Raw genomic sequence first — 114,104 nt, forward strand, 5'->3', positions numbered from 1 at the left:
GACGCGTTCAAACCATCGACTACTGCCTTATAAGCGGCCGCCTCATCGCCAGCGCGGATGTAACCTTCGATGACCTGTGCTTGAGCGGCAGTGAATAGATGGTATTGTCCTTGTAGTTCCTCCAGGGCCTTCTTAGGGTCCTTAGAGAACTTAACCATAGTCTCTACGACTTTATCTACTTCCTCGCCTGTGTCGTGCGCAAAATTCACGGTTGCGCGTGTGACGTCAGCGAGCATTTCTCCTGATATCTGACCGCTCCGGACCAGACCCGTCATTGCTTCTTCTACGGTTTTCAGTGGGGTTGACGTACCGGCTAACGACTCGGACATTAGCTTTAGCTGTCCTGTCGTGAGGCCCAGGTAGCCATTGGTGAGCATTGCCGACTTGTTAAGCGTATCGAACGCTGCCGCCCCGGATATGATCTTGTAGCCAAAGAGGGCGGCAGCAGCAGCGACTATGCCCAGGGATGCACCAAGCGGAGACATAACCTTGCTGAGTGCGTCGGTAGCCTCTCCGAATACCATCAGAGATCCACCCAGCTTTGACCAGCTACCCTGGGATGCTTCGTGTGCCATGACCAGCATTTCGCGCCGCGCGGCTGTGCTGTCCATGGTAAAGCTGTGTGTAGCGCTGGACGCAGCTTTAATTGCTTCCGCTTGTGCGGTAAAAGCATTGACCACCCCTGAAGAGGCGGCACGCTGGTTTAGAATTTCCAGGCGAGTTTTGCCGGCCGTGGCTTCTAACTGGTTGTACTGGTCTACTAGGCGCTTCGCCGCGCGGGCGTTGAGTTCGAATCCATTAGCGGCGGCCTCTTTCATGGCCGCGTCTACTTGCGCGGCTCGTTTTGCCATCGCGTCCATAGTCGCGTTAGCTTGGGCACCGCTCGCCTTTAGCTGATTGACTCCAGACTGTACCCCGGAGGCATCTACCGATACCTTGATGGTCGTATTGTTATTGCTCTGTGCCATCAGGGACTCCAGTAGTTAGGGCTTTTTCGCTACTGCCTCCAGTAGCTTTTCCTGCGCGACTTCAGCGGCGCGCTGTCTAGCGGCCTCGTATGCAGGGGTGACGAAAGGTTTTGCGGCCATCTTTGAACGGCCGTTTTCTAACCAACCAGCTAGGGCGCGGCGGGACACCTTCCGGTTTTTGGGGCCACGCGCTGCGGTGTCTCCGACAAACGCGACCACGTAGGTCGCAATCTTTCCGGTAACGCTGTCTTCTTTGTCGTAGAAAACAGTCAATCCCGTTGCGAGGTCGCCGGTATCCTTTGGGACGCGTAGGGCCACCTCGTTTTTAAATTCGGTCGCCATTGCTGCGCCCGTTTTGCGCAACGTTGACTCGGATAACCCTTCTTCTAGTGCGCGGATTTGTTCCTCAAGCGCGCCGGGGTTATCGACGGAAAATGACTTAGGCATGTTTAGGTCTCGATAGCGTAAATGTCCTAGTGCCCTTGGCCTTTAACTCTGCAAGGGGGACACCGAATACCGCTACTGCGACTGCTTCCGCACTCGGAGGGGCTTTCTTCTCCGGAGGAGGAAGCAGCCAAGGCGCGAAGTCGGAAGGCTTAAACGGATCAGTGTTTGGAGCCCGGTTAAAGTTCGCGACCGTGCTGGCGACTGTACCCATACGTACGTCGTCCATCGCAGGGCCGAAGGGCTCTATTGAATAGAACGCAAGCCACTCCCCGAATTCGTCAGACGACATCCGGGCCTGAAGTTCCGACACGGTACTACCGAGAGATAAAGCCAGCCGGAACCACATGCGGCGTTCCGGACTGGCCCTTAGTTTTTTGCTGCCGCTTCTTCGGCGGCTGGGCCGATTTTGTTAAGGGCCAGCGCTTCCGCTGCAAGCTGAGAGATAACGACGCTGTCGAGTCTGTCGCGAAGCAAAGCGATGTCCTCTACTGCGAACAGCGGCGCGTCGTGCTCGTCTACCAAAGCCATAACGACCACAGCAGCCTCAAAAAAGCTGAGCGTTTTATCCCCACCTTCGACGGTAGTACGGAACGTGTCGCGACCCGCGCCTGTTAGCTTGCGGATACGAACTACTTGGCCCAGTGCCGGCGGCGTAAAGTCGCGTGCGTGCGGTGTGGCAGCGGCCAGGAACGATTCACGATTTAGGGGCTTCATTCTTTTCCTTCGCCGCTTCTAGGAGGGCTTTAATTTGGGGTAGGGCGACGCGACGAACTTCTTCCATATAGAATTGTACGGCCGCGTCAACGTCCTTATTAGGCACCAGCGACGGCAACGGTGATATCTCCAGTGATCGTCAAGGCGATAGTCCCGGTATATACGCCGTCTACTTTGGCCGCGATCGGGAACGACTTCACATAAGCGGCAAATGTAATTTTCGTGCCATCAGAAAGTGCCACTTGCCAATAGAGCAGCGTAGCCGCTTTTTTAGCTGCCAATAAGGCCGCGTGAGACGGCTCGGACTGAATCGCCCCGGGTTTTGAGTTGGCACCAATTCTTGAGAGAATAGTGCCATGACCAAGACAAACAAATTTTCCCCAGAGATGCGCGAGCGCGCGGTGCGCATGGTGCAGGAGCACCGTGGCGAATACCCGTCGTTGTGGGCAGCAGTCGAGTCCATCGCGCCGAAGATAGGCTGCGTGCCGCAGACGTTGTTGGATTGGGTGAAGCGCGACGAGGTCGACAAAGGGCAGCGTGAAGGTCTGTCCAGCGACGAACGGGAGCGCCTGAAGGCGCTGGAACGCGAGGTCAAGGAACTGCGCCGCGCCAACGATATTTTGAAGACGGCCAGCGCGTTTTTCGCGCAGGCGGAGCTCGACCGCCGCTTGAAGTCGTGAAGGCGTATATAGACCGGCATCGCGATGCATACGGGGTCGAGCCCATTTGCAAAGTCTTGCAGATTGCCCCGTCGTGCTATAGACGCCATGCTGCTCGGCAGCGCAACCCGGCGCTGCGGTGCGAGCGGGCTCAGCGCGACGACGTGCTCATGGCAGAGATTGAGCGAGTCTGGAACGCGAATTGGCAGGTTTATGGTGCCGACAAGGTCTGGAAGCAGATGAACCGCGAAGGCATCCGTGTTGCGCGCTGTACGGTCGAACGGCTGATGAAGCGTCGAGGTTTGCAAGGCGCGCGACGTGGCAAGACGGTGCGTACCACGACGCCAGACACATCAGCATCATGCCCGTTTGACCGGGTTCAACGCGTGTTCAGAGCGCAGCGCCCGAACCAGCTATGGGTGTCGGACTTTACCTATGTCTCGACGTGGCAAGGATGGGTGTATGTCGCATTCGTCATCGATGTCTTCGCGCGGCGCATCGTCGGTTGGCGATTGAGCCGCACGATGCGCACAGACTTCGTTCTTGATGCCTTGGAGCAAGCGTTATATGACCGTCAGCCTGCTGCGTCGGATGCTCTCATACATCATTCGGATAGGGGGTCCCAATACGTATCCATTCGATACACCGAGCGCCTCGCTGAGGCTGGCATCGAACCGTCGGTTGGCAGTCGCGGCGACAGTTACGATAATGCGCTCGCCGAGACCATCAACGGCTTGTACAAAACGGAACTGATTCACCGTCGAGCGCCGTGGAAAACGAGGGAATCGCTAGAGCTGGCTACGCTGCAATGGGTGCACTGGTTCAACCATATTCGACTGCTCGAACCTATCGGGTACATCCCACCGGCAGAAGCTGAAGCAAATTACTGGCGTAAAATCGCCCACGAGTCCCAGGAAGCTGTTTTAACTTAACCCAACCGGCCAACTCGATACCCGGGGCGATTCAGACAGGTTGATATTGGTAGTAAGAGAAACATTCCCCCAGTCTTGCAGACCGATGCGTTTTTCTTTTCCTGTTGATTTTAAATCCGTGACATCGATTTCGGTAGCTGTGCCGTCGAAACCCGATACGTCGGTTACGTTCACAACTTCGGTATAGGTAGGCGTGCCGGTATTCGTCAGGCTATAGCCGATGTCGGTACCTTGGGCGGACAATGCGGTGGATGTCATGTTTTAGTTTTTATATGTTATGGAGAAATCGAACGACGACCCATAGAGGAGCGTATCGCTTTCATAGGTGCTACTGGGTCCGCCGATAGGCACAGCCTGCACGGACGGGTTAACCACGGCGGAAAACACCGCGTCCATCAATTCACTGGCGGCCAGCCGGGATTCTGCCCAGGTGTTTATTCGCATGCGTTGGTTACGCGTGGCGGGCGTTTTTCCGTTCAATACCGGGAAGGAATTCCCTCCGACTGCGAAATAGACGATGTATGGCTTTCCGGTTCCCTCGGGTGCGATGTCGGGATATACGTTACCGCCTGCGAGGTCCTGAAGGGCCGCATAGATGATTGCCTCAGCCCCCATTGTTCGCTCCCACAGTTACGACCAGGTCGGTATGGTCGCGCCCATTGATATCGGGCAACACTGCTACGACGTTGAATACCAGGGTACCGGCTATGACGCGATCCGCCGCCGTTACGTCCGTTCGGTATCGAATGCGAATACTCCCGTTGCCTGTAGACACGGAGGAACTACCGGACGCGGTTTCCTTGCCTGACAGCAGGGCTAAGTTAGCCCACGCTTTGGCGTATTCCGTCCAGGCGTTGGTGGGGCCGCCAAGGTCGTCTTTGCCGCCTTTGCGTTGGAGCGAGACGCGCGTATTGAGCGTGCCGGCCTTCATTGCAGAGCCGGGTCCCGGACCCGCATTAAAAGGGACTGCACGGCTACACCGATGGGGTCCGTTCCGCCTTCGCGGTCGGCGTACAAGCTGGCGAGTACCAGGAGAACCGCTACACGAGCTAGAGCGGGCACCGTTTCGGCTGTCCATGCTTGGGCATCGGTGGACTTCACGTAATCGACCACGGTTGCGGATGCAGCAGTTACAAGGGAAGCAACGTACGTATCCTCGTCGGTGCCATCTAGCCTAAGCTGTTCCTTTGCGTCGTCAAGCGTGACTAGGTCAGTCATCGGAGCCTCCAGATTCTGCGGAGTCGTCCGCCTGTGTGTTGTCTTGCGTGGGCGGCGGGTCGCTGTCCGTCGTAGTTGGGTTGCCGCCGATCTTCTCGCCGGCCGGAGTCGTAGTGGCAGGCTGCGCGGCGCGTTCTTGGAGCATCGACAAGGGAATCCACTGGGCCTGTAGGTACGGGGTGTCGCCACCTTTGACCGGGGCGAGACCGAGAGTCGCCCGCGCCTCATTTGGAGACATCACGCCCGCGCCGACTGACGTTGCATTAGCAGAGTGCCTGGCGGCCTCGTCCATCCGCATTAGGCCCGTCGTGTCAAACTCGAACCCGGCGGTGTCGGGTACAGCGAAGGAGTCATCTAGCAAGAGTTCGATAGCCTCCAGGTAAGCCTGGAGACAGTCCGAGTAGTACATAGCCTCGTAGATAGACGCACTGCTAACCGACTTCCCACCGCTTTCAATTCCGATCTTATGGCCGGGAACGTGAAAGCATCGGGCCACGTCCAGGGCAGTCCAATTAAGCTGTTCGATTAGCTGTGCATCGGTGCCCGTCATGGTCATAGGCTGATAAGTCAACCCGTCACCGCCTACTAACGTCTTGCCGGCACCAGTGCCGGTGTAGTTCGCGTCAATGGTCGCTTTTAGTCGCTTCGCCGTCTCGTCGCCTATCGCGCCGGGAGCCGAAAGAAACGCGCCGGGTTTTGCGCCGTTGGCGAAGAACGCCGCCGAATTGGTCGTAATACCTTCTGCGAGACAGATAGCCGATGCACAGGCCGCGATAGGCGTCATACCAACTAGCGGATGCCAGGACGTCACGCCCCGGTCGTGAATGATGTCCCGCGCCGGAATAACGACGGCCTCTACGGGTGTGACCTGTAACGGGGACATCGTCACTTGGTAGTACACTGAGCCGTCAAGAGCGACGAGAGGGACGACGTACTTAGGGTTGAGCACGTCCATTGAAATCACTACGCCTAGGTTATTACGACCGAGTAAGACGTATGTATTCCCGTGCGTTAGCTTGCTAGAAACCCATGCTTTGATAAATTGTGAGCGGGTCTGGTACGCGTTAGGCTTGCGCAGTACGGCGGTAAATCGCGGCGCTGACGCCTCCTGCCACACGCCGTCTGTTAGCTTGACGTACTTGATACGCAGCTTAGAGACGTCAGACGAAATGAGGTCCACGCACGAAAACACGGCGGAGCTAGCTAGCATACCGTCGCGGGTAGTGAGGGATTTGTTCTGCTGCCAGGCTCCGATGTAGGGCTCGCGTATGAAGCCACCACTACCCGGACCACCTATAGCCGACGTGCCGACAGGTGCCTTGCTCTTAGCTGACTTGTTAATTTCCCAGCCAAATATTTTCATTTTTATCCTTGTTATGGCCGGTCTAATCAGTATCTCGGAGGGCACGGGTTATGCGCCCTCGAAGCTAGGGACTAGCCGTTAGCCCCGTTGCGGGGCTGGCTGATTACGAGCCGGTAGCGGCCGTTTCAGCCGTCGGAGCGTATGCCGCGCCCGAGATGTACTTGGCGGCTTGCGGGCGGCGCTTCTGGAAGTTGATCCACTTACCGACCTTCAGGGCCATCATGTCGTTCTGGAACAAGTTCACCGGGGCGGACGTTGCCGCAGCCGGGGCCGAGTCCATGATGATGGACGCCTCGCGACTCACATCCAGTTCGAGGCCGCCGTCGTCGGACAGGTAGATTTCCTGTTCGAACACCAAGACAATGCGGTCGTTCGGGATGTTGTTTGACACCAGGACCGGGAAGCCCAGCAGTTCGCCGCCGTTGATATCGATGTTCGGGAAATACTTCACGCCGAATTCGCTGACCATGTTCGAGATAGCGAGGGCGCGGCCCGGACTCATCAACAGCTTGCCGCTGGAGATAATCAGGTTTGCGGCGATAGCATCGGCAACTAGCGACATCACGTCGTTACGCAGGGCTACGTGGGTCGTACCGGTTGCGGCAATAGCCGTGGTGCCGTTTAGGATCGATGCTGGCGACACGTCCGTCTTAGCGCGGGACGGGTCCAGGAACGAGACGTCGAGGCCCTGCGCGGCAGCTTCGATCAGGTCGGCCTGTACCATTGCCTCTACGGACGGGTTAGCCAGACGCATGATTTCGCGGTCCAAGACGGCAATGCCAGCAATCTTCGCGAAACCCAGCGTCACGGCATTGAAGCCCATCGACGTTACCGGCGCGGGCGCACCTTCCCCGACCCAGCCGACCGACGTACCCGACGTGGCACCGCCGATTCGAACGTTGAACGGAATTCGTCGCAACCCGGTCAGGCGACCAAGAATCGTCTGCGGGTACAACAAGCTGATGAAATCGCCGCCGAAATTCTCCGGGTAGACCAAGTTACCGGCCCATGCAGCGCTCGTCGTGCTACCGGCCGCTACGGCTGCTTTGAGGACTTGCGCGACTTCCGGTGAGGTGTCCTTGTACACTTCCGCCATCGTGACGGCGGTATGCAGGTCTCCCTTAGCCTTCGCCAGGACCATCAGCGTACGGGTAACGTCTGCACCCTTCGGAGCGTTCGACTTGACCGTGATGCCCTTGGCTACCGGCGCGGCGACCGGTTCGACTGCCGGGACGGCGACGGCCGCCGCGCCTTCCGCCGCTTCCTGTTCCTTTAGCAACGTGACGCGATCCTCCAGGGCCTTGATTTCGCGGGCCAGTTCCAAGCCCTTCGAGACTTCCTCGTCCGTCATGGCCTCACCCTTAGAAACGATGGCGGCCTTCGTGTCTGCCAAAACCAACATCTTGGCTTGTGCCAGCTTGATCATTTCCGACAGCTTCATATGTAATCCTTATTTTTATTTTAAAGAGAAAGCAGTAAGGCTTTGCGAGCGGAAAGGCGGGCGGCTTTTTGTACCGCCTCTTCTGGATCGCTCGCGGGGGCTGCTGCTTCCCCTTCCTGCGTGTTTACACTGACGACCGCCGGGGCCATCGATCCGGGGTTTTCGCCCGTAACGTCGACCGTTTCTACGGTCGCGTTTTCTGCTGCGTGGAGGCTTTTGAACGCGCTAATCACTGCCTCTGGATTGCACGGGATAGACACCAGCGACAATTCATGCACGTCGGCGCGCTTGTAATGCATGCCCTTACCGACACCGAGAGATTCAGCCTCTACGGGCTGGAATCCGATGGATACGCCCTTGATAAGACCGGCCTTGACGCTATGCCATGCCTCATCGGTGCGATCCTTCACTACGCCGGGTTCGTCTACCTTTGCAATCTGGGCTTTGAATGGCAAACCTTTGGCCGTCGGTGCACCGAACTGCACATTACCGACGGGCTGTGCCGGGTCGTGATTGAGCAGGAGAGGGGCGTTAGGCGCGAACTTCAAGCCCAGCGGTTCTACGATGTCTTTTACGAGGTCCGGCGACGGCGTCGAAGCGATGCCCTCGATTTCCCGCGCGTCCTCGTCTAGACGTTTGATATTGATGGCGCTGAACGCCTTATTATTTTTCATATCTCGCTATAAGCTGAGCAGGGTAAATTCCTTCGGCTGTTCTAGGTCTCCTGCGGCGATAACCGTTGCACCGAACGCCATCGTCAAGGCCACGAGCCCATCAATCCGGCCTGTCGCTTTCGACTTGTCTAGCTTTCTGTTGCCGGCCGCGTCTTTGATGACAACGGCGTTAGCTGCGCACATGGTTAAAACCGGGTGCATGCCATGAGCAACCCGGCCGTTAAGTAGCTCCTCCTCCAAGACTTCCATCGCGGGGCTGATTGACTTGTAGCCCTGGCCGTGTTCGACCAGAGGGAGTAGGCCGCCATCCTTGTGGGCCTTTTCGGTGTCAATACCGACGCGGGCGAATTCTTTACGCATAAGGTCAATCCGCCACGGGTCGAAGGCGATACTGTGGATAGACAATCCTTCGCATATGTCCGCGACGTCGCGTGCTACATATTCGTAGTCGACGGTCTTGCCTGGTGTCGTGTGGATATACCCGGCGTCGACCCACTCGCCGTACGGCGTGCGGTCCTTGTGTGATCGGTCGCTTAGGCCGTCCTCTGGCGTCCAAATGTGCGCTTGCACCTGCCATACGACGTTGACCCGGCCGATAAGCACGAGGGCAGTCAGGTCCGTACGGGACGATAGGTCTAGACCGCCATAGACCAGCGTGTCCTTATCGAAGTCGACAGGGGCAGTGCCATTAGCCTTCCATACGTCGCGGCTGATGAATGGCGAGATAACCGACACTCGCTGATTCAAGATCAGATTGCGAAACGTGTTTTCCTTGGACGGCATCCGTACCGCACTGCTTGCGAGCTTTTCCAAGTCGGGTAGCGAGCGGAAGATACCAAGCGCAGGGTTAGCCGCAGACCAGCCCGCACGGTCCATAAGGCCGGCGTCGGGATGCGCCGCGTATAAGTGGACGACAATGTGCGGATCAGCACCGCTCAGGGCGTCATCTAAACGGATGGACAGCATGTCCGCATCACTAGCCGCTTGCGTACTGACAACCAGCGTTAGCGGGGCATCGTGTGCACCCTGTGCCGTCTCGATAGCGTCAATGAAGTCGCTTTGCGGGCCACGGATCTGGCCCATTTCGTCAATGATGGCGAGGACAGGACTTAGCCCGTGGGTTGTGGCCGCTTCCGCCGAAAGAGCGCGGTATTCGACGTTAAGGGGCAAGCCGAATAACTTCTTGCCGGATGGAACCACTCGGACGATGGCGGACAATTCCGGCGACATGCGAACCATCTTTGCCGCGAGGGCGTGGATAATCGCTGCTTGGTCCCGTGACATTGCGCCGGATACAATCTGGCTGTTTTGGCGAGCCTCTGGACCGACTAAGTGGGCTAGGAGCAAGCATGCGATGAGTGCTGATTTACCGTTCTTACGGGCGATGCTAAGGTAGCCGGTCTGCGTGCCATGCGGGTTGTCGTAGACATCCAGGATAAATTTACGCTGGAATGCTTCGAACTTAACCGGTAAGCCAACAAGTGCGCCTTCCGGCACCTTGCAATATTTCTCGCAGAACGCAATAACCTTTTCTCCCCTTGTCTTAGGGCGTAGAGTCATTTGACCGCCCTAAGACGTGGGATTAGATCGTCGTCACCGTTATCTGCCTGTGCTGCCGCTTCTTGGGCACCTAGGCGGCCTGCGGCGTCTGCACTACGGCCAGTGGTAGCCAAGGCGTGGACGTGGAGCTTGGCCGAAAGGGATGCGGCACGGCGCGTTAGCGTTTCGACCAGGCTGTGCTTCGGATTAACGATTGGCGTACCGCGTTGGTTCTTTACCGTGTCGCCCTCTACCTCCAGTTCGATCTGGATTCGCATAATGTCGCATTGGCACCGGGCCAGATTTACGGCAAACGCTAAATCGGCATCAGTCCAATCGACTAACGCGCGGGCCGAGATAACGGCATTCCAGTAAGGCCAATCCTCGTCGCGTAATGACAGATGGGCAGGGGGTTTAATCGGACCGAGACTAGCGGCCTGTGCGGCCTCTACCGCTCCGGCCGTGGTGTCTGTTCTGGTCCGTTTCATTTAGTCGCCTGTAATCTCATTACCGAGCCAGATAACAGCAGCTACGGCCAATGTGAGTAGGATTGCTAACAAGCTGATGCCCATTGCGAGCCAGATTGCTAAGTTCATAATTTGTCTGTATTCGCGTGCATGCGCGTGCACAACAACCCGCTATCAGTAGCGAGCCGTGAAATGTGGCGGAATCTATCCGATTCGAACGGATGAGGCCCAAAGGCCCGCCGGTTTAGCAAACCGGTGCATTAGTCCACTCTGCCAAGATTCCGAGGGTATTAAGCGTTAAGGCGCAGAATTCGGCCTTATGGGAGCGTTCCGGACTGGATTTTTGCAGTTAGCGTTAAAACGACTGTGACCAGCCGATGTCCGGATTTTTGCCGGTCTTATTCTGACCCACCCCCGACGTCAATAGGAATAGTAATGACATTTGCCTATTAAACAGGGGATTCATTATGATAATCCTATCGCATTCCGAAATCACTATCGATAATATCTATTGCAAACGATATTTGTCCCTATTGCCGAAACCTGCGCAATATACGTGCAATAGATAGCATCAGGAATAAAAGGTTCTTAACCTTATGATGTCAACTATCTTTATAAGATTAAGTGTTCCAATGATGACCGGGATTTATAGGCATGCCGTTAGGCTTAATGGCTGTCTTCACTTTATAGCCTAAATCGGATCTGGTCTTATCTCTATGGCAGTCATAGCAGAGCAGCCATAGATTACTATCGTCATTGGTTCCACCATTGACTAGAGCCAGGATATGGTCTACTTCACCTACACGAACTGCTATAGAACAAATTCTGCATTGATAGCAGTCTCTCTTTCTAATTCGTGTTCGTTGTGCCGTTCCTGCTCTGCCAGTAAGTCGTTCAGGCATTACCGACCTATTATATTTATTATGGTCATATAATTTGAGGTGTTGATATTAGGATGTATGTAATAGGTAAAGCAAACCTTTGCGGTCGCTTCGCTCCCTTACACCCATCCCTAAATCCCTTCCCTCAGGCAACAGTATTCGAGGCTCGGCCTTGCACCGGGCAGGGGCCACACTGGGCGTCTGTGGAGGGCGTCATGCACCGTGGCTTCTGCCTCTCCTAGACACCTGACCCATTTTTTACATAGTGCATCGGAGTTATTTGTAATTATTGCAACAAATCTATTTCCGCGATAGTCCTAAAATCGCACAGACGACGAACACTATTACCCAGAAGACAATCTCTCCTGGGCGGGTTTGAGTACGCTTTTGTTTCGGTGGTATCCACGGAGCTGAATATGCCTCGCGTCGCAAACGTTCGGGTGACTTCTGGATAAACTCAGCGGCCGGCTTTGGGCTTTTAGCGGCGATTCGGGAGTTGGTTGAGAAGGTCGTGGGCGCTCGCATTATTGCGTGTCCTAGGTACGTTCGGGAACGATTAGTAGCTCCCGAACGGTTGCCCAAAACAGAGACTAGCGCGACAGTATCGGACAGTGCGTTATGTGGCGAGTCACGCGGTACGTTAAAATGCTGACACAGCGTGTCTAATTTTCGATCGCGTACGTCAATAAAATCGGACCAGTAAATATTCTTAACACTGCAGATCCATGTCTTATCGCTAACCTTTTCCAAAACCTTCCCCAGCATACGCTTATCAAACTCGGCATAATGCGCAATGATGTAATCCGCTTGGTTAAGAATTGTGCATACGGTGTCGTAGTCGAAATCGAGTCCGGCCAGAGAGTGAATTGAAATGCCGTGAATAGCTTGTGCTTGGGGATGGATGGGGACGTTCGGACGGCGTAGCCCGTAATAACGCGATAGCTCGGATTCGATTTCGCCCTTTGGGAGGCGAACGCTCAATAGAACAAGTCCGATGCTGATCGGTTCATCAAAGGCTTCTAATCCTGTGGTCTCGGTGTCAAGAACAGCGACACGCACAAGCCTTTCTTCTACGTTCGGAGAATCCATTACGCGGCTTACGGTAGATGAGCCGCAAGCCTACCGTAAACTAAATTCGTCGGTCAAATCTGGCGACCATACCAAACTACACGGCCAATCACCTCAAAATCCAAATCATTAGCCTCGGAGCCGTCGAATTCGAACGCCGGGTACGCAGTATTTTCGCTAATTATTTCGACCTTGCTAGAAGACTTCCATAGCGTTCGCTTCACTACAATTCGGTCTTCTAGGCGGAGAACGTAGATTCCGTCATCTTTCCCCGCTTCCGCGTGATTCACCAGGATGTTGTCTCCGGCCTTCAAGAGCGGTTCCATAGAATCACCCTTGACCGTAATAACAGATAAATCCTTTGGGCTGGTACGCAGGTAGTTAGTTACCCAATACCGACGGAAGGCCATTGAAAAGCGAGGGCTTTCATTGTCCACATACGATCCATTACCAGCGGATGCGGTTACGTCATAGCGCGGGATATAGACAAATTCGTCAGACTCAGCCGGCGCTGATTTCTTAATCTCGTTTATCTCGGCCATAGCCGTAGAGTCCACGCCAAGCAGCCAATCCACTGTCCGGCCCACGACAGCCGCAATAGCTACGAGCTTTTCGGCGGATGGGATTCCATTGCGATCCCTAATCGTTTTCGTTACGCCTACACCGATGTCGTGGGCGACCATCCAGCCGCTAAGTGTCTCGTCGTTGATTCCTGCTGCTTGGTACAGGCGTTCTTTGAAGGTATCTGCGAGGGTCATATTGAGCGCTCTTGTACGAGTAATGCGCGTGATCATAGCACACCAAGTGGTTATAACCAAATAGTCCAAGCCTATCAAACTGTAACGAGACAATACAAAAACCAATTGGTTATAACCAAATGGTTAGAGTAAATTTCGTCTCACGGTGACGGCGGTAACAAAGACGGCACCAAGCGGCAAAGGGTCAGTAGCTTTTACTGGCTAATGCTAAAGCAGCGGCGGGTCCGAATTCCCTAGGTTTATCGGGCGATTGCCACGGCGCGCTAATCCTTAAAGTAGCGACCTTGCAGTATCGCAGCAAACGGTGAAGCAGCAGCGATCGATAGCGTCTGCCGCAGTGTCCGACACCTACATGGTCAGCAGTTCGGATGCGTCGCTGGATAACTGGTAAAGCGGCAAAAGGTTACGGCCACCACCTAGGCTACTAGGAAAGAGTCGGAGTCGGGGAGAGCAGTCTAGGGGTCGTCATGTTCGGGCGGCCGTTAGAAACCAATCCGACGTCAGGAATCAGACCGACGGTCAGGCCTGGCACGAACTACGGTTCGTTAAGCGGACTCGGTTGAGTCTTCTTAATTAACCGAGGCTTTATGAGATGCATGCGTTAGAAACACAAACGAGGCGATCCGAGGTGCAGGACGGTCGTTATCTGACATTCCGCCAACTAGCTGGTGTGATCGGCTGTAGGGAATTTGATTTGCGTGGCGTCCTCGTTCCGAGCTACATCCGGCGCGAGGGGACCGCTTGGCTACCACTTCCGCAGTATCGGGATTCGCGGCTAATCGTCGTGGGGGAAGGCGTCGGTGTGTCCGGCCTTCTGTTCACTCCGGAGGGCGTCGAGTACTTCACCGACCTGTACCAGCAAGGCGAAGAAGGACACCAGGCGTACATACAAAACTGCCGCGAATTGATGGCATCGGAGAGTGCATGACAGCAATTACCGTGTTTGTTCTGTGCGTCCTGGCGTCGTTCATATTCATACGGGGCGCGCTGCGAGAAGCATTATCAGTATCAGGATCTTTGGCTGTAGCTGTCGGGGCTACGGTTGTATCGATCAGTCTTAACTCGATTTTCTTCTTCCTCTAACCATTGCCACGGCATGAGGAAGTGTGAATATAACGCGCTTAGTATAACTATTCAAATATGCAGACAAACAAGGATTACGACGATCTGTCGCCGGAGCAAATAGAGGTCATGAAAGGGCGTGCGCAAGCCGCTGGACATTTCCCGGTGCTGCATCGTTCCGGCCGCTGGACGGTCGAGGGCCATCGTATCGACCTCTGGTTTTCCCGTCGTCACTTTCCCGACCCCAAGCCGATCGTCCGCCGCTGCTGGCAGAGCACACCGCAATGGCGTGAGCGCCTTTCCGTTTACGACGCTGCGTACGGCAGTGGGCCTTTGCAGCTTTCCCTTGTTTCTATTGCATATCCGGAGAAGCGGGTATGAAACGGCACTCATTGCAGGGTAACGACGGCGCAATAGCTATCGAACGCGACGAGGGTCTTTGGGTCATAGGCACAGTGCAAGGCGGATACGCGGCGCTAACGCCGGAAGAAGTGCACGAGCTTTACCTGGTACTTACCAACAAGTTTGCACAGGTGGGCAGTGACGCGTGAACAGAAACGGATAGCGCGCTGGTGCGCTGCTTGGAATCGCCGGGAAATGACTGCGCGGGCTAAAACAATTAATCAACAACACCATCACAACGAGAGGCCACTATGACCGACGCAAAGAAGTCCAAGATTGAACTGTTGAAAGAGAAGCTGGATGCGGCACAAGCTGCCTACGATGCGGCAGTGACGGCGGAATCGCAATCGGCGGCATTGGCCGCCGTGAAGAAGGGCGACCTAATCGAATTCCTGTTTGGTCGCGGCGAGACCCGAGCGCAGCATACCGGCCAGGTGCGCGCAGTGGTCGAAACGGATAAGGGCAAGAAGCTGTCTGTCCTGTTCGGTGAGGGCTTGGACGAAAAGATTGTTACGGTCGATGCCAGCGCGGTTGTCAGTATTGGCGAGTTCATGCCGAACCACAACGGCGGCGCGAGTGTCGCGGCCGGTGCATCCGCCGATCCGCTGGAAGGGCTGGAGTAATGCGGGCCGCTGCTTGGCGGGACCGTAGACCATTAACGGCCGACGTTGTCATGTTGGAAGTCACGCAGGAACAGGCGCAGACGCTGCTCGATGTCTCGCGGCATATTGCCGGCCGCGAAAATACGCGGCGGGCACATATGGAAGAAATCCGCTACGCGCTGGAGGCAGCGGGCGTCGAACCGAAGCGCACGGATGATATACACCCGGCACAGTCAGTAATCGAATTCACCTAAAAAGAGGAAAAGCAATGCACAAGATCATCGATAAGCTGTTGGCACTCCTTGAGGCTGCGCGAAAGGCTGGACCGCGCATCGAAGCCGCCCTTAAGGCGCGTTTGGTGGCGAACCTAGAGAAGCTACACGACAAAATCACAGCGGCAGAGCGGGCCGCGAAGGCCGAGGCAGGCCGACTGGTTGACCGTGCCCAAGACGTCGAGAACAAGGCGATAGCGAAGGCCGAGGCGGAACTGGAAAAGCTGTACGCGCTGGCCGATAAACACGGCGTGGAGGTCTAGTACATGACGTTGTCCACTGTCGTTTTCGTGATTCTGCTGATTTTGAAGCTGGCCGGTATCGGCATTGTCGCCGGGTGGTCCTGGTGGGCAGTCACCGCACCCTTATGGGCGGGATACGCCGCGTGCCTAGCGCTGTTTGTAATCGGAGCGGTGCTGGTGATTTGCGCAGAGGCCCTTGGATGGTCGAAGCGCAAGCCGCCGCTTCGTAGCTGGCGTCGCTAAGGTAGGAGCATGGCAGATTGGCTAGATGCTGCGCAGGCACTAGTCGAAGGGACGACGCGCAAGATACCGCACGACTGCGGCCCCGGCGACTGCCTGCAAATCAACCATAAACGGGACGGATTTAGCGCTTTCTGTCACCGCTGTGGCGAATCGTTCTGGTCTCGTCGCCCCCAGGAAACACTCCGGGAAAAGTTAGATCGTCTCGCCCGTGTGCGGTCGCGGGAGGTAGCGGTAGAACGCGCCCCTGGGCTACCTAAGCCAATTATAGCGGAGCCGTCTGCGTGGCCGGTAGCGGCCCGCGTCTGGCTTTACAAGGCGGCCTTGTCCAATGTAGATATCGAACGACTCGGCATCTACTGGAACCCGCGTACAGAGCGCGTCGTGATCCCTATACGGAACGATGCCGGCGACTTGATCTACTGGCAGGCCCGTACGCTGGACCCGACTAACCCGAAAAAGTACCTAAACCCTCACGTGAGCAAGACCAGCCTGTTAGCCAAATACGGCGACGGGGCGGCGATCGTGCTGACGGAGGACATCTTGAGCGCTTACAGGGTTTCGCGGTGTGGCGTTGCGGGTTGGTGCCTTATGGGGACCAAGTTAAACGACCACACGGCGACCGAGTTAATCCGCAGCGGAAAGCCGGTGATCGTCTGGCTAGATCCCGACAAGGCGGGTCAGACAGCGCGGCGCAGCATTATCCGTGACCTCCGGGACTATGGCGTACCTGCCCGCAAAGTGGTTTCAGCTAAAGATCCCAAATTACTGAGCCGCGCACAGATAGACGCGGCGCTGGAGATTGTATGAAAGTGAAGACGAAAAAAGACGGCACTGTGCGGATCGGCGCTTCGCGCGAGACCGTAGATAAGATTCTCTCCCTCCTGGGCAAGACGACGGGAGAACATCCGGACCTATGCGAGATGTATGACCGTTTGCGGCAGTATGCTACGACGGATGCGTACGAAGTAACGGTAGGGTGGCCGCCGAATGAACAGCGGGTGAGGACGCTGCACCTTACGAAGAAGGAGACAGCGCATTGAATGAAGCCGGATTAGGTACAACACTACTCCAGCTTCTGAAGCACCGAGAACACTACGCTGCACTAGCGCAAGCGGTTCCTGTCACTGCCTTGGATGAAAAGACCAAGATTCTCTTGGCTGATTTCGGCAAGTTTCTCCGGGAGTTTCCCGACGTAACCCGGATTGACTACGACGCCTTCATGTTGTGGTTTAAAGGATTCGCCCACCCGACGTTATCGACAGAGAAGCAAGGTCTGTTTGCCGAGCTACTAAAGCCAATGCTTACCCAGGAATGTCCGGAATCCCTACGGGGCGGAATCCTGTTGCGTTTAGCAGAGGCTGATCTAGCACGACGGACTACTGACTGGGTAACGCGGTACGAGGAAGGCCAGGAGATTGAACTAGGTGCGGTGCTGCGTGCGGAACTGGAACGGTACGAGGAGCGGGCGGGACGGGACTTGGATATCCCGGAGGTCACCGAGGACATCAGCGACATCATGCGAGATGACTTAGACAACCGGGGCCTTCGGTGGCGTCTAAAGTGCCTTAACGACCACATGCGCCCGCTGCGCGGCGGTGATTCGATCATATGGGCCGGGCGTCCGGGAAGGGGCAAGACATCGTCTCTGTTGGGAGAGGTCACTTACATGGCCCCCCAGTTTGACGACTACTACGGGGAGGAGCGCTACCTACTGTGGTTCAACAACGAGGGGCCGGGTAGGCGAATCAAGAAGCGAGCCTATAACGCCGCGTTAAATGCGACGACGCTGGAGCTACTGGAAATGCAACGGATTGGTACGTTGCAGAATGCCTACGATGCAGCGATGGGTGCCCCTGGTCGCCTAATCGTGGTCGACATCCACGGTAGATCAACGGCCGATGTTGAAAACATATGCAAGAAGAGGAAGCCCGGTCTCATCGTTTTTGACATGATCGACAAGATCAATTTCACCGGTGCCCTAGCGAACAAAGGCGAGCGAACGGACCAGGTTCTGGAATCCATGTACGACTGGGGGCGGGACCTCGGGGTGTATCACGGTTGCCCAGTTATCCCGACATCACAAACCAGCGGGGCAGCGGCGAACAAGCCGTTCCCTACGGACGATATGCTGAAAGACAGCAAGACCGGAAAGCAGGGTGCATGCGATGGGATCGTAATGCAAGGCATGACGGAGGATGCCGGCTACCCGAACAGCCGATTTATCAGCATCGTGAAAACAAAAATGGGGATCGAGGGTATGCCTGATTCCCCGAATCTGGAAGTAACACTTGACCAAGATCGTTCGCGACTGGTCATGCCTCTGGACGAATAAAACCCAATGAAGAAAACGCACACCGCGCTACTCGGCGCGCTGCTTCTTTGCGCCTGTGAACAACGAACGCCCGCTGTATTTCAGCAGCCAGCCGTCGCGACCGTCCAGCCCTCGGCATCCGTCGCGGGGGCACCGGTCATCGTTCAGCAGCCTTCGAACGACGGTTTCTTTACCGGAATGCTTATGGGCCACCTGATGTCTGGGGGCGGAGGCAACGGATACAACAGCAACCGCACCGTAGTGAATAAAACCGTGGTCAACAAGACATACGTAGCGCCGCGTCAGTTGTACTCGGCACCGCGTTCCTATAGCAGCTACAGCCGTTCGTCGTCGTTCGGCTCTTTCCGGAGCCGTCGATGATTCCACAAGGCTTTAAGGCAATGCTGGCCGCCCCGTTGACTAAACCGGAGGCGTTGCAATTCCCCGTATCCGCTTCGCCAAAAATCGACGGGGTGCGTGCGGTGATTTTCGACGGCGTTGCGTACGCTGGCCGCAGCATGAAGCCGATCCCGAACAACGCTGTACAGCAGTGGGCGCGTCTGCATCGATACGTCCTTGAGGGATTGGACGGGGAGCTAGTCGTGGGAAGCCCGACCGCACCGAATTGTATGCAGGCGACCACCTCCGGCGTCATGCGTATCAAAGGCGAACCCGATTTCTCGTTCCACGTGTTCGATTGCTTGCGCGCCCCGGAGACGCCGTTTGAAACCCGATATCGTGCGTCGTTCGACGCCTGCGAGGGCGTGGATTCGGTGCCGTTCTCTCGGCTGTTTCTCGTGGACCAATGGCATGTCTACAGCCAAGCAGCACTAGACCGCCTGGAGGGCGAATTTGTCGGCCAAGGCTATGAAGGAATGATGGTGCGCAGTCTGTTGGCACCGTACAAGTACGGTCGCAGCACAGAACGGGAGGCGGGCCTTTTGAAGGTCAAGCGCTTTACGGACGCAGAGGCCGTGATCGTCGGGTTCGTGGAGGAAATGCACAACACGAACGAGGCAACCAAGGACAACAATGGCCGCACCGAACGGAGTACGGCCAAGGCGGGCCTGGTCGGAAAGGGCACTCTCGGTGCGTTCATCGTTCGCGACCTGATGACGGGCCTCGTGTTCAACGTCGGGACGGGATTTACCGCCGAACAGAGGGCCGAGTTCTGGCTTGATCGGGAAGCCCTCCAGGGTCGAATCATCACCTACAAATCGTTTCAGCACGGCGTGAAGGAGCTTCCCCGGCATCCGGTGTTCAAGTCGTTCCGCGCATTGGAGGACATGCAGCAATGAGCCGAAGCGTACGCGGATCAAAAGGCCCCGGCCATGAATACTGGGCGAAGCGGCCAGGAAACCGCCACGGCGGGACGCTCAGCCCGAACGGCGGCAAGCATCACAAAAAGCGTACCCACAAGATGGAACGTCAAGAGGGTCGGCGCGACGCGGCGGCGGGGGCGCAGCAATGACGAAACCCCGCCTACAGGTCTCTTTCTCCGGCGGCCGTACTAGCGGGTTTATGGCGTGGTGGTTGAAGCGGTACATGTCTGGCGTATTTGACATGCACTTCGTTTTCGCCAATACGGGATTCGAGCACCCGGACACCTTACGGTTTGTCGATGCGGCAGATAAGAGCTTTGGCCTCAATCTCACATGGGTTGAGGCTGTTGTACATGCGGGCCGAAAGGCCAGCACACACCGAGTAGTGACGTACGAAACGGCTAGCCGCAACGGTGAGCCATTCGAGGCAGTAGTAGCTAAGTACGGTCTGCCTAACCGGACTTTCAAACTCTGCACCCGCGAACTCAAGGCCAATACGATGCGCTCCTTTGTGGAGAACGGCCTGGGCTGGGGCAAGGATTATTCGATAGCAATCGGAATCCGAGCAGACGAAAAGCGGCGGGTATCACCGACTGCCACAGAGCAGCGAATTATCTACCCGCTTGTGGATATGGTCCCGACGATAAAGGACGACGTCCTGGCCTTCTTTGAGTCATACGACTGGGATTTGCGCATTCAAGAGCGCGAGGGCAATTGCCTTACTTGCTTCCAAAAGTCCGACGCGAAGCTGAACACGGTGTGGCGAGAGCATCCCGAGCACTTCGCATTCTTCAAACACTTGGAGGATACGTATTCACACGTAGGCCCTAACAACGTACCAGGCCCGCGAAAGATATTCCGTATGCGTCGGTCCACGGCCGACCTTGTCGCCGGCTTTCAGGAAGCAGACGCCGACAGTACCGGGAGGTTTTCCGAGACAGACAGCGGTACGTGTTCCGAGTCGTGCGAGTTATTCGAAATGGAGATAACGCAGTGATGAGCGCATGGGTGCTAGTTATTGCTGTCTGGGCGAGTGGGCCGCGAGTTGCAGTGGACCACGTGCCGATGCACGATCGCGCGGCGTGTATGGATGCTGCGCGCGTGATCCGCGATCAATACGACGGAACGGTTTTCGCGAGGCCCGCCCTCACTTGTCTCAGAACCGGAGGAATTGAGTGAACCACTCTGATATTAAGGCTGCGGCGGAGTTGCTGGACTCTCTTGGATGTGAGGGGATCATTGCCGGGGGCGCGATCCGCGACGCGGTGCTGCATCGCCTGGTGAAAGACTTTGACGTCTACGTAGAGAACACGCCAGCCAACATGGAAGCGTTGCAGAGGCGATTCCCGAACATGACGCTTCTGGATACGGAGAGCGACGACTACGAAGGCGCTGCACCGATGTTGCTTGTCGTCTATGAGGCCAATGAGCGTCACGACGGCAAACCGATCCAGATCATGTTGGTCCGACGGGACCCAGTCGAGTACGTACAGAGTGTCTTCGATTTCGGTCTCTGCAAGGCGTATTTGTGCAATACCTTGGGTCTGGTCCTTGAGCCGGAGTTCATTCAAGACGTCCGAGCCAAGACAATCACGTACTACCCCAGCGACGATAACCACTACAGCGAGACGCGCGCTCAGCGGTTGTCGGAGAAGTATGCGGACTATCGCGTTGTGGTGCCTGATGGGTTTCGAGCATGAAGCCGCACATAAAGCTCTGGAACGGTAAGTGGGTGTGTGAGGCTGAGCAGCCTCGGTTCGTAGCTGGATACGGCGAGTCGCCGAGTTTCGCGTTCTATTGTGCGTATTCCGGCGAACGTGACCGCTGATTCCGTTATCGTGACCGATTGCGCATGGAATGGTGTTACGCGTTCAGATTGTAGAGGTAGCGGTCACGATGGGTCGATATTTATCTCCTTTTCAGGTGTTTTGACGGCGCCCTGGCGCAGCGAGTCGCCGCTGAGAGTGAAGCGATGATTTCGCTGCATGATGCGGTCAAGTATGGCGTCTGCAATGGTCGCGTCACCAATCCAGGCGTGCCAGTGTTCGATGGGAAGTTGGCTGGTGATGATGGTGGCGCGGGTGCCGGCACGATCGTCGATGATCTCCAGCAAGTCCGAGCGTGTGGCACTGTCGATCGTCCCCATGCCCCAGTCATCGAGGAGCAGAACGTCGGTCTTGGCGAGTTGCAACAGCCATTTGCCGAAGACGCCGCTGCCGTGACGGATGCGCAGTTCTTCCTGTAAGCGCGGCACACGTTGATAGAGCGCCGAGTACCCGCGTCGACACGCGTACTGCGCAAGCGCACAGGCGAGCCAGGATTTGCCTGCTCCTGTCGCCCCAGTAATCAACACGCTGTGCCCGGCGCTGACCCAATCGCCCAGCGCCAGGCTGAGCACCGCGCGGCGATCCACGCCTTTGCTCGGACGGCTGTCGATATCTTCAATGGTGGCTTGGCCGTACTTCAGCCGCGCCTGTTTCAGTAAGCGTGCCAGTTTGCGGTCATTGCGTGCGTGGATCTCGCGATCGACCAATAAGGCCATACGCTCCTCGAAGCTCATGTCCGTCATGCCCGGCTGGGTCATCTGGTCCTGTAGTGCATCGGCCAGGCCATCAAGCTTTAAGGCACGCAACTGCGTCAGTGTGGTGTGCATCATCATGATCCGTATCCTTTGCTTTATTGGTAGTAAGACGGGCCGCGCACATGCGCGTGATGCGGACTGACCCAATCACTCGGTGGCGTGCCATAGGTAGCGACGCTTGTCTGATCGCGCTTGTTCACCAAGATGTCGCGCACATGTCGGTAATGACATGTGCCGAGTTGGATCGCTAATGCGCAGGCCGTCTCCAGACGTGATTTACCGTAGCGCCGAGCCAAGGACAGCAAGCCCAGACACGCCCGGTAGCCATGCTCGGGATGACGGTGCTTCTCCAGCAATCGAGTGATGACGGTGCCGGTGGCAACGCCGATCTCCTCACCCCAATGCAACAGGCGCTTCGGCGTCCATTCCAGGTGCGCGCGATGGGCCGCCGGAAGGTGCTCCGGCACGGTTGTGATGCCACCCGCGACGCTAGAGCGGACATGGCTTGCAACGCGTTGCCCACGATGCAGCAGCTCGATCCCCGCTGCTGTCATGCGCGCCTCCAGCACCAATCCCACCAGCGCGTGCGGCACGCTGTAGCGATGATCGTCGATGCTGACGTGGTAATCCACCGGCACGCGCACGTGCTTGAAGTGGGCCAGCTCGTAACGCTGCATCGGCAACGGCAGCAACGCTGGACGGTCTATCGCCTCAAAGGTGCTGGATCGACTCCCTGGTAGCTTCTGGAATAATTTGGCATTGAGTTGTGCCAGTAACGGCGCGATGGCGACGTTGACCTCGGCGACGCTCGTAAAGGCTTGATGGCGCAGGCGCATCATGATCCAGCGCTCGACGACCTGCACCGCAGACTCGACCTTCGCCTTGTCCTGCGGGTGATAGGGCCGCGCTGGCAGCACCGAGGTGCCGTAGTGGCGGGCAAAGTCGAACACCATGTCGGCCGCCCGTGGCTCGTACCGGTCGGGGTCGGTGATCATCGCCTTCGGGTTGTCGGGGATAATCAATTGCGGCACGCCGCCAATGAAATGCAACGCCCGCGTCGTGCCTTCCAACCAGTCTGCCATGCTCTCACGCGGTGTGGCCCACGCGAAGGTGTAGGAAGACGCGCCCAGCGCGGCGACGAAGACATGCGCGCGGGTGCCGTCTGCCAATGCGATGGTTGGTCCGGCGAAGTCGATGAACAGCTTCTCGCCTGCGCGGTGGATTTGCCGCATCGAACGCTTGAGCCGCTTGGCGAAGCACTTCAAATTGACGCAAAACTGCGAGTATTGATAGGTGGGCTCGCCTGGATGCGCCTGGCGGTACTCCTCCCAGAGCAACATCATCGTCATGCCTTTGCGCCGCAGTTCTTGGTGCAAACGGCCATAGTCCGGCTGCACGCGTTCGCGCTGGCAATTCGGGCCGACCAGAATACGCCGTTCGAGTTCGACCTCGTCACAGGCCTGCACCGTGGGCCAGTCGAGCCCGGCAGCGGCGGCCAGCCCCACGTACTTGGTGACAACGCCCTTGGAGAGCCGCAAGGCAGCGGCAATCTGTTCGTGCGACAGCCCAGCGTCGAGCTTGAGCCGCAATACGTCCTTGATCTTACGCATCGTAATCCTTGGCGCGGGCATGCTACTCCAGACGAAATCTGGAAAGCGTACCCTCGCGAAATAAGGTTAGTCGCGTAACACCATTCTGATGCTGTATGACGCCGGTCCGGCAACGTGACCGACGATTCCGGTATCGTGACCGGTCATTCCGGCCACTCACCCAAATCGGTCACGTTCAATCATATTGACCGGTCACGTTGAAACGGAACCGTCGGTCACGATACCGGAATGACCGGTCACGATCGACCGGAATACCCACTATTGGTGGGAGCGTGCAGTAGCAGCGTGGATTTGGTCGTGAATAACTAGACCGGCATAAGCCGGCAGGAGTGTGTATGTACTGTGTATGGGACGCAGAGACCAGCACTAAGACGTATCTCAAACGCAAGGCATCCCCGTTCCTGCCGGATAACTACCCGGTGGCGAACGGATGGAAGCGAAAGGACGGGACTGTAGTAGGCGAATACTTCGGCAGAGGTCCCCGGCCGTTCGACTGGTTCACTAAGCTACTGAAGGAAACAAAGCTGTTGGTCGGCCAGAACATTAAGTTCGATTTGCTGTACGCCCTTCGAGAGCCGCAGAACTTAGAAGCCTGGATGGACTGGGTTTCGGCGGGCGGGAACGTGTGGGATGTCCAGCTAGCCGAGTACCTGTTGCGGGGTATGGAGCCGACTTCGCACATGCTGTCGATGGATGAGATGGTTCCAGTCTACGGAGGTGACCTCAAAATTGACGAAGTTAAGGCACTTTGGGAAGCCGGTGTAGACACCGTCGATATCGATCCCGACTTGCTGATGCGCTACCTGTGCGGGACGCATGAAGGGAACTGGAAGGAATCGGACCCGAAGGAACGCGCGCACGGCGACATTGGTAATACGGAACTGATATTCAAGGGACAGCTTGAGAAGGCGCGGAAAAAGGGGCAAGTTAAGTCGATCCTGCTAAATATGGGCTCGCTGTTGTGTACCGTGGAAATGGAGCGCAACGGCATGTTCGTAGATAAGCCGCTGGGCCTGAAGCTGGCTGATGCACTTCGCGTCAAGCTGGAGGCAATAACTACCGAGCTTAGGACGTACCTGCCAGACGAATTGCCGTTTGATTTCAATTGGTCTAACCGCTATCACCTGTCTCCATTGATCTTTGGCGGCCGGATCAAGTATGAGAAGCGGGTAGAGACGTTAGACGAGGACGGCAACAAAACGTATTTCCAGAAGGACGAGACGCATTACGTCCTGGAAGACGGTAGCACGGTCGAGTGCGCATGGTACGAGCACATAGACGAGACGGACGGCTGGCCCGAGGCAAAGGCAAAGGTTCTGTTTAAGGCGGGCAAGAACGCCGGACAGGCCAAGACCAAAAAGGTAAAGGTTCCGGACCTTGGGCGAGGCCCGAAGACGGCAATGCGGGACTTTTTCTATGAATTCCCAGGCCACACCGAACCGCGTGACGAATGGAAAAGCAGCACAGAAGGCCTGTACTCAGTAGCCGAGGACGTCATTACCGCTCTCGGAAATCGGAATATCCCATTCCTGAAGACCCTAGCCAGTGTTGCAAAGCTAACGAAGGACTTAGGGACCTACTACATCACCCTGGATGAAAAGACGGGTGAGTACAAGGGGATGCTGACGCTTGTTGGCATTGACGGGATTATCCACCACAGCATTAACCACACGAGCACGGTTACGGCGCGGTTCTCGTCGTCCAATCCGAACCTTCAGAACGTTAGCGGTGGATCGGTAGACGAGAAGACAGGGGAAGTTAGAGGCTCGCAGATTAAAACGGTCTTCGTCTCGCGGTGGCGGGAAGATGGCCAAATCGTGCAGTCGGACTTTACGGCGCTGGAGATTTACGTTCAGGCGATCCTTACCAAGTGCCGCAACCTGATCGAGGACCTGATAGCGAAGCTGGACATGCACTGCGTACGGGTGTCTCAGAAGGAGGGGATTCCGTACGAGGAGGCTTACCGGCGTTGCGTGGTGGACGAGGAGCCGGAATGGAAGAAGAAGCGGAAGGGCGCTAAGGAATTCTCCTTCCAACGTGCCTACGGTGCCGGCGTTGCTGCGATTGTAGATAGTACCGGCATGAGTAAGGAGGACGTAGAGGCGCTGGTAGAGGCCGAAATGAAGCGCTATCCGGAGCTTGCGGAATACAACGCTGCAAAGATGGACCGCATCAAAGCATCACGCCGGCCGACTGGGAACATTCAGCAGCACCCGGAAATCGCGGGCCTGAATTGCCAGCTTGGCAAGGGCTTCAGCGTCACGCCCGATAACAAGGTGTATTCGTACCGCGAGTCGCCTAGTCCGGCCTGGTCGATTAAGCGGGGCGGTATGCCTCAGAGCTTCAGCCCGACCGAAGTCGCGAACTATGAAGTACAGGGCACTGGCGGCGAATTCGCCAAGGCTGCAATGTGGTTATCGATTCGGGCGTTCTACGCGCGGCGTAACTTCGATCACAAGGCATTACTCGTGAACCAGGTTCACGATGCTCTGTATTCGGATGCTCATAAGTCAGTGATGTTCGAATCGTCGGCGTTGCTGCACGCCTGTATGTCGGCCGCCTCTGACTTTATGGAATGGTATTTCTCGTGGCCTATTCCGGTCCCTGTGCCGAGCGTGACGGTACATGGCGATAACATGATGCAAGAGAAGGGATTCGGGGAGGGATTCCAGGAATTAGCGGACAAGTTCCGCATTGAGTTGCGTAACACCTATATGGGCGGATACACGCCCAGCTACCTACAATAAAAAGAAAAGCAAATGACGAAAGCACAAGACCTCCAAGCCAAGATCGCAGCAGCCAAGGCCGTATCGGCCGACTACAACGAAATCGTAAAGGGTGCGGGCAGTGAACCGCCTGCCGCTGGCGAAACGCCCATGCGTCTGGTCGAGTACGTGGAACTCGGTAAGCATGAGGGCGAGTGGGAGGGTAAGAAGAAGATCAATACGAAGGTCGAACTTGTATTCGAGTTGATCGGCAAGAAGCACCCGCCAAAAGAGTTCGACGGCGTCAAGTACCCGGTGACTATCCGCGTTACGGAGAACATCGGCCAGGGCGAGAAAAGTCAATTCCGCAAGCTGTTTGCCATGATGAACTACAAGGGCACTGCGACCACGATGGTGGAATTCCTGGGGGAGCCGTTCCTGGGTACGGTGTTCCATAGCAAGTCGAAAGACGGCAAGATGACCTATGCCAATCTGCGCGACGAGAATGGCTATCGTGTCGGCCGGCCGTCCCGTGAAGACCTGGATACCGGCGAGCAAGTCGCGGTCAATGTTGGCCCCGCACTTACGGAGTTGAAACTGTTCGTATGGGCTACAGCGGATATGGACGACTGGAACGCGCTCTATGTCGAAGGTGAGTACGAGGAGCGGAAGGACGATAAGGGTAACGTGACGTCGCCGGCCCGTTCCAAGAATCGCCGACAGGAGCTGATCCGTAAGGCGCTGAACTGGAACGAGTGCGCAGTGCATGACGCGGTGGAGGCGGGCGGCCAAGAGGTGCATATTCCGGATGACGATGTGACGGATCAGATTCCGGCATCGACGGGCGGCGCTGCGGCCGATCCGCTGGAGGCCATGTAAGAGTGCGCCCCGGCCTAGCCGAGAAGATCGCGCGGGCCGCCCAGGAATCGCCCCAGTTCGGTAAAGGTACTTTCCCCGGCTTGGTAGCGGGGCGGGTGTTGCACCTGGACGGTGATTACATGGCGTACTTCTGCGCGGGGAACGACGACACACTTCCAGGCCGCGCACGGTCCAACGCAATGGAACGCATCGAGACCACGCGGATTATGAGCGGGTCGGAGTCGGTTGTCGTCCACCTTTCTGCGTCGGGCTGCTCGAAAGCGCATCGGTATTTGATTGCCACAGTGAAGCCGTACCAAGGGCATCGTAACGGCCGGAAGCCAAAGAACTGGCTATACCTCCGGGAAGTCCTGGAGCACTACGAAGGTCCACGGTTTCGGCCCAAGGTATGGACGACACGGGAAGCCGACGACGGGATGGCGTACTGCGCTGCGAAGGGCGATATCGTCATTTCGACCCGTGACAAGGATATGCGCATGCTGCCCGGTTTGCATATCAATTGGATTAGCCAGATTCTAACGGAGGTGCCGCGAGGTGCCTATGACGTGATCGGGGCCGATGAGTTGCAGTACGGGCTTAAGTGGTTCTACCTCCAAATGCTCCAAGGCGACACCGCCGACCACATCCCCGGATTGCCCAAACTGTTCGGGCAGGCGTGCGGCGATGCACGGGCGGAAAAGTACCTAGCCGGCACGACGTGCAAGGAGGAAGCATACGACCGAGTACAGGCCGCATATGCGGGTCACTACGGCGATAGGTGGCCTGATGCTCTGGTAGAACAAGCGGGCCTCCTCTGGCTGCGCACGGACGCCCAGGCCAGTATCGGAAACGTCGCGGAGGCTTTCCCCGCATGCCCACATATAAGCGGCGCACTCGAAAGATTGCAAAGCCGCGTGGAGACACAACTAAGTGACCTCGCAGCAATCCAGCAGCGCGCCCTTGCGTAAGCTGAAAGCAACGGAGCTTGCCGCCTGGCGAGCCCAGCAAATCTCAGAACAAGACGGTAAGTGCCCCATCTCCGGATGGTTTATCGGAGTAGACAAGGCCGCCGCCGACCACTGCCACAAGACCGGCATGATGCGGTCCACGTTAGCGAACTGGGTCAATTCGAATCTTGGCCGTATCGAGAACGCGGCTACTCGAATCGGCGGCGGAGTTCACGTCCCGACATTTCTACGGGCGTGCGCTGCCTACATCGAATTTTGGGACGAGAACCCCAGCAACGTCTTTCACCCTTCGCACAAGTCGCCCGAGGAGAAGGCCGAGGCCGCACGGATCAAGCGGAACGCAGCAGCACGTAAGAAGCGAGCAGCCGCCAAGGCCGCCGTACAACAATAACAAGACGGGAAGACCGCATGAAAGTAGCAACACAAGTACGACGACAGCAGACCAAGCGGCCCCGGATCTTGTTCCTAGACATCGAGACATCGCCGGTTCTTGGCTACGTCTGGTCCCTCTGGAAGCAGAACGTCGGCCTGAATCAAATCCACAGAGAGTGGTGCATCCTTTCGTACTCGGCGAAGTGGCTGGGAGATGACAAGGTTCTGTACGAAGACACGTTCCGACAGCGCAACCGGGAGGACGATAAGCGTCTCGTCCGCAAGCTGTGGCGACTCATGGATGCCGCCGATATCATCGTTGCGCAGAATGGCGTCAAGTTCGACGTGAAGAAGATTCAGGCCCGGATGATCCTCCAGGGCCATCCGCCGCCGTCGCCGTTTAAGGTCGTGGACACGATGCTGGAGGCGCGAAAGCATTTCGGTTTCACGTCCAACAAACTGGAGTGGCTTACCGACAAGCTGTGTACCAAGTACAAGAAGCTGAAACACGGCAAGTTTCCCGGCTTCGAACTTTGGAAGCAGTACCTTGCTGGCAACCAAGAAGCGGCCGACGAAATGGCGAAGTACAACAAGTACGACGTCCTCTCGTTGGAGGAGCTTTATCTGGTTATGCGTCCGTGGATGCAGGGTCATCCCAACATCGGGAATTACAGCGATGCGGCCGGCGAGGGTCCGAAGTGTCCGCATTGCGGTAGCGAGAACGTCCGCCGTCGCGGCCTGCGTTACACGCAAGTTGGCCAATACCCGCGCTACCACTGTGGCGAGTGCAACGCCTGGAGTCGCGGCCGTCTGACGACGAATAGCAAGGCACACAAGGCGAACCTGCTTATCTCCTAGTGGGTCGCGAAAATTACGATAATCCCTGAAGACGCGTTGCTCTGGTGCGACAGGCAATTGTGGAATGCCGTGAACAATCGTTAACAAAAGAGTGAGATTGTGGTGACGCCTGATTAACAAATCGCGCGCACGTAAGGAGCCTTGGAAATAATTTCCTTGTCTAAGGCTTTTGTGGGTCCGTGGGCTTTATCATATGGGTGTTGATCCGCTACGCGGGCAACAAAAACCCACCTAGAGACCCGATCAAAGTTGCTAGGTGGGATTATAAAACCCTGCTTAGACTTACGAAACATGCACATCGACCCGCACGTCGTAATGGGTGCCCTCTATGTGGCACTTGGTGTTACGCAATTAGTATGCGCTCACTATTCAGGATAGCGACAATCGCAGCCTTCTACAACGTCTCGTTGTAGTTAAGTGATATAACCAACAAATTCCCGTATCCGTGCGGGAATTTCACCGCCTCGCCTCTCGAAAGAGACGCGGGGCTTTCGTGCTTCCAAAAACAATAAGACCAGGAATCCTACATGGCAATCGGAACCGGAATGAAACATGACGGCGGTAAGCCGCGTTTCTCCCTGCTACGCTTTGGCTGCGCTGCTGCATTGGAAGGCATTGCCGGCGTGCTTACGTTCGGCGCAAAGAAGTACGCGGACCACTCTTGGAAAACGGTAGATCAGGGTTTCGATCGCTACTGGTCCGCGATGGAGCGGCATCTGAATGAAATTGCAAAGCACGGGCCAAACGCAAGAGACGAGGAGTCCGGCCTGCTGCACATTGACCACGTTAATACCAATGGCCTTTTCTTGGCCGAGTTGATCCGCAAGGAGGACGCCGAGGGCAAGCAATTGGAAGCGATGGCCGACGATTTCAATAAGGGGAGCCGCGCCTAATGCAACCCATCATCCTGACCGCATCCGGTGCGTACTTCGACCTCGTCGCCCCCAAGCCGGAAATGATCCGCATCACGGACATCGCCCGCGCGCTGTCCCGCATCTGCCGTTTCACCGGCCACACATCGGAATTCTATTCAGTCGCCCAGCACTCGGTCGCGGTTAGTCATCTCGTGCCGAAACAATATGCGCTGCAAGGATTGCTCCACGATGCAAGCGAGGCGTACCTGGGCGACGTATCGAGTCCGCTGAAAGCGATCCTGCCAGAATACAAGGCACTAGAGCGGAACGTTATGGCAGCGATCACGCTACGGTACGGCCTGCCTCTCGACCTGCACGAGTCGGTGAAGAAGGCGGATCTTGTGATGCTGGCTGCCGAGAAACGCGACCTGATGTTTTATGACGCGGGTAGTGACTTCTGGCCTTGTCTTTATGACGTCGAGCCGCGTACGGAGTGCATCAGACCGTTAGGCTCGGATGAGGCAGAGCGTGCATTCCTAGCGAGGTTCCGGGAGTTGACCGGACAAGCGGAGCGGAACCCGGCCGGGTATGTGCTGACCGGGGTGTGTTCGTTCGGGGGCATCCGATGATTGGCAAACACATCCGACCTGATCCGAACACCACGCCGAACCGTGCGGCCGAGTGCATTGCCAAGGCTGCATACAGCAGCTTTTACGACTTGATCGCCATTGCCTTGGAGACAGGCAACCCGAAGCAGGCAGTAACGCGCCTTGCTGAGGCCGGTGAGTACATGGGCCTAGCTGACTTGAACGCACTCCGACGCGAACTGGAGGCAGACTATTACGAGTTCACTCTATGACCTACGCGTATTACAACGAGATTGACCCGTACGCGGCTGCATGGCTGAGGAACCTAATAAGCGCGGGACACATCGCGCCGGGGGTAGTTGATGAACGCAGTATTGAAGACGTCCGACCAGACGACTTACGAGAATTCACACAGTGCCACTTCTTCGCCGGAATCGGCGTTTGGTCCCACGCGTTGCGGCGGGCAGGTTGGTCAGACGATCGACCTGTTTGGACCGGTTCCTGTCCGTGCCAACCTTTCAGCGCGGCAGGCAAAGGAGTTGGGTTTGCTGACGAGCGGCACTTGTGGCCCGCTTTCTTCCACCTCATCAGCGAGTGCAAGCCTGCAATCGTGTTTGGAGAGCAGGTTGCGAGCAAAGACGCAGACGCTTGGATCGACCTTGTACACGCTGACGTGGAAGCCATGGGTTACGCCTTCGGGTGTGTCCCGTTCCCGTCTGCGGGCGTCGGTGCGCCGCACATCAGAGACCGGGCGTACTGGGTGGCCGACGCCGCAGACGTCGGACAGCACGGGCGGAGGTCAGGCAAAGCGAGCAATGGGAGAGACGCGGCACGGATCAAACCTGAACGACTTTGCCCTGTTGGCAGGTTGGGGGACGCCGACAGCGAGTGTGCCGGGTGGAACCGCAGAGATGGCGCTGGAACGGAAACGTCAAGCAATCGCGAAGGGCCACAACATGGGCCTGTCTGTGACAGCGCTTGGGTGGCAAGCGGAGTTAGCGGGATGGCCGACGCCAACGACGACAGACGCGAAGCGGGGCGGACTTCCGCCACGGCCACACGATACAGGAATCCCATTGACGCAAATGGTGGCCTTGACGATGCCGGCCCGACTAACGGTTTCTGGCGAGATGCTGATTGGCTCGGATGCCGGGATGGCAAGTGGCGGCCAGTTGAACCCGGCACTTTCGCGCTGGTTAATGGGGCTCCCGCCCGAGTGGGACGACTCCGCGCCTACGGTAACGCGATCAACACCGAAGCCGCGAAAGTCTTCATAGAGGCTACTAACTTATAGGTCCGAATGGAAAGCATTGCAGCGTACGCGGCCCGCCGCACACAAGAAGTAAATAACGATCAGGCCGGCATCCCCGCTGTTCGTCCGTACGCCCGCCGGCACGTCGCCGCGCTGCAAGACGACGGCCAAGCCGGTAAGGTCCTCCGGCAACTAATCCGCGAAGCGCAGTCGCAACGCAAGATCGATAGCGAGGATGGGCTTGCGCAGTACGCACAGGCTATCAATGTCGCGGTGCTCCAGGACGGCCTGGACGCTTTCATTGACGCGCTAGCGACGGCGAAGAAAACAAAGCGGAAAGAGTCGAAGGTAGAGCACTCCGGCGCAAGCAAGAATCCCATTAATAGCTTGTCTGTTGTCGACCAAGCGACGGCCACCTGGGAAACGGTCGTAGCGATGTCGGGCCGTATGGCGAATCCGGACCGGCCGCTGTCCTGTCAGGCGATGTCCGAGCGAGTAGGGAGCCGTCTGCGTAATCTGCTCCAAGGTGCCGAGCCTTACGGCGAGCTTGGATACGCCCGCGCCGGATTGGTCCTGATGCGGCATTTCTGCCGGACGACAGGCTGGGTAGAGCAGCGTAGCGGCGGATATCGCGCGATGTCGGCTAAGCGCAAGCCGAATACTTTTGGTTTCACTGATAAGTTTTTCCAGGAAGTCCTGGGCGGGAGCATGGCAGCCGACTTTTCCGAGCGGCGTCCGATGTTGGTTAGGCCGGTGCCCTGGTCGCCCTCTGCAACGCATGGCGGGTATTTGCACAATGCTGTCACTGCGATCCGGGGAAGCAACCCACCAATTAAGGCACAGCCGATTGTCGATGCGCTGAACTCACTCCAGGCCACGCCGTTCAGAATTAACCATCGAATTCTGGCAGTCGCCGGGACGTTTTCGGTCAATGCCGAGGAGCCGGACGGCAAGGTTATCCGAGGACACTATATAGAGGAGCGTTTGGACCTGGCCGACAACATTGTCCGGAGCCGGACTATCCGGAGTGCTCTGACTATCGCAGCAGCCCGCGACCTAGCCGACGAGGAGGAGTTTTACTTTCCTTGGAATCTGGACCACCGGGGCCGGATGTACCCGGCGACGAGCATCATGTCCCCGCAGGGTTCCGACCTCTGCAAGGGCCTGCTGGAATTTGCCGACGGCACAACGCTGGGCGAGGACGGCGCGGCCTGGCTGGCTATTACGTTGTGTAATCTAGCCGGCGCAGATAAGGGCATAGTCTACGACGGCGACGCACCCCGGATGCAAACACGGACCAAGCTGGAACGGGTCCAGTGGACGTTAGACCATGAGGCCGAGATTCTAGCTGTCGCGGCAGACCCTCTATCTAATAGAGCATGGCACCTAGTCGGCGGCTTCGGCCTGGAGAAGATCAAAGGCGGGAAGCGGGTCCAATCCAAGATCGACAAACCGTGGCAATTCCTGGCCGCCTGTCTCGAATACGCGGAGTACCTGGAGCAGGGCAGCGGTTTTAAATCCCGCCTAGCCGGAGCCTTAGACGGAAGTTGTTCGGGTGTGCAGATGCTTGCCGGGATGACGCGGGATGCATCGGCCGGCGCAATGGTCAATTTGACACCCACGGAGCGAGGAGACGACTACTACGGCCGGATGGCTGCGGCCCTGACTGCTAGGCTGTGTGACCGGGTCGATACCGCAGACCAAAAGGAAATGGGCCGCCTCGAATTCTGGGCCGGTCACACGCTAGACCGAGACCTTCTGAAAGCCCCCAGCATGACGAAAGTCTATTCCGCTGGCACCTACACGTTCGGGGAGCAAATCCAGAAGAAAACCGGGGCATCGGATCACGACTGCCTTTGGCTGGCTGCACGGATCAATGAATGCTTTGACGACGTCGCACCGGGCATGCTGGCTGCAATGAATTACCTTCAGGCTGTGTGCGACGTTTTGTCGCGGGAAGGTTTGCCGCTGCGCTGGAAGACCCCGGCCGGCTTGGAGGTGGAGCAGGCACGAGTAAAGACGCGCGAGGTGCCTATTCGGATAGGCTCTATCGAGGACGGCAGGGACGAGTACGTCTTTCTGGTAGATACCGAGGACTTATGCCCGAAAAAGCAGCGAGCCGGTGTGTCGCCTAACTTTGTCCACGGCGTCGACTCCTCGCACATGGTCATGACGATCAATGCCCTCGCTGCTGCCGGCGTCCGTAACTTCTGGATGATTCATGACAGCTTCGGAGCACCATTCGGGCAGTGCGACACTGTATACAAGGAGACGCGCGAGCAATTCGTGTCACTGATGTCGTCGGACCTACTGGCCGCCTGGACGGCGGACGTAACGGCCTGCCTGGACGAGCAAAGCAAAAAGAAACTGCCCCCGTTGCCGGCGTATGGTTCGCTGGACCTAGAGGCAGTTCGTGGTTCTACTTTCGCGTGGCTATGACTCGCTCACTTTACCGAGCTATCAAACTTCCCAGTAGCGATTGCCTTTTCCAGCGTGCCGAGTATCAACGGTTCACGTTCACTTTTTGCCCGCGCTTTCTTCGAGAAGATAAGCGGGATGAAAGCGAATAAATTGAGGCCTTCTTCATAAAAGTATCTATGCGGGTTGTAATCCCCTGGGTTTACATCGAACTTTTTGAAAAAGCTTTCCATGAAGTCGGTAGCCTCGTCGCCGTCCAGATGTAGGTCATCTATAAGCGCACTGTCCCGGCTAATCGGCTTCTTCCCCGGAACAAACCCACTTTCTTTTTCTACGAACGCATACAAGCGGTTCCATGCGTCATCAGCCATTACAACACCCGATCTTGTGGAAGTACCAAAGAATTGTATCGCGTGATGGTGTGAAACAGGATCTGTGCGCCGTCGATTCCTGTCAACACCCAACCAAAGACGGGCACCGCCCTGCCAACAAACACGTCAAGTCTGTGCGTCATAAAGACCCGCATCTTACGCACGCTGCCCCAAGTTAGAGTAGGAAGGATTCGTCTGCTGTAGGTTTTATTGATATATCTGCGGCTGATTTTCGATGCGACCGATGTTCCCCATGTCGTACCACCCGGCTTTTGTCGAGTAGGGAGCAGGTTTTGGCCTAACAACACAAGAGACACCGCCGTCACGTCTTCCACGCCGAAGTGGTGGCATGTCTCCTCAACTGCAATCACAAAGAATAATTGAGTAGGGGTTAAGGTCTCGTTTTCGTAACGGTAAAGATCAGTCATTTCTCGCGCGGATACGATTAAATTAGGAAAAAGTATCATATTTCCCTTGCTAACGACTGTCGAATAACAAGAATAACAAGAGGACTACATGGCCCGAGTATTGAGAATGAAGGACCTGCCGAACAAGGTAGGCCTTAGCGAACCGCAGATTTTCAAGATGATGAGGGAGGGAAGTTTTCCGCGTTCCTTTCGGCTAACCGAGAGCGCTAGCGGGTGGCTGGAGTCGACAGTGGACGCTTGGATTATTGAGCGGTCGCAGGATCTGACCGTGCCTGTTGGTCAGCCTTCTTCGGGTTCGTGAAGCAGTACTTTTCCCATTCCTGCATGAGTGGCCGTCGTCGGTCTAGCAAATCACCACGACGATAGGCCGCTTCTACTTTGTTCTTGACCGTGTGTGCTAACGCGGCCTCGACTACCTCCCCAGCATACTCCGTTGTCTCTGCGGCCCAGTCGCGGAAGGCCGAGCGGAAGCCATGCACCGTAATACCCTCAAATTCCCCTCGCATTCCCTTCACGAGTTCCAACATAGCCATGTTCGAAAGGCTATGCCTACCCGCCGCGAGTTTCTTTCGCTGGCCGGTAAATAGATACCCCATCCGGTCGTCGTCGGGAATATTCGCGATCATCATTTGGGCAATTTCACAGGCCCTAGGCGACAGTGCAACCCGGTGCTCCTTCTTCGCCTTCATGCGCTCGGCGGGGATGACCCAAGTAGCCCCGTCAAGGTCGAATTCATCTCGGCGAGCCTCGATAACCTCCCCGGTGCGCGCCGCCGTCAAAATCGTGAATTCCAGGGCGGTCGCTGATGTACTCGGCCGGTCCCGTAGCGCAGTCATGAATTCGTACATCTTGTCGAAGCCTAGAGCTTCATGGTGCTCTACTTTCCGAACGCGCGAGGGCGAAGGCAAAATTTTTTCTAAGTGGCCTTTCCATCGGGCCGGGTTATTCGCCGTTCTCAGACCGCGAGCGATCGCCCAATCGATTATGTTCTCGATCCGTCCACGGACCCGCGTAGCCGTTTCCGTTTTGGTCGCCCAGATTGGTTTCAAGGCTTTTAGCACCTGGTCCGTTGTCACGCTCTCGACAGGCGTACTTCCGAAAACCTCGGCTGTGTATGTCTCGATGGTGTTGGTCCATTGGTCCACATGCTTCGGATTTGCCCATCCCGGCCGCTGAATCTCGATGTATTCCTTTGCTGCCATAGCGAAGGTGACGACCTCTGACTGTTCTACCGTAATCGCCTTGATAGCCCGTTGCCTGTCCCGGTCGGCTATTGGGTCCTCGCCACGCTCCAGTACGACGCGAGCAGCAGCGGCACGCGTACGGGCGTCGGACAGGCTCACCGTAGGGTACGCTCCGAGACCCATTTCCCGTGACTTACCGGCGAGCATGAACCGGAATATCCAACTACGCGAACCGCTCTTAGTCACCTGTAGGTACAGGCCGCCGCCATCGCCATAGCGACCTACGTCTGTCATCTTCGAAACGCGCGCTGCTGATAGCTGGTGTAGCGCTCTTGAGCCTGCCATTTTAAAATCCTCCGCCGAACCTTTTAACCCACAAATCAACCCCCAAATGATAATTTAACTGGCGGAGAGTTTGCAATAGTCCTGGATAGTGATTTCGAATGGAAGCAAATAGAATCAATGGCTTGGTGAAAGTTTGGGATAGTTGTGTATTGTGGGTTGGATGTCATTCTGGCGGACCGTCTCTCCGCCAGAATACCTTCACATTCAACTAGTTACGAATGCCAGCGTAATGACAGGGTGTGTATAAGGGGACAAAAAGGCGTCTAAATGACAGCTTTTTTGCCCCTTTTTCTTGTAATCCCCGAACATGGCAACCGCTTTGCCGCCTGCCGCTAGTGCGGCTTTTGTGATCCATCGCCCGTACCGCTCTTCCGGCATCTTCATCAATGTAAGCGTCCATCGCCGGCATCTTGCGGGATGTGTCGTTACGGTGTGTGTCGGACTGTTGATCAGCGGCACGGCGGAAGTGCCTATTTAAAAAGTAGGTGCCCCCTAGAATAGCGACATCTTGCTCGATTATTCGAGGAAATTGCCTGCGTGGCGACCGGCAGTCCAGCCGCCGTCACATGTTAAAACACTGCCCGTGACCAGCGAAGCGTCGTCAGAGAGGAGAAACGCAACGACGGCCGCGATTTCTTCTGGACGGCCTCTTCGATTTGTCGCGTGAAACGACGTGATCTCGTCTCGCAAGAATTGCAACTCCGGCTGATTCAGATGACTAACGCCTTCTGTTTCGATGTATCCGGGGCATATCGCGTTAACACGAATGCCAAGCCGCGCATAATCAAGGGCCATTGTCTTGGTGAGACCTATTACGCCAGCTTTGGACGCGGAGTACTGCGTTGCTCCAGTCAGCGTCTGCAGGGCAACGACACTGGATAAGTTGCAAATGGCGCCAGAACGCTGTTCGACCATCACTTTGAGACAGTGCTTCGAAAGCAGAAAGGTGCCGGTCAAGTTCAAGTCAATAATCTTCGACCATTCGCTTAATTCCAACTGATGAGCATGGCCGCCACCGCCACGGCCGGCGCAGTTCACTAGTCCGTCAATTCGCCCGTACTTCTCAAAGACTTCCGCTACGCCCTTCGCCACTGAGGCTTCGTCCGTTACATCTACGGAGACATAATCGGTGGGCCGGTCTGGCGCCGGAGTGGTCAAGTCAAAATTGATAGCGCGCGTATTCTCAATCGCATTGAAGCGGTCCACGCATGCTTTTCCGATGCCGGAACTACCCCCGGATACAATGATAATCTTTTCCATTTCGCTCCTTAACGTGCACTAAATCCGCCGTCGACCATGACATTTGTTCCCGTGACGAATGTCGCATCGGATGCACTTAGCCAAAATACTGCACTCGCAATCTCATCCGGGCGTGCAATCCTTCCTAAAGGATGGCTTTGCGCCAGACTGGCCTCAAGATTTGGATCGTTTGCAATCATCTTTTCTTGCATTGGCGTGTACGTCGCACCGGGACTGACACAGTTCACTCGCACGCCGGCCGGCGCGACTTCGAGGGCAGCCGACTTGGTCAACCCTATCAAGGCGTGTTTGCTGGCGACATATGGCGCGATGCCCGGCATTCCGACTACGCCGCCGATTGACGAACAATTGACGATAGATCCGTGACCCTGCGCAGACATGATCCGCATTTGATGCTGAAGGCAGAGGAACGTCGCGCTCAAATTGACGTCAAGCACACGGCGAAGTTCAGCCAGCGATTGATCGGGGATATTTGCGGGCGTACCAAGAATTCCAGCACAGTTGAAGGCAGCGTCTAAGCGTGAGTAGCGCGATGTGATATCGCCGAAAACTTGCGTGACTTGTTCCGGATCAGTGAGGTCCGCTTCATAGAAACTATGGAAGCCGCCGCAGCTGTTCAACTGGCCTTCGATGCGTTCGCCAGCCACTGCGTTGCGGCCGATGATTGCAACATCCCACTCGCGCTTTGCGAAATAGAGCGCCGTTGCTTCGCCGATGCCTGACGTCCCGCCTGCTACAACTAAAACGTTTCTCATTGCATCTCGTTTGAAAATATAAAGCCGGATTCAGTTAGCCTGCCTGTCGGCGTTAAATCTTATCGGTTTTCAACCCTGGTGTCGCGGTATTGAGAACGGTGGCGCGCAAACGCTCCCGACTTCCATTTGCGAAATGCTGTGTATTTATACAATATCATTCACTTCTTCATGCACATTTCGAATTTGCGATTGCTGGTCCGGCTTGGTTGGACAGGGACGCGTGACCGCGTGCGGTTTAGTGCGCACGGCGCGCGGGGACGACGATGACACATTGATCCATATCCGCAAAGTTTGATTTAGGCTGTGCACGAGCCGATCTTGAAAATACAGTCCACTTCGACCGAGGCGCCCTTAGGCAATTGCAAAACGCCGATAGAGGTCCGTGTGTGCACACCCACGTCGCCCAGAACGGAATGCAACGCGTCAGATGCGCCATCGGCGACTTCGCTTTGCATCGTAAAGTCCGGCGCGCTACGGACGCATACTGTAATACGTGGCACCGCGGATACCGCATCGAGCGTCCCCAAGGCTGCTTTTACAAGTGCAAGTGCCCGAAGCGTTGCCGTAGCGGCTGCCCGACGAGCGTCATCAAGCGAGATTGATTCGCCGACGATGCCAACAAAGTGAACGACGTCACCTATCCGAGGTATTTGACCGGCGACATAAGCGACGTTCTCATCGATCAACACCGGTGTGTACTTTCCCCCTACCTTGATTTGCTCTTTCAAATCGAAGCCAAGTTCGATTGCTAAAGCTTGTAGCTTTTCGTCTTTCGTTTTCACTTATCGTGTTCCTTTTCACACGCAAATAGAATGTTCCTGGACTTGCACGCGTGCCTAGACTGTTGTCGGCGGCCTGTTGACGGTCAACTATAACTGAAATCCCATAGCAATTCTGATCTGGCCGGCTGCGTAAGACCATTCAGCGCCAACAAGGGGGATGGCTGCAATCACACATAATGGATGGCAGATTTAATTGCAGGAAGCGATTGCCGCGACAATGCCTCTGGTCTATACCGTGGGTGAATGCATCGATCTGCAATCGTCAACGCCAACCATGTCATGACTTCGTTGCCGCTGGCTTGCCGCGTGGTCAAAGCACTTTTCTGAGGCCGGGTAGAGGACGTCAGCCGCAATTTGAAAGCATGCTTTGGCATGCCCAAAAACACCCATTGCGTGGAACCCGGTTCCATAAAAGGAAAGCCTATTTATCGACAGATAAGAATCGGAGCGATGATCGAAGAACTCAGCAAGTCGTGGTGAAAGAGGGATACGCATTTTGTCGAATTGGTACAAGACTGCTATTTCAAAAGCATTGTGGCATTAATGCTGCGTACCGGTGACGCAGCACCTATTAGCGAGCTATTTTGGGACGATGCGCCCAGGTTTGATATTCGTATGCTTCGGTTCGTTGAAAATATGAAAGCGCTCAGTCTGTGTTAATGCAATGAGGTGATACACTTGCTTTGCATTACACGCGTTATCCCAGCAGGCCAGTATAAGCCGCAGATAAACAGCTGCATCACCCCGAACATGCCCCGCATCACGGCGAGTAAATACATCCATCGCGCGATCCTGCGTGCCATCGACGGAGAATAATGCATGATGCAACAGTCGCGGTTCTTCATACGTGCCGCGTTTATTGGAATAAACGCGGCATCTGCGATTACCATGGCGACGGCACAAGCCGAACCCATGAGTGCGTGGCGTGCATTTTCTGGTTCGGGGGTCGCATTTGTCTTACCTCCGACAGGCTCACGCCCCATCTTGCTGACGGCATCAGAGGGATCGAAAGGTCCGTTGATCTCGCTGTTGAATCTGGAGAGCGCACTTTGTGTCGCGCATGCCGGATCGTCTACTGCTTTGCCACCATTTTCGGTAAATGGTACTTTGTTGCCTTTCGTTGAGGACTGCATCAATGGTTCTACCGTCGAACGACCGGCAACCGATCAAGGTGAAGCGTTTTTGCGTGGCGCTGCTCGTAGCGGGGAGGCCATTACAGTTGACGATGGGCAGGGCGCAGTGTTGCATTACCCGCCAGCTGATTTCGCGCCTGTACAGCAGGAACTTCAGTTGCGAGCCTACGGATTCTAATCGCTTACCCTAACGTCTCGACATCCCTCTAGCAACACTTGCCGGTCCAATTTTTTGCATTGGACGATCTAGGCTGGTCGACCCTGCGTAAAGATTCATTAATCACCATAGCGGTATTGCGCTTGATACCGTTTCAGCGCATTCTGACCCCGCAGTTCAAAGGGTGTGCAATGACTATGTTCGTATTCGTTGCGCTTCGGCATCTCTTTCATGTGGTCATCCTCGATGAACGAATCTTCCAGAGAGGTCGATGATAGCGTGGCATCGTTAGCCGCGCCACACATCGTTGTCATCGGTGGTGGATCGGCCGGCGCGATGAAGTCGCTGAGCCTCTTTTTCCAGATATTCCCGATTACACGACAGGATTTTGCATTCGTCATTGCCTTTCATTTTGGTGCCGATGCAGAAACACAGATATCCGAATTATTTTCGATAAAAACGACCATGCCGTTGCAAATGGTGTCGGATGGCATGCCACTTCGCCCGGGAAACATCTACGTCTTGCCGCCCGACGTTAGGGTAGAGATGCACGAGGCAATATGCCGCTTGGTGTCGGACGAAGGGCCGATGTCAGTGACAACGTTTATAGATCGATATATAACATCACTCGCCAGCGATCAGCGTGAGCGCGTGATAGGCATCGTCATGAGCGGCGCCGATGGCGACAATACGGTGGGGCTTCGTGCTATCAAGGCGGAAGGGGGGCTTGTCATTGCACAATCTCCAAATAGCGCGGAGGATCCCATCATGCCTCAAACGGCGATTGAGTCGGGATTGGTCGAATTTGTATTGCCTGTGCAAGACATGGCCGCCGCGGTGTTGGACTACGCGGATCAACTTCAGGGGTTGGCGCTACCTGAGCATGCTGCGCATGCGACGCCCGAAGCGGACGATCAGGCAGATGTGCCCGCGATGGATCTGGAGCCAGTTTTCAATGCTCTGGCAGGAGCTGGCACCGAATTTAGAGGCTATAAACACTGCACGTTGAGGCGTCGCGTCGCACGCCGGATGGCGGTCAACCGAATTGATCGTTTCGAGAAGTATTGCCAATTGTTGAGCACGCAGCTAGACGAGGTAGAGGCACTGAGTCAGGAAATGATGATTGGTGTGACCGCATTCTTTCGGGATGCGGAGGCATGGGATATGCTCGCGGAACGTGTATTGCGACCGTTACTCGATGCGCCCGAGGTGGCGCAGCCGTTGCGTATCTGGGTCCCGGGTTGCGCCACCGGGGAAGAAGCGTATTCGATCTCGATGCTGTTGACCGAGGAGATTGAAAAGCGCAAAAGCGGTCGCAGCTTCATGATCTTTGCGTCAGATGTCAATCGAACAGCATTGACGTGTGCGCGCCTTGGTATTTATTCCCCGGATGTTGCATTGCAATTGGGAGAAGCAAGGCTCTCGCGTTTTTTTCAGCCGTGCGAGCACGGCTACCAGGTGCGTCGGGAACTTCGCGAGTCGATCTTATTTACCTCTCAAAATTTGACGGCCGATCCGCCATTTTCGAGTGTGGACTTGATCAGTTGTCGCAATTTGCTGATATATCTGGAGCCGCTGGCGCAACAACGCGTTTTCACGCTCTTTCACTTCGCACTCAACCCAGAGTGCTATCTGTTCCTCGGACGTGCCGAAAGCAGTACTCCGGATGCAACGCATTTCCAGGAGGTATCCAAGAAATGGCGCATTTATCAACATGCACCGCTCACCATGCCAAGTGCGTCGATTCATCGCCATACATCGCGAAACGGGGGGCGCGGCGATTTCCCAAACGCAGGGCGGGTTGGCGGTCGTAATAAAGGGTATGCGGAATTAGTTAACGCGGCGTTGTTGTCGCATCATCAGGCCGCGGTTTTGGCCAATACCGCCCATCAGGTTATCTATGTTAGCGGCGCCGTAGATTGCTACTTGGGGCAGTCTGAGGGCGAGCCGACAAATAACATTCTGGACATGACCCGCGAAAGATTGCGAATGAGGCTGCGGATCGTCTTACGCCGCGCGTCTCAGAATCCGTTCGGTGATGCGGTAAGTGAAGCCGTGTTGGGCGACGGCGTGCCTGACGTGCAGATCACGGTTTCCCATATTACCGATCAGATCTATGCGGGTAGCTTGCTGTTGATCCTGTTTTCGCAATTACCATTCGTACAACGAATTATATTGCCACCGGTTGCAGAAGGAGGTGATTCCGATCTATGGCACCTTGAACGTGAACTTCGTACCACCCAGGCGGCATTGGGGTTCACGATCGGCGAATTAGAGGAAAGTAACAGCGAATTGCGCGTATCGAACGAAGAAATGCTGTCGATAAATGAAGAATTACGCTCGGCAAACGAGGAGCTGGAAACGTCGAAGGAAGAGTTGCAAGTCGTTAATGAGCAGTTGAATCAGGTCAATTATCAGCTAGAACAGAAAGTCCTGCAATTAGAGGCCCTGACGGACGATTTCACGAGTTTGCTCGCCAGTACTGAAATTGCCACCGTGTTGATTGACCGGCATGGTTTGCTGAAACGCTTCACGCCAAGTGCGGCGGCGATATTCGGTCTGGGGCCGACAGACATGGGACGTACGGTGCGGGAAACCCTGGTTGCACCGCTTGGCGATACGATGATGCCGGATGTCGAGCGCGTCTTGTCCGGCGCGATCGAGCAGGCGGAGAAGGAAGTCAAATCGGCATCGGGGCAGTGGTATGTCCGTCGCATCACGCCGTATATCGCCATTGTCGGCCAGTTTCCCGCCGGCACGGTGGTGACCTGGACGGATATCACACATATCAAGAAAGTAGACGAGCGTGCAGGGCGCCTCGCTGCCGTCGTGCAGGACTCCAATGATGCCGTCACGGTCTTCGATCTGAATGGGCGGTTTCTTGCCTGGAACAATGCCGCGACTGTGATGTACGGTTACACGGAGGCAGAAGCGTTATGCCTGTCGGTTTCGGATTTGCTGCCACCTGGCGCGCGGGAGGATCATCACGATTTCATTCTCCACGCACTGGATAACCAGGCACTGCATTCCTATGAAACGCGGCGCGTTGCCAAAGATGGTCGTGTATTGGAAATCTGGTTGTCAATGTCGATCCTGCTGGACGAGGCGGGCAACGCCGTGTCCGTGTCGTCGACGGAACGGGACCTGACGGACCGTGGCCTCAGCACGGCATTCCTGCGTCAACGTGCAGACCAGTTGGCGTTGGCGGATAGACGGAAAAACGAGTTCTTGGCGATGTTGGGACATGAGTTGCGCAATCCCCTCGCGGCACTGATCTCGGCTGGGCATTTGTTTTCGCTGTCATCGGTGGACGAAACAAAGAAGTCTTGGGCGGCAGGGGTGATACAGCGCCAAGGACGGGCCATGCTGCACCTCGTCAACGACATGCTCGATATCGCTCGCATCGCGGCCGGACAAGTGGAATTACATCAGCAGACGGTGGCGCTGAAGACCATTGTGCAAAGTGCTATCGATGTGTGTCAGCCAATCATTCAGGAGCGTCGACATCGCTTGTCGGTATCACTACCGGAGACCCCTGTGTATCTAAACGCCGACCCGACTCGCTTGTCTCAAGTGATGGAGAACATCCTGATCAACGCGGCGAAATTCACCGCTCCTGGAGGGTTGATCTCGTTGCACGCAGCCACCTCCGCCGCGCAGCGATTGACCGTGCGGATCAAGGACAACGGCCGGGGCATTTCCGCGGGCATGTTGAACCAGATCTTCGATATGTTCGTCCAGGCGCCTACATCCGACGGCCAACGATATAACGGACTAGGCGTGGGATTATCGGTCGTGCGCCGTCTCGTGGAGTTGCACGGGGGAACGGTCCGCGCGATGAGCGACGGCCACAGCGGGAGTGAGTTCGTGATTGACTTGCCACTGGAGACCGGTGCAATTCCGGCGAGTGTGATAGCAGACTTTCCCATGCCGGTAGTCACGCCGTGCAAGCGTATCCTGGTCATCGACGACAATCGGGATGCGGGCGAAGCGCTCGCGCTGCAATTGGCCCATGAAGGTCATGATGTACGGACTGCCTCTGACGGCAAGTCGGGGCTAACCATCGCACAGGCCTTCGTGCCGGAGGTTGTCTTGCTGGATATCGGCATGCCGGGGATGGATGGCTATGCGGTCGCAAAAGCCTTGCGCCAGTCCGATGTCACGCGCGGCGCCTGTCTGATCGCCATTACCGGATTCGGCATGCCGTCGGATCGCCTCCGCTCCGCCGAGGCGGGTGTGGATCAGCATATGGTGAAGCCGGTCGATCGCAACAAGCTATTGCACCTGTTGGCGGCCATTCCGGAGCGTCCGGCGTTGCCGGGGTAATCCGGGTGCGGAGATATCCGACAGCGCCATGTACGCGCTTACATTTATTTACGCACTACGGGCGCCCTGCAGTACGGGAATACACCGTTTTGCCCACTCAAGGCCCCCTTCGAGCGCGAAGTCGGCGCTTGCATAGGGGCCGCAAGGACTGATGCAGTTGCGAACGTCGAACGATACGTCGTCGCCGATGATTGGAAAGCCATCGGCGCGGGTGATGATTGCATCGAAGCCGAAACCGTCAAGTCCCGACGGCGCGACGCCCAGTACTTGTGGGATCGGTGTGACACTGACTAAAAAATCCTCGATTGGATAATTTTTTAGCATGACGATTCTCCGTGTGATGCAGTTAGTATAAACACGGATAGGGAAGACGTGTACCGCAAAAAATTTGCTGATTTTCCGATTCTGTTACAAATTTATTCAGGCTGCCGTACGGCTGTGGCGGGTGGTCTAGTCGGCGAGTGATGCCTCGCGAAGCAGTCGACCGCACTCATCCAGCAAGTCCATGGCGACCGGTGATGCGTGATTCGGGTCCAACGATTGGTTCATTTCGTGCGCCATGTAAAGTCCTGCCTCACGAGAAAGGCTATCGGCCAGTGTTTTGGCGAATTGTCCGCTGAGTTGCGCCAATTCCCGTATCAGCCGCGGCGGTCCGACCAGGTCTTGGCGCATCAGCCAGACTTTCGCGGTATCCAGTGCGCGATTATCGTCCGGCCAGACATCATGCTCGTAATACACGCTTAGCCGTTCGGAGGTCAGCGCGAACAGCAGGGCCTTGCGATTGTCGAAATTCAGGTCTACGTGTGTCATCGGAGCAGGAGGGAGCGAAACGGACAAGGGAAGCAGCCGTCATTCTACAAAATGGTGGCATCGATGGGCTGCAGCACCAGACGCAAGACGCGAATATCCGGTTCGTCGCTGCGTTCGACAACAAACCCCAGGGTACGGGCGAGCTTGATCATGCGGGTATTCTCCGCCAGTACTTCGCCAACAATGGCGCGCGTGCCGCGTGCCCGGCAGTAAGCGATGATCCGCTGCATCAAAAGCGCGCCCAGCCGCAGGCCCTTGCGGTCAGAGCGCACCAGCACCGCGAATTCTGCTGTTTCATTGTCGGCGTCGGCAACGGCGCGTACGACGCCCAATGTGACGCTCGTTGGCGCCCCACCATCGGCTTGCGCGATCTCGGTGGTGGCAATGAAGGCCATTTCACGGTCGTAGTCGATTTGCGTCATCCGCGCCAATTGACTATGTTCCGGCGCGTTCACCGCACCGAAGAAGCGCATCCGTAGATCGTCGTCAGTCATCGACTCCACCAGGATGCGATGCGTGTGCTCGTCTTGCGGACGAATGGGCCGTACGGTGATTGCCTGACCTTGCCAATGAACGGTGGATTCGAGTTCCGCAGGATAGGGACGCACCGTGAATCGATATCGTGCGCGTGGCGCATTGGTATCGGTCGACGCACCCGTTGTCGACAATCGGGCAAGGGAATCCGGTGCCGTGACGCGTAGTGTACAGTCGCGCATTACAATGCCGTCGTCATGCCGATGCGCAGCGCGCAACGACAGCCCCGCGATTTCAGGTACGGCAACGATCACATCGGACAGGCGCGCCAGAAAACGCGTGAACGCACGGAACGAGGCATGGCCGTGCGTTGGCGCGCTGGGAAGTCGGCCGACCAGGTCGCCAGACAGGACGGTGTTGATCGGCAGAATGGTCCATTCGGTCTGCTGCGTGGGTGCGCCGGGAAACGCACCGGGCGGTGTGACGCCCAACACCATGCCGAAGTGGAGATCCCGCTTGACCGTCAGCGCCATGAACGGACCGGTCCGTTCGTCGTTGCCCGTTTCTCTCGCCTCGGCAGAGCGGCTGGTAAGGTCCGGTGCGTGCGGCAGCAACGTCGCCAGTAATGCAAACGCGTCGTCATGCGTCAGCATATCCGATGGCGCACCCGACGCCAGGCGTTGTTGCAGGCCGGCCCTCGCGGCGGCGATCGCGTCCGCCTGGAGTTGGCCGATCGATTCCGGTGTTTCCGCCAGCAATACCTGGTTGCGTTGATATTCGCGCATTGCGGCAAACGCGCGGGCCAGGCGTTGTGGTGTGGGGAAGACCGCGATCTTATGCTGATGCAGCAGTGTGCGGACCGCGGGATCGAAATCACCGAGCCAGCAGGTCATTAGCGCACGCGGCCAGCGCGCGGCATGCGCTGCCACCGTCCGGGCCAGCGGCAGCGCGGGCGCATGGACGCTGGGCGTGTGGACGACAAAGAGCGCACCCGTCGATGATTGTGGCGCCAACGCGCGAATGGCCGCATCGTAGGCCGACGGATCGGCTGTTTCCCCGAGATTGATCGGGTTGCGGCCGTTGCGCCAGGGCAGCGCTTCCCTCGCCAGGGCGGGAGTGCTGGTTTCGGACGTCGATGCCGGCATGGCCTCGGGCTTGCCGCCATCCCGTACGGGATCATGCATCACTGCAAGGCGACCGCCAGCCGCATGGAGCGCATCCGCGGCCAAGGCACCGGTGAAACCGCCGTTTGACAGGATGGTGGCTGCGTCGCTGCCGGCGAAGCGGCCCACATGCAATGTCTCGATGGCGTCGAGCAGGTCCTCTATCGATTCCACCCGTACCATGCCCGCGCGTCGAAATGCCGCGGTGAAGAGGGCATCGTCCGCCCGTTCATGGCGGGCGCGCAGGACCAGCACCGGCTTATTGCGCGAAGCGGCGCGGGCTGCCGACAGAAACTTGCGCATTGCGTCCGGTGCGACGAAATCCATCGATAACGCAATTGCGCCGGTCTCGCCGTCGCTTGCCAGATAATCGAGTAGATCGGCGCTGTCGATGTCGGCTTCGCGCCCGCTTGTGATGACCTTCGAGAAACCGATGTGACGCGCGCTCGCCCAGGATACGGCGGCGTTGGCGAACGAACGCGATTGTGAAATCAAGGCGACCCGTCCTTCCAGCGCTGGTGTGTCGCCGGTACTCGCATGCAGTTTCGCGCGGCTCGACACAATGCCGCTGCTGGACGGGCCAAGAACGCGCAGCATGCCGCGGCGCGCGCGGGCGAGGACCTGGGTCATCAGTGCATCACTTGCGATGTCACCGCCGACGTCCGTGCTTGTCGTCTCGTCCAGGCGTCGATGCGGATCGCCATACAATACCGCCGCGCGCACGCCGGCATCCACCAGGGCGTCGATGACACTCGGCCAATCTTCGGGGGCGGTACAGACGAGTGCCAGATCGCAGTGCGCGGCGGTCGTCCGTAATGTGGCGGCATGGGCCACGCCAGGATGATCGCGAAATGCATCGCCATCGGTCGGATCGCCGTGCATGCCACCCTTTGCGTGGGCGTGGCGGCGCGCCTTTTCCATGCCGTCGCTGTCGATGCCCGGCAGAAACGCGTGCCGCCGTACCTGCGTGCCATCGGCGACAGAGCCGCCTTGCACCAATCGTGTCTCAAGCAGTGAAGCGGTATAGGAGAGGATCGCCGGTTGCCCTGCGATGATTTGGCCAACGGCGTCCGCATCTGATGTGGCGCGACCGCGTGGCGGCGTGTTGCCGGCCCCTGCGGACGGGGCCACGATCACGACGGAACGCGGACGAAATAAAGCATCCAGATGACGTATCGACACCAATCTCTCCGTGGACGGCACGCGCCGCGCGCGGCACGGCAACCCCTACAGCATAACGGCATGTAGTGACGCTGCCTATGTCGGGCGGTACAGGCATTGATCTGACCCCAGGTGTTGCGTCGACGGATGGGATGGATCGATCGGTCAGCGGTCGCCACGCGGCAGATCGAGCGTGTCGGCGATGACGGCGGATACCCGTTCACGCCTTGGACCGTGCCGTACCGGGACGGCCAGAACACGATCCTCTGCGATGACAAAGATGCGCTGACGCGCGCGACGCACGGGATGACCACCGGTGAAATCGCCGAACGCCGGCAAGACGCCGACATCGGCGCCAAAATGAAAACACGGCAGCCGCACCGCATCGGCGCCGGTGCGAACGGTGAACACCGGATGTTCATGGCCCGCGAGTGCATAGTGTCCGGGCGTTTGCATCGGATAATGACAACATGCCCACGGCGCGATCAGCCAAGGTTCATCATGTACGGCGATACCAAGCGATGTTGGCGGTAGGCCCGCATGCCGGTCATGGTTGCCGGTGATCAACACGACTTCCAGGGGGGCGTGCGCATCGCGCCAGAGCCGCATCGCATCCAGGATTTCGGGAGATTGCGCCTCACGGGCGTGCAGCAGGTCGCCTAGGAAAACAAGTCGTCTGGCCGGATACCGCAGCAACAGATCGGTCAACCGCGACAGCGTCGACGCGCTGACGCCGCGCGGCACCGGCACGCCGCGCGCGTGGAAAACAATCTCTTTGCCCAAATGCGCGTCGGCCACAAACAGCGTCGCGCTGTCGGGATCGAAAACTGCGCGTTCCGGGCAAAGCATCAACGGATGACCGGCGACATCGATGGTCAGCGGCTCCGGCGCATGGAGTGGAATGGACGTGGATGCCAAGGGTGGATAATGTGCTCAGGCAGAGGGGCGCCGATGATCCGCGGCGCGTTCCAGTGTCTTAAGCATACGCTGTACCCGCTCATGTAACCGCTCGCTACTGATTCTTTCCCTCAACCGGGCAATCATCAACGGAAAGGCGAAGGGGGTCGGCTTGGGGGGGGGCGTCTGAACAATCCGTCCACCATTGATGCGATGCAGCGCCAGACGCAAGCGGTCGACATCGAGTTCCTGCAACAGTACTTCGTCCCGCGCCTGCTGCAGCAGCCGGTTGTCCGGCTCGTGTTTTGCAAAGACCTGGTAAAAGAGGCCGGCCGACGCTTGCAATTGACGCGCACTGCGCTTTTCTCCTGGATGGCTTTGAAAGATGAGGCCACTGATACGCGCAATCTCACGGAATCGGCGCATCGCCAGTTCCGATGCGTTGAGGCTATCCAGGATGTCCTGCTCCAAGCCCGCTAGCGCGAAAATGCCGCTATCGATGAGCGCTTGCCAATCCAGTCGTTCGGGCGTGAGTAATTCGAAGCCGTAATCGTTCACGGAAAGCGACACCGTCGATGGACGGCGTTTTGCAGCGCGCCAGGCGCACAAGGCAGCCAGTCCGATATGCGCCGTACGGCCTGCAAACGGGTAACAGAAGTGATGCCAACCCTCGCGCGTCTTGACCGTCTCCAGCAGCAGGGCGTCTGGACGCGGTAACGCCGACCAGTCCCGCTGTAGCGACAGTAATGGCATGACGGCCCCTATCTCAGCGGCACGGATGGTACCGGACGCGGTGTCGGACGCATCGCGCATCGGAAGACATTTTTCATCGAATTTCAGGGCAACGGTTTCGAGCACATCGAGCATGGCGTCCGCCAGTTCCGACGACAACGGCATGCGTCCCCCTTGCCACTGCGGAATCGCGCCCCGCGCGCTATCCGAGCGGCGGACATAGGCGGTCATGTCCTTGATGCGGACTAGCGCGACAGTTCGTCCGGCAAAGGTAAACACGTCACCAGGGCGCAGGCGTGACACGAAGGATTCTTCAATCGTGCCGATACAGCCGCCACTGACCCATTCGATGCGCATCGCGGCGTCCGAGACGATCGTGCCGATGTTGGCGCGATGTCGCCGGGCCAAATCGGCGCGTGGGGCATGGTAGCGTCCATCGGCGGCGCGGGCGACGCGATGATATGTGGGATAACCCTGCAACGCGTTGCCGCCATGCTCGACAAAGGCGATGGCCCAATCCAATGTCGCGCGGTCCAGTGCCTGATACGACCAGGCCTGATGCAATTCATCAAGAAGAGAGGGGCCGGCGTCGAAGCCGCCACCCAGGGCCAGGGTCACCAGATGCTGCACCAATACGTCGAGCGGGCGTTCCGGCGGGCTACGAGATTCGATGTGGCCCGCGACGGCAGCATTGCGCGCCGCCACTGCTTCAACGAGTTCGAGCGCGTGCGTGGGGATCAGCGTCACCCGCGACGGGCGCCCGGGCGCGTGACCGGATCGCCCGGCACGTTGCAGTAATCGCGCGATGCCTTTCGGAGACCCGACCTGGAATACGCGCTCCACCGGGGAGAAATCGACGCCCAGGTCCAGGCTGGACGTGCAGACCACGGCCTTGAGCTTGCCTTCCCGCAGCGCATCCTCCACCCAGCGGCGCACGTTCGCGTCGAGGGAGCCGTGATGTAACGCGATCAATCCCGCCCATGCCGGACGGGCGGTGAGAAGCGCCTGATACCACAGTTCGCATTGCGCGCGGGTATTGGTGAACAGCAACGCGCTGCCGGCATCGTCGATTTCCCGGGCCACCGGTTCCACCAGGCGCGTGCCGAGATGACCGGCCCAGGGGAATCGTTCGATGGCGTCGGGGATCAGTGTATCGATCGTTACCTGTTTCGCCGTGTGCCCCTGCACGGTCCGGCGTCGCCGCTCCGGAACAGCGTGCAGCAGGACATCCTGTGCGAGCGCGAGGTTCCCGAGCGTGGCGGACAGTCCCCATACACGCAGGGCACGGTCGTCGCCGTATGAAGTGCGATGGCCTTCGCACGCGACAGTCGCCGGAGACCGCGCATTGGTGCGCCATCGTGCCAGACGGGCCAGTGCCAGTTGTACCTGCACGCCACGCTTGTTGCCTATCATCTCGTGCCATTCATCGACGACGATGGTATGCACGTGTTGCAACAGGGTTGCCGCGTTGGCGCGGCTGAGGAGTAGCGACAAACTTTCCGGTGTGGTGACCAGTGCGGTGGGTAGCCGCCGATCTTGACGTGCGCGCTCCGTGCCGGGCGTGTCGCCCGTGCGCAGGCCAAGGGTCCAATCTGGCCGGAGTGACGCCATAGGCGCGGACAAGGCGCGAAAGGTGTCCGCGGCCAGCGCGCGCATCGGCGTGATCCAGAGTATCGACAGCGGCGGTCCATGGCGTTGCTTGGGCTCGTCGTTGCCTTCGTTGCCGTTGCCTAGAATGCCGCCCCAGACGGCGAGCGTTTTTCCAGCGCCAGTGTTTGCGTGCAATAGTCCGCTGTCGCCAGCTTGCATGTGCGCCCAGACGGTTTCCTGGAACGGGAAAGGACGCCAGCCGTTATCGTTGAACCATTGTTTCAGCCGTGCGCTCATGTCTGGGGCCGGCGCGGTTCATCCGGACTGGCAGGCGATGGCGTGTCTTCGGCGCAAGGCCAGGCTACGGCGTCCGGCAACAGGGCTTGCAAGCTGGCCAGCGTGTCACCTTCCTCGATGGGTTTATCCTCTCTCCATCGCAGCATGCGCGGAAAGCGTACGGCAATACCGGACTTATGCCGCGGGCTGCGGGCAATGCCTTCGAAGGCGATTTCAAACAGCAATGTCGGACGGACGCTGCGGACGGGCCCGAACTTCTCGATGGTGGTGTTACGGACGATCGCGTCGACGCGCTTTATTTCAGCATCGGTTAAACCGGAATAAGCCTTTGTAAAAGGCACCAATGCACGACTGGGCTGTTCGGGCGGCCCATCCCACACGGCGAACGTGTAGTCAGTGTAGAGATTCGCGCGTCGGCCATGTCCGGCCTGGGCATACAGCAGCACGGCATCCACGGTATAGGGCGCAACTTTCCATTTGTACCACTCGCCATCGGCTCGCGTGCGTCCCACGCCGTAGCGGCTTTGGCGGTGCTTCAGCATCATGCCTTCCACGCCGCGGCTTCGGCTTTCCGCACGGAGCGCCGCAAGCGCCGCCCAGTCTGGCGCGGTCACGACAGAAGGCAGTGCGATGGCCCGTTGCGAGGGGCCGGCGGCGCGGCCGTCGGTCAGTAAAGCGGCCAGCAAGGTTTCCAGGGCTGCGCGGCGCGTGGCAAGCGGGACTTCTCGCAGGTCTTGCCCCGATTGTTCCAGCAAGTCATAGACGAGATAGCGTGCTGGCGCATCAGCGAGAATCTTCTTGCTGACCGTCTTACGGGTAATGCGCGGTTGCAATTGCGAGAATGGCGCTGGGCCGGGGGCATCGACTGCCCAGGCGACGATTTCGCCATCGAGGACCGTGCCATCCGGCAGTGCATCGGCCGTGGCGGTAATCTCGGGAAAACGATCGGTGATCAAGTCTTCACCGCGCGACCACAACCACGCTTGCCCACCGCGCTTCACCAGTTGCGTGCGGATGCCGTCCCATTTCCATTCCGCCTGCCAATCCGCGCGCTCGCCGAGCTTGCCCGCCACCGACTCCGGCGTATCGATATCACCCTGCAACGGTTGCGCCAGAAAGAACGGATACGGCAGACCCAGATCTTCCGCTGCAATGGTTTGAACGGGGGACGCCGACGGCACCAAGGCCAATATCGATTGTGTCGCGCCAGACGGCGAGCCGGGATGGCCAGTGTCAGCAGCGGCTATTGTATTCTCGTCATATTCATCGCCAGCGATGTCCTTATCGAGAATGGCATCCTTTGCGATCAATGCAAGAAAACGCGCTGCGGTAGGGGTGCGTTTGGTGTCTGTCCATCCCACCATTCGATGGGCAATACGCTTCTGATCGATCCCGGCGATATCGGCAAGCGCGCGGATGACCAATTGTCGTGACACGCCGACGCGAAATCCGCCGCCGATCAGCTTGGTCAGTAAAAAGCGGCCAGACCAATCGAGGCTATCCCAGTAGCCGAGCAACGCCTGTTCAATCGTCTCCGGCGCGGCGCCACGCAGGGGCAGCAGCCGATCGGTGATCCATACGGAGAGAGGCGTGTCGTCATCGGAGGTCGGTGGGGGGAGGACATGGGCGATTGTTTCGGCGAGGTCGCCCACGGTGTGATAACACTCGTCGAAAAGCCATTCCGGCAAGTGCGCGCGTTGTTGCGCGAGCGTGCGCAACACGCGGGTAGGCACCACTTGGCGTGGCTTGCCGCCGGACAGGAAGTACGCTGCCCATGCCGCATCGGCAGGGGCAGCGCTATTGAAATACGCACGCAAGGCGTTGTGCTTGTCGTGGGTAGCGGTACTGGCATCCAGCGTGGTATACAGCGTCGCGAAGGCCTTCATCGGTGCATCGTTCCGATGCTCGGCGCGGCGCCCTCGGGCGGTGCGGCGTCGTTGCCAGTGATGTTCGCAGTAGCCAATTGAGACTCCGTGCCATCCTCACCCTCATCGCCGGTATAAGCCGTCTCAAAGTTCCCCGCCTCGTAGCCATGCTCCGTCAGCCAGCGCACCAAGGGGGCGGTATGGCCGTGCGTGACGATCACGCGGGACGCGCCGGTCGCATCGATCGCTTGCAAAAGGCCGGGCCAGTCGGCGTGATCGGATAATACGAATCCGTGATCCACGCCGCGTCGCCGTCGGGCGCCGCGCAAGCGCATCCATCCCGACGCAAAGGCGTCGCGATAGGCGCCGTGTTTATTGAATCGACGTAGCCATGGCGTACCGGCCGCGGAGGGCGGGGCGACGACTAACGCGCGTGACCAGTCGCTGGTTGACGCGTTCCTCGGGCTACCGGCGTCGGGCGGCTGCACGCGCTGCGTTGGCGGCAACACAACGCCGCAATCGCGATAGACCTTATTGAGGTTTTCCACGGCGCCATGGCAGACGATCGGGCCGATGGATGCATCGACGGACGCCAGCAACCGCTGTGCCTTGCCGAACGCGTAGCAAAACACGACAGACGGCCGTCCAGCGGCCGCGTTCTCGGCCCACCAGGCGTTCACGCCGGCAAAGACCCGATCCGGGCTGTCCCATCGATAGATCGGCAAGCCAAAAGTCGATTCAGTAATGAATGTATCGCATCGCACTGGTTCGAATGGCGCGCATGTCGGATCGGGTGCGACCTTGTAATCGCCGGAGGCAACCCAGACGTTGCCGCGATGGGCGATACGAACCTGGGACGCGCCCAGCACATGACCCGCAGGATGGAACGACAAGTCCACCGCGCCGATGCGAAGCGTTTCACCGTACGGCAGCGTTTGCAAGTCGATGTCGCCAAGGCGGGCGCGTAATACGCCGGCCCCTGCTTCACTTGCAAGATAGTGCCGGTTGCCGGTGCGGGCGTGATCCGAATGGGCGTGCGTGATGATTGCCCGGTCCACGGGCCGCCACGGATCGATATGAAAATCCCCGGCAGGGCAATACAGGCCACGCGATGTGGCGATGATAAGGTCGTCGGACAATCGCAGGCGGCTCCCTGTACGTTAGGCCGCGGCCGGTGGTAGTAACGCACTTGTTCCATTGCTGGCGAACGCGTTCCGATTCACGTCGATGCAAAAAACATACCCGATTTCAATTCAGCGCGCTAGCGTGTGGACATGCCTGTGGCGGGTGCGTCCTTCTGCTGGATGATGGCCGCGAGCCGCGCGTCATAGCTCGAGTGGATGTGGGTCCGTGTCTTTTCCGGGCGGGCATGGCGATAGGCGTGTCGCAGTGCCAGTGCGGCTTCGTGAAAACCGGAAAGAATCAGTTTCTGTTTGTTGCCGTAGCCGGCGATATCACCTGCCGCGTACACGCGAGGTATCGATGTTTGGAAATGCAGCGGATCGACGGTCGTCCGGCCGCCTGCGATGTCGAGACCCCAATCGGCGATGGGGCCGAGTGCGGCAACCAGCCCGTACAGCACCAGCAACTGGTCCGACGCAATCGTATGATCGCCGTCGCGTTCCTTCAAGGTGATGGCCGACAAGATCTGGGCGGTGTCACTGGTATTGCCAGTCTCGGAGGGCTCCGCTGGTGCCGTATGCAGATTGCCGATCGTACCAATCCGCAATGCGATATCACCGCGCGCGACGGCCGCGCGCAGCGCCGCAACGGACGCGTCGGCAGCCCTGAACGTGTCACGGCGATGGACGAGCGTCAACGTACTGGCCACGTCGCGCAAGGCGAGAGCCCAGTCAAGCGCTGAATCGCCCCCTCCGGCAATTACCACGCGCTGACCGCGAAAACGCGCGATATCGCGGACCGCGTAATGCACGGCGTGACCTTCCAATGCTTCCGCGGTCTGTGCGGCCGGCCCTGATATGCGTTGCGGCACGAAGGCGCCATTCCCCGCGCAGAGGAGCACTGCCGCTGCGTGAAAGGTCAGCCCACGGTCGGTCTGGACGACGATGTGATGTGTGCCGGCGATTTCCGTCAGTGCCGGATCCGCTGCAGTGGACGTGGCGACAGGGGGCGTGGCTGGCACGGCTTGCAAGGTCCGCGCTTGCTGGCCGAGATGAATGGCGGCGCCGAAAGGGCGCGCTTGTTCCAACAAACGCGACACAAGCTCACGCGCCGTGCAGATGGGGAGCGCGGGGATGTCGAAGATCGGTTTGTCCGGATACAGCTCCGTGCATTGGCCGCCCGGTTCATCCAACGCCTCGACGATTTCGCACGACAACCCGAGCACGCCCGCCTGAAACGCGGCGAATAGACCCACCGGTCCTGCGCCGATGATCAGGATGTCGACGCAACGCGGCACGCTGGCATGCGCCGGCTCGCCCGATGGATCGGCAACTTGACGTGACGCCGCGGCGGGTGGCAGTGGCGATGCCTCCGGTACGCCGGTGGCATGGTATGGGTCTGGCCGGTTGGTAGGAAGCGAACAAACTGCCTGGCTGGTGCTGGGGGCGGTGCTCATCGATTCGATCGTCCTGTTGCGCTCGCCCGCCGCGTCATGCCGCGTTGACGGCGTCGCGTGGCGACGATCGACGCTGCGGTCCCGCGCGGGCTGAGGGAATAGCCGCATTGTCGCTCGAAATCGCAGCCGATTGCGTGACGCGCGCGGTTAGCCCTTTGCGCCACACGGCTTTAGAAACGTGATCGCGTCAGTCCGACGCCAGCATGTCGCGACGGCGCTGATCCCGTTTGCGGCGCCGACGATCGCGCCAGGCGTGTGTGCGTGCCTTGGCGCGCTCCAATACCAGGTAGACCACCGGCGTGGTGTACAGCGTCAACACCTGACTGACGATCAGGCCGCCGACGATCGACACGCCCAGGGGCTGGCGCATCTCCGAGCCTTCCCCCAGCGTCAGTGTCAATGGCACGGCGCCGAGGATGGCCGCCAAGGTGGTCATCATGATCGGCCGGAATCGCAGTCGACATGCCTGGTAGATGGCGGTCCGGGCATCGGTGCCTGGAATGCGGGCGGCGCTGATGGCAAAGTCGATCATCATGATCGCGTTCTTCTTGACGATGCCGATCAGTAGAATCACGCCGATCAACGCGATGATGCCGAAATCGATATTGAAAAGCCGCAACGCGAGCAGCGCGCCAATGCCCGCTGACGGCAGCGTCGACAGAATCGTCACCGGATGCAGATAGCTCTCGTAGAGAATGCCCAGCACGATATATACGGCGGCGATGGCGGCCAGAATCAGTAGTGGCATATCCGATTGCGACTGTTGCGCCGTCATCGCCGTTCCGGCAGCCGACCCCTGAATCGTCCCCGGCACCCCGATTTCCTGCATCGTCTGCTGTATCAAGGTGATCGCATTGGCCAGGTTGCCGCCCACCGGCAAGTTGAACGAGATGGTGGTCGCCACGAATTGGCCCTGATGATTCACCGACAAGGGGGTGTTGCCGATGCTGAAGTGCGCGATCGCGGACAACGGCACCATCGTTTCCTTCGACGTACTGACGGCTGAGCCGGTGGACGAACTGCTGTTACCCGTCGACGTGATCGAATTGGTCGCCTGGTTCTGCACGGCGCTCGCCAGCGCGGTCTGTTGCGAGGTGATCGAATCGGCACCGGTCGTGCTGCTGCTTGACTGTGTCGAGGCGCCGGATGATGACGACGTTCCGGTCGAGTCCAGCGTCGAGTTCGTGCTGCTGGTTCCGCTGGTGTTGCCCGATGTGCTGATATAGATCTGCTTCAGGATGTCAGGGCTTTGCCAATATTTACTGTCGACGGTCAGGATCACGTGATACTGATTCATCGCGTTGTAGATCGTGGATACCTGGCGTTGCCCGAACGCGTCGTACAGCGTGTTATCGATCTGTGCCGGTTGAATACCGAAGCGTGCGGCCGTAGCGCGATCGATCGTGATGTCGCTCTCGAGCCCCTTTTGTTGCAGATCGGAATTCACGTCCGCGAGTTCCGGCTTGGCCTGTAGCGCCGTCACGAGCTTATTGGTCCATGTGTACAGCTCCGTGGTCGAGTCGCCGAGCAATGTGTACTGGTACATGGCGTTACTCTGACGGCCGCCCGTGCGGATATCCTGCGCCGATTGCAGGAACAGCCGGATACCCGCGACCTTGTCCAGCTTGGGCCGCAGTCGCGCAATGACTTCGCTTGCGCTGACGTCACGCCGCGCGCGGGGCTTCAGCTCGACAAATACGCGGCCACCGTTCGTCTGCGATCCGGTGCCACCCGTGGAGCCCACGACATTGAGCACGGCGGGGTCCGCCTGGACGATTGCCATCACTTCCCGGAATTTACCCTGCATCGCCTGGAAGGAGACGTTCTGGTCGGCCTGGATGCCACCGATCAGGCGCCCGGTATCTTCATCGGGGAAGAAGCCTTTTGGTATCTTCACATACATATAGAAATTCAGGCCGACGGTGGCGACCAGGATCAGCAAGATCGTTTTCCGGTGATCGAGCGACCAGATCAGCGTCTCGGCATACCAATCGACGCATTTCGCACCCCAGCGGTTCAGCGTATTGCCACAACGTCGCCAGAATCCCGGGTTCTCTTGCTCGCCTGGCTTGCGGTGCGAGATCAGCAACGCGCACATCATCGGCGTGACGGTCAGGGAGACCAGCATGGAAATGCCAATCGATATCGCCAGCGTGACCGCGAATTCGCGGAAGAGCCGACCGACGATGCCAGACATCAGCAGTATCGGTAGGAAGACAGCGACCAGGGACAATGTGATCGACAGCACGGTCGGTCCGATTTCCTGCGCCCCGAGCAACGCGGCGGCGCGTCGCGGCATGCCGCGTTCGACATGCCGCGCGATGTTTTCGAGAACGACAATTGCATCGTCGACAACAAAGCCGGTGGCGATCGTCAACGCCATCAGGGACAGAAGGTCGAGCGAATAGCCGAGCAGGTACATCGCACCAAACGTGCCGATGATCGAAATCGGCACGGCGACGGCCGGGATGACCACCGCGCGCCAATCCTGCAGGAAGGCGAACACGACCAGGACCACCAGAATGACGGCGACGATCAGGGTCAATTCCGTATCGTGCAACGACGCCTGAATCGTCGTGGTCCGGTCCTGCGTGACCTTGACATCGACGTCGCTCGGGAGCCCCGCGGTCAGCGACGGCATCCGTTCGCGGATGCGTTTCACCGTGTCGATCAAATTCGCGCCGGGCTGCGGGAAGACGATCAGGATCACCGCGTTGCGGCCATTCGACATCCCGAGATTATTGACATCCTCTACCGAATCCACCACGCGACCGAGGTCACTCAGCCGGATTGGCGCATTGTTGCGGTAGGCCACGACCATGTCCCGATACTGCGCGGCCTTGGTCGCCTGGTCGTTCGTATAGACCTGATAGCGCTGCGCGCCGACATCGAAACCGCCTTTTGGGCTGTTGGCATTGGCGGCGGCAAGCGCGGCGCGGACGTCCTCGAAGCTGATGCCGTAATGGAATAGCTTCTGCGGGTCCATTTCGGCGCGCACTGCGGGCAGGGCACTGCCGGCAATGTCCACATCGCCCACGCCCTCGATCTGCAGCAACGCTTGTGCAACCTCGGTATCGGCCTTGTCGTATAGCTGGCCGGCGGACAATGTGTTAGACGACAATCCCACCAGCAGGATCGGCGCCGACGCGGGATTGAATTTCCGATACGTCGGATTCGAGCGCAGGCTCGTCGGCAGATCGGCGCGCGCGGCATTGATGGCGGCCTGAACATCACGCGCCGCGCCATTGATGTCGCGGCTCAAGTTGAACTGCAGGATGACGCGCGTCTGGCCGGTATTGCTCATCGACGTCATTTCGGAGACATCGGCAATGGCGCCCAACCGACGTTCGAGCGGCGCGGCGACGCTGGTCGCCATGGTTTCCGGACTCGCACCGGCCATCTGCGCCTGCACGACGATCGTCGGCATGTCCACCTGCGGCAATGGCGCGACCGGCAGCTTCAGGAACGCGAACATCCCGGCCAGCGCGATGCCCAAGGCTAGCAACGTCGTGCCGATCGGCCGCATGATGAAAAGCCGCGACATGTTCATCGTGCGTCCCGTCCACTCGGGAAGTCGTCATTGCCGCTGCCGTCCCGACCCTGCTTGCGCATGCCGTCTTGATCGTCATGCTTGCCGTCGGCCCCGAAGCGGCGGCGCAGGCGCACGCCGATCCGGTCGAACCACAGATAGATCACCGGCGTGGTGAACAGCGTCAGCAACTGGCTGACGATCAGGCCGCCGACGATCGTCACCCCCAGCGGTTGCCGCAATTCGGAGCCCGAGCCGGAACCAAGCATCAACGGCAGGCCGGCAAGCAGTGCGGCCATCGTCGTCATCAGAATCGGACGGAAGCGGAGCAGGCAAGCGCGATGAATGGCTTCCCGCGGGCTCAAACCTTCCTCGCGTTCGGCATCCAGCGCGAAGTCGATCATCATGATCGCGTTTTTCTTCACGATCCCGATCAACAGCACGATGCCGATGATCGCGATGATGTCGAGGTCGTTGCCGGTCAGCATCAGTGCCAATAGCGCGCCGACACCGGCCGACGGCAGCGTTGACAGAATTGTGATTGGATGAATGAAGCTTTCATACAACACGCCCAGGACGATATACATCGCGACAACCGCTGCGAGTAACAGGAACAGCTCGTTACCCAGCGACGACTGGAACGCCAGTGCCGCACCCTGGAAATTCGTTGTGAACGAACCCGGCAGGTTCAGTTCCGACTCGGCTTGCTTGATCGCCTTCACCGCCTCCCCAAGGGATGCGCCCGGCGCGAGGTTGAACGCGATGGTGGCCGCCGGGAACTGTCCCAAATGGCTGACCAGCAGCGGCGCATCCTGTTCGCGGAAGGTCGCGATCGCCGACAGCGGTACCTGCGAAGTGCTGCCGCTGGACGAGGGCAGGTGCAAGGAACCCAACGCGGCGATGCTGGTTTGCAGCGATGGCATGGCCTCGAGAATCACGCGGTACTGGTTCGACTGAGTATAGATCGTCGAGACGATACGCTGGCCGAACGCGTCGTACAGCACGTTGTCGACGGTGGCGGGCGTGATGCCGAACCGCGCCGCGGTGGCGCGGTCGATATCGATATAAACTGCCTTGCCCTTTTGCTGCAAATTGCTGCTGACGTCGGCTAGCGCAGGCGAGACCGCCAGCTTGTCGATCAACTTGGGTACCCAGGTGTCGAACAAGGCCGCGTTCGTGTTCTGCAAGATGAACTGGTACTGGGTCAACCCGCTGCTCGACTCGATCGACAGATCCTGCACCGGTTGCATATATAGCGAGATGCCGGCGACCTGAGCGGCGGCGGTGTTGATACGTCGGATGATCTCGGATGCGGTGGCGGTACGGTCGTCGCGCGGTTTCAGGTTGATCAGGAACCGGCCGCTGTTCAGTGTGACGTTGGTGCCGTCCACGCCGACGTAAGAAGAAAGATTCTCGACATCAGGATCTTTCAGAATCACATCGGCCAGGGCCTGTTGTCGTTCGGCCATCGCCTGAAAGGAGATCGACTGGCCGGCGACCGATGTGCCCTGGATCTGCCCGGTATCCTGCACCGGGAAAAACCCCTTCGGCACGACAATATACAAAATGACGGTCAGCGCCAGCGTCAATACCGCGACCAGCAGGGTCAATGGCTGGTGATCGAGTACCACCTTCAGCATCCGGTCATAGCCACCGATCATCCGATCGAATGTGCGATGCGACGCTTCCTCGAAGCGCGAACGCCGGCGCGGTAACGGGGCGCCATCGGCATCGCGGTCATGGGAGGGCGCCGGCCGCAGAAGCTTGGCGCACATCATCGGCACCAGCGTCAACGACACGATCGCGGAAATGACGATCGTCACGGCCAGCGTCACTGCGAATTCATAGAACAGGCGGCCGACGACGTCGCCCATGAACAGCAGCGGTATCAGCACCGCGAGCAACGACACCGTCAGCGAGATGATCGTGAAGCCGATCTGCCGCGCCCCCTTCAGCGCCGCGTGCAGCGGGGTGTCTCCCTCTTCGACGAAGCGTGCGATGTTCTCGATCATGACGATTGCGTCATCGACGACGAAGCCCGTGGCAATCGTCAATGCCATCAACGACAGATTGTCCAGCGAAAAGCCGAACAGGTACATGACGCCCAGCGTGCCGACCAGCGACAACGGTACCGACAAAGACGGAATCAGCGTCGCCGTCACACTGCCGAGGAACACATAAATCACGGCGACGACGAGGAGGATCGACAGCAGGAGTTCGTACTGCACGTCCCGTACCGAAGCCTTGATCGACCCTGTCTGGTCGCTGAGCACATGCACATCGATATCGGCGGGCAGCGTGGCCTTCAGTTTGGGCAGCAGCGCCTGAATACCCTGCGCCGTCTGGATCACGTTCGCGCTCGGCTGGCGCTGGATATTCATGATGATCGCCGGCGTGCCGTTCATCCAGGCGCCTAGGTAGCGATTTTCCGGACCGGACGTGACGGTGGCCACGTCGCGCAGCATCACCGGGCGGCCACTACGATAGGCGATCACGGACTTGTCGTATTCGGCCGGATCGCGCAGTTGATCGTTTGCATTGATCGTGTAAGAGCGGGTGGGGCCGTCGAACGACCCTTTTGGCGTATTGACGTTCAGGTTTGCCAGCGTCGTGCGAAGGTCATCGAGGTTCAGGCCGTAGGCGGCCAGCGCGCGCGGATTGGCCTGGATGCGGACTGAGGGACGCAGCCCACCCCCAACGCTGACCAGACCGACGCCGCCTACCTGCGAGATCTTCTGTGCCATTCGCGTGTCGGCCAGATCTTCAACCTTCGATAGCGGCAGCGTCTTGGACGTCAATGCCAGGGTCATGATGGGCGCGTCGGCCGGATTGACCTTCGCGTAGATAGGGGGCGCGGGCAGATCCGAGGGCAACAGGTTGTTGGCGGCGTTGATGGCTGCCTGGACTTCCTGTTCCGCGATGTCGATCGGCAGGTCCAGCGCAAACTGCAACGTGATCACCGAAGCGCCCGCGGAACTCTGCGAGTACATCTGGTTCAAGCTCGACATTTGGCCGAACTGGCGTTCCAGCGGCGCTGTCACCGAGGTGGTCATCACCTCGGGACTGGCGCCGGGGTAGAGCGTCTGGACCTGGATAGTCGGGTATTCGACTTGCGGTAATGCCGAAACCGGCAGGAAATGCAGCCCGAGGAGGCCGGCCAGCATGATCGCCGCCATGAGCAGCGCGGTGCCGACCGGGCGCAGGATGAAGATGCGTGACGGATTCATGCGTTACGGCGTGACAGCGTATCGGCGGGCGCGGTATTGGCCGCGGACGAATCCGACGCGGCGTGGCGATGACGGTGCGCGGCATGCGTGCCGGAGGCCGCCGATGCGGTCGCCGCGTCCGACGCCGTGGCGGCCCCGGATGCGCCCGATGTTGACGCGCCGCCGCTGAGGTCGCTCGGTGCGACCTTCGCGCCTTCGCGCAAGCGGTCGACGCCATCGGTCACGACCGTGTCGCCGGGCGTTAGGCCCTGTGTCACTTGCGTGCGTTCCCCGTCCACCTGACCGATCGTGATCTTGCGCACGGTAACGGTGTCGTCGGGCTTCACCAGATAGACATAGGAGCCGATCGAGCCGGTCTGCACCGCCGAGCTGGGAACGATCGTCGCATTGCGGATGACATTGACCAACAGCCGGATATTGACGAACTGGTTCGGGAACAGTTTCTCGTCCTGATTGGCGAACATGGCGCGTAGTTTGACAGTGCCCGTGGTGGTGTCGATTTGGTTATCCAGGGTTGCCAGTGAACCCAGTGCGATCTGGTGCGAGTCCGTGCGATCGAAGGCCGACGCGGACAGCTTGCCATCACGCGACATACCGTCCATCACCGCCGGGATGTTGTCCTCCGGCAGCGTGAAGATCACGCTCATCGGCTGGGTCTGCGTGATAACGACCAGGCCATTCGTATCACTGGTCGTCACGTAGTTGCCGATGTCGACCTGACGCAAGCCGACGCGACCCGAGACGGGCGCCGTCACGCGGGCATACACGAGATCAAGCTTGTAAGTGTCGACCGATGCCTGATCCGACTGCACCGTGCCTTCGTACTGCTGAACCAGGGACACCTGGGAGTCATAGGTCTGACGCGCGACCGAGTCCTGCTCCACCAGTGTCTTGTAGCGCTGCAGATCCAGCCGTGCCTGGCGCAGCAGCGCCTGGTCCTTGCGCAGCGTGCCTTCCGCCTGGCGCAATTGGATCTCGTACGGGCGTGGATCGACCTGGGCGAGGAAATCGCCTTGCTTGACGTGCTGTCCTTCGGTGAAGCCAATCTTCATCAGATTGCCCGAAATCTGCGAGTGCACCGTGACGGTCGCCAGTGGCGTGACCGTACCGAGGGCATTGAAAACCACGGGGATTTCCCCAATGGTGGCTTTTGCCACGCGAACCGCTTGCGTCTGGTTCGCCGCCATCGGACCACCGTGTCGCCCACCACCCGGGCCGCCAGGCCCCGGACCACCCGGCGGACCACCGGGTGGTCCAAGCGCATCAGGGCCGCCATGACCGCCATGTGCTCCCCATGGGTGCCAGACGATCAAGGCGATGACGAGTACCAGCAGCGTCCCGCCGATAATCCAGCCGATTCGGCGGCGGGAGGAGGTGGGGGGGCGATCGGGCGGCGGCGGCGGGAAAGATCCCTCGGAGATACGTGGCGCAACCTTGGGAGGCAGCGACGAGTCCGGTGAAGCGACGGGCCGTTGAGGGTTCGGATCAGGCGTTTTTTCGTCCATCGCAAATCGTGTTGTTTATTTCTTTTGGCGCTTGACCGCCGGTCAATCAATCGACTATGTCGGGCGAGCACGCGACCCTTGCTTTTTCGCGCAGGATGCGGAAATCCGCATGCAAACCACAAATCCTACGGAACTCTAACTGGATCGTCCATTGTTCCCCCTTTGCAATAAATTACAGTGAAACCAGGGCAAGCGTGATGACAGCGATTAAAAACGCCGTTCCGCGGCACAACGTCTTATGGCGGCAGTGACATCGTGCGTGGCGAGACGGTGTGCAGATAAAGTGATTCCTATCCATTTTTAAGATTGTGCAGCATCGGCAGCATTTATTTTCAATTATCTCTAATAAAGAAAAAGAAAAACGATGTTATTGCGGCATTTATCAGCAATGTCATCGCCGCGGAATCCTGTATGCGCTTCAGTGCGTGCAATTCCGACGGGTCCCAAATGGAGCAAGGGCTTCCTCCAAATAACAAGGTTTGGTAAAAAATGTTCACATCAAACAAGGGGATGAGGCGATGAGATTCGATGCCACGGATAAACGCATTTTGGAATTGCTGCAACGGGATGCGTCTATGCCCCTGTCGGAGCTGGCACAGCATGTGTGCCTGACGCAGACGCCGTGCTGGAAACGCGTACAGCGCTTGAAACGCTCCGGTGTGATCCGGCGCCAGGTGACGTTATGCGATGCAAGTGCCTTGGGCGTCGGGACGACTGCGTTCGTCAATGTCTCGAGCGATCGTCATTGCGCCGAATGGGCCGAAAAATTTATCGCGGTCATTGCGCAGGTGCCCGAGGTGGTGGAGGTCTATCGGATGACGGGCGACAGCGATTACCTGTTGCGGCTCGCCGTGGCCGGCATCGATGATTTCAGGAAAATCCTGGCCAAACTCGAAGACGCGATTACTGTGCGTAGCATGACAACACATTTTGCCATCGAGCAGATCAAATATTCGACCGCGCTGCCGGTGCGTGAGACGTAGGCCGCTTACGACGCGACGTTCATGGCGCTCAGCGCGGGGGAATGACTGCCGGCGGTTGCATGGTCGTCACGGCCGGTGCCGCCGTTTCGGCGGCGTCGATCGACTCGACGGCCCTCGTCGACGCGCGGGCCGGGGGCGAGTCACCGGGGCCACCGGTCGCGACGGACGCCACGGGCATCGGCGCCTGTTCGGATGGTGTTTCGAGAGGCGGCATGTCCGTTGTAGCCAGCGGCAGGTGGATGGCCGCCGCATTACGCCGCAACAGCAGCGCCGCGCGTAGCATCTGCTTGGTTTGATACACCAGCAGCTTGATGTCGTTGACCCGTTCCTCGGTCATCGCGGGATCGACCCCGCTGGCCTCGATCGTGTCGGCCGCCACGCCCATCTCGTCCAGTGCCCGGCTGATTGCCCGGTTTGCCTCGGCATCCACGCCGATCGGCGGCACGCCCGGGAGCCTGGGCGCCGGCTGTTCCAGGGTTGCCGCCTCGGCGGCGGCGAGGTGATGGCTGATGGCGTCGAGTGCCGCGCGCAACGCCGGCGGCTCCAATGACACGGGTGTCGTGCTGGTCTCCCCACTGATGGCGTCCTTGTCCGCATCAATGGTCCCGCGCGCACGTTGCGATGCCGCACGCTCGGACAATGTGTGACCTGACCCAGCAGGCAATGCGGCAACGCCGGCGCTCGCCATCAGCGGCGCCGCGGCGGTGATATGCGATGCCAGTGTGTGACACTGGACAATCAGGTCATTCAGCTCGGCCACATAGATCCGCTTCGATTTTGGTTCACGCATCATGCGGCGAAACGCCTGGCCGAGGTTTGCATGCGTCGTGTGAACAACCTTTCGGGCCAGGCGGAATTGATAGTCACGGTCCAACGCTTGCGCCTGGCGCTGAGTGGATGTGAGGTCCGGCGCCCGCAATTTCGCATTCGCTTGGCGCACCGCATCCAGGTAGTCACGGATCGCTTTCAATGCCGCCTTCACGGTCGGCCCCATCAGCCGATACTCCCAATTGGCGAACAGGTAACTGATGCCAACGGCGATCATGCATCCGACGATCGTGTCCACCGCGCGTTCGCCGATCAGACGCATGCCTACTGGCGCCAATAAGTGGTAGAGCAGTAACACATAGGACGAGATGAAGACGACCGCGGCGGCGTAATTGATCAGCAGCAGCGAGTAAGCCATGAGCATGCAGGCGAAGGTGACCGCCAGAATCAACGGAGGGCTATGGAAGAAATGCAGGAACAAGACGCTTGCGGTACATCCCAGAACGGTGCCGAAGATCCGTTGCGTATTGCGTTGCCGGGTCAGCGAGAAGCCCGGCTTCAGAATGATGACGGTGGTGAGGACGATCCAGTAACTGTTGGTCAACGGGAAGAGCGCCTGCATCAGCTTGCCCAGCGCGAGTGCCGCGGCCACGCCCAATGTCACCCGCAGCGCGTGGCGAAATGGCGGGGAGGTCATGTTCAGGTTCGACAGCAACTGCGCGGCCGTTATCCGGCGGCTGTCGAGAAAGCGCGACAGCGTCTGGTCCACCCGCATGACCGTTTCGTTCTTGTCGCCGTCCTCGGTTTCTCGCGTGCGGCGATGCAGGCGGTCGATCATCCGCGCTACGGTCCACACGCGACGGAAGCTGGCGGAGATGGCCGCGTAGGCTTCGGAATCGCGTGCCGGAAAGTTCCGGCGTCGCATCTTGTCGATCTCGTATTCAATCGCGCGCAATTCGGCGCGGTTTCGCACCCGTTGCACGGACGCGCGGTCCTGCAGGATCGCTAAACCAATTTCCTGCAAATCGTCCGCGCATTTCTCCAGCAAGTCGTGGAAAAAGACCAGGAGATCGGGGTTGTCGTCACCAAACGTATTGCGCAGCAACGCATAGTCCGTGTGGGCGCTGATGGCGGTCTCGTGCAGGTCTACCGCATCGATGAACAGGTTGAACAGCCTCACACGCCGTGGATCGCCATCGCTACGCTTCAGGCGGGGCAAGCGCCGCAAGACGATATCGCGCGCCGCGTCTTGTTGCTCGACCGTGGCGATCTGCTTGTCCACTAGATCCGAATAGGCATCTTCCAGACTGCTGGACGCGTCATAAAACCTGGCGCGTGCCCGCAAGTACTCGGCGATCGAGAATATCGACTCTCCCAGAACCTGGCGTTCGATGCGATCGATCTGGAGCCGACTCAGCGAATAGCTCCAATAGGTATACCAGAGGCTACCAGCGAGCATCCACGATGCATTGACCAAGGCGCCGAGCGGCGTGAGATGCTGCTCTAGCGTCGTGATCATCATGTATAGGGACGCAAAACTGATCTGCGGGCCTTTCGCTCCCAGCATGACGATCATTGACAACACGAACGTCAGCGGTACCACCGTTAGCCAGAGCGTCAGCGGGTTGGCGGTCGCGATGCCGGTCACAAGGGCGGACAGGAAGCCCAGCACCGAGCATGCCAGCATTTCGTTATGCTTGTACTTCAGCGGGCCGGGCAAGTCCACGACGCTGGCGGCAATGGCGCCGCTGGCCACTGTGAACGCGAGGGCCTGCGCGTCGAAGACGAAAAGCATCACGATGCCGGGCAGGACGATGCCGAGCGATATCCGTAATCCGCTGAACAGGTGCTGACTGTAGAGGAACTTTCTTATTTCGACCGAATAGCGCATAGACCAGGCAGTGCCGCAATGCATCATCGGGCAAGGGCGCGATGTCGCAGCATTCTCTTTGCGCAAGTCTAAAGCATTTCGTCTTGACCGGGCACCGCTGGATCAGCATTGAGACAATGTGAGCCGATCTGGCAAGGGGCGCTCAGTCTAGAGTGACTTGTCCGCGTTGCGCCTTTGTCTTCGCGCGGTGGGTTTTTTCTTCCAGGCGGCGCCGCACGCTGCCATGAGAAGGTCGAGTGACGCGGCGTGGTGTTGGTGCATACCAGACCGATGCGATCAGCGCGTGCAGGCGGTCAAGCGCGTCGATCCGATTGGCTTCTTGATGGCGCTGCGTTTGCGCCTTGATCAACAGCAATCCGTTGCGCGTAATGCGACGATCGGGTAATTCGAGCAACCGCCCCTTGACGGCTTCGGGTAGCGACGATGCAGAAATGTCGAAGTGCAGGACGACGGCGCTGGAGACTTTGTTAACGTTCTGACCGCCGGCGCCTTGCGCGCGAATGGCCGTGAAATGATAGTCAGCAGGCGCCAACACGATACGAGGTGGAGCGGAGGAAGACATGGCAGCGAACGTGAACCGCTCAATAATAAAGGGCGGCAAACGCCGCCCCTCCCAGGAAGTAGGACACTGGGTCCACCGGATAGCCACGCCGTCCGGTGGACCCACCCCGCAGATCTTACCTAAATACGGCAGGCCTCCAACACTTCCATTGTACGCCGATGGCGCCTGCTTATTTACCGACTTGGTTGCCGATAAAGCCGCCTGCCGCCGCGCCACCGACGGTACCCAGCACGCCGCCGCCCAGCGCCGCTCCCGCCGCGCCGCCGACGCCTGCACCAATGGCGGTGTCACGCTGACGTGTCGTCATGCCGCCGCAGGCCGTCAAACTGGCAATCAACGTCGCGGCAACGATTCCAGCGGCGATCCGCCGCGCGCTGCGTGCGCCGGCCTGTTTGTTCTGCTGTGCGGCATCAACATTGGCGTGCGCCATCGGTTCAACGATGACCGTCGAAGCCGCGCTGTCTGGATGTACTTTCATCTTCCACTCCTGTCTTCCTGACGACGATTTTTAATTTGATTGTGTCGAGGCCGTCCAGACGGATAGTGGACCGTTGGCTTGTCAAAGTGGCGGGCGATTGCCGATGCACCTGGCGAGACGCAGGTCGACCAGACGCGGTCGTCCTCACACACAGATGCATAAGCAATAAATGGTCCTGGATATAGAGTCGTATATTTTGCTCAGGTAGCGTGATAAATCTCACTACCCTTGCGGACGAACTCAATTGCTTTCGTGGTCATGCCTTGCTGCAGTGCGTCCTGATCGGAAAGACCTTGCTCCGCGGCATAAGCCCGCACGTCCTGAGTGATCTTCATCGAACAGAAATGGGGGCCGCACATCGAGCAGAAGTGGGCGACCTTGGCCGAATCCTTTGGTAACGTTTCGTCGTGGAACAACCGCGCCTTGTCCGGATCGAGGCCCAGATTGAACTGATCCTCCCAGCGAAATTCAAATCGTGCCTTGGACAAGGCATTGTCCCGGATCTGGGCGCCGGGATGCCCCTTCGCAAGATCCGCCGCATGGGCGGCGAGCTTATAGGTAATGATGCCTTCCTTGACATCTTCTTTATTCGGCAGCCCGAGGTGTTCCTTGGGCGTGACGTAGCACAGCATCGCCGTGCCGTACCAGCCAATGTTCGCCGCGCCGATACCCGAGGTGATGTGGTCGTAGCCAGGCGCGATATCCGTCGTAAGTGGCCCCAAAGTATAGAACGGGGCTTCATGGCAGGCCTCCAGTTGCAGGTCCATGTTTTCCTTGATCAACTGCATCGGCACGTGCCCGGGGCCTTCGATGATGGTCTGCACGTCATGGCGCCAAGCCACTTGCGTCAACTCGCCCAGCGTACGCAGTTCGCTCAGTTGCGCTTCGTCATTCGCGTCGTAGATCGATCCCGGGCGCAGGCCGTCGCCGAGGGAGAAGCTGACGTCGTACGCCTTCATGATCTCGCAGATGTCCTCGAAGTGTTCATATATAAAGCTTTCCCGGTGATGCGCGAGGCACCATTTGGCCATGATCGAACCGCCTCGGGAAACAATGCCCGTCATGCGCGACGCCGTCATCGGAACATACCGCAACAGCACGCCCGCATGAATGGTGAAGTAGTCGACCCCTTGCTCGGCCTGTTCAATCAGCGTGTCGCGAAAAATTTCCCAGGTCAGCGCCTCTGCCTTGCCGTCCACTTTTTCCAGCGCTTGGTAGATGGGCACCGTACCGATGGGTACCGGACTGTTACGCAGAATCCATTCGCGCGTTTCATGGATGTGCTTGCCGGTGGACAGGTCCATCACCGTGTCTGCGCCCCAGCGGGTCGCCCATGTCATCTTGTCGACCTCCTCACCGATCGACGACGTCACCGCGGAGTTCCCGATGTTCGCGTTGATCTTTACGAGAAAGTTTCGACCGATGATCATCGGCTCACTTTCCGGGTGGTTGATGTTGTTCGGCAGGACGGCTCTGCCGCGTGCGATCTCGTCACGCACGAACTCAGGCGTGATGGCGCGCAGGCCGCCAGGGAGCGCAGCCGGTCCGCCCACGGCGGCCGCGCCGAACGCCTGACCGGGATGTTGGCGACCAAGCAACGTTGCCATTTTTTCACCGGTCGGCCCCGCCGCCCGCAGCGTGGCGAGGTACGCTTCGCGATTCTGATTCTCCCGGATGGCGACGAATTCCATCTCGGGTGTCACGATGCCCTGGCGCGCATAGTGCATCTGCGTGACGTTTGCGCCGGCCCGGCCGCGTCGGGGTTGACGTTGGAGACCGGGGAATCGTAGGGCGGTGGTGCGGGAATCGGCTGCACGTTCCCGACTGAAGACGCTCGACAGGGCGGTAAGCCATTCAGTGTCACCGCGTTCTTCGATCCAACCGGCGCGCAGCGCCGGCAAGCCTTGGCGTACGTCGATCGGAATAGTCCCGTCGGTGTAGGAACCGGATGTGTCATAGACATAGATCGGAGGATTCGGCTCGGCGCCAAAGCTGGCGGGGGTATCCGACTGGCTGATCTCGCGCATCGGCACACGCAGGTCTGGGCGGGAGCCTGTCACATAAATCTTGCGTGAATTTGGCAGCGGCGCAACGGCTGCCGCGTCGACGTGGGCGTCGGCGGAATGAAAATCGACTTTGGCGTGCATCGTGAGGCTCCGTTCTATGCAAGGTACGCCGACGATGCCGTCGGCGTCAAATCGGTTGAGCGACGCTGACAGGCGCGGACGAAGCGGATGCGCTCGAACGCCGGCAGCGTTTTTCGCGGCGCGACTGAACGCAAGAATGCGTCAGGCGGCCGCACGCGGCGCGGGGAGAGACGTGGGGATCGAATTGACCGCGGTGAGGGCCGAGAAGGGCGCGCGGTGGACGGGAGGGGCGTGGTGCCTGTGCGGGTTGAGCGCACGATGCGATGTGCGGCGCAAGGAGAACCCAACTCGCTCGACCCGCTCCGTTCTCACCGTCCGTCACTGCCACTTTTCCTCGACCAAAGCGCTTCCTTCGCTGGCATTACCCAGATCAGGTTCGAAGGGTATTTCTCACCGTCGGCCAGTTTAGATTGGCCGCAGGACCCCTGCGCGTTGTTACGCAGACAATACACAAACGTCTGCGTCGCGGCAAGCCGAATGCCGTATTTGCGGGCTCCGGGCCACGACGATGACCTTCCGTAAGACCGTACTGAATGAAGCCCGAGACAGTGACGAAAATGCACCGAAGCGCTTGCCAGGAAGAGGAAAGACGTCAGGAAAACCAGCTAACATCGCCGTACAGGGTGTCATTACTGTGTAGCGGACAAAAAACAATGTTACAAAACAGAGGGTGGATTGTCTGGGTCAGGATGAGTCGAGCGATAGGGAATACCCTATAATAGGGTTAACCCTGAATAAACGGTACTGACCTGGAACCTCCCATGAAACTGTTGGATCAACTTGTCGCGCTACTGTTTCGCCGTGCCGCGGTCCGACGTGAAGCGCGCGAGGCCGCATACCTATCTGACGCTGCGGATTTGAACGAATTGGCGTTGCGGGTACAAGAATTGGAGCGCCATGCTGGTCGCGTGCGTCGGCCGCGGAAAGGGGATGCAGCGCCGGCTTGATTTGCCTAATGGGGCATCGCCTGCCTCGATCAGGGCGGAAGCAACGGCATCGGTCTGCCACTGCTTCTTGTCAGGCGTTCAGAAAAAAAAGCACGCCGTGGCGTGCTTTTTTCATCTGCGTCCGGTGAAATCGAAGACGCATCTGCCAATATTGTCGCGTGATCCGATGATGTACCGCCCGCGAAACGGCAGGTAATTACTTGCTCTTCTCTGCCGAATTTGTCAGCGCGTTTCCACCAGCTGAAATATCCTGGCCAGCGCCAGCCATGGTATTGCATCCGGCCAGCATGGACATAGCCGTAGCGGAGAGCAGCAGTAGGGCGACGATACGCTTCATGATGAGTTCCTCTTCCTGTTATTGTTGGTAAATCAACGATCCCTGAATCTTGGAGAGACGCATGGGTCCGCGTTGTCGGCAGCCGACCTTTTGATCGTTCGAGGGTCATCAAGAGGGGCTTCGACCTCAAACCACAACACATCCAACCGTTCAGTTCCGCGATTTAAGCAAGAATCGTGCGCAGATGAATGTAAGTAAATCGTATAGTAAAGACGTGGGATGTGCTGTCGGTTGCCGCTGATATCCAGGTAAGAAGATTCTTACTATTTTTCAACGTACCGCCTTATTGCCTGCGTGGATAGCGAGCGGCGGATTGTCTCGCTGTCGGCGTATTCCCACATAAGAACTGGCAAACGGCCGATTTTCGCAACGTCTCATCCTGCTTAAGATGAGCGCATTGTTCGAACAATCGATCAAAAAAACCAATAAGGGGGTACACGATGCTGAAATGGGCATTGATATTCGCTGTCATCGCCTTGGTGGCTGGGGTCTTCGGTTTCACCGGGATTGCAGCGGGGGCCGCGAGCATAGCGAAATTCCTATTTGTATTGTTCTTGGTGCTGTTTGTTATCTTTTTGCTGCTCGGTTTCACGGTGGCCAAAAAGATTGTCGATTAGCGCAGCATGTCATTGCGGTTTCTGAGCAGGCGCGTTGCTTGCTCAAGTGTTACCAGGCCGCACCCGGCGGGTTCAACCCGGGAGCGTCGGATAACGGAATACCGACAGAGTCGAGGAGAAATAATGGTTAGCGCACTGAAGCAAGTAAAGCAGGCCAGCCCCACACAACCGGGCAAAGACGATTTTTCGATCGATTTGGACACGATTCGCCGCCGGGCGCGTGAACACATCAAGAATGGCGCCGTGACGGAGTCATACGCTGCGAACCGTGAAACGGTCTTGAAGCTGCTGAATGAGTCGTTGGCGACGGAAATCGTTTGTACCCTCCGTTACAAGCGCCACTACTTCATGGCAAAGGGCATTCATGCTGAACCGGTTGCTGCTGAGTTTCTAGAGCATGCAAACGAGGAGCAAGAACACGCTGACATGCTTGCGGAACGCATTGTCCAATTAGGAGGTGAGCCGAATTTTTCGCCAGAAGGCCTGTTGACACGTTCGCATTCGGAATATGTCGAGGGTGAGTCTCTGAACGATATGATTCGTGAAAACCTGGTTGCCGAGCGTATTGCAATTGATACGTACCGGGAAATCATTGCTTATCTGGGTGAAAAAGACCCGACTACACGTCGCGTGTTTGAAACGATCCTCGCTGTAGAGGAAGAACATGCGGATGACATGGCAGACTTTCTCGACCCGGATGACGGTGCGAAGGAAAACCACCACTGACAGCCATCTGACGTGATGTTGTCGGCACGTGAGGTCGGATAATTCTTTTATGTCAATGACCGGTGTGGCGATTGCCACTGCCGGTTTTTGCCGTTTCGACGGTCCGGGCAAAGCGGACGATGACGCGTTAGAATGGGTGTCTATCCACCGGAATGGCGCCCTCGATGATTGAGATCCTGATCGCAGATGATCACGCGATCGTACGCAGCGGTCTCGCGCAAATCGTTTCCGACGAGCCGGATATGCGGGTCAAGGCGGAAACGGCGACGGGCGACGACACGATCGCACGGGTGCGCGAAACCTCGTTCGATGTCGTGCTGCTCGACATTGCCATGCCTGACAAGAACGGCATCGATACACTTCGTATCATCAAGCAAATTCGTCCGGACATGCCGGTCCTGATGCTATCGGGTTATCCGGAAAAACAATACGCCATCAGCCTGTTGCGTGCGGGCGCGAACGGCTATGTCGCGAAAGATGTGCCGCCGTCGGAGATTTTACGAGCAATCCGTACGGTCGCCCGCGGTCACCGCTACCTGTCGGAATCTACTGCGGATGCCCTCGCGCGAAAGCTCGAGCAGCCAAACGATGCGTTGCCGCATGAAACGTTATCGGAGCGCGAATTTCAGATTTTTTGTAAATTATCGCAAGGTCGCCTTCCCACCGAAATCGCCGAGGAGCTCCATCTTTCTGTCAAGACCGTGAGCACCTATCGCTCACGCGTTCTTGAAAAGATGGCGATGACGACCAATGCCGATCTGACCTACTACGCGATCAAGAACCGGCTGATCGACTGACGGCTGCCCATCACCCTGCCGGCTTGGCACGCAGCCGCGTCAGGCTGATGACCGTTGCGACCAGCCCCGCGCTGGCCGCGATCAGCAACGACAACTGCATCGCGTGCGCGTCCTGCCGCGCGGCATCAAGGTCCGTCAGCGATGGGATGCCCGCGGCGGAATGTGCATCATGCGAGCGCGGCGTGGTGTAAATCGCCAGTACGATCGCCACCAAGGCGGCTCCCAGACATTGCCCGAATGTTCGAACCACCGCTAGTACGCCAGACGCGTTGCCGCTGAGGGCGCGCGACACATTTCCCAGCATCTCGCGGTTATTGGGGCTTTGGAAAAAGCCAAAGCCCATGCCACACAGGAGCGCCCGCCAGCCAATGTCCCACGGTGTGGCATGCATTGGCAGCAGCGAGAGTAATACCATGCCGATCGTAAATACGAAAAGGCCCGCCGTGGACAGCGCCGCCGGCGGGTAGCGATCGGCCAGTCGGCCTGCATGCGGTGCGGCAAGGACGATGCCGATTGGCCAGGGCGTGAAAAGCAGTGCGGAGATGAAGGCGTCGTAGCCGTAAGCGTTCTGGAAAAGGAAAGGCAGCGCGATGAAGGTAATGCCCTGACCGGTGAACGAAGCGAGTGATGTCAGTGCCGCGAGTGAGAACCGTGAGGACGCAAACAAGTTAAGCGGTAACAACGGCTGTAGGGCACGACGTTGCCGCAAAACAAACAAGATGCCGCAGACGATGGCCAAGCCGGCATAGCCGCCGGCCGTGGCAACGGTGTGCATGTACGTGGCGGGCTCGCCAAGACGCGCGCAGGAATCCGTTGCCATGATTAACGCGCCCATCGCTACCGCTGACAATACCGCACCCGCGACATCGAATGGCGCGCTCGTCGGCGTGCGGTTATCCGGGATCGCGCGCAGTGAAAGCAGTATCGCAATGGCGCCCAGCGGCACATTGATGGCGAACAGCCATTGCCAGCCCAGCACCGTTAATAATGTGCCGCCCAGCGTCGGGCCGATCGCCGTGCTGGCGGCTACCAGTAGCGCGTTGAGACCAAGTATGCGGCCTAACAGACGAGTAGGGAAGACGACACGGTACACCGCGGGGCCGATGCTTAGCATGGCTGCGCCGCCAAGGCCTTGCAGCAAGCGCATGGCGGTTAGCACGTCGAGCGACGTCGACAGGGCACAGCCAAGCGATGCCAAGGTGAAGACGGCCAGTCCGCCGCTGAACAACGCGCGAAATCCGACGCGTGAGGCGAGGGCGGCGAACATGATCAGCGTCATGGCGGCGGTAAGCAGATAGCCGTTGGCGACCCATATCGTGGCGGCAGGGCTGACATGCAGCGCGCGGCCGATCGAGGGCAGCGCGATATTGACGATCGAGCCGTCGAGCACCGCCATGGCGGTAGCGGTCATGACGGCCATCATTGCCAGGCGACGTTCAGGTCCCGGCAGTCCTTCGTCGTATGGTTGTTCCGAAAACAATCCCATTCTGTTTTCTCCACGGCGCCATTTTCATTCCATCATGGCGGTCGAACTTACCGGCAAATCGCAATGTCTTCGCGTCGGTATCGACGCATCGAACGCCAGCAATCAATGCCGTGTCAATAATATCAAGGGAAAATACCTGCTGTGCGCGATAGGAGGTGAAGATGCGTCGCGCTAGGTCGTTGACTTTGCTGTGGTGCCGGGGACGGGACTTGAACCCGTAAGCCTTGCGGCGGCGGATTTTAAGTCCGCTATGTTTACCAATTTCATCACCCCGGCGAGCAAGAGCGGCATTCTAACACTGGTACGGGAATCCTCGCAAAAATCAAGAACGGTCATTTTGTGCCGTTATCCTAGGTAAGCCCATGGAAGTCGTCGCTGTCGTGGGTGTTGCATGGCTGGCAGGTCGGCCGCCTTCCCGCGCTTTTGCGACGAGGATTTCTCTGCCGATTGCAAACATGATTCCCTTCGCCTATCGCCGCAAACGCGCTATTGTTTTATCCGTTGTGGGTCCAACGCGACCTGCGACGCGTGGTGCCGCACCCCGGGCAGTGCTTCAGGCGCGCCCGGCCTTCGCGACCTTGACATGGTTTCATGCGACTGCGGCGGTTATCGTGGTGGCGGCTTTGTTGCCTCAGCGCAGCCATGCTCGTGCGGACGGCAGCGTGATGACCACGAGCGTTCAGGTGTCGTTGAAGATTCAACAAAGCTGTCAGATCGATTCTGCCGATGCATCCGGCGCCATCGCCGCCAGTGGCGCGGCAAGTACCACGAGCGCATCAACGGGCGCCAGTGGCGTTGCCGTGGTTGCTAACCCGCCGACGTCGGGCAATACGACTTTGGTGGCCTCCAGCAAGTCGGCCAGTAGCGGAACAGGGCAAGGCGCCGATGCGGCGCCTAAGGTAAGCTGCCAGTTCGACGAACCCTATGGGATTGTCACTACGACCTCAGCGGACCCCACGGCTCGCGCTGCCGTTGCTCCCGACGGTACAACGCCGTTAGCACGGTTTTGGACAGTCTTGTTCTGATGGATATCGCGATACAAGCGGTTTGTCAGAACACAATGGTCGCGGTAATCGTATCGGTATAACTACCCGGCGGTGGCGCGGTCTGGGCAGGGACGACGCCATAGACGGGAACGGTCTGCGCCAGCCCCGTCCCGACGGCGGTATAGGCGGACCCGGTGGTGCCGTCTCCCCAGATCACGGTGCGCGCCGCATCGGAATACAACTGATAGTTGATACGGTTGCCCGCTGTCGATTGCATGACGCGCGCACCGATATTGCCGCTCGTCCCTGCATTGAGCGAAATCCGGTAGGCATCGTTATTCGTGCATGTGACGCTGAGTGAGCCGGTGGTGGTCAATGGCGTTGTCAGTCCGGTTGCAGCCGCAAACGCGACGTTGGTCGTTGCGATCGTGCAGTTGTTGACCACGGGGGCGGATACGGTGAAACCGAACGTGCCGCTGCTGGCCGCAGTGCTACAGGACGGCGCGCCTAACAGATAGAACCCTGCTCGCAATGCCGTCTGCCCGGCCGTGATCGTTTGGGAATAGGTTGTCGTTGCATCATTCAGTGTCGGGACGGTAGGTTGATTACCGGTCACCTGCCCGTAGTAGGTCAGCGTCGCGGACGCGGTCGTACCGTTGCTCGGCTTGGCCAGCGTGACCGTCAGCGGCGTCGTATTCAATGTCGACGCGCCCCACGGGATCGTCCGCGCGTTGTCCGTATAAAGACCATACGCCAAGGTATTGCTGCCCGCGCTCAGCGTGCGTGGCAAGGGTGCCGTCAAGTCCAGGCAGACGAGAACCGTCGGTGTCAGGGTCACGCTATTCCATGTGCAACTTACCAGGATCGAGCCCGTGCCATTCACGGAGGCTTTCGAGATTGGGCTGACGTTGGAAAATGTCAGGTTGGTCGGCGTCGCCGTACAGGTCTCCGCCTGCGCCACGCGCGGCAACAGGCCGCACGCGAATAAGACGATCAGCGTAGCGATGACAGTCGTCCAATCGCGGCGGGGCGTCATCGTAATGCTCCACGCACGCTGAGCGGTATCTCACTTCGTGGCGTCATTGTCCGCACGGCAGGGCTGTCATCCTGCTTTTCCGCTTGTGCCCCGGTCGGGAGTCCGGCACGAGGCGTCTTGCCTACGCCGCCGCCACATACCAGGGGGCCAATTGCCTGCAATCCCCCATTAGTGGCGCGTTGGTAGTCGAAACGTACCTCGCAACTGCGCTGACCATCGGTAATCCGCAGACGATTGGTCGGTCGCAGATCATCCACGAAAGTCTGACCGTCGTATCCGACGATCGTCTCCTTGCCGTTGTCCTCGTTGATTACCCGTAGGCCCGGTGCGATCGGCAGGCGATTCTCATCGACCAACGTGATTGATGCGGCGTCGTAGTGCCCGATCCCGAAACGCCCGAGTACGCCGGTGCGTGATTCCGGCACCAGATCCAGGGCCGTGCTTGCGACCCTGGCATCAGCGGGGAGCTTCATCGCATCGATGCTGACTTGATTATGCTGGTATGCGTTGAGGTCTGGAATCAGCAGCAAGCCACGTGAATTCGTGTTGCCGATGACCCTGTTCTGATGCAGCACCGGGATGTCCTTCACGCCATCGGTCGATACGAGTGCGAATGCATCATCGATACGGCGCGACATCAATGCGGCGCCGTCCATGAATACGACCGCGCCTTGGAGATCGAGCGACGTATTGACCTGCCCCTGGAACGATTGCGCCACCGCAGTGACCTCGCCCGGATTACCGATGTACGAGACCTGTCCTTGATCATAACCCAGCGTGCCCGCGCGGCCGTGCTGCACTGCCCAGCCAAACCCGCCGGCGTAATCGGATGGACGGCTCGCGCTGACGTTGTATGAATTCGCGCCATTCTGACGTCCCATTGTCGTGTTGATCGAGGTTCCGGTGCCGCCGCCGCGACTGCTTCCGAGACCCACGTTCACTGAAACGAAAAAGCCATTGGTGGGTTGGTCGCCGAAGTCCTTGAACAGCGAAAGATTCACGGAGCCGATCGTGCCGATGTTCACCACGTAGGAGAGGGAGCCGATCCGCGAGCGTGGTCCGGTCCTTTGCCGCAAGCCGATATAACTCAATGCCAGCGACTGTCGTTTCAGAAATGGAAAGGAAACGGTCGCGCGGTCCTGTGCGGTCGGCACGACATCGCCTTCTCGGGCGGCGATGTCGCCGTAATTGGCAAGGGTGCGGATCGTTTCCGCGTTGATCGAGAAATTCGGTCGAATCAGTTGATAGCCGAGATCCACCTGCTGGCCCGCATAGCGTCCGGCGCTGAATGCCAACGCGCCGTTGAGCACCCCCGCCTGTCCGAGTCGGACCAGGCCACCGGCCCCCACCACGCCTTGCCCGGTCGACACTTCCGCATGGCTGTTGAGCGTGATTTCCGAGGTGTAGCCATAGGCGGTGGTTTCGCTGATCACGGGCCGCGTATCGTAATCGAACGATGACAGTCCGTAATTCCGCCGGAGAAAGCCGGCTTCCACCGAATAGCTGGTCAAGCCGGTGGCCAGCAGTCGGGTGTCGACATACAGCGGCACCGAGGTGGTAACGGATCGTCCAAGGGCGTCGCGGGTCACGACAGTCGCCACGCCCGCGCCTGTAATACCGGGCACCTGGTTCAGGACGAACGGGCCGGTAGGCACTTGCGAACTGAACTGCCGGATGTCGTTGATATACAAGTCCACCGACGACGGTACCGCGGTCGTACCGCGCAGGCTTGGAATCGGATACGTGACGAGATCCGGACGCAGTGCGAAATTACGCCGCCATTGGATACCTCCCATCCGTACTGATCGCGACCACCCCAGTGATGATGACAACGTGTCGCCCATCAGCAAGGTCGACAGGCTGTCTTGTTTCGAGCGCGTCCAGGAGGTGTCATATCGCGTGAAGCGGGTCTGGCCACCGTTGATGTCGAGGATGCCGGTCAGACTGAAGACGCCGGACGGTGCGAAGTACCGAAATTCGTCGAACATCGACGTACGCCAGCGCGGTGTGGCCTCGCTGTAGATATCGTAGTTGACGACGAGCCCCCGCTGCGACGTAGCGGTCGGGGGCGCCGATATACCGCGAGCGTTCAGGGTATTTGGCTGACGCAGCGCGTCGGGCACCTGCAGAGACACGCTCTGGCGTGCCGCATCGAATGTATAGCGCAGCCCGATGATCGTATCGAGCGAGACGTCCGGCTGTGCGGTCAGGCCAAGGCGGTCCGTCAGAATACCGAGGTCGCGCAAATCACGTCCGCTGGCGGAGAGTCGCCCGTGGCGCGACACAAAACGCGCGATCAGGCCCGTGGCCTCGCCGTTGATCGTGACATCCAGATAAAGCTCCTGCGGCGTGGCCGATCCGTCCGCGGCGCTTGCCGATGGCGAGATGCCTCCGCCGAGGTCCAGACCGCTGGCCTCCGCGCCACCGCCGCGTACGGAGCCTTCGGCTGGGGCACGTGTCGGCATCGGAGCGCCTGGACCGGCCGGACTAGCAGGCGCACGCGATGCCGGTGTCGACACGGTCGTGGATGACGCCGGTAAATGCGAGCCTGTCGGCGAGGTCGATGACGTGGACGGGCTGGTGGGCATGGAGGTTTGCGCTTCCGCATGCGTTAACACGACGGACGCGCCAAGCAGCGGGAGGGCAGCCAGCGCAGCGGTGTACCTGCAAGGGGCTCCGCTACCTCGACGCATGCGCCAGCGCCGGCATTGCCTTACCGGACGAGTTTCGCAGCGATACCGCCGATCCCGGTGACACGCTGACGATTGCCTCGCTGCTTGTCGCGTTGATCATTGCCTGCAAGGGCTCCGTCGGACGCAAGCGCGCATCCTCTGGAATCGGCACTTCCCATTCTCGCGCTTGCCCCGCCAACGCATAGCCTAGGAGACCTTTGTTGATTTCGTAACGATGCTGGCCGTCACCGATATGAACGTTGGCGATCTGTGCGCGACGCACACCGCCATTTGCGGCGCGCAGCACCCATTTACCGTTACGTCGAAAAAGTCGCCAGTCCAGCGGCGGAATGGCGGCATTCATGGCGGCGGCACCTGGTCCGGTACTCGCGCCATTTCCCCCTGCCGCGCGCGCGGCCTGCTCCAGGGTGCCGGCAGTGCCGGCGATGAAAACGGGGACCGAATAGCGGAGTCGAATCGTGACGCCACCGGATGGGGTATCGCTTGGTGTCGGCAGCTCGTCTATCAGCAATCGATAGCTTTGCTCGGTCGCGGACGCGCGCACATTGCGCCGGACCAGACGCACCAATTGCTCGGAGCGTGGCGCGATTTGGATCAGGGGCGGGCTGGCGATGAGGTCGTCGGTGGCCGATAGCGCATCCTGTCCTTCGGACTGATTCCACGAGAAGACCCGCACCTGGCCGTAAAGTGGTTGATCACCCGGATTGCGTAAAGTCAGGCCGACCGCATTGGTCTGAGTGTCAAACTCGACGGTGACGGGAGAAATCTGCAGGCTGGCGGACCACGCCTGTCCGCCCGCCGATAAAAGGCCTGCCAGAACGCTGTACGCCGCCCAACGCACCCAGGTTCGAATTTGATGCGACCCGCGCGTTGTCTTCATGTTGCTACCCTTATCCGCCAGCATGCTTCGGGTTACACGCGAGGCGACCCTCGCTATCGCGTGCGGCGGTAACGGACGATCAGAAGTAGACCGTCGCCGTGACCGTCGTTTGATACGTGTCGGGTCGCGGTGTGGTGGTTTGGGTGGGCACCTGGCCATGAACAGTAAGTGACTGTGTCGCACCGCTACCCGTTCCCGCCACGGTGTTGGTTCCTTGCGTGTTGCCCCACACCGTCGTGCGACCGGTATCTGAATACAATTGGAAAGGCACCGTCGCCGTATTGCCCGTCGCGGTACCCGCCATCAGCCGCCCCGCCACGGTCGAGCCGGATACCGTGCCCGCGTCCAGGCCGACGTTATATGGCGTCGTGTTGGTGCAATTGACCGTCAATGACGACTGCTGGTTGATCGCGGCGGTCAGCACCCCACTGGTACCGAAGTTCAATGCGGTTGTTGCAATCGTGCAATTCGCCTGAAGTGTCAATGAAACCAGGAAGGTGGCCGTTGCCGTGCCGTTCGTATAGACCGCCGCATTGGATACGGTGGGCACGATGGCCAAGGTGGAAGCGGCAACAAAGGCGACAATTGCTGTAGCAGGATGCAGAAACTTTTTCACGATCAACTCCGCGCCATCGCAGATAAAACAGCCAGGAAGCTGACTGTACCCGCCGTCATAAGCGTCGCTTGCATGCAAAAGACATTCGCTATCGTCGGCTGAAATGGAGTCTACGTCTCCCGCATTCCCGTCGACAAACAGAATATCGCATTACGGTATTCGATTTGTATTATAGCGACAGATTATGGGTATTAGAATAATGCAATGCAATTTTTATTGAACGATTGTTTAAATTAATCGTTAAATATAAATTGATTTAAAGTAAGTTCATCCGCTTTTCATAAAGAAATTTATCAATATTCATCTCGATATAATCCTTCCTGTTCGTGCCGTCGGCGTTGTGCGGAGGGAGGAGCGTTGCCCTTGTTTCCGCGTGGCGTGTGTCTTCTTTGGTAAAAACCATTTACGGGAACACGATACCGGTCTATTTGTAAGACACGTCCTACTCGTGAATCGTCCACTGACGGATATTCGACGGAACGAGCGGGCGTGATACTGCACACGCGCCATTGATCTGACCATGCGGGTCGAATTCGGTCTATGGCGTAGCGCATGTTAACGCATCAGACGCCCGAGGGCGGAAGGAGGCGAGATGAACAAGGACCAGATCGCTGGCCGTGCGAAAGAGCTGGCTGGCAAGGCGAAATCGATGATTGGCCAAGCGACGGGCAAGCCCAGTACTGAGGCGAAGGGGCGAGCACAGGAACTCGGTGGGAAAGCTCAGGCGGCGTTTGGTGATATGAAGGATAAGATGAAAAAAATCGATACGCATTGACGTGCCGGTTTGAAGAACAAAAGGCAAGTTGGGGACGGAGTGAGGTAACCGGCATTAGACCGGCGGAGGGCGACTTCTTGGAAGTCGCCCTTTTTCCTTGCGCACTGCCTGTCATGTGATGGCGCTTTTCCCGTGCATCGTCAGCCATTGCGGCCAACAAGCAAGGACCAAACCGCCCAGTGATCGGTCCCCGGCTGATCTCTTGCGCCACTTCGGTAATTTGTCCGGGTTTGACGCGAATGAATAGCGTTGCGCCGATTTGGCTGTTATTCTCGAACTCCTCCTGCTGGCCGCCTTCCGCTTCGCGGATCGACGCGTCACGTCGTGGTACCTGCACTATCCGCTGTACACGCGCCTGCCGCTCGATTCCAGTTGGCGCGCGTTTCGATCTTGAGTTTGTCATGTCGTATCCCAATCGCTTTCCATGCGCTCTTGCGCGTCTGCTTTGTCTTCCGTTTGCTGGCTTGGCGAGGTTCTTGCCGCCCTTCCTTCGATTCGACGCCGCTGATCGACGTGCCGAAGTGCGGGCGCTGTTGCCGTTGGCATTGCCGTTGATTGCAACGCAATTGGCTGGCATGGCGATGAATGTCGTCGACGTGATCTTGGCGGGGCATCTCGGTCCCGCCGTGCTGGCGCCCGTTGCAATCGGGGCGGGCGTATGGGGATTGGCGTACATCGCCATCAGTGGTTTGATGTCGGCGTTGCCGGCGGCCGTAGCGCATCTTGTTGGCGCTAAACGGCTGGAGGAAGTCTGGCCCTTATTTCGTCAGGCGGCCGTGATGGGTATCGTGTTCGGTGCCTCGCTGTCAGTGGTCCTGTGGTTCGGTGGTCCGGTGGTGATCAATGCATTTGGCGTGACACCCGACCTCGCGCGCGACGCGGGCTATTTCCTGCATGCCATTGCCGCGGGGGCGCCCGCCTTGGGGTTGTATTTCGTCTGTCGCGGTCTGTCCGAAGGACTATCGATGCCGCGACCGAGTTTGGCGTTTGGCTTGCTGGGCCCGATACTGCTGGCGCCTGTTGGCTACACGTTGATGTATGGTGCCGGACCCATTCCGGCAATGGGCGTGGTTGGCTGCGGACTCGCGACCGCGATCGTAGAGTGGTGTATCGGGTTGGGCTTTGCTTGGTATATCGTTTCAAATCGTCGCTATGCGTTCGTTCGGGACGTTGCGGTCACGCGAGCGGGAACCGTTGTGGCAGCGGGGCCGTTTGCCGATGTGAACATGGTTGGAAAACAGCAGTCAGGCGATGGGCCGCTCTCGGACGTCTCCCATCACGCCACTATCCCGGCAAACGCGCCATCCCGAATTGAAACGGCGACCTGGCGTGACCTGATTCGAAATGGTCTACCAAGTAGCGTTACCTGGTTGATGGAAGGGAGCTTGTTTATCGCGACGGCGCTGGTGATCGGGCGGCTCGGCGACACCGCGGTGTCGATGCACCAAATCGCGCTGAATGTGGCTTCGCTGACGTTTATGATTCCCCTGGGGATGGCGATGGCGGTTTCGGTGCGCGTTGCCGGTGCGCGCGGCCGGGGCGATGCCGAGGGGGCGCGGATCGCGGGGCAAGTCGGAATAGCGCTTGCGCTTCGCGTGCAACTCGTCCCGATCCTGATGATGCTGCTGCTGCCGGTACCCATCATCGGGCTATATACCGGAGATGCGACGGTGGCTGCGGGCGCGGTGGTCTTGTTGCGACTGGCAGGCCTGTTCCAGTTGTCGGATGCCCTGCAAGTAACCGCCAATGGCGCACTGCGCGGCTATAAGGACACCCGAATGCCAATGATCGTCACCTTGTTTGCTTATTGGTGCGTCGGGATGCCCGTGGGCATCTGGCTATGCCTCGATATGGATTGGGGCCCGGCGGGAATGTGGTGCGGTCTGGTGGCGGGGTTGAGCGTTGCGGCGGTGCTGCTGACGCGCCGCTTCATCCGTACGAGCCGTGCCGACGTTCACGCCATGGCCGCAAACCCCGATGTCGCGTCGTCACGAGACCATCGCGTGCTAACCTGAGCGTTTGGCACGATAAGAAAAGGAAATGCGATGCGAGATACCGTGACTGTGGCAATACATGGGCCGCGCGCGTCCCGGCGCACGCGGTGCGCGCTGGCGGCCGTGCTGTCCGTTAGTCTGGCGTGTGGTCTCCAGGGCATCGTGCGAAGCGCGGCAGCTCAGACGACGATGGCGCAAGTGCACGCAACGGCAAAAGCGGGCACCAGCGTCGACGACAGCACGCCGCAGTCGTTGATTGAAACGCTATCGGCGTCGATCTTGCATACGATCAAGGCGGACCCACAAATCAAGGCGGGCGATACACATCGCATTGAACAGGTCGTCAATACGCAGTTGCTGCCGTATACGGATTTTCGCAAGACCACGCGCTTGGCCCTGGGTCCGGCCTGGCGGGATGCGACCGAAGCCCAGCGTGATGATCTGGTGCAGCAGTTTGAATTGCTGCTGATCCATTTGTACGCGGGTGCGGCGGCCAAAGTGGGTGATCAGACGGTCAATGTAAAGCCCGTGCGGGTTGCCGCCGACGCCACCGACGTGGTGGTGCAGACCGACGTCATCAGCGGAGGCCAGCCCTATCCGGTGGCCTATCGGCTTGAAAAGGGCGCGAATGGCTGGCGGATCTATGACGTCAATGTCGCCAATCTTTGGCTCATTGCAGCCTATCGACCGCAGTTCACCTCGAAAGTACAGGCCTCAGGCGTACAGGGCTTGATTGCATTCCTGCAGCGCCGCAATAAAGAACTGGCGCAGCAGGGGGCGGGTACGCCGTAATTTAATTGCCCCCAGCGGTCGAGGCAAGGCCGTGTGCGAGACGCCGTGCGCTGCAGAAATAGGCCAAAAGGCGGAGAATGACGTCTCTGGCCTAGTCGAGTGATATTGCCTATTGCTTTCCGGCATGATTTCAGGGCGGAAGACCGGGCGAAAACTTGACTATTTTGCTAGGGGATTTATACTTGACGAAAGTTGTCGGGATTGATGCGTTTGTCGCGCTACCCGGCTTTCCGACGAAAAGGCAGGACGTTGCCACACGGTAGGAGTAGGCAGGTCCGCATGGTCGAATGGCAAGATCCGACCCGATTCATGCCTTGGCAGTCGAAACACTCACTTGAATGCGAGGCTCCCTGATGAGACTCACGACAAAAGGCCGTTTTGCAGTAACCGCGATGATCGATTTGGCGCTCCGCCAGGACCAAGGTCCGGTGACGCTCGCGGGCATCAGTCAGCGCCAGAAAATCTCTCTGTCGTACCTGGAACAATTGTTCGGAAAATTGCGCCGACATGAAATCGTCGAAAGCGTGCGGGGGCCGGGTGGCGGATACAATCTGGCCCGCCGTGCGGCGGACGTGTCGGTAGCGGACATCATCATCGCTGTCGATGAGCCGATCGATGCAACGCAGTGTGGTGGCAAGGGTGAATGTGAAGGCGCGAAGCAGCCGAGCGGCCATTGCATGACGCACGAGCTATGGTCGACACTGAATCGGAAGATGGTCGAATATCTGGATTCCGTCTCGCTGCAGGATCTGGTTGACCAGCAGGCAAAGGATCAGCCGGCGACCGTGGTGCGCGAGCGTCGTCAAACCACCCAGAGCACGATCGAACCGCCAGCGCGCGTTGTGCCACGTGGGCCGAATTCGGTGTTCAACCTGGCGCGTTCGTGACGCGTTGTGGTGGATGCGCAATGATGCCGATGTCACGACTGGCGCGGTATCGAGCGTAGCGCGTCGTGTTTTTCACGCGACGCAACGGTTTCACGGGATGGCCGCGCTTGACTGCGCGGTGTCCTTCAAGATGGTGGAGTACCCAAGATAATGAATAACGACATTCCTCACCTGCAAACGGATTTGGCCACGTTGAAGTCTCGCCTGAATGTAGACGTCACGATGCCGATCTACATGGATAACAGCGCGACGACGCCGACGGACCCGCGCGTTGCCGATGCGATGATCCCGTTCCTGTATGGGTCGTTCGGGAACCCGGCCTCGCGCAGTCACAAATACGGTTGGGATGCCGAGAAGGCTGTCGAGCTGGCGCGCGAGCAGGTGGCATTGCTGGTTAACGCAGACCCGCGAGAAATCGTCTGGACATCAGGGGCAACGGAGTCGGACAACCTTGCCATAAAAGGGGCCGCGAATTTCTACAAGGGCAACGGCAAGCACATCATCACGGTCAAGACCGAGCACAAGGCCGTGCTTGATACGGTGCGTGAGCTTGAGCGCCAAGGTTTCGAAGCGACCTATCTGGATGTGCTGGACAACGGTCTGATCGATATGGCGGCGCTGGAAGCGGCCATTCGCCCGGATACGATCCTGGTGTCGATCATGATGGTGAACAACGAGATTGGCGTGATTCAGCCGATCGCCGAAATAGGTGCGATGTTGCGCGCGACGGCGAAAGCCCGTAAGACGCCGATCATTTTCCACGTCGATGCGGCGCAGGCAACGGGCAAGGTCGAGATCGACCTGGCAAAGCTGGATGTCGACCTGATGTCGTTCTCTGCGCATAAGACCTACGGTCCGAAGGGTATCGGGGCCTTGTATGTGCGCCGTAAGCCACGCGTGCGGATTGAGGCACAAATGCACGGCGGTGGTCATGAACGCGGCATGCGTTCGGGCACGCTCGCACCGCACCAGATTGTCGGCATGGGCGAGGCGTTCCGTTTGGCGCGTGAAGAAATGGTCAACGAAAATGCCCGCGTCGGCGCGTTGCGCGACCGTCTGCTGAATGGCCTGAACGAACTCGAAGAAATTTACGTGAATGGCGACCTGACGCACCGGGTCGCCCACAATCTGAATATCAGCTTCAACTACGTTGAAGGCGAATCGATGATCATGGCCGTGAAGGATGTTGCCGTGTCATCGGGCTCTGCCTGTACGTCGGCGTCGCTGGAACCGTCTTACGTGCTGCGCGCCTTGGGCCGCAACGATGAATTGGCGCACAGCTCGATTCGTTTCACGCTTGGCCGGTTCACGACGGAGAAGGAAGTCGACTTCGTTATCGCTTTGATGAAGAGCAAGATCAACAAGCTGCGTGACCTGTCGCCTCTGTGGGAAATGTACAAAGACGGCATCGATCTGAATTCGATCCAGTGGGCCGCGCACTGATTCAGGAGAATGTGAAATGGCATATAGCGACAAGGTCCTCGACCACTACGAAAATCCCCGCAATGTCGGGTCGTTTGACAAGAACGACGATAGTGTTGGAACCGGCATGGTTGGCGCGCCGGCGTGTGGTGACGTGATGAAATTGCAGATCCGCGTGGGCGCCGACGGCATCATCGAAGACGCGAAGTTCAAGACATATGGATGCGGTTCCGCCATCGCGTCCAGTTCGCTGATCACGGAGTGGGTCAAGGGCAAGACGCTCGATCAGGCAGCGGCAATCAAGAACGCGGAGATTGCTGAAGAGCTGGCGTTGCCGCCGGTCAAGATCCATTGCTCGATTTTGGCGGAAGATGCTATCAAGGCGGCAATCGCCGACTATCGCGCGCGGCACGGCGCGGCAGGTGTCGAGTCGACGGCGACGTCGTCGGCTGCGGCCGCTTGAGAATAGAGACAGGAAGGTCATGGCAATCACGTTGACGGAAAAGGCGGCGCAACACGTATCCAAGTTCCTGGTTCGCCGGGGCAAGGGTGTGGGTTTGCGCCTGGGCGTGCGGACCACGGGTTGTTCAGGGCTCGCCTACAAGCTTGAGTACGTGGATGCGTTGGAAGCGGAAGATCAGGTCTTTGAGAGCCACGGCGTCAAGGTCGTGGTGGACCCGAAGAGTCTTGCGTATATCGATGGCACCGAACTCGACTTTGCACGGGAGGGCTTGAACGAAGGGTTCAAGTTCAATAATCCAAATGTGAAAGACGAGTGCGGTTGTGGCGAATCCTTCCGTGTCTGACGAGATGCGTGCTGCGCGCACGGTGACGAGTCGCGCGAAGATGCAGGCAGGAGAACAGGGGGTGCCGGGCGCGGAGGATACGCTCGATGCTGTCAAGCAGGCGGCACCGGCATTGGCGCGCGCCGACGCCGACCATTTCGATTTATTCGGTCTCCCACGTCAATTCGCTGTCGATGCCGACGTGCTGGCGCAGCGCTACCGCACGATTCAATCGCAGGTGCATCCAGACCGCTTCGCCTCGGCGGGCGAGGCGCAAAAGCGCATCGCGATGCAATGGGCCACGCGCGCCAACGAGGGATATCAAACGCTGCGAGATCCGCTGGCACGGGCCTTATATTTGCTAACGCTGCGGGGTATCGACGCGAGCGCCGAGCGCAATACCGCCATTGCGCCGGCATTCCTGATGCAACAGATCGCGTGGCGCGAAGCCATCGAGGATGCCGCGGCGGCGTCGAACGTCGGCGCCTTGGATGCGATGCTGCGCGAGTTGCAGGACGCCAGCCGACAACGGTTCGACAAACTGGCGGGCTGGCTCGATAGTCAAGCCGACCAGCCCGCGGCGGAAACGGCGCGGGAATTGCTCTTTATCCAGAAAGTGGCGGACGCCGCGCGCAAGCAGATCGAGCGGCTCGAAGACGCATAGCAGGCCGTTTCTGCCGCGGGTGTACGTATCCCGCCGCAGCCGTACCGGAATATCACACATGGCGTTACTACAAATTTCAGAACCCGGGATGGCGCCGGCGCCGCACGAGCGCCGTATCGCCGTGGGAATCGACCTGGGTACCACCAACTCGTTGGTTGCCGCCATGCGCAACGGCGTCGCGGATGTGCTGCCGGATGAGTCGGGGCATCCGCTGTTGCCTTCGGTTGTGCGCTACCTGTCCGACGGCACCCGTCGCGTTGGTCTTGCCGCCAAGCGCGAGGCGGCACAGGATCCCAGAAATACCATTATTTCGGTCAAGCGTTTCATGGGGCGGGGGCTGGCCGATGCGCAACGCACGCACGCGCCCTATACCTTCGTTGATGCGCCGGGCATGGTCAAACTGGAAACGGTGCAGGGTGTCAAGAGCCCTGTCGACGTGTCCGCCGATATCCTTGCGGTGCTGAAGCAGCGTGCCGAAGCGACGATGGGTGACGAGATCGTCGGCGCGGTGATCACCGTACCGGCTTATTTCGATGAAGCGCAACGTCAGGCCACCAAAGACGCCGCGCAGTTGGCCGGACTCGAGGTCCTCCGTCTGCTGAATGAACCGACGGCTGCCGCTATCGCCTACGGGTTGGATAACGGCGCCGAAGGCGTCTACGCGGTTTATGACTTGGGCGGCGGCACGTTCGATTTATCGATCTTGAAGTTGACGCACGGCGTATTCGAAGTGTTGGCCACCGGTGGCGACACGGCATTGGGTGGCGATGACTTCGATCATGCGGTGTTGACTGCATTGTTGACTGAGGCCGGCCTTTCCCTGGACAGCCTGCCGGCGGAGGACATCCGCCTGTTGCTCGATCGGGTGCGGGCTGCCAAGGAAAGTCTGTCTGGCGCCACGGATACTGCATTCAAGGCACGCGTGCATGCGGTGCTGTCGTCAGGGCAGACAATCGACTTCGCCTTCACGGAGGCGCAATTTGGCATCTGGGTGGACGCGCTGGTCAAGCGCACTTTTGCTCCGACGCGGCGCGCGCTGCGCGACGCGGGCCTGACACCGCAAGACGTCAAGGGCGTCGTACTGGTGGGCGGCGCGACACGCATGGCCTGTGTGCGGCGCGCCGTGGAGGCGTACTTTGGCCAGGCGCCGCTGACCGATATCGATCCCGATCAGGTCGTGGCAGTGGGGGCGGCGATCCAGGCGGACTTGCTTGCGGGTAATCGCAGCGATGGCGATGACTGGCTGCTGCTCGATGTCATCCCCTTGTCGTTGGGCGTTGAAACAATGGGCGGGCTGGTCGAAAAAATTATTCCGCGCAATTCCACCATTCCCGTTGCCCGCGCGCAGGAATTCACGACGTTCAAGGACGGGCAGACCGCCATGGCCATCCATGTACTGCAGGGCGAACGCGAGTTGGTCGACGATTGCCGTTCATTGGCACGCTTTACGCTGCGCGGTATACCGCCCATGACCGCGGGTGCGGCGCGCATCCGCGTCACTTATCAGGTGGACGCGGACGGATTGTTGTCGGTAACGGCACGTGAGGACCTGTCGGGTGTGGAGTCACAGGTGTCGGTCAAGCCATCGTACGGCCTCGGCGACGAAGATATCACGCGAATGTTGCAGGACAGCTATACCAGCGCTGCGTCCGATATGAAGGCAAGAGCGTTGCGCGAGGCGCAGGTCGATGCGGGCCGTTTGCTGGACGCAACGGCGGCGGCAATCATCGAGGACGGTGCGCTGTTGAACAATGAGGAGCGGAAGACCATCGAGGCGAAATTTGCCGCGCTGCGAGCAGTGCTCGAAGGCGATAATCTCGATGCGATCGACGCCGCATCGAAGGCACTGTCGGCAGTCACCGACGAATTTGCCGCTCGTCGAATGGATCAGAGCATCCGACGGGCTTTGGCTGGCAAGGATATCCGGGAAATCAACTGAAATGTCTCACATTGTCGTATTACCCCACGCGCATCTGTGTCCTGACGGCGCGGTGATCGACGCGGATGTGTCGAAGTCTATTTGTGACAATCTGCTCGAACATGGCATCGAGATCGAACACGCATGTGAGAAGTCATGTGCCTGCACGACCTGCCACGTTGTGATCCGCGAGGGTTTCGATGATATGACGCCCTCCGAGGAAGACGAGGACGACATGCTGGACAAGGCCTGGGGGCTGGAGCCGACGTCACGTCTGTCATGCCAGGCATTTGTCCCGGCAGATACCGATGTCGTTGTCGAGATCCCGCGCTATACAATCAATCACGCGAAGGAAGGTCATTGAGCCCGCGGGGGCGCGATGGAGGCCTGGAAATCGAACGCGACGACCGGGCAACGTCAGGGCAAACAGGAGTAACACGATGAAGTGGACCGATACGAACGACATTGCGATCGCCTTGTCCGAAGCCATGCCGGATCAAAATCCGACGCTGGTGCGCTTCACCGATCTGCACAAATGGGTCATGGCCCTTGACGGTTTCGACGACGCGCCGGACCGTTCCAACGAGAAAATTCTCGAAGCGATTCAGGCGGCATGGATCGAGGAAGCGGATTATTGATCGGCCTGAGCGCTGAGAGCCGGATACAGCGGAAATACGGCTGTTGCCTACGTCTGCGACGTCGTTTCGGCAGCGGCAAGTGAAAAAGCCCCAGCCGCATGCAACGCATCGCCATGCGGTAGGGGCTTTTTCCAACACGTCATGCGGGCAATAAGGGCAGCCGCTTACCCTGCACGTAACACGCCATTCTCGACATGCACGCGCTGACCTTCGGAGACTGGCGGCGAGCTGGCGTACCGGAAGGTGCGATAGCTGCCATCCTGCATTCTCACGGTCACCCGGTAGTTGGTGGTGCTACGCACATTGCGCTCGATCGCATTGCCTGCGTAACCGCCCCCCGCCGCGCCCAGCAGCGTTGTCGCAATCCGGCCATGACCGCCACCGAACGCCGAACCCACCAGGCCGCCGGCTACCGCACCGCCTACCGCTCCGAGACCTGTGCCATGACCTTCCACCTTATAGGCGTTGATCGACGTTACAGTGCCGCAGCTATGGCAGATGGCCGGTGCGGGTGACGGCGGCGGGGTATTTTCGGCGACGCGTTGCACCGGCGGTGGTGCGGCCGGCGCCGTTGCTTGCGGTAGAACCTGTCCGGTGGGCGCGGTATTTTGTGCATACTGCGCGGTCGCCGGTGTGGGCGGCACCGCGTTCGCGGCTGTTTGACCGCCCGCACGGGGCAGGACACCCGTCATTGCCGCGACGCCTACGCCGCAGGCCACGATGACCGCGCCTGCTGCCGTGGCCACCAGCGGGTGAATTCGTGACCTATTTACCAGGCCGTGTGCGCGTTGATTGACCGGTTCCATGATGCATTCCTCCGATTCACTTTTTTTACTGATTTATTGTGTAATAAGTATCGGTGATCCCATGCACGTCGGGCGTTTCATAATGTAAGCAGTTGCGAGCGTTTGTACGTCGCGATGGTGCTGTCTGCTCTGCTGGACGCCCGACGGCTGATCGGAGTAAAGCAAAATTGACGCCAGGATGGGTCGTTTTTCTGTCGGCCGCGCGAGTGCGGCGCATAGCGCTCCCGTGCGACCCGGCAATCACTCTTCCTTGCGTAGATGCGGGAACAGGATGACATCGCGGATGTTCGCACTGTCGGTCAGCAGCATTACGAGGCGATCGATGCCGATGCCGCAACCGCCGGTGGGCGGCATGCCATGTTCCAATGCCCGAATGTAGTCCGCATCGTAGAACATGGCCTCGTCATCACCGGCGTCCTTTTGTTCAACCTGCTTGCGGAAGCGCGCCGCCTGATCTTCCGGATCATTCAACTCGGAGAAGCCATTGGCAATTTCGCGGCCGGTGATGAACAACTCGAATCGTTCGGTGATTCCCGGATCCGCGTCCGATGCACGCGCCAAGGGCGACGTTTCCACCGGATAGTCGATGATGAACGTCGGCTCCCACAGCTTGGATTCCGCGGTTTCCTCGAACAGCGCCAATTGCAATGCACCAATGCCGGCTGTTTTCATCGGCCCCGACTGCGTATCCACGCCGAATTTTTTCAGCTCGGTGCGCACTACGTCGATATCATCGAGTTGCGCGTCGGTGTAATCGGTGTGCGCCTGAATCGCCTGCTTGATCGTCAACCGATGGAACGGCTTCGTGAAATCGAGCGCTCGACCCTGGTAGGAAATCGACGCATTCCCCAACGTGGCGATGGCCGCATCACGGATCAAGGCTTCGGTGTAGTCCATCAACCAGCGATAGTCGGTGTACGCGGCGTAGAACTCCATCATCGTGAATTCAGGATTGTGGCGTGGTGACACGCCCTCGTTCCGGAAATTCCGGTTGATTTCGAACACGCGGTTGAAGCCGCCGACGATCAGCCGCTTCAAGTACAACTCGGGCGCGATACGCATATACATCTGCATATCCAGCGCATTGTGATGGGTCACGAACGGTTTGGCGCTGGCACCGCCCGGAATGGGGTGCAGCATCGGCGTTTCCACTTCGAGGAAGCCTGCATCGCTCATGTGCGACCGCAGCGCCGCGATGATCTTCGTCCGGTTGACAAAGGTGCGACGTGCCTCGGGTGTCACGATCAAATCGACATAACGCTGGCGATAGCGCGTTTCCTGGTCCGCCAGGCCGTGGAATTTGTCCGGCAACGGCCGCAGTGACTTGCTCATCAGGCGCAGTGTCGTGCAGCGTACCGACAGTTCACCGGTCTTCGTCCGGATCAGCGTTCCGCTGGCCGCGACGATATCACCCAGATCCCATTTCTTGAATGCCGCATAGACGTCTTCACCCAGGTCGTCACGCGTGACAAACAACTGAATCTGTGCCCCGTCGTCCTGAAGGGTCGCAAAGCTGGCCTTGCCCATCACGCGTTTCAGCAGCATCCGGCCGGCGATAGACACGGTGACCGGCTGCGCTTCCAGCGTCTCCTTGTCCTGTGTTTCATAGGCTGCTTGCAGCGCCGCGGCGTGATGCATCGGCGAGAAGTCGTTTGGATAGGCCTGGCCTTGCGTACGCAGCGTATTCAGTTTCTCACGGCGTTCCTCGAGCAGTTTGTTCTCGTCGAGTGCCGGTGCGGTGGCGGCGCCGTCCGCGGCCTGGGTGGGCTTGTCAGTCATCTTGTCGTTTCTAGGCTACGGTAATGCTGCAAAAAAAGCGTCGAGCGGGGGAGACGCCGCGCCGCATCGATCTTAGCGCGGCACGGCACGGGTGTCAGACGTCCGGGCGGGTCGACGTGACGCCCATTTTCAGGCTGGCGCTGATGAATTCGTCCAGGTCACCATCCAGCACCGAGCGGGTATTGCTGATTTCGACGTTCGTGCGCAGGTCCTTGATCCGGCTTTGGTCGAGCACATACGAGCGAATCTGGTGGCCCCAGCCCACATCGGTCTTGCCCGCTTCCAGCTTGTCCTGCTCGGCCTGACGCTTGCGCAATTCGGCTTCGAACAGTTTCGAGCGCAGCATCGCCATGGCTTCGGCGCGGTTCCGGTGCTGTGATCGATCGTTCTGACACTGCACGACGATATTTGTCGGGATGTGCGTGATCCGCACGGCCGAGTCGGTCTTGTTGATGTGCTGCCCGCCGGCGCCTGACGCACGGTACGTATCAATCCGCAGGTCTGCCGGATTGATGTCGACTTCGATCGAATCATCCACTTCCGGATACACGAACACGGAACTGAACGAGGTATGGCGACCGCCCGACGAATCGAACGGTGATTTCCGCACCAGACGATGCACGCCGGTTTCGGAACGGAGATATCCGTACGCGTATTCGCCCTCGATCTTGATCGTGGCGCTCTTGATGCCGGCGACGTCACCATCCGATTGTTCGAGGATTTCGACCTTGAAGCCCTTGCGTTCCGCGTAGCGCATGTACTGGCGCATCAGCATGGACGCCCAGTCACAGGCCTCGGTGCCGCCGGCACCCGATTGGATGTCGATGAAGGCGTTGCTCGGATCGGCCGGGTTGCTGAACATCCGACGGAATTCGATGCCTTCGACGCGCGCGCGCAGTCCGTCCACGTCTGCGGCGACGGCCTCGAGGGTTTCTTCGTCGCCTTCCTCGCGCGCCAGCTCGAATAACTCAGCGGTGCCCGCCAGGTCTTCGTCGAGTTGGATGATCGTGGTCACGACCCCGTCAAGGAGTTTTTTCTCCCGGCCGAGCGCTTGGGCGTGCTGCGAATCGTTCCAGACGTTCGGATCTTCGAGTTCCTTATTGACTTCGATCAGCTTGGCTTCCTTGACATCGAAGTCAAAGATACCCCCGTAAGTCGGAGGCACGAACCCGCAGATCGGCGATGGTCGAGTCGATTGCGTTCAAACGTTCCGCTTCCATGTGTCTTTCCAGTAAGGCTTGAGATGAATCGTGGAATTATAGCTGATCGGCCCGCCATGCTCGGGGCTTCACGGGCCGAAACGGGCCATTCCTAGTTGCAACCGTGCGCATGCTCGACGATCATCTGCACGCGGGTGACGCCGTTATAAGTGTCGCGCGATAGCCGGTAAGCGACGATTGCCTGATCCGGCAGCGTCTCGGTGCGATTGAACCAGATGGCGTCGTAGCGTCGGTTGCCGCGGTACAACTGCAGTTTCAAATGGCGTTCCTTGACCAGCGACTGTGCGCGAACGTCGAAAACGCCGGAGAAGACCGGTGCGGGAAACCCTTGCCCCCAGATGCCTGCCTCGAGCAGTTCGACGAACGTGGCGGTGAAATAAGCTTCCTCCAGTTCTCCATCGGTTTCGACGACACGCTGCAGCGCGTGAGCGGGAAGCCATTCGCGACCAACCGCTTCCAGCGCGTCCGTGAAGGTTGGGAGCGCGTCCGCGCGCATCGTCAGGCCCGCCGCCATCGCGTGGCCGCCGAATTTGTCGATCAACCCGGGGTGCCGCTTGCTGATCAGATCCAGTGCGTCGCGCAAATGGAAACCGGGGATCGAGCGCCCGGATCCCTTGATCAATGCGTCCGGCGCGCCTTGTGCGACGGGATCGTCGGTGGCCGGCGCGAACGTGATCGTGGGACGGTAGAACTTTTCCTTGAGCCGCGACGCCAGAATGCCAATCACGCCTTGATGCCACTGCGGATCGAAGATGGCCAGCGTCGTGCGTGCCGGGTCTACATCGGTGAGGGTCGCCAGCGCCTCGGTCTGCATGCCGCTCTCGATATCGCGGCGCTGGCGATTCATGCCGTCGAGCAATTGCGCCAATTCCCAGGCCCGGCCGTCATCGTCGCTCAGCAGGCATTCGATTCCCACCGACATATCGGCGAGACGCCCGGCGGCGTTCAGGCGCGGCCCTACGGCGAACCCCATGTCCTGCACGCCGGCACGTCGCGCCTCGCGGCCGGCCACACGGAACAACGCGGCGAGACCCGGCTGCATCTTGCCCTCGCGTATGCGTTTCAATCCCTGGTCGACAAGGATGCGGTTGTTGGCATCCAGGCGGACCACGTCGGCAACGGTGCCCAACGCTACGAGGTCGAGCAAGGTGGCCAGATTGGGCTGGCGTGGGAGATCGGTGCCGGATGGCGAAGCGGGCATCTGGAAGCGTCCGCGGTCTCGCATGACGGCGCGTGTGGCCAGCAGGACATAAAACATGACGCCCACACCTGCGATGTGCTTGCTTGGAAACGTGCAGCCCGGCTGGTTCGGATTGACGATGGCGCAGGCGTCGGGCAGCGTATCTCCCGGGAGGTGGTGATCTGTGACGACGACGTCGACCCCGGCGGCGCGAGCGGCCGCGACCCCGTCGACGCTCGCGATGCCGTTGTCGACCGTGATCAGCAACTCGGGTGTGCGGCGCGGGTGCGACATTGCCAGCGCCACGATTTCCGGCGTCAGGCCATAGCCATACTCGAAACGATTCGGCACGAGATAGTCGACATCGGCGCCGAGCATCCGCAGGCCGCGCACGGCGACGGCGCACGCAGTGGCGCCATCGCAGTCGTAGTCGGCGATGACCAGCAGGCGGCGGCGGTCGTCGATGGCATCGGCGAGTCGCGCGGCCGCCTGCTCGATGCCCATGAGCGCCGCGGGCGGCAACAACCGGTCGATGCCGGTTTCGATGTCATCCGCCTGCTCGACGCCGCGCGCCGCGTAAAGGCGGGCAAGCACCGGATGCAGCCCGGCGCGAATCAGTGCGTCGACATGCAAGGGAGGACAGGTGCGGGACTGGATCGTGACCGTTTGGGACATACGCGTGACGGACTCTGCAAGGAATGACGAAGAATCAGGAGAAGGGCGGCTCGCGGTGCCGCGGCGATTACCCGCGCTCGTGGCCAGGGGGGCGCGACCCCTTGTGCGGTTGCGTGCATCGAAGAATGCCCCCGCCGGCAGGGCGCGCCGTCACGAGAGCAATCCCGCGAAGGTACGCCGCCGCCAGAATGCCAGGAGATCGCCGCGGCGTATCGACAAGGTCTTGGCCGCCTGCTCACCGCACGGCGTCAAGCGAATCTCGTCGATGACATGCTCGCGAAGCGCTTGCAGTGCCGGCGCGAACCAGGACTGATCCAGGGCCGCGAACGCGTCCAGCCACGACCGCCAGTCTTCATCGATCATTGGCAGCGACAGGGCGTCGGTCTGGATCAGTATCGTTTGCGGTGGGCTGTCGCCAGCGCCGCCTTGCGTTCGGCGGGCTTCATCCGGGTTCGGCGTGTCGGCAACGTGGCCGCTTTCACGGAGACCCGCGCATAGCGCGGCGAAATTGGCCGGCAATGGGCGCGCCGGCCGCCCCGCGGCGATCGACAATCCACGCGCGGCGGCCGCATCGGCAAAAGTAATTGAAAAAGGCGCATCGGGGATGGCGGGGGGGGGCCAGGTACCGCGGCCATGCAGCCAGACCGCGTTGACGGCGCGCGCCCCTCGCGCCTCCCGCATCGTATTCACCGGGTGTGCGTGCCAGGCCATCTGCAATTCGGTCTGGAAACCCATCCACCGCGATGAGCGGGGCGCGACGCCCTCCGCATCCGCCTGCGTCTCGTCGACCGGCAACCAGATATCAATACTTCGGCCCGCGGCGCGTAGCGGCGATGCGCCATGCAAACCGGCCAGCAACGTGCCGCGACGCTCGCCCAGGTACCAGCGCGTGGGTGACGGCGCCACGAAATACAGGCCCCGGGCGGTGGCCGATGTGGCGATCTCTTCGGCGAGGTGGGTCGCTTCCGTCGCGTCGATGCCGAGTGTCTGCGGATGCGCGAGAACGAGGCGATCATGCGTGACTTCGATATGCGCCGGTTCCAGACACGCCCATTGCACGACGCCGCCCGATGCCATGGCGCCGGCCTCGTCAATGGTGCGGTCAGGATCGGCCGCCATTGCGCTTGGGTCGAGTCCGTCTGCGAGCATCATGAACGGGGCCAGTGGCGCGTCTTGCGCCGCATGGATCGGCGGCAGACCGTACCGGCGTGAAAGCCAGCGTTCGTGCGGCAGACTGCGCTGGTAGTCATCGCCGGTATCGCTGTCGATGAGACGTGCCCGCCGTAACAATGTATCAAAAGCGGGTGTCTCGCGTGCCGTCAGCAGCGCGCGTAGTGCGCGCTCGGCGCCTGCCAGCGCGGCGGCGGTGTCCGCCTGGGCACGCCGTGCATCGTGTGCGGGCGATCCGACGCCCGGTACCGCCAGGTCGCCGGTGTCGTGGACCGTCGCGGCGTCCGAGGCAAACGAGACGGTGCGGGACGAGCTTGTATCCTCGGCGTGCGCGTCGTATGTTGCCGCATCAGCGAATGCCGCCCCGCCATCCGGGGCATGAGGCCGCGTCGGCAACGCGAAAGGCAGCAGGAAATGAAGGGTGGCGCAAAGACGTTTCGGCATGGTGGAACGCATTGTAGGCCATATCCGAATCGGTCGAGGCGTCCGCGCCTGTTACCGCCACGGCGCATCCCGTGCGCTGGTCGCCGCCACGTCTGCCGCTACATAAAGCGCGACGGCAGGCGAACCGATGCCAATTTGTGGCAAACTTGCCGGCTGGTGCACCGCGGGCCGTGGGTCGGTCATGTGGTCGGGCGACATGCCGCGAGAACCGAGCCGGAAGTGGCTGCCGGCGTCGCGTTGATTTGCCCGAGGCTTTGCCGCACCGCTTTTTCCAGGACGGGCCCCGTTGAAACTTCCCTTTGAATGGCAGATCGGCCTGCGTTATACGCGCGCCGGCAAACGTACTACCGGTAACGGCTTTATCTCGTTCATCTCGATGATCTCGATGACCGGGATCGCGCTGGGCGTGGCGGCGTTGATCATCGTGTTATCCGTGATGAACGGCTTCCAGCGAGAAGTGCGCGATCGCATGTTGTCCGTGTTGGCGCACATCGAGATCTATTCGCCAACGGGCCAGATGCCGGACTGGCAATTGACCGCCAAGGAAGCATTGCGCAACCGTGAGGTCGTCGCGGCCGCGCCTTATGTCGATGCGCAGGCATTGTTGACACGCGGCGAGACGGTTACCGGCGTCGCGCTGCGTGGCGTGTTGCCGGAGCAGGAATCCAAGGTTGAGGATATCGCCAAGGAAATGGTCGACGGCAAGCTGGATGATCTGAAGCCAGGTGAATTCGGTATTGTCCTGGGGCAGGCTCTCGCGGCGGCGTTGGACGTGGAAAGAGGCGACAAGGTGACGTTGGTGGCGCCAGAAGGCACGATGACACCGGCTGGACTGCTGCCACGGCTGAAGCAGTTTACCGTGGTAGGTGTTTTTTCATCGGGACATTACGAATACGACAGCGGGCTGGCGTTGATTGATATCCGCGATGCGGAGGCATTGTTTCGCAAGACCGCGCCGACCGGCGTGCGCCTCAGGCTGACCGACATGCAGCGAGCGCCCGAGGTCGCGTATGCGTTGTCCCGGACACTTTCCGGCGATCTGTATGTGCGAGACTGGACGAAGCAGAACCAGACTTGGTTCTCCGCGGTACAGATCGAAAAGCGGATGATGTTCGTCATCCTGACGCTGATCATTGCCGTGGCGGCATTCAATCTGGTGTCGTCGCTCGTGATGACGGTGACGAACAAACAGCCCGATATCGCGATTCTTCGGACGATTGGGGCAGGCCGCGGGTCGATCATGAAGATCTTTTTTATCCAGGGAGTGACCGTCGGTTTTATCGGCACGGCGCTGGGTGTTGGCTTCGGCAGTCTGATCGCGTACTACATTCCGGTCATCGTGCCATTTATCGAACATGTATTCAACGTGCAGTTCCTGCCGCCCTCGGTCTATTTCATCAGCGAGTTGCCATCACAGCTCGAACCGGGCGATGTCCTTCGTATCGGCCTCATCGCCTTCGTGATGGCCGCATTGGCGACGTTGTATCCCAGCTGGCGCGCATCGCGCGTGAAACCCGCGGAGGCGCTTCGCTATGAGTAATGCAATCCCTGTCCGGGCGGCAACACCGCTTCATGATGACGGCACCGACCTTGCCGTGCTGCGCGCGACCGAGGTCACCAAGCGCTTCGATCAGGGTCGCGCCAGTGTCGAGGTACTCCGTGGCGCTTCGATGATGGTGGGCCGCGGCGAAAAGGTTGCCATCGTGGGGGCATCGGGCTCTGGCAAAAGCACCTTGCTCCATGTATTGGGTGGCCTTGACGATCCGAGCAGTGGCGAGATCGCGGTGCTCGGCCAGCCTTACTCGCGTTTGAGCGAAAAAGCGCGCGACGAGGTGCGCAATCGCTCATTGGGCTTTATCTACCAGTTCCACCATTTGCTGGCCGAGTTCAGCGCCTTGGACAACGTGGCCATGCCATTGCGGATCCGTCGGGTCGCCGAACGCGATGCAAGGCAAAAGGCGCAACAATTGCTCGACCGCGTGGGCATGGGGCATCGCGCCCACCATCGTCCGGGTGAATTGTCGGGCGGCGAGCGGCAGCGCGTCGCCATCGCGCGGGCCCTGGTCAATGATCCTGCCTGTGTGCTGGCGGATGAACCCACCGGCAACCTGGACGGTGAAACGGCAGACGGCGTGTTTGCGCTGATGATGGAGTTGTCGCAGACGTTGGCGACGAGCTTCATCATCGTGACCCACGATCTCGATCTGGCCGGTCGATGTGATCGGGTGCTGCGGCTGAAGGGCGGCAAGTTGGAGGAAGATCCGAGCGTCCTGGGCGCCGTTACGGGATTGCATGGCGGTTGAGCCAGCGCGGCGCGAGGTCGTAATATTGGCGGAGCCCTTCCTGGTTATTCGCATGGCGCGACAACGGGCGGTGGCAACGGTGCCAGGGGATCGCGCCGCGCGGTCAGCGTACGAAGCGGCATAACGAGCGGGAGTCTCGGACATGTGGATCGACACGCACTGCCATCTGGATGCGCGTGAGTTCGACGCCGACCGCGCCGAACAGGCGGCATTGGCCCGCGCGGCAGGCGTGTCGACGATCGTCGTCCCCTCGGTCTGCCGTGCCAATTTCAATGCCGTGCGTGCCCTCGCGCATGCGCGGCCAGGTATCGCCTACGCACTGGGAATACACCCTTTATTTACTGCCGACGCTACTGACGAGGATCTTGCCGCGCTTCGTGTCCAGGCCGAAGCCGCCCGCGACGATCCTTGCTTTGTCGGGATCGGAGAAATCGGTCTCGACTATTTTGTTCCAACGCTCGACGACGCCAAGCAACGCGCCATCTTCGAAGCGCAATTGCGCTTGGCCCGCGACCTCGATCTGCCGGTGATCTGCCACGTGCGACGATCGCAGGATCAGGTATTGGCGGGGCTGCGTCGATTCGGCATCCGTCAGGGTATCGGCCATGCCTTCAACGGCAGTCGGCAGCAGGCTGACAACTATATCGCGCAAGGCTTCAAGCTTGGCTTTGGCGGTGCCATGACGTTCCCGCGCGCATTGCAGATTCGACGGCTGGCGGCTTCGTTGCCGTTCGAAGCCATTGTGGTCGAGACCGATGCGCCGGATATCCCGCCGGAATGGCTCGTCACGCCCCTGTCCGAACCGTCGGTCGACGACCGGCATGCCGACGATGGGGCGGTCATGCGTAAAGGCGAACCGTTGCCGCGCGCGGATCCTGTCATCCGCCCTGGCGGCGGGAGCGTACGCCGCAGCAACCAGCCAGACCAGATCCCCCGTATCGCCGAGACACTTGCCGAACTGCGTGGCATGACCTTAGACCAGGTGGCTGTCGGCACGACAGCCAATGCGCTCGTCGCGTTGCCCCGGCTGGCCCGGCTGCCGCGATAATCGATCGCAACGTCATAGGCGATGCGGTGAGGTGGGATGCGATCGATTGCACTGGGCTTCGCCGCGGGCGCGTGGTGGCTGCACCGCGCGATGCAACTGCCGGAGGTCATGGCGATGGGTTGCGTGGCCATCACCGGTGCGCTGCTGCTGGTGTGTCGTCATGTATTGGGTGCAGTGTATTTCAGGTCCCCGGTGTACGCAGTGCGGGCCGTGCCCTATGTCCGCTGTGGATTGCTGGTGGTCGCAGCCGGCCTGGCGGGCTATGACTGGGCGGCGTGGCGGGCACATCGACATATGGTGGCGGTGTGGCCCACCGCGTGGGAGGGACGCGATGTTGTGCTAATCGGCCGAATCGAGACGATGCCGGTGCGTGTTCCCACTGCCTCTACATGGCCGAATCGACCGATTGACAAGATGCCTGCGTCGTCCGAATGGCGTGTGACATTGAGCGTCTTGCACGCGATGTCGGCGACGGGTGTGCCCCGCGCGCAAGCGGGGACACACTCGACCGCGCTTCTCGCCCGTGGGGCCGCCGGGGAGGGGAATGACGAGAGAAAGCGCGACCAGTTTGTCGGGCTGGTACAACTACGGATCGGGACGTCCGCGGCAAAGGCGGCCGTGCCCCAAGCCGGGCAAGTCTGGCGGGTAGTCGCGCGGTTGCAGCGACCGCATGGGGCGGCGAATTTCGGTATGCCGATGCGCGAGGCGGTTTTATTCCAGCGTGGAATACGCGCGACCGGATATGCGCGCTCGGCGGCACCGCTTCACGTAAAGCAAGCGGCGCGGCGCGCCGGCGATGGCGTTTTCGGCGGTATCTGGCAACTGCGCCCCGCGGTCGAGCGGGTTCGCTCCCGCATCGACGATCGGATTGAAACAGTACTCGGCGGCATGCCGCATCGCGGTGTGATATCCGCGCTGGCGCTCGGATTGCAGTCTGCGATTGCCGCCGATGACTGGACGCGTTTCACCCGTACCGGCACCAATCATCTCGTCGCGGTATCGGGCCTGCATATCGGATTGGCCGCAGGTTGCGCAGCCTGGGGAGCGGCCGTGTTGCTGCGCCGCCGTTGCATGACGCGGTTGCTGCTGATCGTGCCGCGACAACGCCTCGTGGGTCTGGTGAGTCTGGTAGCCGCCGGTGCGTTCGTCGCGTTGTCCGGCTTCGGGATCCCCGCCCAACGCGCTTTCTGGATGCTGACGGCATATTGTGTATGCGGCCTCGACGGACGTCGCGTAGGGGCAACGGTGATGTGGTGCCTGGCATTGTGGCTGGTGGTGTTGGTCGATCCGTGGGCCATGCAGTCGGCGGGCGGCTGGCTGTCGTTCGGTGCTGTCGGGGCCATTCTGTATCTGGCAGCGGCCATGCCCCGGCCAGTGCGCCCGCCAGGTAGGGAGGGCATCAACCGGAATCGGGTGCCGGATGACCATGATGTCAACGGACGCCGGTTCACGATGCCTCATCATCCCGGTGAGTGGCGCCCGCTTGCGCCACCGCGTTCGGAACAGGTCGGGGTGATGGCCACCGCGTGCACGAACGGTAAACCGTCGAGCGGCGGGGATGCGCGCGAGCGTGCCGGCGACGTTGCGTTCATTCGGCCACCGCAATCCGCGTGGTCTCGGCCGCCATGGCGTGCATGTTCCGCAAGGCTGTGGTGCGGGGTGTGGATGACATGCCGGCTCCAATTGGCCTTGTCGCTGGCGCTGGCGCCGGCGACACTGGTCTGGTTCGGTGAAACCTCGCCGATCAGCCCGATTGCGAATCTGCTGGCCATACCTTGGGTGAGCTTTATCGCGGTGCCAGCGGTTTTCTGCGGCCTGGTGTTGCCCGCGCCACTCGATGCGATGGCATGGCACGTCGCTCACGGTGCCGTCGCGTGGCTGCACCAGGGCCTTGGCTGGTTGATTGCGTGCGCTTCAGCGGTGTCGTCCGCGCTTGGCGTTGCGGACACGATCCGGGTGCCCGCGCCGAGCCCGCTGGCGCTCACGTGCGCATGCATTGGCGTCTTGCTCTGGCTTGCGCCGCGTGGTGCTTGGCCGGCGCAGCGGGTTATTGCATCTCTGCTATGTCTTCCGCTGTTTCTCTACCGGCCCGCATTGCTTCCGGCAGGCGGGTTTCGCATCACGATGTACGACATTGGTCAGGGCAATGCGGTACTCGTCGAAACGCAGCGTCATCGGCTTTTGTACGATACCGGTCCGCCCTATGGCGCGAGCGGCGATGCGGGATCGCAGGTCATCGTGCCGTCGTTGCGGCGAGAAGGCGTATGGACGCTCGACGCCCTCGTCATCAGCCACCCGCACGATGACCACTACGGCGGCGCGCTGTCCGTCATGGCGCACATTCCGGTGCGCCATTTGCTGGCGTCCTGGCCGTTGCCGGTGCGCGCCGCAGCGGGCGAGGGCCGTCATGCAGCGTCGTTGCCGCCGCTTTGGCGCATTGCCGGCGCGCGGGGCACTGTCCGACGGCGATGCCGCGCGGGCGACACATGGTCGTGGGACGGCGTGCGATTCGACACCGTATGGCCGCTGGACCCGCTGCGCCGTGCGCCGCCGAATCACGTCAGTTGCGTGTTGCGGATATCAAACGGCGTGCACGCGGTGCTGCTCGCAGGGGACATCGAAGCGCCACAGGAAGAGGCACTGCGCAAAGCCCGTATCCCCTTACGCGCGGACGTGCTATTGGCACCGCATCACGGCAGCGCCACGTCGTCGACATCGCCGTTCATCCAGGCTGTGGCGCCACGCCACGTCGTGTTTCAGATGGGCTTTCGCAATCGGCATCGTCATCCGTCCACGCGGGTCGTGCCGCGCTACACCGAGCGTGGCGTTATGACGCATCGCAGCGATACCGACGGCGCAGTGCGGTTTATCAGCCGCAACGCCGATATGACGGTTGAGACACTGCGATATCACAGGCGTCGATACTGGATGACAAATATGTCCGATTGAGCGGGCCGGTATGGCAGGTCTGACGCTCAATTGCCCATGGGAGGCGTGCCAAACAGCAGGACGCTGCCGATACCGGCAATGACCAATACGAGTTTCCAAAGTAGGAAAGCCATCATGGCTGGGTTCGTGACGATCATGGATAACCTCCAATGAAATGCCAAATCAATCAATGGACGGGCTGGCGGCATCGTTCGGGATGCAGCGGGCTTCGTCTTGAATCCAGCCTAGGTCGCCGCGAAGCGGATGACTGGCGCTTGCTTCGCCTTGATGGTCAATATTGCGGTGCATGTGGCAAAAATGGCCGAATCGCCGCGATGTGGCTTCGTCCGGTATGCGTCGCGCGTTGCCTCGAGCGAAGTGGGAGAGTGTCGATTTTTGAAACCTATTAACGGTTCGTGTCAAGCGCGGGTCGGACGGTGGGGCGGTTGCATCGAAAAATTTTCGCCCGATCCGGGGGGCGTGGCAGGCCGCTTCTACGGTATAATTCCGCTTTCCCGCGAGCATTCCTGCGATGACCAAATATGTGTTCGTCACCGGCGGAGTCGTTTCCTCACTCGGAAAAGGCATTTCCGCTGCGTCCCTTGCCGCGATTCTCGAATCGCGCGGCCTGAAAGTCACCCTCCTGAAGCTGGACCCCTACATCAACGTCGATCCCGGCACGATGAGTCCATTTCAGCATGGGGAAGTGTTTGTCACCGAGGATGGCGCCGAGACAGATCTTGATCTCGGCCATTACGAGCGCTTCATCAGTACAAAGATGCGCCGTGCCAATAATTTCACCACCGGGCAGATCTACGAAACCGTTTTGCGTAAAGAGCGACGCGGTGAGTATCTGGGCAAGACGGTCCAGGTGATCCCCCATATCACCAATGAGATCCAGGCATTCGTCGAGCGCGGCGCCAAAATGGCGACGTGCGGCGAGCCGGATGTCGCCATCGTGGAAGTCGGCGGTACCGTCGGTGACATCGAGTCGTTGCCGTTCCTGGAGGCGGCGCGACAGATGAGCTTGCGCCTGGGGCGCAATCAGGCGTGCTTCGTCCACCTGACGCTGGTGCCGTATATCCCGTCGGCCGGCGAGTTGAAAACGAAGCCGACCCAGCACAGCGTGCAGAAGTTGCGCGAAATCGGTATTTCGCCAATCGCGTTGATCTGCCGTGCCGACCGTCCGATTCCGGACGACGAACTGGCGAAGATTTCCTTGTTCTCGAATGTACACAAGGAAGCGGTCATCTCGGTGTGGGATGTCGACAGCATCTACAAGATTCCGCAGATGCTGCATGACCAAGGGTTGGATTCGATCATCGTCGAAGAGTTGAAGCTTGATGCGAAGCCGGCTGACCTGACGGTATGGTCGGGCCTGGTCGATGCGTTGCAATCGTTCGAAAACGAAGTGACTATCGGCATGGTCGGCAAATATGTCGACTTGACGGAGTCCTACAAATCGTTGATCGAGGCATTGCGCCATGCGTCGATTCATACGAAAACCCGCGTCAATATCCAGTACATCGACTCCGAGGAAATCGAGAAAGAGAGCGGCGGTGCCGCAGCGGCGTTGTCCCATCTCGACGCGATCCTGGTGCCGGGCGGTTTTGGTCAACGCGGTACGGAAGGCAAGATCGCGGCAATCCGCTTTGCGCGTGAATCTAAGATACCGTACCTGGGTATCTGTCTCGGCATGCAGCTTGCGGTGATCGAGTTTGCACGCAATGTCGTCGGCCTGGACAAGGCCAACAGCACCGAGTTCGATCCCATGACGCCGGCGCCTGTGGTGGCGCTGATCACCGAGTGGTTCAATCGTGACGGCCGCGTTGAAAAGCGTAGCGACCAATCGGATATGGGCGGCACGATGCGGTTGGGCTCACAGCGTTGCCCGGTGAAATCCGGCACGCGTGCGCAATCGATTTATGGCGACGATGTCAACGAACGTCATCGCCATCGTTACGAAGTGAATAACCATTACGTACCGCAACTTGAGCAGAAAGGCCTGGTGATCAGCGCCCGCACGCCCACCGAAGATCTGCCTGAAATGATGGAATTGCAGGACGGGTTGCACCCTTGGTTCATGGGCGTGCAGTTTCATCCGGAATTTACGTCGACCCCGCGTGATGGGCACCCACTGTTCTCAGCCTATGTGCGTGCCGCGTTGGCCCACAAGCAAGCTGCCGGGGAATCCGGCAACCCGTCGAAACGGGAGACAGCGCATGAAACTCTGTGATTTTCTTGATACCGATGTCGGGCTGGACAAGCCGTTTTTTCTGATCGCGGGAACCTGCGTCGTCGAGTCGGCGCAAATGACGATCGACGTCGCAGGGCAACTGAAGGAAATTTGTGGCAGTCTGGGAGTACCATTCGTCTACAAGTCGTCGTATGACAAGGCGAATCGCAGCTCGGGTAGCAGCTTTCGGGGACCGGGCCGGGATGCGGGTTTGCGCATTCTGGAGGAGGTACGGCGTCAATTGCAGGTGCCGGTGCTGACCGATGTTCATACCGAGGCGGAAGTGCCCGAGGTGGCAGCCGTGGTTGATATTCTGCAAACGCCGGCTTTCTTGTGCCGCCAGACCGATTTCATCCGGGCGGTGGCGCAGTCGGGCAAGCCGGTGAATATCAAGAAGGGGCAGTTTCTGGCCCCTCATGACATGAAGAATGTCATCGACAAGGCGCGCGCGGCGGCCAAGGAAGCAGCGCTGAGCGAAGATCGGTTCTTCGCTTGCGAGCGTGGTGTTTCGTTCGGTTACAACAATCTTGTGTCCGATATGCGATCACTTGCGATCATGCGGGAGACGGGCGCGCCGGTCGTGTTCGACGCCACGCACTCGGTGCAGTTGCCGGGCGGTCAAGGCACGTCGTCGGGCGGTCAGCGTGAGTTTGTCCCGGTGTTGTCGCGTGCGGCGGTTGCCACCGGCGTGGCGGGGCTGTTCATGGAGACGCATCCGGACCCGGCGTGCGCACTGTCCGATGGGCCGAATGCCGTGCCGTTGCGACATATGCGTCGTCTTCTTGAGACGTTGAAGACGCTGGATGATGTCGTCAAGCGCCAGCCGTTCCTGGAAGACGATTTCCAGTAAGGGCCGTGCGGCGGCGGTAGAAACGGTAGCAACATGAATTGCGCAACAGGCGCGGCGTGGCGAGTTGGGTAAGCGCGTTACCCGCGGCGCGTGTTGTAGCGCGGCCGTCGACCGATGTCGACGGGATCGCAAGCGGTTTCTATTTGAACTATCGAGAGAACCATGAGTGCAATTGTTGACATCATCGGCCGCGAGATCTTGGACTCGCGTGGCAATCCGACCGTCGAGTGCGATGTGTTGCTGGAGTCCGGGACGATGGGGCGGGCGGCAGTGCCGTCGGGCGCATCCACCGGCGCACGCGAAGCCATCGAGCTACGCGATGGCGACAAGAGCCGCTATCTCGGCAAGGGTGTACTGACCGCGGTCCAACACATCAACACCGAGATTTCGGAAGCGATTCTGGGGCTGGATGCGGCTGAGCAAGCGTTCCTGGACAAGACGTTGATCGAACTGGACGGTACAGAGAACAAGTCACGGCTTGGTGCGAATGCGATGCTGGCGGTATCAATGGCTGTCGCGAAAGCGGCCGCCGAGGAAGCGGGCTTGCCGCTGTACCGATATTTTGGTGGTTCGGGCGCCATGCAATTGCCGGTGCCGATGATGAATATCGTCAATGGCGGCGCGCATGCGAACAACAACCTGGACATCCAGGAATTCATGATCATGCCAGTCGGGCAACCGACTTTCCGTGAGGCGCTGCGCGCAGGCACGGAAGTGTTTCATGCGCTGAAGTCCTTGTTGGCGGAGAAGGGGCACAGCACGTCGGTCGGGGATGAGGGCGGTTTCGCACCGAACTTCGCTTCGAACGAGGAGTGTCTCGGCACGATCAGCCAGGCGATCGAGAAGGCGGGTTATCGCGTGGGCGAGGACATCCTTCTGGCGCTCGACTGCGCATCGTCCGAGTTCTACAAGGATGGCCGCTATAAACTCACCGGCGAGGGCCTGGAGTTGTCGTCCCAGGAATTCACGCACTATCTGGAAACGCTGGCCAACAAATTCCCGATCGTGTCGATCGAGGACGGTATGTCCGAGAACGACTGGGACGGCTGGAAATACCTCACCGATGTGCTGGGCAAGAAGGTTCAACTGGTTGGGGATGATCTCTTCGTGACGAATACGAAGATCCTGAAGGAAGGCATCCAGCGCGGTATCGCCAATTCGATTCTGATCAAGATCAACCAGATCGGCACGCTGACTGAGACGTTTGCCGCGATCGAGATGGCCAAGCGTGCAGGCTATACCGCGGTCGTGTCGCACCGTTCGGGAGAAACGGAAGACGCGACGATCGCTGATATTGCGGTCGGTTTGAATGCGGGGCAGATCAAGACGGGCTCATTGTCGCGTAGTGATCGCATCGCCAAGTACAACCAGTTGTTGCGTATCGAGGAAGACTTGGGCGATATTGCCAGCTATCCAGGTCGTTCGACGTTTTACAATTTGTCCCGGTTGGGTTAAGCCTTAGCACGGACGCGCGGCATCATTGCGCGTCCCGCCCTGCAGGTGCATTGCGCCGGCGAGTGCTTCTGTCTTTTGGCGGGGGGGCTCGCCGGCGTCTGCTTAAGCGGTATCTCAATAAATTGGATTGGCTATCACGGTACGGGTATGCCCGCCGGGATTCAGAAAATAGAGTATGCGGCTCGTTACCGTCGTTTTGATCGCGCTGCTGGTGCTGGTCCAATATCCGCTGTGGTGGGGTTCGGGCGGGTGGCTGCGCGTGCATGATCTGCAGCAGCAGCTTGCAAACCAACTGCAGAAAAATGCCGATGCAAAGGATCGGAATGATCGTCTTGCCGGCGAAGTCGACGACCTGCAGCATGGTACGGCGGCTGTGGAAGAGCGCGCGCGCTATGAGTTGGGGATGATCAAGCAGGACGAGGTCTTCGTTCAATTCGTTTCGCCAGCCGAGCAGATGAAATTGCCACAGAACACGCAATCCGATTTGTCGACGCGGGGCGTGATGTCGACGACACCGCTTTCCGTCGTGCCGGAGCCGCCGGCCCGTGGCCGTGCGCAGACCAAGCGCCTCGCGGATGAGGCGGCCCGACGCAAGGATGCCGTTGAAAAGCGTCGCAGCCGTCATGATTGATGATGCGTAATGTCATGCCTTGAGCCCATGCGTGCTACACACGCCTTGCATGGGCAAAGGGCCTGTCATGGTGACGCGCTACCATCCCCATCCCCAGCCATTTCCCCCGCCCCACCCGTTCCAACCGCCGTAGCCACCATAGCCGCCGTAATAGGGCGTTGCATAGACATTGTTGCGACGCGCCGCGGCGGCAGCAATCGCGGCGGCTTCTTCGGCGCGGAACACTTCGTCCTGTTCACGTAGTGCTTGCCGATCCAGTTCGTCATAGCGCCGTGCTTTTTCTTCCGCGCTTGGCTCCCGCTCCGGCGTGAAGGTTGCGGCACCTGGCGTTCCGGGCGGCAAGCGGCTCAGTATCGTACCTGCAGGGGCGGTGATTCGGGCGCCGGCTGGAGGCGTGGTGCATGCGCCAAGCAATAGCGTGGAACAGCAGGGCAGCATCAACGCGCACGTATACCGTCGCGTGAACGCCCGCCAGATGCAGGCGGATATCATTAGGTGTGCAATCGATTGCTTGCGCGTTCCTGGCCGATTCTGCCGGGAAGTGACGGGCATGATGATTTCTCCGGTGGTGCGGATTAAATCCGCCAGCGTCACGCCGGCGGTACAGCGCACATCAGTGGCGTTGTTCCGGCGCGGGCGACACGTCGCCAGGTATCGGGGCCGTGAATAATTGCACGGCATCGACGCGATCGAATACGTAGCGCTCATTGCAAAATTCGCAATGGACCTCGACTTCGCCGGTTTCGTCGAGGATATCGTCCACCTCGGCGCGTCCGAGCATGGTTAGCATCCCGCCGACTTTTTCGCGTGAACAACCGCAGGCGAAGCGCGTTGGCTGGCTGTCCGCATGCGCGCGCCGTTCTTCCCAGAACAGGCGATGCATCAGTGTGTCGCCCTCGGTCGACAGCATCTCATCCTGTTTCAGCGTGCCGGCGAGCGCGCAGACGCGGTCCCAGGTATCGCCATCGTCGCTGGCCAATGCATGCCCGCCGGTACCCGGCATCTTTTGCAACAGAACGCCTACCGCGCGTTCGCTGTCGGCAGCAAGCCAAAGCCGCGTATCCAGCTGTTCCGAGTGCTGCATGTAGTATTCGAGCGCGCCGCCGATGCTGGTGATCGGCCCATCGTCATCGGATAGCGGAACGATGCCTTGGTAGGGCTGCTGTCCCGGCAGTTTTTCGCGCGGGTCCAATGTGATCGCGCATCGTCCCTGCCCGTTGAGATTGACGAGTTCCGTCATGGTCGCGTTCTCTGGCAAAGACGTCACGTCGACTGCCAGTTTCGCGGTGGCGCGCATCGACAAATCCGAATTACATTGGACCACGAGCATTTTCACCGGGCCATCGCCGTGGATCTGCATGACGAGCGCGCCGTCGAATTTGAGGTTGGCCGATAGCAGGGCCGATGCCGCCATCATCTCGCCAAGCATCGCCCGCACTGGCGCTGGGTAGTCGCGGCGGTCGAGCACGTCGCGCCACGTCTTTTTCAATGAGACGTATTCGCCTCGAACGGGTCCCGCCTCGAACATGAAGCGTTCTAACTGATCATTCATTGCCGATTTACCTGCAGTGTTCAAACCTTACCCCACACGGGCCAGGTTTTCCTTGTAAAATGCACAGCGTGCGGCATAACTTCGCGCGCTGTCGCGTAGTTTCTCTATTTCCTCCGGGCGTAACGTCCTCACGACCTTGGCCGGTGATCCCAGCACCATGACACCTGGTCCGAAGCGCTTGCCTTCTGTGACCAACGCTCCGGCGCCGACCAGCGTATCCGGTCCGATTACCGCATCATTCAAAATGACGGATTGAATGCCGATCAACGCATTGTCCTCGATCGTGCAGCCATGCAACGTCACTTGATGCCCGATGGTCACACCGCGACCAATGCGCATCGGATGGCCCGCATCCACATGCAGCACCGATCCATCCTGGATATTGCTGCCTTCGCCCACTTCAATGACGTCGTTATCGCCGCGTAGCACCGCGCCCGGCCATACACTGACGCCGGGGCCCAGCGTCACCCGCCCGATCACGGTAGCGCCGGGCGCAACAAAAGCAGTTTCATCGATAATAGGGACATATTCCCCTAGGCGGTAAATCGTCACGTTGTCTCCTGGCCGCGTGGAAGCGCGTCGGGCAAAGGGATAGGGCGGGGCCATGCTTGGGCCGACACGCACCCACGGAGAAATGAGGCCGGATGCCCTATGAAATGGGGTCGCATCGCCGGGTATCAAGCGCCGACGCCGCGGTTATGAGACCACGGGCGCCGCGAATGACGTTCGCGTCGACTTTCTACAACCACCGCGCGGGATAGATAATGGCGGGTGGCGGACCGTGG

107 protein-coding genes, 2 tRNA genes, 1 pseudogene, 1 riboswitch and 1 other annotated feature (1 of these 112 only partly in view) are annotated in these 114,104 nt (G+C 59.2%); of the genes and pseudogenes, 53 read left to right on the forward strand and 57 right to left on the reverse strand.

Annotated features, from left to right (window positions below):
- The 5 genes from SJQ66_RS21165 to SJQ66_RS21180 all read right to left on the reverse strand — a co-directional run.
- Positions 1 to 968 carry the 5' end (the start) of a phage tail length tape measure family protein gene (locus SJQ66_RS21165; RefSeq protein ID WP_320535275.1) on the reverse strand. It extends 1,918 nt beyond the left edge of the window, so 968 of the gene's 2,886 nt are visible here — the first part of the coding sequence; its start codon is at positions 966 to 968; the stop codon falls past the left edge of the window.
- Positions 969 to 983: 15 nt separating this feature from the next.
- On the reverse strand, positions 984 to 1,415 hold the full coding sequence (locus SJQ66_RS21170; RefSeq protein ID WP_320535276.1) for a hypothetical protein: 432 nt from the start codon (positions 1,413 to 1,415) through the stop codon (positions 984 to 986).
- Positions 1,408 to 1,761, reverse strand: a complete 354-nt coding sequence (locus SJQ66_RS29910; RefSeq protein ID WP_456153920.1) for a phage tail assembly protein T — start codon at positions 1,759 to 1,761, stop codon at positions 1,408 to 1,410. The genes SJQ66_RS21170 and SJQ66_RS29910 overlap by 8 nt, the downstream gene beginning before the upstream one ends.
- Positions 1,762 to 1,781: 20 nt before the next feature.
- On the reverse strand, positions 1,782 to 2,129 hold the full coding sequence (locus SJQ66_RS21175; protein WP_320535277.1) for a hypothetical protein: 348 nt from the start codon (positions 2,127 to 2,129) through the stop codon (positions 1,782 to 1,784).
- A gap of 98 nt (positions 2,130 to 2,227) precedes the next feature.
- Positions 2,228 to 2,410 (reverse strand): hypothetical protein, encoded by a 183-nt coding sequence (locus tag SJQ66_RS21180; protein WP_320535278.1) that lies wholly within the window; start codon positions 2,408 to 2,410, stop codon positions 2,228 to 2,230.
- 75 nt (positions 2,411 to 2,485) lie between these two features.
- Here SJQ66_RS21180 and SJQ66_RS21185 point away from each other — a divergent pair.
- Positions 2,486 to 3,720, forward strand: a protein-coding gene (locus SJQ66_RS21185; RefSeq protein WP_320534321.1) for an IS3 family transposase whose coding sequence is annotated in 2 segments (ribosomal slippage) — positions 2,486 to 2,774 and positions 2,774 to 3,720 — 1,236 coding nt in all. Because the reading frame shifts where the segments join, the coding sequence is not laid out codon by codon here.
- Positions 2,764 to 2,880, forward strand: a sequence feature (AL1L pseudoknot). (Overlaps the previous gene by 117 nt.)
- Here SJQ66_RS21185 and SJQ66_RS21190 read toward each other — a convergent pair.
- From SJQ66_RS21190 to SJQ66_RS21245, 13 genes are all read right to left on the reverse strand, one after another.
- A complete protein-coding gene (locus SJQ66_RS21190) occupies positions 3,712 to 3,978 on the reverse strand; it encodes a phage tail tube protein (RefSeq protein ID WP_320535279.1) in 267 nt (88 codons plus the stop codon). The genes SJQ66_RS21185 and SJQ66_RS21190 overlap by 9 nt on opposite strands.
- A gap of 3 nt (positions 3,979 to 3,981) precedes the next feature.
- Positions 3,982 to 4,335 (reverse strand): DUF3168 domain-containing protein, encoded by a 354-nt coding sequence (locus SJQ66_RS21195; RefSeq protein ID WP_320535280.1) that lies wholly within the window; start codon positions 4,333 to 4,335, stop codon positions 3,982 to 3,984.
- Complete coding sequence (locus tag SJQ66_RS21200; protein WP_320535281.1) at positions 4,325 to 4,651, reverse strand: phage head closure protein; 327 nt, start codon at positions 4,649 to 4,651, stop codon at positions 4,325 to 4,327. The genes SJQ66_RS21195 and SJQ66_RS21200 overlap by 11 nt, the downstream gene beginning before the upstream one ends.
- Entirely contained in the window at positions 4,648 to 4,938 is a 291-nt protein-coding gene (locus tag SJQ66_RS21205) for a head-tail connector protein (protein ID WP_320535282.1), read from the reverse strand. Before SJQ66_RS21205 ends, SJQ66_RS21200 begins: the two co-directional genes overlap by 4 nt.
- Positions 4,931 to 6,301: a phage portal protein gene (locus SJQ66_RS21210; RefSeq protein WP_320535283.1), complete on the reverse strand. Its 1,371-nt coding sequence runs from the start codon at positions 6,299 to 6,301 to the stop codon at positions 4,931 to 4,933. Before SJQ66_RS21210 ends, SJQ66_RS21205 begins: the two co-directional genes overlap by 8 nt.
- Before the next feature lie 103 nt (positions 6,302 to 6,404).
- On the reverse strand, positions 6,405 to 7,742 hold the full coding sequence (locus tag SJQ66_RS21215) for a phage major capsid protein (protein ID WP_320535284.1): 1,338 nt from the start codon (positions 7,740 to 7,742) through the stop codon (positions 6,405 to 6,407).
- A 20-nt stretch (positions 7,743 to 7,762) separates the two neighbouring features.
- Positions 7,763 to 8,416, reverse strand: coding sequence for an HK97 family phage prohead protease (locus SJQ66_RS21220; RefSeq protein WP_320535285.1), 654 nt, complete (start codon positions 8,414 to 8,416; stop codon positions 7,763 to 7,765).
- A gap of 6 nt (positions 8,417 to 8,422) precedes the next feature.
- Positions 8,423 to 9,976, reverse strand: coding sequence for a terminase large subunit (locus SJQ66_RS21225; RefSeq protein WP_320535286.1), 1,554 nt, complete (start codon positions 9,974 to 9,976; stop codon positions 8,423 to 8,425).
- The gene (locus tag SJQ66_RS21230; protein WP_320535287.1) at positions 9,973 to 10,443 is read right to left on the reverse strand and encodes a phage terminase small subunit, hendrixvirinae-type; all 471 of its coding nucleotides are present in this window, start codon (positions 10,441 to 10,443) and stop codon (positions 9,973 to 9,975) included. Before SJQ66_RS21230 ends, SJQ66_RS21225 begins: the two co-directional genes overlap by 4 nt.
- Positions 10,444 to 10,617: 174 nt before the next feature.
- Positions 10,618 to 10,705, reverse strand: a tRNA-Ser gene (locus SJQ66_RS21235).
- A gap of 337 nt (positions 10,706 to 11,042) precedes the next feature.
- Positions 11,043 to 11,324: an HNH endonuclease gene (locus SJQ66_RS29770; RefSeq protein WP_407691555.1), complete on the reverse strand. Its 282-nt coding sequence runs from the start codon at positions 11,322 to 11,324 to the stop codon at positions 11,043 to 11,045.
- A 279-nt stretch (positions 11,325 to 11,603) separates the two neighbouring features.
- Positions 11,604 to 12,392: a 3'-5' exonuclease gene (locus tag SJQ66_RS21240; protein ID WP_320535288.1), complete on the reverse strand. Its 789-nt coding sequence runs from the start codon at positions 12,390 to 12,392 to the stop codon at positions 11,604 to 11,606.
- Between the two features lie 53 nt (positions 12,393 to 12,445).
- A complete protein-coding gene (locus tag SJQ66_RS21245) occupies positions 12,446 to 13,129 on the reverse strand; it encodes a S24 family peptidase (RefSeq protein ID WP_320535289.1) in 684 nt (227 codons plus the stop codon).
- 592 nt (positions 13,130 to 13,721) lie between these two features.
- Between SJQ66_RS21245 and SJQ66_RS21250 the strand changes: the two genes are divergently transcribed.
- The 15 genes from SJQ66_RS21250 (at position 13,722) to SJQ66_RS21320 (ending at position 21,285) form a co-directional block, all read left to right on the forward strand.
- Positions 13,722 to 14,057, forward strand: a complete 336-nt coding sequence (locus tag SJQ66_RS21250; protein WP_320535290.1) for a hypothetical protein — start codon at positions 13,722 to 13,724, stop codon at positions 14,055 to 14,057.
- Between the two features lie 212 nt (positions 14,058 to 14,269).
- The gene (locus tag SJQ66_RS21255; RefSeq protein ID WP_320535291.1) at positions 14,270 to 14,572 is read left to right on the forward strand and encodes a hypothetical protein; all 303 of its coding nucleotides are present in this window, start codon (positions 14,270 to 14,272) and stop codon (positions 14,570 to 14,572) included.
- Positions 14,569 to 14,742, forward strand: a complete 174-nt coding sequence (locus SJQ66_RS21260) for a hypothetical protein (protein WP_320535292.1) — start codon at positions 14,569 to 14,571, stop codon at positions 14,740 to 14,742. The genes SJQ66_RS21255 and SJQ66_RS21260 overlap by 4 nt, the downstream gene beginning before the upstream one ends.
- A 102-nt stretch (positions 14,743 to 14,844) precedes the next feature.
- Positions 14,845 to 15,216 carry a hypothetical protein gene (locus SJQ66_RS21265; RefSeq protein ID WP_320535293.1) on the forward strand — a complete coding sequence of 124 codons (372 nt, stop codon included), beginning with the start codon at positions 14,845 to 14,847 and terminating at the stop codon, positions 15,214 to 15,216.
- 50 nt (positions 15,217 to 15,266) lie between these two features.
- Entirely contained in the window at positions 15,267 to 15,449 is a 183-nt protein-coding gene (locus SJQ66_RS21270) for a hypothetical protein (RefSeq protein WP_320535294.1), read from the forward strand.
- Positions 15,450 to 15,463: 14 nt separating this feature from the next.
- Positions 15,464 to 15,730 carry a hypothetical protein gene (locus SJQ66_RS21275; RefSeq protein ID WP_320535295.1) on the forward strand — a complete coding sequence of 89 codons (267 nt, stop codon included), beginning with the start codon at positions 15,464 to 15,466 and terminating at the stop codon, positions 15,728 to 15,730.
- 3 nt (positions 15,731 to 15,733) lie between these two features.
- On the forward strand, positions 15,734 to 15,952 hold the full coding sequence (locus tag SJQ66_RS21280) for a hypothetical protein (protein ID WP_320535296.1): 219 nt from the start codon (positions 15,734 to 15,736) through the stop codon (positions 15,950 to 15,952).
- A gap of 321 nt (positions 15,953 to 16,273) precedes the next feature.
- Entirely contained in the window at positions 16,274 to 16,759 is a 486-nt protein-coding gene (locus tag SJQ66_RS21285) for a toprim domain-containing protein (RefSeq protein WP_320535297.1), read from the forward strand.
- A complete protein-coding gene (locus SJQ66_RS21290; RefSeq protein WP_320535298.1) occupies positions 16,756 to 16,992 on the forward strand; it encodes a hypothetical protein in 237 nt (78 codons plus the stop codon). The genes SJQ66_RS21285 and SJQ66_RS21290 overlap by 4 nt, the downstream gene beginning before the upstream one ends.
- Positions 16,989 to 18,284, forward strand: coding sequence for an AAA family ATPase (locus SJQ66_RS21295; RefSeq protein WP_320535299.1), 1,296 nt, complete (start codon positions 16,989 to 16,991; stop codon positions 18,282 to 18,284). Before SJQ66_RS21290 ends, SJQ66_RS21295 begins: the two co-directional genes overlap by 4 nt.
- Positions 18,285 to 18,290: 6 nt before the next feature.
- Positions 18,291 to 18,644: a hypothetical protein gene (locus SJQ66_RS21300; RefSeq protein WP_320535300.1), complete on the forward strand. Its 354-nt coding sequence runs from the start codon at positions 18,291 to 18,293 to the stop codon at positions 18,642 to 18,644.
- Complete coding sequence (locus SJQ66_RS21305) at positions 18,641 to 19,561, forward strand: ATP-dependent DNA ligase (protein WP_320535301.1); 921 nt, start codon at positions 18,641 to 18,643, stop codon at positions 19,559 to 19,561. The genes SJQ66_RS21300 and SJQ66_RS21305 overlap by 4 nt, the downstream gene beginning before the upstream one ends.
- Positions 19,558 to 19,734, forward strand: a complete 177-nt coding sequence (locus SJQ66_RS21310) for a hypothetical protein (RefSeq protein WP_320535302.1) — start codon at positions 19,558 to 19,560, stop codon at positions 19,732 to 19,734. The genes SJQ66_RS21305 and SJQ66_RS21310 overlap by 4 nt, the downstream gene beginning before the upstream one ends.
- Positions 19,731 to 20,582, forward strand: a complete 852-nt coding sequence (locus SJQ66_RS21315; RefSeq protein WP_320535303.1) for a phosphoadenosine phosphosulfate reductase domain-containing protein — start codon at positions 19,731 to 19,733, stop codon at positions 20,580 to 20,582. The genes SJQ66_RS21310 and SJQ66_RS21315 overlap by 4 nt, the downstream gene beginning before the upstream one ends.
- A 178-nt stretch (positions 20,583 to 20,760) precedes the next feature.
- A complete protein-coding gene (locus SJQ66_RS21320) occupies positions 20,761 to 21,285 on the forward strand; it encodes a Gabija anti-defense Gad2 family protein (RefSeq protein WP_320535304.1) in 525 nt (174 codons plus the stop codon).
- Between the two features lie 191 nt (positions 21,286 to 21,476).
- Here the strand turns inward: SJQ66_RS21320 and istB are convergent, their stop codons facing one another.
- Both istB and istA read right to left on the reverse strand, forming a co-directional pair.
- Entirely contained in the window at positions 21,477 to 22,244 is a 768-nt protein-coding gene (gene istB, locus SJQ66_RS21325) for an IS21-like element helper ATPase IstB (protein ID WP_320534308.1), read from the reverse strand.
- 17 nt (positions 22,245 to 22,261) lie between these two features.
- A complete protein-coding gene (gene istA, locus SJQ66_RS21330; RefSeq protein ID WP_046154529.1) occupies positions 22,262 to 23,797 on the reverse strand; it encodes an IS21 family transposase in 1,536 nt (511 codons plus the stop codon).
- Between the two features lie 314 nt (positions 23,798 to 24,111).
- Here istA and SJQ66_RS21335 point away from each other — a divergent pair, with 314 nt between their 5' ends.
- From SJQ66_RS21335 to SJQ66_RS21380, 10 genes are all read left to right on the forward strand, one after another.
- Positions 24,112 to 26,523 carry a DNA polymerase gene (locus tag SJQ66_RS21335; RefSeq protein ID WP_320535305.1) on the forward strand — a complete coding sequence of 804 codons (2,412 nt, stop codon included), beginning with the start codon at positions 24,112 to 24,114 and terminating at the stop codon, positions 26,521 to 26,523.
- Between the two features lie 12 nt (positions 26,524 to 26,535).
- A complete protein-coding gene (locus SJQ66_RS21340) occupies positions 26,536 to 27,360 on the forward strand; it encodes a hypothetical protein (protein WP_320535306.1) in 825 nt (274 codons plus the stop codon).
- A gap of 2 nt (positions 27,361 to 27,362) precedes the next feature.
- On the forward strand, positions 27,363 to 28,307 hold the full coding sequence (locus tag SJQ66_RS21345) for a phosphodiesterase (RefSeq protein WP_320535307.1): 945 nt from the start codon (positions 27,363 to 27,365) through the stop codon (positions 28,305 to 28,307).
- Positions 28,270 to 28,698, forward strand: a complete 429-nt coding sequence (locus SJQ66_RS21350; RefSeq protein WP_320535308.1) for an endonuclease domain-containing protein — start codon at positions 28,270 to 28,272, stop codon at positions 28,696 to 28,698. The genes SJQ66_RS21345 and SJQ66_RS21350 overlap by 38 nt, the downstream gene beginning before the upstream one ends.
- 17 nt (positions 28,699 to 28,715) lie before the next feature.
- Positions 28,716 to 29,537, forward strand: a complete 822-nt coding sequence (locus tag SJQ66_RS21355; protein WP_320535309.1) for a ribonuclease H-like domain-containing protein — start codon at positions 28,716 to 28,718, stop codon at positions 29,535 to 29,537.
- 527 nt (positions 29,538 to 30,064) lie between these two features.
- The gene (locus SJQ66_RS21360; protein ID WP_320535310.1) at positions 30,065 to 30,430 is read left to right on the forward strand and encodes a dATP/dGTP diphosphohydrolase domain-containing protein; all 366 of its coding nucleotides are present in this window, start codon (positions 30,065 to 30,067) and stop codon (positions 30,428 to 30,430) included.
- On the forward strand, positions 30,430 to 31,020 hold the full coding sequence (locus tag SJQ66_RS21365) for a metal-dependent phosphohydrolase (RefSeq protein WP_320535311.1): 591 nt from the start codon (positions 30,430 to 30,432) through the stop codon (positions 31,018 to 31,020). Before SJQ66_RS21360 ends, SJQ66_RS21365 begins: the two co-directional genes overlap by 1 nt.
- Complete coding sequence (locus SJQ66_RS21370) at positions 31,017 to 31,250, forward strand: hypothetical protein (protein WP_320535312.1); 234 nt, start codon at positions 31,017 to 31,019, stop codon at positions 31,248 to 31,250. Before SJQ66_RS21365 ends, SJQ66_RS21370 begins: the two co-directional genes overlap by 4 nt.
- Positions 31,247 to 32,272 carry a DNA cytosine methyltransferase gene (locus SJQ66_RS21375; RefSeq protein ID WP_320535313.1) on the forward strand — a complete coding sequence of 342 codons (1,026 nt, stop codon included), beginning with the start codon at positions 31,247 to 31,249 and terminating at the stop codon, positions 32,270 to 32,272. Before SJQ66_RS21370 ends, SJQ66_RS21375 begins: the two co-directional genes overlap by 4 nt.
- Before the next feature lie 6 nt (positions 32,273 to 32,278).
- Positions 32,279 to 34,669, forward strand: coding sequence for a DNA-directed RNA polymerase (locus tag SJQ66_RS21380; RefSeq protein WP_320535314.1), 2,391 nt, complete (start codon positions 32,279 to 32,281; stop codon positions 34,667 to 34,669).
- A gap of 5 nt (positions 34,670 to 34,674) precedes the next feature.
- Here SJQ66_RS21380 and SJQ66_RS21385 read toward each other — a convergent pair whose 3' ends face one another.
- Together SJQ66_RS21385 and SJQ66_RS21390 are read right to left on the reverse strand one after the other, a co-directional pair.
- A complete protein-coding gene (locus tag SJQ66_RS21385; RefSeq protein WP_320535315.1) occupies positions 34,675 to 35,019 on the reverse strand; it encodes a DUF1493 family protein in 345 nt (114 codons plus the stop codon).
- Positions 35,019 to 35,447, reverse strand: a complete 429-nt coding sequence (locus SJQ66_RS21390) for an STM2901 family protein (protein ID WP_320535316.1) — start codon at positions 35,445 to 35,447, stop codon at positions 35,019 to 35,021. The genes SJQ66_RS21385 and SJQ66_RS21390 overlap by 1 nt, the downstream gene beginning before the upstream one ends.
- Positions 35,448 to 35,553: 106 nt before the next feature.
- On the opposite strand from SJQ66_RS21390, the gene SJQ66_RS29775 reads away from it, so the two are divergent.
- Positions 35,554 to 35,748 carry an AlpA family phage regulatory protein gene (locus SJQ66_RS29775; protein ID WP_407691567.1) on the forward strand — a complete coding sequence of 65 codons (195 nt, stop codon included), beginning with the start codon at positions 35,554 to 35,556 and terminating at the stop codon, positions 35,746 to 35,748.
- Here the strand turns inward: SJQ66_RS29775 and SJQ66_RS21395 are convergent.
- The 5 genes from SJQ66_RS21395 to SJQ66_RS21415 form a co-directional block, all read right to left on the reverse strand.
- On the reverse strand, positions 35,690 to 36,976 hold the full coding sequence (locus SJQ66_RS21395) for a tyrosine-type recombinase/integrase (RefSeq protein WP_320535317.1): 1,287 nt from the start codon (positions 36,974 to 36,976) through the stop codon (positions 35,690 to 35,692). The two genes, SJQ66_RS29775 and SJQ66_RS21395, sit on opposite strands and share 59 nt — an antisense overlap.
- 516 nt (positions 36,977 to 37,492) lie before the next feature.
- A complete protein-coding gene (locus SJQ66_RS21400) occupies positions 37,493 to 38,236 on the reverse strand; it encodes an SDR family NAD(P)-dependent oxidoreductase (RefSeq protein ID WP_024902319.1) in 744 nt (247 codons plus the stop codon).
- Between the two features lie 8 nt (positions 38,237 to 38,244).
- Entirely contained in the window at positions 38,245 to 38,991 is a 747-nt protein-coding gene (locus SJQ66_RS21405; protein WP_024902320.1) for an SDR family NAD(P)-dependent oxidoreductase, read from the reverse strand.
- Between the two features lie 296 nt (positions 38,992 to 39,287).
- A complete protein-coding gene (locus SJQ66_RS21410; RefSeq protein ID WP_024902321.1) occupies positions 39,288 to 39,773 on the reverse strand; it encodes a RidA family protein in 486 nt (161 codons plus the stop codon).
- 656 nt (positions 39,774 to 40,429) lie between these two features.
- The gene (locus tag SJQ66_RS21415) at positions 40,430 to 40,906 is read right to left on the reverse strand and encodes a hypothetical protein (RefSeq protein ID WP_320535318.1); all 477 of its coding nucleotides are present in this window, start codon (positions 40,904 to 40,906) and stop codon (positions 40,430 to 40,432) included.
- A 403-nt stretch (positions 40,907 to 41,309) separates the two neighbouring features.
- Here SJQ66_RS21415 and SJQ66_RS21420 point away from each other — a divergent pair, with 403 nt between their 5' ends.
- Positions 41,310 to 45,389, forward strand: a complete 4,080-nt coding sequence (locus SJQ66_RS21420) for a CheR family methyltransferase (protein WP_176025946.1) — start codon at positions 41,310 to 41,312, stop codon at positions 45,387 to 45,389.
- A gap of 48 nt (positions 45,390 to 45,437) precedes the next feature.
- Here the strand turns inward: SJQ66_RS21420 and SJQ66_RS21425 are convergent, their stop codons facing one another.
- The 11 genes from SJQ66_RS21425 to SJQ66_RS21475 all read right to left on the reverse strand — a co-directional run bounded on the left by SJQ66_RS21425 (position 45,438) and on the right by SJQ66_RS21475 (position 65,217).
- Positions 45,438 to 45,713, reverse strand: a complete 276-nt coding sequence (locus SJQ66_RS21425) for a hypothetical protein (RefSeq protein ID WP_024902326.1) — start codon at positions 45,711 to 45,713, stop codon at positions 45,438 to 45,440.
- Between the two features lie 126 nt (positions 45,714 to 45,839).
- Entirely contained in the window at positions 45,840 to 46,199 is a 360-nt protein-coding gene (locus tag SJQ66_RS21430; protein ID WP_024902327.1) for a hypothetical protein, read from the reverse strand.
- A 44-nt stretch (positions 46,200 to 46,243) separates the two neighbouring features.
- Positions 46,244 to 49,018 (reverse strand): bifunctional acetate--CoA ligase family protein/GNAT family N-acetyltransferase, encoded by a 2,775-nt coding sequence (locus SJQ66_RS21435; RefSeq protein WP_157685828.1) that lies wholly within the window; start codon positions 49,016 to 49,018, stop codon positions 46,244 to 46,246.
- 144 nt (positions 49,019 to 49,162) lie between these two features.
- Positions 49,163 to 49,846, reverse strand: a complete 684-nt coding sequence (gene pdeM, locus SJQ66_RS21440; protein WP_082102890.1) for a ligase-associated DNA damage response endonuclease PdeM — start codon at positions 49,844 to 49,846, stop codon at positions 49,163 to 49,165.
- A gap of 84 nt (positions 49,847 to 49,930) precedes the next feature.
- On the reverse strand, positions 49,931 to 52,513 hold the full coding sequence (locus tag SJQ66_RS21445) for a DEAD/DEAH box helicase (RefSeq protein WP_320535319.1): 2,583 nt from the start codon (positions 52,511 to 52,513) through the stop codon (positions 49,931 to 49,933).
- Positions 52,510 to 54,399, reverse strand: a complete 1,890-nt coding sequence (locus SJQ66_RS21450; protein ID WP_320535320.1) for a cisplatin damage response ATP-dependent DNA ligase — start codon at positions 54,397 to 54,399, stop codon at positions 52,510 to 52,512. Before SJQ66_RS21450 ends, SJQ66_RS21445 begins: the two co-directional genes overlap by 4 nt.
- Positions 54,396 to 55,523: a ligase-associated DNA damage response exonuclease gene (locus tag SJQ66_RS21455; protein ID WP_036007977.1), complete on the reverse strand. Its 1,128-nt coding sequence runs from the start codon at positions 55,521 to 55,523 to the stop codon at positions 54,396 to 54,398. Before SJQ66_RS21455 ends, SJQ66_RS21450 begins: the two co-directional genes overlap by 4 nt.
- Before the next feature lie 116 nt (positions 55,524 to 55,639).
- Positions 55,640 to 56,956, reverse strand: coding sequence for an NAD(P)/FAD-dependent oxidoreductase (locus SJQ66_RS21460; protein WP_082102888.1), 1,317 nt, complete (start codon positions 56,954 to 56,956; stop codon positions 55,640 to 55,642).
- Between the two features lie 187 nt (positions 56,957 to 57,143).
- Positions 57,144 to 60,506 carry an efflux RND transporter permease subunit gene (locus SJQ66_RS21465; RefSeq protein ID WP_046153458.1) on the reverse strand — a complete coding sequence of 1,121 codons (3,363 nt, stop codon included), beginning with the start codon at positions 60,504 to 60,506 and terminating at the stop codon, positions 57,144 to 57,146.
- Positions 60,503 to 63,712, reverse strand: a complete 3,210-nt coding sequence (locus tag SJQ66_RS21470) for an MdtB/MuxB family multidrug efflux RND transporter permease subunit (protein WP_024902333.1) — start codon at positions 63,710 to 63,712, stop codon at positions 60,503 to 60,505. Before SJQ66_RS21470 ends, SJQ66_RS21465 begins: the two co-directional genes overlap by 4 nt.
- Entirely contained in the window at positions 63,709 to 65,217 is a 1,509-nt protein-coding gene (locus SJQ66_RS21475) for an MdtA/MuxA family multidrug efflux RND transporter periplasmic adaptor subunit (protein ID WP_320535321.1), read from the reverse strand. Before SJQ66_RS21475 ends, SJQ66_RS21470 begins: the two co-directional genes overlap by 4 nt.
- 518 nt (positions 65,218 to 65,735) lie before the next feature.
- Here SJQ66_RS21475 and SJQ66_RS21480 point away from each other — a divergent pair.
- Complete coding sequence (locus SJQ66_RS21480; RefSeq protein ID WP_024902335.1) at positions 65,736 to 66,200, forward strand: Lrp/AsnC family transcriptional regulator; 465 nt, start codon at positions 65,736 to 65,738, stop codon at positions 66,198 to 66,200.
- A gap of 28 nt (positions 66,201 to 66,228) precedes the next feature.
- Here SJQ66_RS21480 and SJQ66_RS21485 read toward each other — a convergent pair whose 3' ends face one another.
- From SJQ66_RS21485 to thiC, 4 genes are all read right to left on the reverse strand, one after another.
- Positions 66,229 to 68,859, reverse strand: coding sequence for an FUSC family protein (locus SJQ66_RS21485; RefSeq protein ID WP_320535322.1), 2,631 nt, complete (start codon positions 68,857 to 68,859; stop codon positions 66,229 to 66,231).
- A gap of 142 nt (positions 68,860 to 69,001) precedes the next feature.
- Positions 69,002 to 69,421 carry an alternative ribosome rescue aminoacyl-tRNA hydrolase ArfB gene (gene arfB / locus SJQ66_RS21490; protein ID WP_024902337.1) on the reverse strand — a complete coding sequence of 140 codons (420 nt, stop codon included), beginning with the start codon at positions 69,419 to 69,421 and terminating at the stop codon, positions 69,002 to 69,004.
- Positions 69,422 to 69,590: 169 nt separating this feature from the next.
- On the reverse strand, positions 69,591 to 69,851 hold the full coding sequence (locus tag SJQ66_RS21495) for a glycine zipper 2TM domain-containing protein (RefSeq protein WP_157684930.1): 261 nt from the start codon (positions 69,849 to 69,851) through the stop codon (positions 69,591 to 69,593).
- A gap of 248 nt (positions 69,852 to 70,099) precedes the next feature.
- Complete coding sequence (gene thiC, locus SJQ66_RS21500; RefSeq protein WP_024902339.1) at positions 70,100 to 72,046, reverse strand: phosphomethylpyrimidine synthase ThiC; 1,947 nt, start codon at positions 72,044 to 72,046, stop codon at positions 70,100 to 70,102.
- Positions 72,047 to 72,376: 330 nt separating this feature from the next.
- Positions 72,377 to 72,483, reverse strand: a riboswitch (TPP riboswitch).
- A gap of 324 nt (positions 72,484 to 72,807) precedes the next feature.
- On the opposite strand from thiC, the gene SJQ66_RS21505 reads away from it, so the two are divergent.
- Positions 72,808 to 72,993: a hypothetical protein gene (locus tag SJQ66_RS21505; RefSeq protein WP_024902340.1), complete on the forward strand. Its 186-nt coding sequence runs from the start codon at positions 72,808 to 72,810 to the stop codon at positions 72,991 to 72,993.
- Between the two features lie 196 nt (positions 72,994 to 73,189).
- On the opposite strand, the gene SJQ66_RS21510 is transcribed toward SJQ66_RS21505, so the two are convergent.
- Positions 73,190 to 73,330, reverse strand: coding sequence for an entericidin A/B family lipoprotein (locus SJQ66_RS21510; RefSeq protein WP_024902342.1), 141 nt, complete (start codon positions 73,328 to 73,330; stop codon positions 73,190 to 73,192).
- A 440-nt stretch (positions 73,331 to 73,770) separates the two neighbouring features.
- Here SJQ66_RS21510 and SJQ66_RS21515 point away from each other — a divergent pair, with 440 nt between their 5' ends.
- The 3 genes from SJQ66_RS21515 (at position 73,771) to SJQ66_RS21525 (ending at position 75,470) form a co-directional block, all read left to right on the forward strand.
- Positions 73,771 to 73,947 carry a DUF1328 family protein gene (locus SJQ66_RS21515; protein ID WP_024902343.1) on the forward strand — a complete coding sequence of 59 codons (177 nt, stop codon included), beginning with the start codon at positions 73,771 to 73,773 and terminating at the stop codon, positions 73,945 to 73,947.
- Positions 73,948 to 74,070: 123 nt separating this feature from the next.
- Positions 74,071 to 74,673 carry a ferritin-like domain-containing protein gene (locus tag SJQ66_RS21520; protein WP_024902344.1) on the forward strand — a complete coding sequence of 201 codons (603 nt, stop codon included), beginning with the start codon at positions 74,071 to 74,073 and terminating at the stop codon, positions 74,671 to 74,673.
- 164 nt (positions 74,674 to 74,837) lie between these two features.
- On the forward strand, positions 74,838 to 75,470 hold the full coding sequence (locus tag SJQ66_RS21525; protein WP_024902345.1) for a response regulator: 633 nt from the start codon (positions 74,838 to 74,840) through the stop codon (positions 75,468 to 75,470).
- A 10-nt stretch (positions 75,471 to 75,480) separates the two neighbouring features.
- On the opposite strand, the gene SJQ66_RS21530 is transcribed toward SJQ66_RS21525, so the two are convergent.
- Together SJQ66_RS21530 and SJQ66_RS21535 are read right to left on the reverse strand one after the other, a co-directional pair.
- Positions 75,481 to 76,956: an MFS transporter gene (locus tag SJQ66_RS21530; RefSeq protein WP_320535323.1), complete on the reverse strand. Its 1,476-nt coding sequence runs from the start codon at positions 76,954 to 76,956 to the stop codon at positions 75,481 to 75,483.
- 191 nt (positions 76,957 to 77,147) lie between these two features.
- Positions 77,148 to 77,232: transfer RNA gene (locus SJQ66_RS21535), tRNA-Leu, on the reverse strand.
- Between the two features lie 86 nt (positions 77,233 to 77,318).
- Here SJQ66_RS21535 and SJQ66_RS21540 point away from each other — a divergent pair.
- Positions 77,319 to 77,981, forward strand: coding sequence for a hypothetical protein (locus tag SJQ66_RS21540; protein WP_320535324.1), 663 nt, complete (start codon positions 77,319 to 77,321; stop codon positions 77,979 to 77,981).
- A gap of 25 nt (positions 77,982 to 78,006) precedes the next feature.
- Here the strand turns inward: SJQ66_RS21540 and SJQ66_RS21545 are convergent, their stop codons facing one another.
- From SJQ66_RS21545 to SJQ66_RS21560, 4 genes are all read right to left on the reverse strand, one after another.
- On the reverse strand, positions 78,007 to 78,978 hold the full coding sequence (locus SJQ66_RS21545; protein WP_024902348.1) for a Csu type fimbrial protein: 972 nt from the start codon (positions 78,976 to 78,978) through the stop codon (positions 78,007 to 78,009).
- On the reverse strand, positions 78,975 to 81,443 hold the full coding sequence (locus SJQ66_RS21550) for a fimbria/pilus outer membrane usher protein (RefSeq protein ID WP_162199088.1): 2,469 nt from the start codon (positions 81,441 to 81,443) through the stop codon (positions 78,975 to 78,977). The genes SJQ66_RS21545 and SJQ66_RS21550 overlap by 4 nt, the downstream gene beginning before the upstream one ends.
- Positions 81,444 to 81,657: 214 nt before the next feature.
- Positions 81,658 to 82,551, reverse strand: a complete 894-nt coding sequence (locus SJQ66_RS21555; RefSeq protein WP_081764805.1) for a fimbrial biogenesis chaperone — start codon at positions 82,549 to 82,551, stop codon at positions 81,658 to 81,660.
- 79 nt (positions 82,552 to 82,630) lie between these two features.
- The gene (locus SJQ66_RS21560; protein ID WP_320535357.1) at positions 82,631 to 83,110 is read right to left on the reverse strand and encodes a Csu type fimbrial protein; all 480 of its coding nucleotides are present in this window, start codon (positions 83,108 to 83,110) and stop codon (positions 82,631 to 82,633) included.
- Between the two features lie 649 nt (positions 83,111 to 83,759).
- Here SJQ66_RS21560 and SJQ66_RS21565 point away from each other — a divergent pair.
- The 11 genes from SJQ66_RS21565 (at position 83,760) to iscX (ending at position 93,042) form a co-directional block, all read left to right on the forward strand.
- A complete protein-coding gene (locus SJQ66_RS21565) occupies positions 83,760 to 83,942 on the forward strand; it encodes a CsbD family protein (protein WP_024902352.1) in 183 nt (60 codons plus the stop codon).
- A gap of 476 nt (positions 83,943 to 84,418) precedes the next feature.
- Positions 84,419 to 85,957: an MATE family efflux transporter gene (locus SJQ66_RS21570; RefSeq protein WP_320535325.1), complete on the forward strand. Its 1,539-nt coding sequence runs from the start codon at positions 84,419 to 84,421 to the stop codon at positions 85,955 to 85,957.
- A gap of 30 nt (positions 85,958 to 85,987) precedes the next feature.
- A complete protein-coding gene (locus SJQ66_RS21575; RefSeq protein WP_024902354.1) occupies positions 85,988 to 86,728 on the forward strand; it encodes an MlaC/ttg2D family ABC transporter substrate-binding protein in 741 nt (246 codons plus the stop codon).
- Positions 86,729 to 87,081: 353 nt separating this feature from the next.
- A complete protein-coding gene (iscR, locus tag SJQ66_RS21580) occupies positions 87,082 to 87,615 on the forward strand; it encodes a Fe-S cluster assembly transcriptional regulator IscR (protein ID WP_024902355.1) in 534 nt (177 codons plus the stop codon).
- A gap of 150 nt (positions 87,616 to 87,765) precedes the next feature.
- Positions 87,766 to 89,058: an IscS subfamily cysteine desulfurase gene (locus tag SJQ66_RS21585; protein ID WP_390173989.1), complete on the forward strand. Its 1,293-nt coding sequence runs from the start codon at positions 87,766 to 87,768 to the stop codon at positions 89,056 to 89,058.
- A gap of 16 nt (positions 89,059 to 89,074) precedes the next feature.
- Positions 89,075 to 89,500, forward strand: coding sequence for a Fe-S cluster assembly scaffold IscU (gene iscU / locus SJQ66_RS21590; protein WP_024902357.1), 426 nt, complete (start codon positions 89,075 to 89,077; stop codon positions 89,498 to 89,500).
- A gap of 19 nt (positions 89,501 to 89,519) precedes the next feature.
- The gene (iscA, locus tag SJQ66_RS21595; RefSeq protein WP_024902358.1) at positions 89,520 to 89,843 is read left to right on the forward strand and encodes an iron-sulfur cluster assembly protein IscA; all 324 of its coding nucleotides are present in this window, start codon (positions 89,520 to 89,522) and stop codon (positions 89,841 to 89,843) included.
- A gap of 112 nt (positions 89,844 to 89,955) precedes the next feature.
- A complete protein-coding gene (hscB, locus tag SJQ66_RS21600; protein WP_046153471.1) occupies positions 89,956 to 90,486 on the forward strand; it encodes a Fe-S protein assembly co-chaperone HscB in 531 nt (176 codons plus the stop codon).
- Positions 90,487 to 90,544: 58 nt separating this feature from the next.
- On the forward strand, positions 90,545 to 92,425 hold the full coding sequence (gene hscA / locus SJQ66_RS21605) for a Fe-S protein assembly chaperone HscA (RefSeq protein ID WP_176025947.1): 1,881 nt from the start codon (positions 90,545 to 90,547) through the stop codon (positions 92,423 to 92,425).
- A 1-nt stretch (position 92,426) separates the two neighbouring features.
- Positions 92,427 to 92,768, forward strand: a complete 342-nt coding sequence (fdx, locus tag SJQ66_RS21610) for an ISC system 2Fe-2S type ferredoxin (RefSeq protein ID WP_024902361.1) — start codon at positions 92,427 to 92,429, stop codon at positions 92,766 to 92,768.
- A 76-nt stretch (positions 92,769 to 92,844) separates the two neighbouring features.
- Positions 92,845 to 93,042 (forward strand): Fe-S cluster assembly protein IscX, encoded by a 198-nt coding sequence (iscX, locus tag SJQ66_RS21615; RefSeq protein WP_024902362.1) that lies wholly within the window; start codon positions 92,845 to 92,847, stop codon positions 93,040 to 93,042.
- Positions 93,043 to 93,206: 164 nt separating this feature from the next.
- On the opposite strand, the gene SJQ66_RS21620 is transcribed toward iscX, so the two are convergent.
- The 5 genes from SJQ66_RS21620 to SJQ66_RS21640 all read right to left on the reverse strand — a co-directional run bounded on the left by SJQ66_RS21620 (position 93,207) and on the right by SJQ66_RS21640 (position 100,316).
- Entirely contained in the window at positions 93,207 to 93,848 is a 642-nt protein-coding gene (locus tag SJQ66_RS21620; protein ID WP_024902363.1) for a glycine zipper 2TM domain-containing protein, read from the reverse strand.
- Positions 93,849 to 94,088: 240 nt separating this feature from the next.
- Positions 94,089 to 95,627, reverse strand: a complete 1,539-nt coding sequence (gene lysS / locus SJQ66_RS21625) for a lysine--tRNA ligase (RefSeq protein WP_024902364.1) — start codon at positions 95,625 to 95,627, stop codon at positions 94,089 to 94,091.
- Between the two features lie 94 nt (positions 95,628 to 95,721).
- Positions 95,722 to 96,847 (reverse strand): peptide chain release factor 2 gene (gene prfB / locus SJQ66_RS21630; RefSeq protein WP_096335527.1). Its coding sequence is split into 2 segments (ribosomal slippage): positions 95,722 to 96,765 and positions 96,767 to 96,847, totalling 1,125 coding nucleotides; the frame shifts between segments, so codons are not numbered across the junction.
- Positions 96,848 to 96,938: 91 nt separating this feature from the next.
- The gene (recJ, locus tag SJQ66_RS21635; protein ID WP_320535326.1) at positions 96,939 to 98,702 is read right to left on the reverse strand and encodes a single-stranded-DNA-specific exonuclease RecJ; all 1,764 of its coding nucleotides are present in this window, start codon (positions 98,700 to 98,702) and stop codon (positions 96,939 to 96,941) included.
- A 150-nt stretch (positions 98,703 to 98,852) separates the two neighbouring features.
- The gene (locus tag SJQ66_RS21640; protein ID WP_024902366.1) at positions 98,853 to 100,316 is read right to left on the reverse strand and encodes a hypothetical protein; all 1,464 of its coding nucleotides are present in this window, start codon (positions 100,314 to 100,316) and stop codon (positions 98,853 to 98,855) included.
- A gap of 286 nt (positions 100,317 to 100,602) precedes the next feature.
- Here SJQ66_RS21640 and SJQ66_RS21645 point away from each other — a divergent pair, with 286 nt between their 5' ends.
- From SJQ66_RS21645 to ftsB, 8 genes and pseudogenes are all read left to right on the forward strand, one after another.
- On the forward strand, positions 100,603 to 101,856 hold the full coding sequence (locus SJQ66_RS21645; protein ID WP_024902367.1) for a lipoprotein-releasing ABC transporter permease subunit: 1,254 nt from the start codon (positions 100,603 to 100,605) through the stop codon (positions 101,854 to 101,856).
- A complete protein-coding gene (gene lolD, locus SJQ66_RS21650; protein ID WP_024902368.1) occupies positions 101,849 to 102,619 on the forward strand; it encodes a lipoprotein-releasing ABC transporter ATP-binding protein LolD in 771 nt (256 codons plus the stop codon). Before SJQ66_RS21645 ends, lolD begins: the two co-directional genes overlap by 8 nt.
- Positions 102,620 to 102,755: 136 nt before the next feature.
- Positions 102,756 to 103,667 (forward strand): annotated as a pseudogene (locus tag SJQ66_RS21655) (TatD family hydrolase); the annotation flags it as partial.
- A 36-nt stretch (positions 103,668 to 103,703) separates the two neighbouring features.
- Positions 103,704 to 106,616 carry a DNA internalization-related competence protein ComEC/Rec2 gene (locus tag SJQ66_RS21660; protein ID WP_320535327.1) on the forward strand — a complete coding sequence of 971 codons (2,913 nt, stop codon included), beginning with the start codon at positions 103,704 to 103,706 and terminating at the stop codon, positions 106,614 to 106,616.
- Positions 106,617 to 107,127: 511 nt separating this feature from the next.
- Entirely contained in the window at positions 107,128 to 108,831 is a 1,704-nt protein-coding gene (locus SJQ66_RS21665) for a CTP synthase (protein WP_024902370.1), read from the forward strand.
- Positions 108,818 to 109,681 (forward strand): 3-deoxy-8-phosphooctulonate synthase, encoded by an 864-nt coding sequence (gene kdsA, locus SJQ66_RS21670; RefSeq protein ID WP_320534530.1) that lies wholly within the window; start codon positions 108,818 to 108,820, stop codon positions 109,679 to 109,681. The genes SJQ66_RS21665 and kdsA overlap by 14 nt, the downstream gene beginning before the upstream one ends.
- Positions 109,682 to 109,843: 162 nt before the next feature.
- Positions 109,844 to 111,136, forward strand: a complete 1,293-nt coding sequence (gene eno / locus SJQ66_RS21675) for a phosphopyruvate hydratase (protein WP_024902372.1) — start codon at positions 109,844 to 109,846, stop codon at positions 111,134 to 111,136.
- 175 nt (positions 111,137 to 111,311) lie between these two features.
- Complete coding sequence (gene ftsB, locus SJQ66_RS21680) at positions 111,312 to 111,767, forward strand: cell division protein FtsB (RefSeq protein WP_024902373.1); 456 nt, start codon at positions 111,312 to 111,314, stop codon at positions 111,765 to 111,767.
- A gap of 78 nt (positions 111,768 to 111,845) precedes the next feature.
- On the opposite strand, the gene SJQ66_RS21685 is transcribed toward ftsB, so the two are convergent.
- From SJQ66_RS21685 to SJQ66_RS21695, 3 genes are all read right to left on the reverse strand, one after another.
- Positions 111,846 to 112,319 carry a hypothetical protein gene (locus SJQ66_RS21685; protein ID WP_253465292.1) on the reverse strand — a complete coding sequence of 158 codons (474 nt, stop codon included), beginning with the start codon at positions 112,317 to 112,319 and terminating at the stop codon, positions 111,846 to 111,848.
- Positions 112,320 to 112,380: 61 nt separating this feature from the next.
- Entirely contained in the window at positions 112,381 to 113,319 is a 939-nt protein-coding gene (gene hslO / locus SJQ66_RS21690) for an Hsp33 family molecular chaperone HslO (protein ID WP_024902375.1), read from the reverse strand.
- A 27-nt stretch (positions 113,320 to 113,346) separates the two neighbouring features.
- Positions 113,347 to 113,871, reverse strand: a complete 525-nt coding sequence (locus SJQ66_RS21695; protein WP_253465295.1) for a gamma carbonic anhydrase family protein — start codon at positions 113,869 to 113,871, stop codon at positions 113,347 to 113,349.
- Positions 113,872 to 114,104: the final 233 nt, after the last annotated feature.

This window comes from Robbsia andropogonis (genome assembly GCF_034047095.1).
Classification (GTDB): Bacteria; Pseudomonadota; Gammaproteobacteria; order Burkholderiales; family Burkholderiaceae; genus Robbsia; species Robbsia andropogonis.

What these genes read in the sequence shown, in the direction of transcription:
- SJQ66_RS21170 (WP_320535276.1), bottom strand. Translation starts at nt 1,415, where the DNA reads ATGCCTAAGTCATTTTCCGTCGATAACCCCGGCGCGCTTGAGGAACAA.
- SJQ66_RS29910 (WP_456153920.1), bottom strand. Translation starts at nt 1,761, where the DNA reads ATGTGGTTCCGGCTGGCTTTATCTCTCGGTAGTACCGTGTCGGAACTT.
- SJQ66_RS21175 (WP_320535277.1), bottom strand. Translation starts at nt 2,129, where the DNA reads ATGAAGCCCCTAAATCGTGAATCGTTCCTGGCCGCTGCCACACCGCAC.
- SJQ66_RS21190 (WP_320535279.1), bottom strand. Translation starts at nt 3,978, where the DNA reads ATGACATCCACCGCATTGTCCGCCCAAGGTACCGACATCGGCTATAGC.
- SJQ66_RS21195 (WP_320535280.1), bottom strand. Translation starts at nt 4,335, where the DNA reads ATGGGGGCTGAGGCAATCATCTATGCGGCCCTTCAGGACCTCGCAGGC.
- SJQ66_RS21200 (WP_320535281.1), bottom strand. Translation starts at nt 4,651, where the DNA reads ATGAAGGCCGGCACGCTCAATACGCGCGTCTCGCTCCAACGCAAAGGC.
- SJQ66_RS21205 (WP_320535282.1), bottom strand. Translation starts at nt 4,938, where the DNA reads ATGACTGACCTAGTCACGCTTGACGACGCAAAGGAACAGCTTAGGCTA.
- SJQ66_RS21210 (WP_320535283.1), bottom strand. Translation starts at nt 6,301, where the DNA reads ATGAAAATATTTGGCTGGGAAATTAACAAGTCAGCTAAGAGCAAGGCA.
- SJQ66_RS21215 (WP_320535284.1), bottom strand. Translation starts at nt 7,742, where the DNA reads ATGAAGCTGTCGGAAATGATCAAGCTGGCACAAGCCAAGATGTTGGTT.
- SJQ66_RS21220 (WP_320535285.1), bottom strand. Translation starts at nt 8,416, where the DNA reads ATGAAAAATAATAAGGCGTTCAGCGCCATCAATATCAAACGTCTAGAC.
- SJQ66_RS21225 (WP_320535286.1), bottom strand. Translation starts at nt 9,976, where the DNA reads ATGACTCTACGCCCTAAGACAAGGGGAGAAAAGGTTATTGCGTTCTGC.
- SJQ66_RS21230 (WP_320535287.1), bottom strand. Translation starts at nt 10,443, where the DNA reads ATGAAACGGACCAGAACAGACACCACGGCCGGAGCGGTAGAGGCCGCA.
- SJQ66_RS29770 (WP_407691555.1), bottom strand. Translation starts at nt 11,324, where the DNA reads ATGCCTGAACGACTTACTGGCAGAGCAGGAACGGCACAACGAACACGA.
- SJQ66_RS21240 (WP_320535288.1), bottom strand. Translation starts at nt 12,392, where the DNA reads ATGGATTCTCCGAACGTAGAAGAAAGGCTTGTGCGTGTCGCTGTTCTT.
- SJQ66_RS21245 (WP_320535289.1), bottom strand. Translation starts at nt 13,129, where the DNA reads ATGACCCTCGCAGATACCTTCAAAGAACGCCTGTACCAAGCAGCAGGA.
- SJQ66_RS21250 (WP_320535290.1), top strand. Translation starts at nt 13,722, where the DNA reads ATGCATGCGTTAGAAACACAAACGAGGCGATCCGAGGTGCAGGACGGT.
- SJQ66_RS21255 (WP_320535291.1), top strand. Translation starts at nt 14,270, where the DNA reads ATGCAGACAAACAAGGATTACGACGATCTGTCGCCGGAGCAAATAGAG.
- SJQ66_RS21260 (WP_320535292.1), top strand. Translation starts at nt 14,569, where the DNA reads ATGAAACGGCACTCATTGCAGGGTAACGACGGCGCAATAGCTATCGAA.
- SJQ66_RS21265 (WP_320535293.1), top strand. Translation starts at nt 14,845, where the DNA reads ATGACCGACGCAAAGAAGTCCAAGATTGAACTGTTGAAAGAGAAGCTG.
- SJQ66_RS21270 (WP_320535294.1), top strand. Translation starts at nt 15,267, where the DNA reads ATGTTGGAAGTCACGCAGGAACAGGCGCAGACGCTGCTCGATGTCTCG.
- SJQ66_RS21275 (WP_320535295.1), top strand. Translation starts at nt 15,464, where the DNA reads ATGCACAAGATCATCGATAAGCTGTTGGCACTCCTTGAGGCTGCGCGA.
- SJQ66_RS21280 (WP_320535296.1), top strand. Translation starts at nt 15,734, where the DNA reads ATGACGTTGTCCACTGTCGTTTTCGTGATTCTGCTGATTTTGAAGCTG.
- SJQ66_RS21290 (WP_320535298.1), top strand. Translation starts at nt 16,756, where the DNA reads ATGAAAGTGAAGACGAAAAAAGACGGCACTGTGCGGATCGGCGCTTCG.
- SJQ66_RS21300 (WP_320535300.1), top strand. Translation starts at nt 18,291, where the DNA reads ATGAAGAAAACGCACACCGCGCTACTCGGCGCGCTGCTTCTTTGCGCC.
- SJQ66_RS21305 (WP_320535301.1), top strand. Translation starts at nt 18,641, where the DNA reads ATGATTCCACAAGGCTTTAAGGCAATGCTGGCCGCCCCGTTGACTAAA.
- SJQ66_RS21310 (WP_320535302.1), top strand. Translation starts at nt 19,558, where the DNA reads ATGAGCCGAAGCGTACGCGGATCAAAAGGCCCCGGCCATGAATACTGG.
- SJQ66_RS21315 (WP_320535303.1), top strand. Translation starts at nt 19,731, where the DNA reads ATGACGAAACCCCGCCTACAGGTCTCTTTCTCCGGCGGCCGTACTAGC.
- istB (WP_320534308.1), bottom strand. Translation starts at nt 22,244, where the DNA reads ATGATGATGCACACCACACTGACGCAGTTGCGTGCCTTAAAGCTTGAT.
- istA (WP_046154529.1), bottom strand. Translation starts at nt 23,797, where the DNA reads ATGCCCGCGCCAAGGATTACGATGCGTAAGATCAAGGACGTATTGCGG.
- SJQ66_RS21335 (WP_320535305.1), top strand. Translation starts at nt 24,112, where the DNA reads ATGTACTGTGTATGGGACGCAGAGACCAGCACTAAGACGTATCTCAAA.
- SJQ66_RS21340 (WP_320535306.1), top strand. Translation starts at nt 26,536, where the DNA reads ATGACGAAAGCACAAGACCTCCAAGCCAAGATCGCAGCAGCCAAGGCC.
- SJQ66_RS21355 (WP_320535309.1), top strand. Translation starts at nt 28,716, where the DNA reads ATGAAAGTAGCAACACAAGTACGACGACAGCAGACCAAGCGGCCCCGG.
- SJQ66_RS21360 (WP_320535310.1), top strand. Translation starts at nt 30,065, where the DNA reads ATGGCAATCGGAACCGGAATGAAACATGACGGCGGTAAGCCGCGTTTC.
- SJQ66_RS21365 (WP_320535311.1), top strand. Translation starts at nt 30,430, where the DNA reads ATGCAACCCATCATCCTGACCGCATCCGGTGCGTACTTCGACCTCGTC.
- SJQ66_RS21370 (WP_320535312.1), top strand. Translation starts at nt 31,017, where the DNA reads ATGATTGGCAAACACATCCGACCTGATCCGAACACCACGCCGAACCGT.
- SJQ66_RS21375 (WP_320535313.1), top strand. Translation starts at nt 31,247, where the DNA reads ATGACCTACGCGTATTACAACGAGATTGACCCGTACGCGGCTGCATGG.
- SJQ66_RS21380 (WP_320535314.1), top strand. Translation starts at nt 32,279, where the DNA reads ATGGAAAGCATTGCAGCGTACGCGGCCCGCCGCACACAAGAAGTAAAT.
- SJQ66_RS21385 (WP_320535315.1), bottom strand. Translation starts at nt 35,019, where the DNA reads ATGGCTGATGACGCATGGAACCGCTTGTATGCGTTCGTAGAAAAAGAA.
- SJQ66_RS21390 (WP_320535316.1), bottom strand. Translation starts at nt 35,447, where the DNA reads ATGACTGATCTTTACCGTTACGAAAACGAGACCTTAACCCCTACTCAA.
- SJQ66_RS29775 (WP_407691567.1), top strand. Translation starts at nt 35,554, where the DNA reads ATGAAGGACCTGCCGAACAAGGTAGGCCTTAGCGAACCGCAGATTTTC.
- SJQ66_RS21395 (WP_320535317.1), bottom strand. Translation starts at nt 36,976, where the DNA reads ATGGCAGGCTCAAGAGCGCTACACCAGCTATCAGCAGCGCGCGTTTCG.
- SJQ66_RS21400 (WP_024902319.1), bottom strand. Translation starts at nt 38,236, where the DNA reads ATGGAAAAGATTATCATTGTATCCGGGGGTAGTTCCGGCATCGGAAAA.
- SJQ66_RS21405 (WP_024902320.1), bottom strand. Translation starts at nt 38,991, where the DNA reads ATGAGAAACGTTTTAGTTGTAGCAGGCGGGACGTCAGGCATCGGCGAA.
- SJQ66_RS21415 (WP_320535318.1), bottom strand. Translation starts at nt 40,906, where the DNA reads ATGCAGTCCTCAACGAAAGGCAACAAAGTACCATTTACCGAAAATGGT.
- SJQ66_RS21420 (WP_176025946.1), top strand. Translation starts at nt 41,310, where the DNA reads ATGAACGAATCTTCCAGAGAGGTCGATGATAGCGTGGCATCGTTAGCC.
- SJQ66_RS21425 (WP_024902326.1), bottom strand. Translation starts at nt 45,713, where the DNA reads ATGCTAAAAAATTATCCAATCGAGGATTTTTTAGTCAGTGTCACACCG.
- SJQ66_RS21430 (WP_024902327.1), bottom strand. Translation starts at nt 46,199, where the DNA reads ATGACACACGTAGACCTGAATTTCGACAATCGCAAGGCCCTGCTGTTC.
- pdeM (WP_082102890.1), bottom strand. Translation starts at nt 49,846, where the DNA reads ATGCTTTGCCCGGAACGCGCAGTTTTCGATCCCGACAGCGCGACGCTG.
- SJQ66_RS21445 (WP_320535319.1), bottom strand. Translation starts at nt 52,513, where the DNA reads ATGAGCGCACGGCTGAAACAATGGTTCAACGATAACGGCTGGCGTCCT.
- SJQ66_RS21450 (WP_320535320.1), bottom strand. Translation starts at nt 54,399, where the DNA reads ATGAAGGCCTTCGCGACGCTGTATACCACGCTGGATGCCAGTACCGCT.
- SJQ66_RS21460 (WP_082102888.1), bottom strand. Translation starts at nt 56,956, where the DNA reads ATGAGCACCGCCCCCAGCACCAGCCAGGCAGTTTGTTCGCTTCCTACC.
- SJQ66_RS21465 (WP_046153458.1), bottom strand. Translation starts at nt 60,506, where the DNA reads ATGAACATGTCGCGGCTTTTCATCATGCGGCCGATCGGCACGACGTTG.
- SJQ66_RS21470 (WP_024902333.1), bottom strand. Translation starts at nt 63,712, where the DNA reads ATGAATCCGTCACGCATCTTCATCCTGCGCCCGGTCGGCACCGCGCTG.
- SJQ66_RS21475 (WP_320535321.1), bottom strand. Translation starts at nt 65,217, where the DNA reads ATGGACGAAAAAACGCCTGATCCGAACCCTCAACGGCCCGTCGCTTCA.
- SJQ66_RS21480 (WP_024902335.1), top strand. Translation starts at nt 65,736, where the DNA reads ATGAGATTCGATGCCACGGATAAACGCATTTTGGAATTGCTGCAACGG.
- SJQ66_RS21485 (WP_320535322.1), bottom strand. Translation starts at nt 68,859, where the DNA reads ATGCGCTATTCGGTCGAAATAAGAAAGTTCCTCTACAGTCAGCACCTG.
- arfB (WP_024902337.1), bottom strand. Translation starts at nt 69,421, where the DNA reads ATGTCTTCCTCCGCTCCACCTCGTATCGTGTTGGCGCCTGCTGACTAT.
- SJQ66_RS21495 (WP_157684930.1), bottom strand. Translation starts at nt 69,851, where the DNA reads ATGGCGCACGCCAATGTTGATGCCGCACAGCAGAACAAACAGGCCGGC.
- thiC (WP_024902339.1), bottom strand. Translation starts at nt 72,046, where the DNA reads ATGCACGCCAAAGTCGATTTTCATTCCGCCGACGCCCACGTCGACGCG.
- SJQ66_RS21505 (WP_024902340.1), top strand. Translation starts at nt 72,808, where the DNA reads ATGAAACTGTTGGATCAACTTGTCGCGCTACTGTTTCGCCGTGCCGCG.
- SJQ66_RS21510 (WP_024902342.1), bottom strand. Translation starts at nt 73,330, where the DNA reads ATGAAGCGTATCGTCGCCCTACTGCTGCTCTCCGCTACGGCTATGTCC.
- SJQ66_RS21515 (WP_024902343.1), top strand. Translation starts at nt 73,771, where the DNA reads ATGCTGAAATGGGCATTGATATTCGCTGTCATCGCCTTGGTGGCTGGG.
- SJQ66_RS21520 (WP_024902344.1), top strand. Translation starts at nt 74,071, where the DNA reads ATGGTTAGCGCACTGAAGCAAGTAAAGCAGGCCAGCCCCACACAACCG.
- SJQ66_RS21525 (WP_024902345.1), top strand. Translation starts at nt 74,838, where the DNA reads ATGATTGAGATCCTGATCGCAGATGATCACGCGATCGTACGCAGCGGT.
- SJQ66_RS21530 (WP_320535323.1), bottom strand. Translation starts at nt 76,956, where the DNA reads ATGGGATTGTTTTCGGAACAACCATACGACGAAGGACTGCCGGGACCT.
- SJQ66_RS21540 (WP_320535324.1), top strand. Translation starts at nt 77,319, where the DNA reads ATGGAAGTCGTCGCTGTCGTGGGTGTTGCATGGCTGGCAGGTCGGCCG.
- SJQ66_RS21545 (WP_024902348.1), bottom strand. Translation starts at nt 78,978, where the DNA reads ATGACGCCCCGCCGCGATTGGACGACTGTCATCGCTACGCTGATCGTC.
- SJQ66_RS21550 (WP_162199088.1), bottom strand. Translation starts at nt 81,443, where the DNA reads ATGCCGACACGTGCCCCAGCCGAAGGCTCCGTACGCGGCGGTGGCGCG.
- SJQ66_RS21555 (WP_081764805.1), bottom strand. Translation starts at nt 82,551, where the DNA reads ATGAAGACAACGCGCGGGTCGCATCAAATTCGAACCTGGGTGCGTTGG.
- SJQ66_RS21565 (WP_024902352.1), top strand. Translation starts at nt 83,760, where the DNA reads ATGAACAAGGACCAGATCGCTGGCCGTGCGAAAGAGCTGGCTGGCAAG.
- SJQ66_RS21575 (WP_024902354.1), top strand. Translation starts at nt 85,988, where the DNA reads ATGCGAGATACCGTGACTGTGGCAATACATGGGCCGCGCGCGTCCCGG.
- iscR (WP_024902355.1), top strand. Translation starts at nt 87,082, where the DNA reads ATGAGACTCACGACAAAAGGCCGTTTTGCAGTAACCGCGATGATCGAT.
- SJQ66_RS21585 (WP_390173989.1), top strand. Translation starts at nt 87,766, where the DNA reads ATGAATAACGACATTCCTCACCTGCAAACGGATTTGGCCACGTTGAAG.
- iscU (WP_024902357.1), top strand. Translation starts at nt 89,075, where the DNA reads ATGGCATATAGCGACAAGGTCCTCGACCACTACGAAAATCCCCGCAAT.
- iscA (WP_024902358.1), top strand. Translation starts at nt 89,520, where the DNA reads ATGGCAATCACGTTGACGGAAAAGGCGGCGCAACACGTATCCAAGTTC.
- hscA (WP_176025947.1), top strand. Translation starts at nt 90,545, where the DNA reads ATGGCGTTACTACAAATTTCAGAACCCGGGATGGCGCCGGCGCCGCAC.
- fdx (WP_024902361.1), top strand. Translation starts at nt 92,427, where the DNA reads ATGTCTCACATTGTCGTATTACCCCACGCGCATCTGTGTCCTGACGGC.
- iscX (WP_024902362.1), top strand. Translation starts at nt 92,845, where the DNA reads ATGAAGTGGACCGATACGAACGACATTGCGATCGCCTTGTCCGAAGCC.
- SJQ66_RS21620 (WP_024902363.1), bottom strand. Translation starts at nt 93,848, where the DNA reads ATGGAACCGGTCAATCAACGCGCACACGGCCTGGTAAATAGGTCACGA.
- lysS (WP_024902364.1), bottom strand. Translation starts at nt 95,627, where the DNA reads ATGACTGACAAGCCCACCCAGGCCGCGGACGGCGCCGCCACCGCACCG.
- recJ (WP_320535326.1), bottom strand. Translation starts at nt 98,702, where the DNA reads ATGTCCCAAACGGTCACGATCCAGTCCCGCACCTGTCCTCCCTTGCAT.
- SJQ66_RS21640 (WP_024902366.1), bottom strand. Translation starts at nt 100,316, where the DNA reads ATGCCGAAACGTCTTTGCGCCACCCTTCATTTCCTGCTGCCTTTCGCG.
- lolD (WP_024902368.1), top strand. Translation starts at nt 101,849, where the DNA reads ATGAGTAATGCAATCCCTGTCCGGGCGGCAACACCGCTTCATGATGAC.
- SJQ66_RS21660 (WP_320535327.1), top strand. Translation starts at nt 103,704, where the DNA reads ATGCGATCGATTGCACTGGGCTTCGCCGCGGGCGCGTGGTGGCTGCAC.
- SJQ66_RS21665 (WP_024902370.1), top strand. Translation starts at nt 107,128, where the DNA reads ATGACCAAATATGTGTTCGTCACCGGCGGAGTCGTTTCCTCACTCGGA.
- kdsA (WP_320534530.1), top strand. Translation starts at nt 108,818, where the DNA reads ATGAAACTCTGTGATTTTCTTGATACCGATGTCGGGCTGGACAAGCCG.
- eno (WP_024902372.1), top strand. Translation starts at nt 109,844, where the DNA reads ATGAGTGCAATTGTTGACATCATCGGCCGCGAGATCTTGGACTCGCGT.
- ftsB (WP_024902373.1), top strand. Translation starts at nt 111,312, where the DNA reads ATGCGGCTCGTTACCGTCGTTTTGATCGCGCTGCTGGTGCTGGTCCAA.
- SJQ66_RS21685 (WP_253465292.1), bottom strand. Translation starts at nt 112,319, where the DNA reads ATGCCCGTCACTTCCCGGCAGAATCGGCCAGGAACGCGCAAGCAATCG.
- hslO (WP_024902375.1), bottom strand. Translation starts at nt 113,319, where the DNA reads ATGAATGATCAGTTAGAACGCTTCATGTTCGAGGCGGGACCCGTTCGA.